102 protein-coding genes, 1 tRNA gene and 2 pseudogenes (1 of these 105 running past the window's edge) are annotated in these 112,055 nt (G+C 63.7%); 54 read left to right on the plus strand and 51 right to left on the minus strand.

Going from position 1 to position 112,055, the window contains the following annotated elements; all coding sequences use genetic code 11:
- From wecB to ACQ4MM_RS18455, 5 genes are all read left to right on the plus strand, one after another.
- Positions 1–1,119 (plus strand): non-hydrolyzing UDP-N-acetylglucosamine 2-epimerase (wecB, locus tag ACQ4MM_RS18435; protein ID WP_431478705.1); only part of this gene is annotated, 1,119 nt, incomplete at its 5' end.
- A complete protein-coding gene (locus ACQ4MM_RS18440; protein ID WP_431478706.1) occupies positions 1,109–1,897 on the plus strand; it encodes a YaiO family outer membrane beta-barrel protein in 789 nt (262 codons plus the stop codon). The genes wecB and ACQ4MM_RS18440, both read left to right, overlap by 11 nt.
- A gap of 2 nt (positions 1,898–1,899) precedes the next feature.
- Positions 1,900–2,706, plus strand: a complete 807-nt coding sequence (locus ACQ4MM_RS18445) for a hypothetical protein (protein WP_431478707.1) — start codon at positions 1,900–1,902, stop codon at positions 2,704–2,706.
- Entirely contained in the window at positions 2,693–3,346 is a 654-nt protein-coding gene (locus tag ACQ4MM_RS18450) for a hypothetical protein (protein ID WP_431478708.1), read from the plus strand. Before ACQ4MM_RS18445 ends, ACQ4MM_RS18450 begins: the two co-directional genes overlap by 14 nt.
- A gap of 159 nt (positions 3,347–3,505) precedes the next feature.
- A complete protein-coding gene (locus ACQ4MM_RS18455; RefSeq protein WP_431478709.1) occupies positions 3,506–4,018 on the plus strand; it encodes a hypothetical protein in 513 nt (170 codons plus the stop codon).
- Here ACQ4MM_RS18455 and ACQ4MM_RS18460 read toward each other — a convergent pair.
- From ACQ4MM_RS18460 to ACQ4MM_RS18470, 3 genes are all read right to left on the minus strand, one after another.
- Positions 4,012–4,389: a C13 family peptidase gene (locus ACQ4MM_RS18460; RefSeq protein ID WP_431479048.1), complete on the minus strand. Its 378-nt coding sequence runs from the start codon at positions 4,387–4,389 to the stop codon at positions 4,012–4,014. The two genes, ACQ4MM_RS18455 and ACQ4MM_RS18460, sit on opposite strands and share 7 nt — an antisense overlap.
- The gene (locus ACQ4MM_RS18465) at positions 4,346–5,155 is read right to left on the minus strand and encodes a hypothetical protein (protein ID WP_431478710.1); all 810 of its coding nucleotides are present in this window, start codon (positions 5,153–5,155) and stop codon (positions 4,346–4,348) included. The genes ACQ4MM_RS18460 and ACQ4MM_RS18465 overlap by 44 nt, the downstream gene beginning before the upstream one ends.
- 237 nt (positions 5,156–5,392) lie before the next feature.
- Positions 5,393–6,031: a DUF4136 domain-containing protein gene (locus tag ACQ4MM_RS18470; RefSeq protein ID WP_431478711.1), complete on the minus strand. Its 639-nt coding sequence runs from the start codon at positions 6,029–6,031 to the stop codon at positions 5,393–5,395.
- Between the two features lie 162 nt (positions 6,032–6,193).
- Here ACQ4MM_RS18470 and pepN point away from each other — a divergent pair, with 162 nt between their 5' ends.
- The 3 genes from pepN to ACQ4MM_RS18485 all read left to right on the plus strand — a co-directional run bounded on the left by pepN (position 6,194) and on the right by ACQ4MM_RS18485 (position 9,983).
- On the plus strand, positions 6,194–8,809 hold the full coding sequence (gene pepN / locus ACQ4MM_RS18475; RefSeq protein WP_431478712.1) for an aminopeptidase N: 2,616 nt from the start codon (positions 6,194–6,196) through the stop codon (positions 8,807–8,809).
- Positions 8,810–8,832: 23 nt separating this feature from the next.
- Positions 8,833–9,840, plus strand: a complete 1,008-nt coding sequence (locus tag ACQ4MM_RS18480; RefSeq protein WP_431478713.1) for a class 1 fructose-bisphosphatase — start codon at positions 8,833–8,835, stop codon at positions 9,838–9,840.
- 67 nt (positions 9,841–9,907) lie between these two features.
- Positions 9,908–9,983 (plus strand) — tRNA-Thr (locus tag ACQ4MM_RS18485).
- Positions 9,984–10,032: 49 nt separating this feature from the next.
- Here the strand turns inward: ACQ4MM_RS18485 and ACQ4MM_RS18490 are convergent.
- Positions 10,033–10,344 (minus strand): hypothetical protein, encoded by a 312-nt coding sequence (locus ACQ4MM_RS18490; protein WP_431478714.1) that lies wholly within the window; start codon positions 10,342–10,344, stop codon positions 10,033–10,035.
- Between the two features lie 82 nt (positions 10,345–10,426).
- Complete coding sequence (locus tag ACQ4MM_RS18495; protein WP_431478715.1) at positions 10,427–11,359, minus strand: alpha/beta fold hydrolase; 933 nt, start codon at positions 11,357–11,359, stop codon at positions 10,427–10,429.
- Between the two features lie 160 nt (positions 11,360–11,519).
- Here ACQ4MM_RS18495 and ACQ4MM_RS18500 point away from each other — a divergent pair, with 160 nt between their 5' ends.
- Positions 11,520–12,473, plus strand: coding sequence for an alpha/beta fold hydrolase (locus tag ACQ4MM_RS18500; RefSeq protein WP_431478716.1), 954 nt, complete (start codon positions 11,520–11,522; stop codon positions 12,471–12,473).
- Here ACQ4MM_RS18500 and ACQ4MM_RS18505 read toward each other — a convergent pair.
- Positions 12,424–13,323, minus strand: a complete 900-nt coding sequence (locus tag ACQ4MM_RS18505; RefSeq protein WP_431478717.1) for a LysR family transcriptional regulator — start codon at positions 13,321–13,323, stop codon at positions 12,424–12,426. The genes ACQ4MM_RS18500 and ACQ4MM_RS18505 overlap by 50 nt on opposite strands.
- A gap of 136 nt (positions 13,324–13,459) precedes the next feature.
- Here ACQ4MM_RS18505 and ACQ4MM_RS18510 point away from each other — a divergent pair, with 136 nt between their 5' ends.
- The 18 genes from ACQ4MM_RS18510 (at position 13,460) to entS (ending at position 36,219) form a co-directional block, all read left to right on the plus strand.
- Positions 13,460–15,409: a TonB-dependent receptor domain-containing protein gene (locus tag ACQ4MM_RS18510; RefSeq protein ID WP_431478718.1), complete on the plus strand. Its 1,950-nt coding sequence runs from the start codon at positions 13,460–13,462 to the stop codon at positions 15,407–15,409.
- A gap of 81 nt (positions 15,410–15,490) precedes the next feature.
- Positions 15,491–16,603, plus strand: coding sequence for an isochorismate synthase (locus ACQ4MM_RS18515; RefSeq protein ID WP_431478719.1), 1,113 nt, complete (start codon positions 15,491–15,493; stop codon positions 16,601–16,603).
- Complete coding sequence (locus tag ACQ4MM_RS18520; RefSeq protein ID WP_431478720.1) at positions 16,600–18,174, plus strand: (2,3-dihydroxybenzoyl)adenylate synthase; 1,575 nt, start codon at positions 16,600–16,602, stop codon at positions 18,172–18,174. Before ACQ4MM_RS18515 ends, ACQ4MM_RS18520 begins: the two co-directional genes overlap by 4 nt.
- A 15-nt stretch (positions 18,175–18,189) precedes the next feature.
- Positions 18,190–19,050 carry an isochorismatase family protein gene (locus tag ACQ4MM_RS18525; RefSeq protein WP_431478721.1) on the plus strand — a complete coding sequence of 287 codons (861 nt, stop codon included), beginning with the start codon at positions 18,190–18,192 and terminating at the stop codon, positions 19,048–19,050.
- A gap of 8 nt (positions 19,051–19,058) precedes the next feature.
- Positions 19,059–19,892 (plus strand): 2,3-dihydro-2,3-dihydroxybenzoate dehydrogenase, encoded by an 834-nt coding sequence (gene dhbA, locus ACQ4MM_RS18530; protein ID WP_431478722.1) that lies wholly within the window; start codon positions 19,059–19,061, stop codon positions 19,890–19,892.
- Positions 19,893–19,908: 16 nt separating this feature from the next.
- A complete protein-coding gene (locus tag ACQ4MM_RS18535) occupies positions 19,909–21,063 on the plus strand; it encodes an efflux RND transporter periplasmic adaptor subunit (protein ID WP_431478723.1) in 1,155 nt (384 codons plus the stop codon).
- Positions 21,064–21,069: 6 nt separating this feature from the next.
- On the plus strand, positions 21,070–24,180 hold the full coding sequence (locus ACQ4MM_RS18540; protein ID WP_431478724.1) for a multidrug efflux RND transporter permease subunit: 3,111 nt from the start codon (positions 21,070–21,072) through the stop codon (positions 24,178–24,180).
- Complete coding sequence (locus ACQ4MM_RS18545) at positions 24,158–24,406, plus strand: hypothetical protein (RefSeq protein WP_431478725.1); 249 nt, start codon at positions 24,158–24,160, stop codon at positions 24,404–24,406. Before ACQ4MM_RS18540 ends, ACQ4MM_RS18545 begins: the two co-directional genes overlap by 23 nt.
- Positions 24,403–24,699, plus strand: a complete 297-nt coding sequence (locus ACQ4MM_RS18550) for a hypothetical protein (protein WP_431478726.1) — start codon at positions 24,403–24,405, stop codon at positions 24,697–24,699. Before ACQ4MM_RS18545 ends, ACQ4MM_RS18550 begins: the two co-directional genes overlap by 4 nt.
- A gap of 3 nt (positions 24,700–24,702) precedes the next feature.
- Complete coding sequence (locus ACQ4MM_RS18555; RefSeq protein WP_431478727.1) at positions 24,703–26,349, plus strand: PepSY-associated TM helix domain-containing protein; 1,647 nt, start codon at positions 24,703–24,705, stop codon at positions 26,347–26,349.
- Positions 26,346–27,563: an enterochelin esterase gene (gene fes, locus ACQ4MM_RS18560; protein ID WP_431478728.1), complete on the plus strand. Its 1,218-nt coding sequence runs from the start codon at positions 26,346–26,348 to the stop codon at positions 27,561–27,563. Before ACQ4MM_RS18555 ends, fes begins: the two co-directional genes overlap by 4 nt.
- On the plus strand, positions 27,560–27,772 hold the full coding sequence (locus ACQ4MM_RS18565; protein WP_431478729.1) for an MbtH family protein: 213 nt from the start codon (positions 27,560–27,562) through the stop codon (positions 27,770–27,772). Before fes ends, ACQ4MM_RS18565 begins: the two co-directional genes overlap by 4 nt.
- Before the next feature lie 9 nt (positions 27,773–27,781).
- Positions 27,782–29,512 (plus strand): condensation domain-containing protein, encoded by a 1,731-nt coding sequence (locus ACQ4MM_RS18570; protein WP_431478730.1) that lies wholly within the window; start codon positions 27,782–27,784, stop codon positions 29,510–29,512.
- Positions 29,427–30,398 (plus strand): AMP-binding protein, encoded by a 972-nt coding sequence (locus ACQ4MM_RS18575; RefSeq protein WP_431479049.1) that lies wholly within the window; start codon positions 29,427–29,429, stop codon positions 30,396–30,398. Before ACQ4MM_RS18570 ends, ACQ4MM_RS18575 begins: the two co-directional genes overlap by 86 nt.
- A complete protein-coding gene (locus ACQ4MM_RS18580; RefSeq protein WP_431478731.1) occupies positions 30,328–30,741 on the plus strand; it encodes an AMP-binding enzyme in 414 nt (137 codons plus the stop codon). The genes ACQ4MM_RS18575 and ACQ4MM_RS18580 overlap by 71 nt, the downstream gene beginning before the upstream one ends.
- Before the next feature lie 34 nt (positions 30,742–30,775).
- Entirely contained in the window at positions 30,776–32,158 is a 1,383-nt protein-coding gene (locus tag ACQ4MM_RS18585) for a condensation domain-containing protein (RefSeq protein WP_431478732.1), read from the plus strand.
- A 4-nt stretch (positions 32,159–32,162) separates the two neighbouring features.
- A complete protein-coding gene (locus ACQ4MM_RS18590; RefSeq protein WP_431478733.1) occupies positions 32,163–34,976 on the plus strand; it encodes an amino acid adenylation domain-containing protein in 2,814 nt (937 codons plus the stop codon).
- Positions 34,977–34,995: 19 nt separating this feature from the next.
- Positions 34,996–36,219 (plus strand): enterobactin transporter EntS, encoded by a 1,224-nt coding sequence (gene entS / locus ACQ4MM_RS18595; protein ID WP_431478734.1) that lies wholly within the window; start codon positions 34,996–34,998, stop codon positions 36,217–36,219.
- Here the strand turns inward: entS and pcaD are convergent.
- Positions 36,216–37,007 (minus strand): 3-oxoadipate enol-lactonase, encoded by a 792-nt coding sequence (pcaD, locus tag ACQ4MM_RS18600; RefSeq protein ID WP_431478735.1) that lies wholly within the window; start codon positions 37,005–37,007, stop codon positions 36,216–36,218. The two genes, entS and pcaD, sit on opposite strands and share 4 nt — an antisense overlap.
- Before the next feature lie 103 nt (positions 37,008–37,110).
- Between pcaD and ACQ4MM_RS18605 the strand changes: the two genes are divergently transcribed.
- Positions 37,111–38,016 carry a LysR family transcriptional regulator gene (locus ACQ4MM_RS18605; RefSeq protein ID WP_431478736.1) on the plus strand — a complete coding sequence of 302 codons (906 nt, stop codon included), beginning with the start codon at positions 37,111–37,113 and terminating at the stop codon, positions 38,014–38,016.
- Here the strand turns inward: ACQ4MM_RS18605 and ACQ4MM_RS18610 are convergent.
- Positions 37,979–39,103: a branched-chain amino acid ABC transporter substrate-binding protein gene (locus ACQ4MM_RS18610; protein ID WP_431478737.1), complete on the minus strand. Its 1,125-nt coding sequence runs from the start codon at positions 39,101–39,103 to the stop codon at positions 37,979–37,981. The genes ACQ4MM_RS18605 and ACQ4MM_RS18610 overlap by 38 nt on opposite strands.
- 188 nt (positions 39,104–39,291) lie before the next feature.
- Positions 39,292–40,386, minus strand: coding sequence for a hypothetical protein (locus ACQ4MM_RS18615; protein ID WP_431478738.1), 1,095 nt, complete (start codon positions 40,384–40,386; stop codon positions 39,292–39,294).
- Between the two features lie 1,115 nt (positions 40,387–41,501).
- Here ACQ4MM_RS18615 and ACQ4MM_RS18620 point away from each other — a divergent pair.
- From ACQ4MM_RS18620 to ACQ4MM_RS18645, 6 genes and pseudogenes are all read left to right on the plus strand, one after another.
- Positions 41,502–41,762 (plus strand): hypothetical protein, encoded by a 261-nt coding sequence (locus ACQ4MM_RS18620; protein WP_431478739.1) that lies wholly within the window; start codon positions 41,502–41,504, stop codon positions 41,760–41,762.
- Positions 41,763–42,058: 296 nt separating this feature from the next.
- Positions 42,059–43,414, plus strand: a pseudogene (locus tag ACQ4MM_RS18625) (catalase); the annotation flags it as partial.
- Between the two features lie 223 nt (positions 43,415–43,637).
- Positions 43,638–44,060 (plus strand): DJ-1/PfpI family protein, encoded by a 423-nt coding sequence (locus ACQ4MM_RS18630; RefSeq protein ID WP_431479050.1) that lies wholly within the window; start codon positions 43,638–43,640, stop codon positions 44,058–44,060.
- Between the two features lie 38 nt (positions 44,061–44,098).
- Positions 44,099–45,724, plus strand: coding sequence for an MFS transporter (locus tag ACQ4MM_RS18635; RefSeq protein ID WP_431478740.1), 1,626 nt, complete (start codon positions 44,099–44,101; stop codon positions 45,722–45,724).
- Positions 45,721–46,854, plus strand: coding sequence for an HlyD family secretion protein (locus ACQ4MM_RS18640; protein WP_431478741.1), 1,134 nt, complete (start codon positions 45,721–45,723; stop codon positions 46,852–46,854). Before ACQ4MM_RS18635 ends, ACQ4MM_RS18640 begins: the two co-directional genes overlap by 4 nt.
- Entirely contained in the window at positions 46,851–48,242 is a 1,392-nt protein-coding gene (locus ACQ4MM_RS18645; RefSeq protein ID WP_431478742.1) for an efflux transporter outer membrane subunit, read from the plus strand. The genes ACQ4MM_RS18640 and ACQ4MM_RS18645 overlap by 4 nt, the downstream gene beginning before the upstream one ends.
- On the opposite strand, the gene ACQ4MM_RS18650 is transcribed toward ACQ4MM_RS18645, so the two are convergent.
- From ACQ4MM_RS18650 to ACQ4MM_RS18685, 8 genes are all read right to left on the minus strand, one after another.
- Positions 48,239–48,757, minus strand: a complete 519-nt coding sequence (locus tag ACQ4MM_RS18650; RefSeq protein ID WP_431478743.1) for a hypothetical protein — start codon at positions 48,755–48,757, stop codon at positions 48,239–48,241. The genes ACQ4MM_RS18645 and ACQ4MM_RS18650 overlap by 4 nt on opposite strands.
- Positions 48,754–49,539, minus strand: a complete 786-nt coding sequence (locus ACQ4MM_RS18655) for an archaeosortase/exosortase family protein (RefSeq protein WP_431478744.1) — start codon at positions 49,537–49,539, stop codon at positions 48,754–48,756. The genes ACQ4MM_RS18650 and ACQ4MM_RS18655 overlap by 4 nt, the downstream gene beginning before the upstream one ends.
- Entirely contained in the window at positions 49,536–51,884 is a 2,349-nt protein-coding gene (locus ACQ4MM_RS18660; protein ID WP_431478745.1) for a VIT domain-containing protein, read from the minus strand. The genes ACQ4MM_RS18655 and ACQ4MM_RS18660 overlap by 4 nt, the downstream gene beginning before the upstream one ends.
- Before the next feature lie 86 nt (positions 51,885–51,970).
- Entirely contained in the window at positions 51,971–52,474 is a 504-nt protein-coding gene (locus ACQ4MM_RS18665) for a DUF1003 domain-containing protein (RefSeq protein ID WP_431478746.1), read from the minus strand.
- Entirely contained in the window at positions 52,471–52,950 is a 480-nt protein-coding gene (locus ACQ4MM_RS18670) for an AraC family transcriptional regulator (RefSeq protein ID WP_431478747.1), read from the minus strand. Before ACQ4MM_RS18670 ends, ACQ4MM_RS18665 begins: the two co-directional genes overlap by 4 nt.
- Positions 52,951–52,960: 10 nt before the next feature.
- Complete coding sequence (locus tag ACQ4MM_RS18675; protein ID WP_431478748.1) at positions 52,961–56,059, minus strand: efflux RND transporter permease subunit; 3,099 nt, start codon at positions 56,057–56,059, stop codon at positions 52,961–52,963.
- Positions 56,060–56,068: 9 nt separating this feature from the next.
- Positions 56,069–57,214, minus strand: a complete 1,146-nt coding sequence (locus ACQ4MM_RS18680) for an efflux RND transporter periplasmic adaptor subunit (protein ID WP_431479051.1) — start codon at positions 57,212–57,214, stop codon at positions 56,069–56,071.
- Positions 57,215–57,227: 13 nt separating this feature from the next.
- Complete coding sequence (locus tag ACQ4MM_RS18685; protein ID WP_431478749.1) at positions 57,228–58,631, minus strand: efflux transporter outer membrane subunit; 1,404 nt, start codon at positions 58,629–58,631, stop codon at positions 57,228–57,230.
- 140 nt (positions 58,632–58,771) lie between these two features.
- On the opposite strand from ACQ4MM_RS18685, the gene ACQ4MM_RS18690 reads away from it, so the two are divergent.
- Both ACQ4MM_RS18690 and ACQ4MM_RS18695 read left to right on the plus strand, forming a co-directional pair.
- Positions 58,772–60,133 (plus strand): DUF1800 domain-containing protein, encoded by a 1,362-nt coding sequence (locus tag ACQ4MM_RS18690; RefSeq protein ID WP_431478750.1) that lies wholly within the window; start codon positions 58,772–58,774, stop codon positions 60,131–60,133.
- 11 nt (positions 60,134–60,144) lie between these two features.
- Entirely contained in the window at positions 60,145–61,392 is a 1,248-nt protein-coding gene (locus tag ACQ4MM_RS18695) for a DUF1501 domain-containing protein (protein ID WP_431478751.1), read from the plus strand.
- Here the strand turns inward: ACQ4MM_RS18695 and ACQ4MM_RS18700 are convergent.
- Positions 61,389–61,916 carry an ester cyclase gene (locus ACQ4MM_RS18700; protein WP_431479052.1) on the minus strand — a complete coding sequence of 176 codons (528 nt, stop codon included), beginning with the start codon at positions 61,914–61,916 and terminating at the stop codon, positions 61,389–61,391. The genes ACQ4MM_RS18695 and ACQ4MM_RS18700 overlap by 4 nt on opposite strands.
- Before the next feature lie 100 nt (positions 61,917–62,016).
- On the opposite strand from ACQ4MM_RS18700, the gene ACQ4MM_RS18705 reads away from it, so the two are divergent.
- Entirely contained in the window at positions 62,017–62,967 is a 951-nt protein-coding gene (locus ACQ4MM_RS18705; RefSeq protein ID WP_431478752.1) for a LysR family transcriptional regulator, read from the plus strand.
- A 72-nt stretch (positions 62,968–63,039) separates the two neighbouring features.
- Here ACQ4MM_RS18705 and ACQ4MM_RS18710 read toward each other — a convergent pair whose 3' ends face one another.
- From ACQ4MM_RS18710 to ACQ4MM_RS18745, 8 genes are all read right to left on the minus strand, one after another.
- The gene (locus ACQ4MM_RS18710) at positions 63,040–63,867 is read right to left on the minus strand and encodes a response regulator (protein ID WP_431478753.1); all 828 of its coding nucleotides are present in this window, start codon (positions 63,865–63,867) and stop codon (positions 63,040–63,042) included.
- Positions 63,849–65,210, minus strand: a complete 1,362-nt coding sequence (locus tag ACQ4MM_RS18715) for a hybrid sensor histidine kinase/response regulator (protein ID WP_431478754.1) — start codon at positions 65,208–65,210, stop codon at positions 63,849–63,851. Before ACQ4MM_RS18715 ends, ACQ4MM_RS18710 begins: the two co-directional genes overlap by 19 nt.
- Before the next feature lie 42 nt (positions 65,211–65,252).
- Positions 65,253–65,966: a 2OG-Fe dioxygenase family protein gene (locus ACQ4MM_RS18720; RefSeq protein WP_431478755.1), complete on the minus strand. Its 714-nt coding sequence runs from the start codon at positions 65,964–65,966 to the stop codon at positions 65,253–65,255.
- Positions 65,967–65,980: 14 nt separating this feature from the next.
- Positions 65,981–67,981 carry a TonB-dependent receptor gene (locus ACQ4MM_RS18725; protein WP_431478756.1) on the minus strand — a complete coding sequence of 667 codons (2,001 nt, stop codon included), beginning with the start codon at positions 67,979–67,981 and terminating at the stop codon, positions 65,981–65,983.
- The gene (locus tag ACQ4MM_RS18730) at positions 67,962–68,450 is read right to left on the minus strand and encodes a DUF6702 family protein (protein WP_431478757.1); all 489 of its coding nucleotides are present in this window, start codon (positions 68,448–68,450) and stop codon (positions 67,962–67,964) included. Before ACQ4MM_RS18730 ends, ACQ4MM_RS18725 begins: the two co-directional genes overlap by 20 nt.
- Entirely contained in the window at positions 68,450–70,822 is a 2,373-nt protein-coding gene (locus tag ACQ4MM_RS18735; RefSeq protein ID WP_431478758.1) for a M1 family aminopeptidase, read from the minus strand. Before ACQ4MM_RS18735 ends, ACQ4MM_RS18730 begins: the two co-directional genes overlap by 1 nt.
- Positions 70,823–70,958: 136 nt before the next feature.
- Positions 70,959–71,957: an alpha/beta hydrolase gene (locus tag ACQ4MM_RS18740; RefSeq protein ID WP_431478759.1), complete on the minus strand. Its 999-nt coding sequence runs from the start codon at positions 71,955–71,957 to the stop codon at positions 70,959–70,961.
- 93 nt (positions 71,958–72,050) lie between these two features.
- Complete coding sequence (locus ACQ4MM_RS18745) at positions 72,051–72,506, minus strand: MarR family winged helix-turn-helix transcriptional regulator (RefSeq protein ID WP_431478760.1); 456 nt, start codon at positions 72,504–72,506, stop codon at positions 72,051–72,053.
- A 123-nt stretch (positions 72,507–72,629) separates the two neighbouring features.
- Between ACQ4MM_RS18745 and ACQ4MM_RS18750 the strand changes: the two genes are divergently transcribed.
- From ACQ4MM_RS18750 to ACQ4MM_RS18760, 3 genes are all read left to right on the plus strand, one after another.
- Positions 72,630–72,941: a hypothetical protein gene (locus ACQ4MM_RS18750; RefSeq protein ID WP_431478761.1), complete on the plus strand. Its 312-nt coding sequence runs from the start codon at positions 72,630–72,632 to the stop codon at positions 72,939–72,941.
- Between the two features lie 40 nt (positions 72,942–72,981).
- Positions 72,982–74,049 (plus strand): HD domain-containing phosphohydrolase, encoded by a 1,068-nt coding sequence (locus ACQ4MM_RS18755; RefSeq protein WP_431478762.1) that lies wholly within the window; start codon positions 72,982–72,984, stop codon positions 74,047–74,049.
- 77 nt (positions 74,050–74,126) lie between these two features.
- Positions 74,127–76,442, plus strand: a complete 2,316-nt coding sequence (locus ACQ4MM_RS18760) for a CHASE domain-containing protein (RefSeq protein WP_431478763.1) — start codon at positions 74,127–74,129, stop codon at positions 76,440–76,442.
- 6 nt (positions 76,443–76,448) lie between these two features.
- Here the strand turns inward: ACQ4MM_RS18760 and ACQ4MM_RS18765 are convergent, their stop codons facing one another.
- Genes ACQ4MM_RS18765 through ACQ4MM_RS18775 form a run of 3 tightly spaced genes read right to left on the minus strand, consistent with a single transcriptional unit; the run spans position 76,449 to position 77,365 of the window.
- Entirely contained in the window at positions 76,449–76,685 is a 237-nt protein-coding gene (locus ACQ4MM_RS18765) for a hypothetical protein (RefSeq protein ID WP_431478764.1), read from the minus strand.
- A 48-nt stretch (positions 76,686–76,733) separates the two neighbouring features.
- The gene (locus ACQ4MM_RS18770; RefSeq protein ID WP_431478765.1) at positions 76,734–77,057 is read right to left on the minus strand and encodes a low molecular weight protein tyrosine phosphatase family protein; all 324 of its coding nucleotides are present in this window, start codon (positions 77,055–77,057) and stop codon (positions 76,734–76,736) included.
- Positions 77,054–77,365: a hypothetical protein gene (locus ACQ4MM_RS18775; protein ID WP_431478766.1), complete on the minus strand. Its 312-nt coding sequence runs from the start codon at positions 77,363–77,365 to the stop codon at positions 77,054–77,056. Before ACQ4MM_RS18775 ends, ACQ4MM_RS18770 begins: the two co-directional genes overlap by 4 nt.
- Positions 77,366–77,509: 144 nt before the next feature.
- Between ACQ4MM_RS18775 and ACQ4MM_RS18780 the strand changes: the two genes are divergently transcribed.
- From ACQ4MM_RS18780 to ACQ4MM_RS18790, 3 genes are read left to right on the plus strand one after another with little or no spacing between them, the layout of a single operon-like run.
- On the plus strand, positions 77,510–79,231 hold the full coding sequence (locus ACQ4MM_RS18780) for a ribonucleoside triphosphate reductase (RefSeq protein ID WP_431478767.1): 1,722 nt from the start codon (positions 77,510–77,512) through the stop codon (positions 79,229–79,231).
- Positions 79,232–79,241: 10 nt separating this feature from the next.
- On the plus strand, positions 79,242–79,415 hold the full coding sequence (gene nrdD / locus ACQ4MM_RS18785; RefSeq protein ID WP_431478768.1) for an anaerobic ribonucleoside-triphosphate reductase: 174 nt from the start codon (positions 79,242–79,244) through the stop codon (positions 79,413–79,415).
- A complete protein-coding gene (locus tag ACQ4MM_RS18790; RefSeq protein ID WP_431478769.1) occupies positions 79,408–80,118 on the plus strand; it encodes an anaerobic ribonucleoside-triphosphate reductase activating protein in 711 nt (236 codons plus the stop codon). The genes nrdD and ACQ4MM_RS18790 overlap by 8 nt, the downstream gene beginning before the upstream one ends.
- Here the strand turns inward: ACQ4MM_RS18790 and ACQ4MM_RS18795 are convergent.
- From ACQ4MM_RS18795 to ACQ4MM_RS18855, 13 genes are all read right to left on the minus strand, one after another.
- Positions 80,099–80,995 carry an alpha/beta hydrolase gene (locus tag ACQ4MM_RS18795; protein WP_431478770.1) on the minus strand — a complete coding sequence of 299 codons (897 nt, stop codon included), beginning with the start codon at positions 80,993–80,995 and terminating at the stop codon, positions 80,099–80,101. The two genes, ACQ4MM_RS18790 and ACQ4MM_RS18795, sit on opposite strands and share 20 nt — an antisense overlap.
- Before the next feature lie 24 nt (positions 80,996–81,019).
- A complete protein-coding gene (locus ACQ4MM_RS18800; protein ID WP_431478771.1) occupies positions 81,020–81,325 on the minus strand; it encodes an NIPSNAP family protein in 306 nt (101 codons plus the stop codon).
- A 53-nt stretch (positions 81,326–81,378) separates the two neighbouring features.
- On the minus strand, positions 81,379–81,855 hold the full coding sequence (locus tag ACQ4MM_RS18805; RefSeq protein ID WP_431478772.1) for a cupin domain-containing protein: 477 nt from the start codon (positions 81,853–81,855) through the stop codon (positions 81,379–81,381).
- Between the two features lie 127 nt (positions 81,856–81,982).
- Entirely contained in the window at positions 81,983–82,477 is a 495-nt protein-coding gene (locus tag ACQ4MM_RS18810) for a hypothetical protein (protein WP_431478773.1), read from the minus strand.
- Positions 82,478–82,558: 81 nt separating this feature from the next.
- The gene (locus tag ACQ4MM_RS18815; RefSeq protein ID WP_431478774.1) at positions 82,559–83,011 is read right to left on the minus strand and encodes a nuclear transport factor 2 family protein; all 453 of its coding nucleotides are present in this window, start codon (positions 83,009–83,011) and stop codon (positions 82,559–82,561) included.
- A 68-nt stretch (positions 83,012–83,079) separates the two neighbouring features.
- Entirely contained in the window at positions 83,080–83,442 is a 363-nt protein-coding gene (locus ACQ4MM_RS18820) for a hypothetical protein (RefSeq protein WP_431478775.1), read from the minus strand.
- A 130-nt stretch (positions 83,443–83,572) separates the two neighbouring features.
- Complete coding sequence (locus tag ACQ4MM_RS18825; protein ID WP_431478776.1) at positions 83,573–83,995, minus strand: hypothetical protein; 423 nt, start codon at positions 83,993–83,995, stop codon at positions 83,573–83,575.
- 132 nt (positions 83,996–84,127) lie between these two features.
- Entirely contained in the window at positions 84,128–84,427 is a 300-nt protein-coding gene (locus ACQ4MM_RS18830; RefSeq protein ID WP_431478777.1) for a hypothetical protein, read from the minus strand.
- Positions 84,428–84,493: 66 nt separating this feature from the next.
- Entirely contained in the window at positions 84,494–85,030 is a 537-nt protein-coding gene (locus tag ACQ4MM_RS18835; RefSeq protein WP_431478778.1) for a hypothetical protein, read from the minus strand.
- Between the two features lie 8 nt (positions 85,031–85,038).
- Complete coding sequence (locus ACQ4MM_RS18840; protein ID WP_431478779.1) at positions 85,039–85,608, minus strand: hypothetical protein; 570 nt, start codon at positions 85,606–85,608, stop codon at positions 85,039–85,041.
- A 57-nt stretch (positions 85,609–85,665) separates the two neighbouring features.
- Complete coding sequence (locus ACQ4MM_RS18845) at positions 85,666–86,172, minus strand: DUF4240 domain-containing protein (protein WP_431478780.1); 507 nt, start codon at positions 86,170–86,172, stop codon at positions 85,666–85,668.
- A 120-nt stretch (positions 86,173–86,292) separates the two neighbouring features.
- Positions 86,293–87,111: a sugar phosphate isomerase/epimerase family protein gene (locus ACQ4MM_RS18850; protein WP_431478781.1), complete on the minus strand. Its 819-nt coding sequence runs from the start codon at positions 87,109–87,111 to the stop codon at positions 86,293–86,295.
- Positions 87,108–87,947, minus strand: coding sequence for a phytanoyl-CoA dioxygenase family protein (locus tag ACQ4MM_RS18855; RefSeq protein ID WP_431478782.1), 840 nt, complete (start codon positions 87,945–87,947; stop codon positions 87,108–87,110). The genes ACQ4MM_RS18850 and ACQ4MM_RS18855 overlap by 4 nt, the downstream gene beginning before the upstream one ends.
- Before the next feature lie 86 nt (positions 87,948–88,033).
- On the opposite strand from ACQ4MM_RS18855, the gene ACQ4MM_RS18860 reads away from it, so the two are divergent.
- Both ACQ4MM_RS18860 and ACQ4MM_RS18865 read left to right on the plus strand, forming a co-directional pair.
- Complete coding sequence (locus tag ACQ4MM_RS18860) at positions 88,034–88,987, plus strand: LysR substrate-binding domain-containing protein (protein ID WP_431478783.1); 954 nt, start codon at positions 88,034–88,036, stop codon at positions 88,985–88,987.
- A gap of 7 nt (positions 88,988–88,994) precedes the next feature.
- On the plus strand, positions 88,995–90,170 hold the full coding sequence (locus tag ACQ4MM_RS18865) for a DUF418 domain-containing protein (protein WP_431478784.1): 1,176 nt from the start codon (positions 88,995–88,997) through the stop codon (positions 90,168–90,170).
- Here ACQ4MM_RS18865 and ACQ4MM_RS18870 read toward each other — a convergent pair.
- Positions 90,137–91,165, minus strand: a complete 1,029-nt coding sequence (locus ACQ4MM_RS18870) for a hypothetical protein (protein ID WP_431478785.1) — start codon at positions 91,163–91,165, stop codon at positions 90,137–90,139. The two genes, ACQ4MM_RS18865 and ACQ4MM_RS18870, sit on opposite strands and share 34 nt — an antisense overlap.
- Positions 91,166–91,274: 109 nt before the next feature.
- Between ACQ4MM_RS18870 and ACQ4MM_RS18875 the strand changes: the two genes are divergently transcribed.
- A complete protein-coding gene (locus ACQ4MM_RS18875) occupies positions 91,275–91,730 on the plus strand; it encodes a hypothetical protein (protein WP_431478786.1) in 456 nt (151 codons plus the stop codon).
- Between the two features lie 92 nt (positions 91,731–91,822).
- Positions 91,823–92,068, plus strand: a complete 246-nt coding sequence (locus ACQ4MM_RS18880; RefSeq protein ID WP_431478787.1) for a hypothetical protein — start codon at positions 91,823–91,825, stop codon at positions 92,066–92,068.
- On the opposite strand, the gene ACQ4MM_RS18885 is transcribed toward ACQ4MM_RS18880, so the two are convergent.
- Entirely contained in the window at positions 92,052–92,690 is a 639-nt protein-coding gene (locus tag ACQ4MM_RS18885) for a hypothetical protein (RefSeq protein WP_431478788.1), read from the minus strand. The genes ACQ4MM_RS18880 and ACQ4MM_RS18885 overlap by 17 nt on opposite strands.
- Positions 92,691–92,741: 51 nt before the next feature.
- Between ACQ4MM_RS18885 and ACQ4MM_RS18890 the strand changes: the two genes are divergently transcribed.
- On the plus strand, positions 92,742–93,065 hold the full coding sequence (locus tag ACQ4MM_RS18890) for a hypothetical protein (protein ID WP_431478789.1): 324 nt from the start codon (positions 92,742–92,744) through the stop codon (positions 93,063–93,065).
- Here the strand turns inward: ACQ4MM_RS18890 and ACQ4MM_RS18895 are convergent.
- Positions 93,062–95,134 carry a GGDEF domain-containing protein gene (locus tag ACQ4MM_RS18895; RefSeq protein WP_431478790.1) on the minus strand — a complete coding sequence of 691 codons (2,073 nt, stop codon included), beginning with the start codon at positions 95,132–95,134 and terminating at the stop codon, positions 93,062–93,064. The two genes, ACQ4MM_RS18890 and ACQ4MM_RS18895, sit on opposite strands and share 4 nt — an antisense overlap.
- A gap of 278 nt (positions 95,135–95,412) precedes the next feature.
- Here ACQ4MM_RS18895 and ACQ4MM_RS18900 point away from each other — a divergent pair, with 278 nt between their 5' ends.
- A complete protein-coding gene (locus tag ACQ4MM_RS18900; RefSeq protein ID WP_431478791.1) occupies positions 95,413–96,288 on the plus strand; it encodes an ABC transporter ATP-binding protein in 876 nt (291 codons plus the stop codon).
- Positions 96,285–97,838, plus strand: coding sequence for a hypothetical protein (locus ACQ4MM_RS18905; protein ID WP_431478792.1), 1,554 nt, complete (start codon positions 96,285–96,287; stop codon positions 97,836–97,838). Before ACQ4MM_RS18900 ends, ACQ4MM_RS18905 begins: the two co-directional genes overlap by 4 nt.
- Here the strand turns inward: ACQ4MM_RS18905 and ACQ4MM_RS18910 are convergent.
- The 4 genes from ACQ4MM_RS18910 to ACQ4MM_RS18925 form a co-directional block, all read right to left on the minus strand.
- A complete protein-coding gene (locus tag ACQ4MM_RS18910; protein ID WP_431478793.1) occupies positions 97,835–99,721 on the minus strand; it encodes a methyl-accepting chemotaxis protein in 1,887 nt (628 codons plus the stop codon). The two genes, ACQ4MM_RS18905 and ACQ4MM_RS18910, sit on opposite strands and share 4 nt — an antisense overlap.
- A 78-nt stretch (positions 99,722–99,799) precedes the next feature.
- Complete coding sequence (locus tag ACQ4MM_RS18915) at positions 99,800–101,458, minus strand: ABC transporter ATP-binding protein (RefSeq protein WP_431479053.1); 1,659 nt, start codon at positions 101,456–101,458, stop codon at positions 99,800–99,802.
- Between the two features lie 115 nt (positions 101,459–101,573).
- Positions 101,574–103,325, minus strand: a complete 1,752-nt coding sequence (locus tag ACQ4MM_RS18920) for an ABC transporter ATP-binding protein (protein ID WP_431478794.1) — start codon at positions 103,323–103,325, stop codon at positions 101,574–101,576.
- 160 nt (positions 103,326–103,485) lie between these two features.
- On the minus strand, positions 103,486–104,109 hold the full coding sequence (locus ACQ4MM_RS18925) for a phasin family protein (protein ID WP_431478795.1): 624 nt from the start codon (positions 104,107–104,109) through the stop codon (positions 103,486–103,488).
- A 174-nt stretch (positions 104,110–104,283) separates the two neighbouring features.
- On the opposite strand from ACQ4MM_RS18925, the gene ACQ4MM_RS18930 reads away from it, so the two are divergent.
- The 4 genes and pseudogenes from ACQ4MM_RS18930 (at position 104,284) to ACQ4MM_RS18945 (ending at position 108,387) form a co-directional block, all read left to right on the plus strand.
- Positions 104,284–105,585, plus strand: coding sequence for an amidohydrolase family protein (locus ACQ4MM_RS18930; RefSeq protein WP_431478796.1), 1,302 nt, complete (start codon positions 104,284–104,286; stop codon positions 105,583–105,585).
- A 34-nt stretch (positions 105,586–105,619) separates the two neighbouring features.
- Complete coding sequence (locus ACQ4MM_RS18935; RefSeq protein ID WP_431478797.1) at positions 105,620–106,141, plus strand: N-acetyltransferase family protein; 522 nt, start codon at positions 105,620–105,622, stop codon at positions 106,139–106,141.
- The gene (locus ACQ4MM_RS18940; protein WP_431478798.1) at positions 106,138–106,644 is read left to right on the plus strand and encodes a GNAT family N-acetyltransferase; all 507 of its coding nucleotides are present in this window, start codon (positions 106,138–106,140) and stop codon (positions 106,642–106,644) included. Before ACQ4MM_RS18935 ends, ACQ4MM_RS18940 begins: the two co-directional genes overlap by 4 nt.
- A 163-nt stretch (positions 106,645–106,807) precedes the next feature.
- A pseudogene (locus ACQ4MM_RS18945) lies at positions 106,808–108,387 on the plus strand (methyl-accepting chemotaxis protein).
- Here the strand turns inward: ACQ4MM_RS18945 and ACQ4MM_RS18950 are convergent.
- Together ACQ4MM_RS18950 and ACQ4MM_RS18955 are read right to left on the minus strand one after the other, a co-directional pair.
- Positions 108,384–111,518, minus strand: coding sequence for an alpha/beta hydrolase-fold protein (locus ACQ4MM_RS18950; protein ID WP_431478799.1), 3,135 nt, complete (start codon positions 111,516–111,518; stop codon positions 108,384–108,386). The pseudogene ACQ4MM_RS18945 and the gene ACQ4MM_RS18950 overlap by 4 nt on opposite strands.
- A protein-coding gene (locus ACQ4MM_RS18955; RefSeq protein WP_431478800.1) for a glycoside hydrolase family 13 protein crosses the window boundary here: on the minus strand, positions 111,518–112,055 show its end. It continues 1,289 nt past the right edge of the window; only the last 538 of its 1,827 coding nucleotides appear in the window; the start codon falls outside the window, past its right edge; it ends in the stop codon at positions 111,518–111,520. The genes ACQ4MM_RS18950 and ACQ4MM_RS18955 overlap by 1 nt, the downstream gene beginning before the upstream one ends.

The following is a 112,055-nucleotide window of genomic DNA, read 5'->3' on the forward strand; positions in this document are numbered from 1 at the left end:
GAAATCATCAAGATGGCGCCGGTCTACTACGCGCTGAAGCAGGACGGCCTGGAACCGCTGCTGCTGCATACCGGCCAGCACGAAGACATGGCCGACCCGATGTACCGCTTCTTCAAGATCCTGCCCGATTTCAGCCTGCCGCTGCAGCGCACTTCCGACGCGCTGTACCACCTGTCGGCCATGCTGCTGGAGAAGCTGGGTGCAGCCTTCGAAGCGGTCCAGCCGGCAGCGGTGCTGGTGCATGGCGATACCGCCAGCGCGGCCATGGCGGCGCTGGCGGCGTTCTACCAGCATATCCCGGTCGGCCACGTGGAGGCGGGCTTACGCTCGCACAACCGCTTCAACCCGTTCCCGGAGGAGAAGAACCGTGAGTTGATCGGCCGGCTGGCGGACTGGCATTTTGCGCCGACTGAAAACGCGCGCCTGAACCTGTTGCGCGAAAATGTCGGAGGCGATCGGATCCATATGGTCGGCAATACCATTGTCGATGCGGTGCGCCTGGCAACCACCGACCCGGAACTGGTGGGCAATCCGGATGAAATGTCCAGCCCACAGCTGCGCGGACTGCAACATGTCATGGCCGGGCGGCGGCTGGTATTCATCACGGCGCACCGTCGTGAAAACCAGGGACATCCCCTGATGTCGATTTCGACCACGGTGCGCAAGCTGTTGCTGGCCGACGAAGACCTGGTGATCGTGTGGCCGGTGCACAGCAATCCTAAGATCCGGGCAACGGTGGATGAAGTATTTACCGATTTGCCGGAAGAGGTGTCGGAGCGCATCTTCCTGACCCGGCCACTGAACTATTCGACCACGCTGCAGCTGCTGCGCCAGTCCTGGCTGGTGTTGACCGATTCCGGCGGCATCCAGGAGGAAGCCGCCTGCCTGCATGTGCCTGTGTTGATCCTGCGCGAAACCACCGAGCGGCCGGAGCTGGTGGCCAGCGGCGGGGGACGCCTGATCGGCACCGAAAGCAGCGCCATTATCGGGGCCGTCGATGCGCTGCGCGCCGACGCCCAGGCTCACGCGGCGATGCGCGCCGCCCCCAATCCATTCGGCGACGGCTTTGCCGCCGCGCGCATCAAGGAAATCCTGATACGGAGTATGCATGATTCGTAAGTTACACCAGCATTTCGTTTGCCTGGCAGTCCTGCTGGCAGCCGGCTGCGCCGCGGCGCAGGCTGCCACAACCGGCACGGTCGAAGCGGGCTTGCTGCATCACAGCCTGAGCGACGGCTTTGGCACCTGGAACCAGCAATTCGTCCGAGGCTCGCTGCGCACCTCCGACGCAACGGTGTGGAATGCGGACCTGGTGAACGCACGCCAGTTCGGCGCGCATGGCACGCTGCTGGTGGGCGGCGTCAGCCACGTTTTCAATGAAGATTGGTACGGCAGCCTGGCCGCCAGCCATGGCAGCAGTTTCTTCTACCCGCAGTCGCGCGCCGACGCGGTGATCAACCGCAAGCTGGGCACCGACCGCAATCTGGTTGCCACCGTCGGCGTAACGGCAGTCAATGCCCGCGACGGCCATCGGGATCGCAGCCTGTTGCTCGGCATCTCGTGGTACCTGCCGAATGCGTGGGTAGTGCAGGGCGGCACGCGCATCAACCGCAGCAATCCGGGCGGCGTGATGGCCAACGTTAAGTATGTTGCCGCGACCTGGGGCCACGACAAACAGCAATACATCGCGCTGCGCTACGACATGGGCGAGGAGGCTTACCAGTACATCGGCGCCGGCTCGGCAGACCTGCTGGTGAATTTCCGCAGCAACGTTATCAGCGGCACCTGGCGCAAGTGGCTGGCCCCGACCTATGGCTTCCAGCTGCGCGCCGAGGCTTACCATAACCCGTTCTACGACCGGCGCGGCGTGGAAGCCGCCTTGTTCAAGGAATTCTGAGCGTGAAGCAATTGCATGCATTGCAGCGCAAGATCGACGACTTGCGGTTCCGCGGCTTCGGCGGCAGCGCGATCCAGCTGCACCGCTCGATGTACCAGATCAGGTTAAGCCGCATCAACCTGCTGGGCTCCCTGGCGCTGCCGGCGGTGTTTACCATTGTGCTGCTTTGCCTGCTGTCGCCTATCCTCGCGCTGTGGCGTGGCCTGTTCGAATTCTGGCTGCCGCGCATCGCGCCGCAGGGCAGTGTGGCGGTTCGCCAGGTCGATCTTGGAGCTTACTACCTGGACCTGCCGTTTCCGCTGCTCCCTGCCGGGGAGCCTGGAAACCAGCTGTGGTGGATCACGCTGGCCGGCTGCGTGCTTGCCCTGCTGGCGACCTTCCTGGTATCGCGCGACCGCTTCCTGCCATTGCAATACATCGTGCGTGCCTGCCTGCTGGTGCAGGCTACCGCGCTGATTTTCTTCCACTACCTGCCGGGCGAATTCCCTTACGACTCGGCGCGCTACCTGGGCGATGCGCTGACGATGGCGCTGATCTTCCTGTTCATCATGCCGTGGGGGCTGGGCGCGACGTATTACATGTTCGCATTTTCGCTGTGGCGCAAAGTGGGCTTGACCGTTTGCACGCTGGCATATTTCACTGTAGCGTTCCCGATGCAATACCTGCTGCACGCCTATGTGCTGCACCATCTGACGTTGCTGTTCCTGCCATTGCTATATCTTGTATTCGGTATCTTCATGGATGTGATGATGTTTGTCGCCCTGTACTCCTGGGGTATGAGTTGGGGCCGCGCAGATGCGCGCGCGTAAGCCGGTCGCGCGCATGGTCACCTCGCTGCTAATGATCGTGCTGGCTGTCTACGTTGCGGTGTGCGCGGTGGTGTTTTTTCGCCAGCGCAGCATGATCTACTTCCCGCAAGCGTTCGAAGGAGGAACGGTGCTGGCGCTGGACGGCAGCGCGCGCGTTGGCGTTACGCTGCAAGAACAGCCGGGACCTTCGGCTGTGATTTACTTCGGCGGCAATGCGGAAGCGGTGGGTGACAGCCTGCCGGAGCTGCAGGCAGTCTTTCCTGGCCAGGCGCTGTACCTGATGCATTATCGCGGTTACGGTGCCACGGCAGGTGAGCCAAGCGAGGCGGGCCTGTTTGCCGATGCGCAGGCATTGTACGAATATGTGCGCGCCCGGCACCCGCAAGTGACGCTGGTGGGGACGCAGCCTTGGCAGCGGCATCGCTACCCGGCTGGCCAGCTTGAAGCCGGTCGACCGACTGGTGCTGGTCACGCCTTACGACAGCATGGCCGGCGCGGCCTCGCACCACTTCCCGTGGCTGCCGGTGCGCTTGCTGCTGCGCGACCGTTACGACTCGGCGAGCCACGCCGCCAAAGTCAACGCACCTACCACCATCCTCGCCGCCGAGCGCGACGAAGTTATTCCCCGCGCCAGCAGTGAAACCCTATACCGCAGCTTCCGCCCCGGCCTCGCGACGTTCCACGTCGTGCCAGGAGTAGGGCATAACGACATCTCGCTACGCGCACTGAAAATCGATTGAACTTTCTTACGCCGCCCCTGTCGAAGGACTGTTAACATCCGACAGGGGGGGGGACCGTCATGAGCAATTCTGCGAAAGAAATGACTGAGTGCGTCAGCGCTTTAACCATGTTAGTTGCGGCCCTGCACAATTTGATGGACCGCTACCCCGACCTGAGGTCCGGTTTATTGCAGGCCACCACGCGGTTGAGTGAAGCATTGCCGTGCGCGTCATCGTTTCTGAGCATTGATATTGGCGAAATCAACGAGCGGCTAACGGAGGTGGAGCGCAGTTTGAGCCTGCTGGAGATCGATGTAGCCCAACTTAAGATCGATGTAGCCCAGCTTAGGATCGATATCGCCCAACTTAAGATCGATATCGCTCAGCTTAAGGTCGATGTTGGAGAGATCAAGGAAGACGTGGCATTGCTTGGCAAAGATGTGACCGAAGTCAAGGTCGCAATTGCGGGGATCAATGGACGCCTGGATATCTTTGCGTCCAAAGAAGACTTGCATAAGCAGACATGGAGAATTTACGGCGCCATGGCGACCCTCATGGCTGTCTTCTATTTCCTCGTCCGCTTTGTTCACTGAAATGTGGCGAGCTTGGCGCGGATGGCGCTGCCGACGGAGATTTGCGGGTTCGAATAGCCGTCGTCCTTGCCTGCTTCGACTTCGCGCTTGCGGATGACTTCGCGTGCGGCAGCGTGGGCTTGTTCGAAGGAGCGCGTGTGAGTACGCAGCTGTTCGTCGAACATGGCGCGGCCGAAGAAAGTCAGTTCCGATTTGTAGCCGCAGCCGTAGGACGTGTGATCGGCATCGGCTGCAGTCAGCACCATGGTGGCATCGTCTTTCAGCGACGGAATCCAGCTGCCCGAGAAGCAGGCCGACACCGCAATCACGCGATGCTTGATACCCGCTTCATCCAGCCACTTGCGCAGCGTGGAAGGCGTCAGCTCGGTCAGTTCGAACGGGCCAGAAGTCCGCCGCCAACTGGCCTTCGCGCGCGCCGTGCGAAGTCAGGTAGATGAACAGCACGTCTTCGTCCTTGTCCATGGTGCGCGACACGCTGCGGATCGCTTTCCGCAGGTTCACAGTCGTGGCCCACGGCAGCTTTTCCGCAGTCTGGAAATGGTTCACCAGCTGCATCGTGCGGCCGGCAGTGTCGAAGCGCTGCGACATCACGTCGGCCACCATCTGGCTTTCGCGGCGGAACACTTCATCACCATAAGGCGCAAAGGTCAACGCGTACATATCGACCTTGCCGGGGCGCTGCGGCGCCAGCGCAGCCAGTTGACGCGACAGCAGCACCGGCTGCGACTCCATCAGTTCCGCGGTCAGTTTCAGGTAGCGCGACGATTCTTCGTTATTGGCCTGCTGCTTTTTCGGATACCAGAAATCCGGCTGCTGGGTGGCTACGCCAAGCACAATCACGCCCGTCATCAAGCTTGCGGAGAGCATCAGCGGCCAGCGCCTGCCGCGCCCGGCGCGCGCCAGCAGCACGAGTTGCGACAGGGTCATCACGGTGACCGGGATGCCCCACAAGATCCATGCGCCCCATGGCCCCAGGTAGCGCACCGACCACGCCTCTGATCCGCTGTGCAGCATGACGGCAAAGCACAGGTCAACGAACAGCTCCATCCAGACCGACTGCGCCAGCAACAGGGTTGTCAGCAGCGCCAGGTCCGGCGCTGCGCCGGGACGCCCGCTCGGCCCCGTGCCGCGCGCCATCAAGGCGTAGAAGGGGCAGGAGTGCGAAAGGCAGCCAGCCGTAGGCGATGGCCTTCCAGTAAAAGATTGCGGGCCCGTTGATGTACAGGCGCTGGAACAATAGCGATAGCCCCAGCACCAGCAGCACCAGGAACGCAACGACACCGGGGACCGGTCGACAGGCCTTCCCAGCGTGGAGAACGGAAAAAGGCGGTGGATGCGCCTTCGCGCAGCCACCGCCCGATCGATTTGATAGTGTTATTGGAGCTCAAGATCTACGCGCTTGGCCTTTCCGCTTTCGCCAGGGAAGCCGGTGAAGGCGCTTTGCACCAGTGCCGGCATGACCAGTGGGGTCGATTGCTTGCGGCTGGTGTTCTGCACTGTCACGTCATACAGCTTTTTGCCCTGCAGGTTATTAATGGTGACGCGCAGGTTGCGGTCGTAGTTATGCTGGATGGTTTCGCGGTATTCCATCGGCCCCCACATCCACGGATCGTAGTATGGGCGGTAGAAACCGTAGTAGCGATAACGGTAAGGATAGTAGCCCCAGCGTGGGTAATAGCCCCACGGCCCTGGCCCATACATCCACGGGTCGGTCGCAGTCAGGACCTTGAACGGACGGTCGATGGTGCTGAACTGCATGCCGACGCGCAGCTTGGCATCCTTGGTAGTAGCGGCTTGCGTGAAGCCCAGCTTGGCCAGTTCACCGCTCACCAGGTTCTGGTAGCTGCGGAATTCCAGCGTATCCTCGCCCGGGGAAGGGGTTTCGAAGGTATATGATTTGTCCGGCAGGTCGCTCGGCCACTCATGGAAGACCGTAACGTTGCTGCGCAGGGTAGTGGCACAGCCGCTCAGCAACAAACTGGTGGCTGCCACCAAAATGGCTAGCGCTTTCATGGCGAGACTCCTTTTTATCCTTATAGCCAGTTTAATCTGGCAACATGCGTTTCACCTAATTATTACAGAATGTTACCCCCACAGGGACACCGGAAAAGAATCGGGCGTACCGCTTGCCCGGTATTGGTAAAATAGCCTTCTTTGTCCTCGCTCGCCAAAACCATGCGTACCGACAGCCCTCAAGCGATTTATCGTAAAGACTACACCCCGCCCAACTACCTGGTGGAGACCGTGGAACTGGGCTTCGACCTCGATCCCGTCTGCACCATCGTCGCCAACCGCGTGCAACTGCGCCATAACCCGGACAGCAAGAGCCGCGACCTGGTGCTGCAGGGCGAAGCCATTGAGCTGGTCGCGCTGCGCATGAACGGAGTGGAGCTGGATCCGGGTCAATATATTATTGGCAACAATACCCTGACCATCCGCAATGCCCCGGTCAACGTATTGCTGGAAATCGAAACCACCTGCGCTCCTGTCGAAAACACCACGCTTTCGGGCCTGTACACCTCGGGCAGCGGTTTCTACACCCAATGCGAGGCCGAAGGCTTCCGCCGCATTACCTACTTCCCGGACCGTCCGGACGTGATGGCGCGCTATACCGTGATGCTGCGCGCCGACAAGGAGCAGTACCCGGTCCTGCTCTCCAACGGCAACCTGCTGGAAGAGGGCGACCTGGGTGATGGCCGCCACTATGCCAAGTGGGAAGATCCGTTCAAGAAGCCGTCCTACCTGTTTGCCCTGGTGGCCGCGCGCCTGGTGTGCCAGGAAGAGAAATTCAAGCTGAAGTCCGGCCGTGAAGTCCTGCTGCAGGTGTGGGTGGAAGAGGGCAACCTCGATAAGACCGACTACGCCATGCTGTCGCTGAAAAATTCCATTACCTGGGACGAGGAACGCTGGGGCCTGGAACTGGACCTGGACCGCTTCATGATCGTCGCCGTGAGCGACTTCAATATGGGCGCGATGGAGAACAAGGGCCTGAACATTTTCAATACGAAGTTCGTCCTGGCCAACCCGCGCACCGCAACCGATATCGACTACTCCGGCATCGAAGCCGTGGTGGGCCACGAGTACTTCCACAACTGGACCGGCAACCGCGTAACGTGCCGCGATTGGTTCCAGTTGTCGCTAAAGGAAGGCCTGACCGTATTCCGCGACCAGGAATTCAGTTCCGACATGATCGGCACCGAAAGTGGCCGCGCCGTGACCCGCATCGACCAGGTGCGCACGCTGCGCCAGGCCCAGTTCCCGGAAGACGCGGGGCCGATGGCGCACCCGGTGCGCCCCGACTCCTTCGTCGAGATCAACAACTTCTACACCGTGACCGTGTATGAGAAGGGCGCCGAAGTGGTGCGCATGTACCAGACTTTGCTGGGCCGCGAGGGCTTCCGCAAGGGCATGGACCTGTACTTCGAGCGCCATGACGGGCAGGCAGTGCAATGCGACGACTTCCGCGCCGCGATGGCCGATGCCAACAAGCGCGACCTGAAGCAGTTCGAGCGCTGGTACAGCCAGGCCGGCACGCCGGTGGTCAGTGCCAGCGGCCGCCACGATGGCGCAAAGCAGGTGTACGAACTGACGCTGCGCCAGTCCTGTCCGGCCACGCCGGGCCAGGCCGAGAAGCAGCCCTTCCATATTCCGGTGGCGGTGGGCCTGCTGGACCGCGACGGCAAGGACCTGATCCCGACCAAGGTACTGGAACTAACCAAGGGCGAGCAGACCTTCCGCTTCGAAGGCATTGCCGAAGCGCCGGTGCCGTCGATCCTGCGCGATTTCTCGGCGCCGGTGGTGCTTGAATACCCTTATACCGACGACGAACTGCTGCACCTGTTCCGCTATGACAGCGACCCGGTGAACCGCTGGGAAGCAGGCCAGCGCCTGGCCATGGAACGCCTGTTGTCGCTGGCCCAGTCGGTGCTGGAGGGCAAACCGCTCAAGCTTGACGATACCTACATTGCCGCCCTGCGCGCCATCCTGGCCGACCGGGATCTGGATCCCGCTTTCCGCGAGCAATGCCTGATCCTGCCATCGGAAACCATCATCGCCGAGCAGATGGAAGTGGTGCACCCGCAAGCAATCCACAGCGCGCGCCAGTTCATGCGCCACGCCATCGGCACTGCGCTGCATGCCGAATTGCTGCAAGTGTACGCCGGCAATGAAACGCCAGGTCCTTACAGCCCTGACGCCATTTCGGCCGGCAAGCGCGGCCTGAAAAACGTGGCGCTGGCTTACCTGCTGGTGCAACCGAACGCCGAAGCGGTCAAGCTGGCTGGCGAGCAGTTCGCCGCCGCCACCAATATGACCGACCGCGCTGCCGCCTTGTCCGCGCTGATTCATAGCGGCGCGGACGCCGGCAAGCAGCTCGACGCCTTCTACAAGGATTTCAAAGGCGAAGCGCTGGTGGTGGACAAATGGTTCGCCATGCAAGGCTCTGCACCGCATACCAATGTGGCCAAGGTGCGTGAGCTGATGAAACACCCAGCCTTCACGCTGAAAAACCCGAACCGCGCCCGCAGCCTTCTGTTCAGCTTCTGCAACCAGAATCCGTCGCAATTCCACGCTGCCGACGGCAGCGCCTATGAGTTCTGGGCCGAGCACGTGATCAAGCTCGACGCCCTGAACCCGCAAGTGGCCGCCCGCCTGGCCCGCAGCATGGACCGCTGGCGCCGTTATGCACCGGCGCTGCAAGTCCATATGCGCCACGCGCTGGAAAAAGTCGCCGCCGCCACCAAACTGTCCAACGACGTGATGGAAGTGGTCAGCAAAGCACTCGCAAACTAATCAAGCACTAACCTAGGGAAATAATGAAACGTATCAGCCTGACCCAATACCTCGTTGAGGAACAACGCCAGCACCACAGCATTCCAGCCGAACTGCGCCTCCTGATCGAGGTGGTAGGCCGCGCCTGCAAAACCATTTCGCACAGCGTCGGCAAGGGCGCACTGGGCGAGGTGCTGGGCGCGCTGGAATCCGAGAACGTGCAGGGCGAAGTCCAGAAGAAGCTGGACGTGATCTCCAACGAGATCCTGCTGGAAGCGAACGAATGGGGCGGCCACCTGGCGGCGATGGCTTCGGAAGAAATGGAAGACATCCACCCGATTCCTAACCGTTATCCGAAAGGCGAGTACCTGCTGGTGTTCGACCCGCTGGATGGCTCCTCCAACATCGACGTCAACGTATCGATCGGCACCATCTTCTCGGTGCTGAAAGCGCCGGAAGGCATGACCGAACCGAGCGAGCAGGATTTCCTGCAGCCGGGCGCCAAGCAAGTCGCCGCCGGCTACGCCGTGTATGGCCCGCAAACGCTGCTGGTGCTCACCACCGGCAATGGCGTGAATTGCTTCACCCTGGACCGCGAGATGGGCTCGTGGGTCCTGACCCAGCGCAATATGCAGATTCCTGCCAAGACCAAGGAATTCGCGATCAACTCGTCCAACCAGCGCCACTGGCACGCGCCGGTTCAGCGCTACATCGGCGAGCTGCTGGCCGGCTCCACCGGCCCGCGCGGCACCGACTTCAATATGCGCTGGATCGCTTCGATGGTGGCCGACGTGCACCGCATCCTGAACCGTGGCGGCATCTTCATGTACCCGGCCGACCTGCGTGATCCGTCCAAGCCGGGCCGCCTGCGCCTGATGTACGAAGCGAACCCGATGGCCTTCATCGTTGAACAGGCGGGCGGCATGGCGACCGACGGCAAGCGCCGCATCCTCGACATCCAGCCTGAAAAGCTGCACCAGCGCGTGCCGGTCTTCCTTGGCTCCCGCGACGAAGTGGCACTGGTTACCAGCTACCACCAGGAAGTCGTGTAATTTTTACAATGATGGGGTCCTGATACTAGCAAACGCGCAAGTTTGTTTGTTATAATCCGGGCTCTTTGCCGGTGTAGCTCAGTTGGTAGAGCAGCTCATTCGTAATGAGAAGGTCGTAGGTTCGATTCCTATCTCCGGCACCAGGACGTACAAAAGCCCTGCTAGTTCGTTGAATTAGCGGGGCTTTTTCATTTATCGCTGAGCGAACAGCGCTATCAGCGCAAGGAAAATTGCGACTAGAAGTGCGATCGTTTGATGATGCTGGGCGTCCATCCGGGCATGCAGCTTTTCTACGGCCTCGTGGAGTTTTGCTGCGAATTCCGCTCTTAACTCAATGCGGAGAGAGTTCAATCCGGTCTCGATTTTCGTTTCAATTTCCTTGAACCTGCAATCCATGTGCGCACGTAGCGCCTTCAGTTCGCATGAAAGATTGACCATAGCGTTCTCCAGCTTGGTTATGCGTTCCTCGTGGTCAGCGAGCTCAGGTGGCGGCGTGATGTCCATGGCAGCTCCTTGAATGATCCTACCATTTTCGCCACGCCTCCGAGCGCCCGCTTGATACAGCTCAAACGTGCACTGCGCTACGTTACCTGACGTTATGCGCGAGGAAAGTGCGCATCAGTTTGCCAATTTTTTCACCGTCTTCCTCGAGCGCGAAGTGGCCGGTGTCGAGCAGGTGGAGCTCGGCTTTCGGCAGGTCGCGCAGGTAGGGCGCGGCGCCAGCGGCGGGGAAGATCTTGTCGTTCTTGCCCCAGGTGATCAGCATCGGCGGCTGGTGTTTGCGGAAGTAGGCTTGCCATTCCGGATAGCGTGCTGGATTGCTGCCGTAGCTGTAGAACAGTTCGAGCTGGATGTCCTTGTTGCCGGGGCGGTCCATATAGGCCTGGTCCACGGTCCATGCGTCGGGACTGATCTTGCCGGCATCGCGCGCGCCGTGGGTGTACTGCCATTTGGTCGCCCCGATCTCGAAGAAGGGTTTCAGCTTGGCGGCATTGGCTTCGGTCTTGTCGGCCCAGTAGACCTTGAACGGCGCCCAGAATTCGTTGTCGATGCCTTCGTTGTAGGCATTGCCGTTCTGGACCACGATGGCGGACACGCGCTCCGGGTGTGCGGCTGCAAGGCGGAATCCGATCGGGGCGCCGTAATCCTGCACGTACAAGGCGTATTTCGATGCACCGACGGCGGTGGTGAATTTGTCGACCACGTTTGCCAGGTTGTCGAAGCTGTAGGCGAATTTGTCGACGGCCGGTGCATCGCTTTGGCCGAAGCCTGGATAGTCGGGGGCGATCACGTGATAGCGCTCGGCCAACTGCGGAATCAGGTTGCGGAACATCTGGGATGAGGTGGGGAAGCCGTGCAGCAGCAACACGGTCGGTGCGTCTTTCGGGCCGGCTTCGCGGTAGAAAATGTTCACGCCATCGACCTTGACGGTGCGGTAGCTCACGTCCGTTGCGGCGGCGGATGCGGTGGCGGCTGCAAAGGCCAGGACCAGGGATGCGGCGATGCGGGAGGTGTTCATGTTCGCTTCCTTCAAAAGTGGTTTGGATGGGATGGATTGTAGGAAGCGGCCCAGGGTGCCGGAACTACGCGCAGCGAAACAATCCATTTCGCTGCGCGACGTTCCGCCGGGCCTGGAGCGCCGATAGAGTGGGCCCATCGACAATCCACTGGAGAACAAGATGAAAACACTCGTTGCCGCAGCCGCCATCGCACTTGCCGGAGCCGCCCAGGCCGCCCCTGTCGCCTATCGAACGGTTGCGGTGGACGGTATCAATATCGCCTATCGCGAAGCCGGCGACGCGGGCAAGCCGACCATCCTGCTGCTGCACGGCGTGCCAAGCTCCTCGCGCATGTACGATGGCCTGCTGCGCAAGCTGGGCGACCGCTATCACCTGGTGGCCCCGGACTATCCAGGCTTCGGCAACAGCGATGCGCCGGATCCGGCCAGGTTCGCCTACACCTTCGACAACCTGGCGACGGTAATGCACAAGTTCACCGACGCCGTCGGCGCGCAACGCTATGTGCTGTTGATGCAGGATTACGGTGCGCCGGTTGGCATGCGCATGGCGCTGGGAAGGCCGCAAGCGGTGCAGGCAATGGTGTTCCAGAACGGGAACGTGTACGAAGATGGACTGGGCGCGATGTGGGCCAAGCGCAAGCCGTTCTGGGCGGACCGTGCGGCGCACGAGAAGGATGTCATTGCCGTGCACCAGTCAGTGGCGGCCACGCGTGCCCGGCATATCGGCAGCGACCCGGCGATCGCAGCCTACGATCCGGATCTGTGGATGGATGAATATGCCTATCTCAATCGCCCAGGCCAGGCGCGCATCCAGGCCGACCTGATTTACGACTACCAGCACAACCTGGCCGCTTATCCCGAGTGGCAAGCCTGGCTGAAGCAGCGCCAGTTGCCGACCCTGGTGGTGTGGGGCAAGCACGACCTGGCGTTCACCGTGCCGGGCGCCCAGGCCTTCAAGCGCGACAACCCGTCGGCCGAAGTGCATATCCTGGATGGCGGGCACTTTGTGATGGATACCAAGCTGGACGAAGTGGCCGCCATCACCGGCGCCTTCCTTGGCAAGCTCAGTTCAGGTGCGGGTGCGTCCGCAGGTGCTGCGCCAGCAGGTCGATAAATTTACGGACCTTCGATGAGCCGTATTTGCTTTCCCGGTGCAGGATGTGCACCGGCCAAGGCTCCTCTTCGAACTCCGGCAGGATGATCTTCAACTGGCCGGCCGCCAGTTCGTCCGCCATCTGGTAGGACAGCAGGCGGCAGATCCCCAAGCCTTCCACGGCGGCGCGGACCGCCGAGTCGTTGCTGGAGACTGTGAAGCGCGGCTTCATGCGCACGGTGATGGCCTCTGTCCCAAGGCCAAACTTCCACTCAACGCGCGGCGTGATATTGCTGGCGGCGATGATCGTATGACCCAGCAGGTCGTCGGGATGCTGCGGCACGCCATGCCTGGCGAGATACTCCGGCGACGCGCACAGGACGCGCCGCATTTCCCCCACGCGCAGCGCCTTCATGCTCGAATCAGGCAGGGGGCCAAGGCGCACCGCGACGTCCATGCCTTCTTCGACCAGGTTGACCACGCGGTCGAGGAAGAAGGCGGTGACGTCGACATCCGGGTACTGCTTCAGGAACTGCACGATGCAGGGGGTGACGAAGGTCCGCCCGAACAGCACGGAAGCGGTGACGGTCACGTTGCCCTTGGGCGGGGCATTGACACCGGAAGCCGCATCGTTGGCCTCCTCGATACTGGCCAGGATATTGCGGCAGTCGTCCAGGTAGCGCTGGCCGGCTTCGGTCAGGCGTACATTGCGCGTGGTCCGCTGCAGCAGCTGGGCGCCCAGCCCTTCCTCCAGCGCCGCGACTGCGCGCGTGATGGCGGCCGGCGACAGGTTCAGGCTGCGCGAGGCGGCGGCAAAACTTTCCTGTTCGCCCACCGCCACGAAGACCGTCATCAGGTGCATGTGATCCATGAATTTCCTCCTGACGCGATGGTAGCTGCACTCGAGGGTTAAAACTTAAGCCATATTAACTTTTTTGCCTTATACTTCTTGCATGTTTGAATGCGAATGATTATTATTTGCGTTCAATTTTATCCCTGAACAAGTTATGTCCCTTTCGAAAACCCTCATCGCGGCAAGCCTGGCCGCCATCGGCCTCCCAGCGCTTGCCGACGATGCAGGCGGCGTCGGCGACGGCAACGTCGTTGTAGTTACCGCTTCCATGCGCGCCCACACGGTGGCCGGCGCACCCGCCTTCACCACCGTCATCACAGCGGAAGACATTGCCAAATCGCCGGCCAACGGCCTGGCCGACCTGCTGCGCGACAGCGTCGGCGTGAACAACCGGACCGACGAAAACGGCCGCGATGAAATCCGTATCCGCGGCCTGGGCGGCAAGTACACGCTGATGCTGGTAAACGGCAAACGCGTTTCGTCCGGCGGCGCCCTGTGGCGCGGCGGCGATTTCGATTTCAGCTCGGTCCCGCTGTCCAGCATCAAGCGCGTTGAGATCGTGCGCGGACCGATGGCGGCGCTGTATGGTTCCGATGCGATGGGTGGCGTGATCAACATCATCACCTGGCCGGCCAGCAAGGAGTGGAAGGGGAGCGTGACCGGCGAGTACCGTACCGTCGACAGCGGCTACGACGGCGACCAGTATCGCGTGGGCGCCAACCTGTCCGGCGCGCTGAACGATACCGTCAGCCTGTCCCTGGCTGGCGAACGCTATGACCGCGATGCATGGTGGGGCGCGCCCGCCAGCGACAATACGCGTACCCCGCGCCTGGAAGAGAAGAAGGCCAGCAACCTTACCGGCACGCTGACCTGGCAGCTGTCGGAAAACCAGGCGCTGGACTTCGACCTGGGCTACAACAAGGACGAACGCCCGCGCGTGATGTACTACTACGCCTTCTACCCGCAATGGAACTTCGAATCGCGGGACATCCGCGACCAGGAGATCGAGCGCAAGACGTATGGCCTGACCCACCGCGCCAGCTGGGGCTGGGGCAATACCACCGCTTACATCACCCGTGAGAATGCGGAAATCCAGGACTTCAATACCCGCTATAACGCGCCGCAGCAGCGCACCCTGAAGGAAGAGAATACCTACGCCAAGTTCTATGGCAACACCAGCTTCGGCATCAATGCACTGACCGCGGGTATCGACCTGCGCCGCCAGGTGATCCGCGATGCGGCCAGCTACCTGGACACCGGCAAGGTCAATACCGACAGCAAGGCGGTCTTCGTCGAGGACGAGCTGGCACTGGCGAAGGACTGGCACCTGACCCTGGCCGGCCGACTGGATGATCACAGCGTGTTCGGCAGCCATTTCTCGCCCAAGGGCTACCTGGTCTGGCAGGGCAGCGATGTGCTGACCGTCAAGGGCGGCATCAGCAAGGCGTTCAAGGCGCCGGACTCCTACCAGTTGAGCAAGGAATACCGCATCGTCAGCTGCGGCGGCAGCTGCTTTCTGGCCGGTAACCCGGAACTGTCGCCGGAGACCAGCACCAACTATGAGCTGGGCTTCGAAGTCCACCAGAAGGGCTGGGACCTGACCGCCGTCGCATTCAAGAATGACGTGGACGACATGATCGTGGCAACCTACGATGCTGCGGCCAATGCGCGGCGCTGGGTCAACGTCGCACAGGCCAAGACCAAAGGCCTGGAACTGGAAGCGAGCGTGCAACTGCATCCTTCCCTGACCCTGTCCGGCAACTTCACCCACCTGAAGGCCGACTACGTCAACGAGAACGGCAAGACCACGGTGCTGGACAACCGTCCGGAGAACGTGGGCCGCGTCGGCCTGGCCTGGACCGCAGTGCCGGGTGTGCAGGCGTCGCTGTCGGCAAACTATACCGGCAAGCAGTTCTACTCCGAGAAGGAGCTGCCGGGCTACACCCGCGTCGACCTCGGCCTGTCCGCCAAGGCGGGCAAGCATTGGACGCTGCGCACCGGCGTCAAGAACCTGACGGACGTCGACTTGTCCAAGAAGAGCAAGGACTTCAGCTTCTTCGAGCTGGGCCGCAACTACTACGTCAGCGCCACTTACGGCTACTGATGTCCGCAGGGGCTTGCAGCCCCTGATCCCTTTAGCCAGCGTAAAGCCAGCGAACCCTTCAAACAGTTTGCGAGGTAGAACATGGCTACAAGCTTATTCCTGTCGCCGCACCGTTCGCTGCGTGGCAGCGGCGTTGCGGAACGCATCGAAACGCCGGCACATAATGCCGGCCGCCTGCAGGCCGATGTGGCGGCAGCCTTGCGTCGTGCGCGCATGCGCGGCAATCCGCACCCGGTGGCGCTGGGCGCCATTCCATTCGATACGCGCCAGCCATCCGCACTGGTGGTACCTCAGGTATCGGAGTTTGTCGACCGCAACGAAGTGCTGCACGGCGGCGCGGTGGAGCTGCCGCCCATACTGCACGCGCAAAGCATCCCCGGCGAAGAGCGCTTCAAGCAGGGCGTGCGCCAGGCCGTCGCCAACTTCGGCCTGAGCGAGATCCGCAAGGCGGTGCTGTCACGGCTGCTGGACGTCGAGCTGGCCGGCCAGGCCGATGCCGGCGACATCTTCCGCCGCCTGGTGGCGCGCAATCCTTCAGGCTTCCAGTTTCGCCTTCCGCTGGCCGACGGTTCTGAACTGGTCGGCGTGAGCCCGGAGCTGCTGGTGCGCAAGGAGGGCGCGCGCATGGAATCCAATCCGCTGGCCGGATCGGCGCGCCGCGATGCCGATCCTGCGCGCGACCGCCAGGTCAGTGATGCGCTGCTGCGCTCGTCCAAGGACGCCTATGAACACCGGCTGGTGACGGATGAAATCCGCCGCGTGCTGGCGCCGGTCTGCCAGCAGCTGTCGATTCCCGAACATCCTTCGCTGCTGTCCACCACCGCGATGTGGCACCTGTCGACACCGATCGAGGGCGTGCTGCACGATCCTTCGATGGGAGCGCTGGAGCTGGCCTGCCGCCTGCACCCGACGCCGGCGGTTTGCGGCTTCCCAACGCGCCTGGCACGCAAGCTGATCGACCTGGTCGAGCCGTTCGACCGCGGCCTGTTTGCCGGCATGGTGGGCTGGTGCGACGACGAGGGCAACGGCGAATGGGCGGTCACCATCCGCTGCGGCCGCGTGTCCGGCAACCGCGTGCAGCTGTTTGCCGGCGCCGGCATCGTGGCCGACTCCTGCCCCGATGCCGAATGGGCGGAAACCCAGGCCAAGCTGCAAACCATGCTGGGCGCGCTGACCGCAAGGGAGACGGCATGATCGCCTTCACACCGTGGCCGCAGGAAGCGGCGCAAAGCTATCGCGCGCAGGGCCTGTGGACCGGGCTGCCGCTGAACGAAATCCTGGAACGCCAGGCACGCGAGCATCCGCATGGCATTGCCATCATCTGCGGCGAGCGCATGCTCAGCTACCGCGAACTTGACGAACAGGCGGAGCAGCTGGCGCAAGTGCTGGCGCGTCGCGGCCTGGGCATCGGTGACACGGCCCTGGTGCAGCTGCCCAACGTGGCCGAATTCTACGTCGCCTTCTTTGGCCTGCTGAGGGCCGGAGTAGCGCCGGTCAACGCGCTGTTCAGCCACCAGCGCCTGGAGCTCACGGCTTATGCGCAGCAGTTGCAACCCAAGCTGCTGGTTGCTTCGGCCAGCCATCCTTTGTTTGCCAATGACGCCTTTGTGCGCGAGCTGGCGGTGCCGCACACCATGGTGCTGGGCGCGGATGGCTTCCGGGAGCAGGCGCAGGGTATCGGTCCGCGTCCGCAGCACTCGCCTGCGCATGAAGTGGCGTTCTTCCAGCTGTCCGGCGGCAGCACCGGTACGCCCAAGCTGATTCCGCGCACCCATGACGATTATCACTACAGCGTGCGGCGCAGCGCGGAGATCTGCCGCCTGGACCGCGGCACGCGTTTCCTGTGCGCGCTGCCGGCAGGGCACAATTTCCTGCTCAGTTCACCGGGGGCGCTGGGCGTATTCCATGCGGGCGGCACGGTGGTGCTGGCAACCGCACCGGAGCCATTGGCCTGCTTCGGCCTGATCGAACGGCATGGCGTGAACATGGCGGCGCTGGTGCCTTCCGCCGTCGCCTTGTGGCTGCAGGCCGCGCAGGAACCGGAACGCCGCGCGCAACTGGCTTCGCTGCGCCTGCTGCAGGTGGGCGGCGCCAGCTTCGCCGAAGCGCTGGCGCGCCGCGTGCCGCAGGAGCTGGGTTGCGCGCTGCAGCAGGTGTTCGGCATGGCCGAAGGCCTGGTCAACTACACGCGCCTGGATGACCCAGACGACGTGGTCTACACCACGCAGGGTCGACCCATGAGCGATGCCGACGAAGTGCGGGTGCTCGATGCCGACGGCCGGCCGCTGGCCGACGGGGAGACGGGCATGCTGGCCACGCGCGGCCCGTATACCTTCCGCGGCTACTACAGCGCTCCCGAACACAATGCGCGTGTATTCGACGCTGATGGCTTTTACCACACGGGCGACCTGGTGCAGCGCAGCGCCGACGGCAACCTGCGCGTGGTCGGCCGGGTGAAGGACCAGATCAACCGCGGCGGCGAAAAGATCGCGGCGGAAGAAGTGGAGAACCTGCTGCTGCGCCATCCCGGCGTGCTGCAGGCGGCCCTGATATCGGTGCCGCATGCATTGCTGGGCGAGATGAGCTGCGCCTGCATCGTGCCGCGCGCCGCCGGTCTGCGCCCGGTCGAACTGCGCAAGTACCTGCGCGGACTTGGCGTGGCCGACTACAAGCTGCCCGACCGCTTCGAAATGCTGGACCGCCTGCCGCTGACGGCGGTCGGCAAGACCGACAAGCTGGCGCTGCGCGCCAGCATCCCCAATTGAGATGGAGCCAGGACCATGAGCATTCCCGTAATTTCTTCCTACCCGATGCCGCAGCCGGAGGGGCTGCCGGCCAACAAGGTGGCGTGGCAGCTGGAGGCGCGCCGCGCCGTCCTGCTGGTGCACGATATGCAGGACTACTTCCTGCGTTTCTACGGTGAGGACAGCGAATTGCGCACCAAGCTGGTAGCCAATATTGCCGCCCTGTGCGCCTGGGCGCGCGCCTGCGGCGTGCCGGTGGTGTACACCGCGCAGCCGGTCAAGCAAAGCGCCGAAGAGCGCGCGCTGCTGAACGATATGTGGGGACCCGGCTTGACGACCGCCGACCCGACGCTGCAGCAGGTGACTACTGCCGTGGCGCCGGCGCCGGACGACACGGTGCTGGTCAAATGGCGCTACAGCGCCTTCCAGCGCTCCGACCTGCAGCAACTGATGCGCGACTGGGGCCGCGACCAGCTTCTGATTGTCGGCGTCTACGCCCATATCGGCTGCATGACAACGGCGCTGGACGCTTTCATGCGCGACGTGCAGCCTTTCATGGTGGCCGACGCGCTGGCCGACTTCAGCGAAGAGGAGCACCGCATGGCGCTGCGCTACGTGGCCGGCCGTTGCGGCAGCGTGACGCATACGGCGCAGGTGCTGGAACAGCGTCCGCAGCTGTCGATCGACTGGCTGCGCGCCAGCCTGCTGCCGCGCTTGGAGGAGGGCGGCTTCGGCCCGGACGACAACCTGGTCGACTATGGCCTCGACTCGCTGGAAGTGATGGCGGTGGTGGCCGAATGGCAGCGGCTCGGCTTGCGCGTCAGCTTCGAGGAGCTGGCCGGCACGCTGACGCTCAACGCGTGGTGGCAAGTCCTGCAGCGCAAGCTGGCGGCATGAGGTGAGCCATGTTCCTGGCTGACCAGAACAACCTGACATCGGCGCGCCCACAGGCGCCGCCGCGTCCTCCAGGCCTGCATTTCGAGGGGCGCCAGGTGTGGGTGACGGGCGCCGGGCGCGGCATTGGCTACCAGGTGGCGATGGCATTCCGCCAGCTGGGCGCGCGCGTGATCGGCATCGACCGCAAGTTCGACACCGAACTGGGTACGCTGCACGGCAAGAAGTATCCGTTCAAGACCGTGCAGCTGGACATCACCGACCGCGCCGCGATCGCGACAGCCTTCGAGCAGCTGTTGCTGGAGACGCCGCGCGTGGACGTGCTGGTCAATGCGGCCGGAGTGTTGCGCCTGGGGCGGCTGGAAAACACCAGCGTCGAGGACTGGCAGGCCTGCTTCGACATCAATGTGAGCGGGGTATTCCACATCCTCAGCCAGCTGCTGCCGCAGTTCAAGGCACAGCGCTTCGGCAGCATCGTCAATGTCGCCTCGAATGCGGCGCACGTGCCGCGCCTGAACATGGTGGCTTATTGCGCGTCCAAGTCGGCCTTGGTGAGCCTGAGCCACTGCGCCGGGCTGGAACTGGCGCAGTACGGGGTGCGCTGCAACCTGGTGTCGCCCGGCTCCACCGACACGCCGATGCTGCGCTCCATGCTGCCGGACGAGGCAGGCATGCAGCGCACGATCGAGGGATTGCCGGAACAGTTCAAGCTGGGCATCCCGCTGCGCAAAATCGCGTCGGCGCGCGAAATCGCCAACACCATCGTATTCCTGGCGTCGGACCTGGCCAGCCACATCACCATGCAGGACCTGGTCGTCGACGGCGGCGCCACGCTGGCCGCATGAAAATTCTGGAGCAATTATGCAATTGATGAAGTACCTGCCGGCCGTGCCGTTGCTGCTGACGGCTTGCGGTGCGAAACAGGAAGCACCGCCGGCGCCGGCGGTGCCGGAAGTGGCGGTAGTCACGCTGGTGCTGGAAAGACTGCCGCTAAACAGCGACCTGGCGGGACGCGTGGCAGCCGTGCGCGTGTCGGAGGTTCGTCCGCAGGTCGATGGCGTGATCATGCAGCGCTACTTCGAGGAGGGTGCGGACGTGCGCGCGGGCCAGCTGCTGTACCGCATTGACAGTGCGAGCTATGCGGCGCGCCAGGAGCAGGCCAGCGCCGAGCTGGCGCTGGAGAAGGCCAGCCTGGTCAACCTGCGCGTGATTGCGGAGCGCTATGCGCGCCTGCTGGATTCGCGCACGGTGACGCAGCAGGATCACGACCTGGCGCAGGCCAACTACCAGCAGGGGCTGGCCAGGGTACGCGCGCGCGCCGCATCGCTGCGCGCGGCGGAAATTGATTTGCAGCGCACCGAAGTGCGGGCCGCTATCTCAGGCCGTATTGGCCGCGCGGAAGCGACCGAAGGGGCGCTGGTGTCGCGCGCGCAGCAGGAGCCGCTGGCGCGCGTGCAGCAGCTCGACCCGGTATACGTCGACGTGGTGCAGTCCAGCCAGCAGATGCTGGCCTTGCAGCGTGCACTGCGCAGCGGCAGCATCAACCCTGGGCAACGTGCGGTGACGCTGGCGCTGGAGGACGGCAGCCAGTACGCGCATGCCGGCGAGCTGCAGTTCGCCGAGATGCAGGTGGACCAGCAGACCGGCATGGTGACGCTGCGGGCCCGCTTCCCCAATCCCGAGCGCTTGCTGGTGCCGGGCATGTATGTGCGAGCCCGCGTCGAGCACGGCGTGCAGCCGGAGGCGGTCATGCTGCCGCAGCAGGCGGTACGCCTGGGCGAAGGGGAGCAGGCGTCAGCGCTGGTGGTCAATGCCAAGGGCGAGGTTGAACCGCGCCAGCTGGTGCTGGCCGGCAGCCACCAGGGCCGTTGGGCGGCGCTGTCCGGCGTTCGCGCCGGCGAGCGGGTGATCGTCGAAGGCGGCATGAAGGCCGCGCCGGGCGGCCGGGTCAACGCCGTCGAATGGCGCGATCCGGCGCGTGCCGCCGGACCGGCGCAGCCTGGGCGTGAGGGCTGAGCGGTGATGGCGCGTTTTTTCATAGAGCGTCCGGTCCTGGCATGGGTGCTGGCGGCGGTGGTCATGCTGGGCGGGCTGCTGGCGCTGGTGCTGCTGCCGGTAGCGCAGTACCCGAACATCGCACCGCCGACGGTGCGGGTTGCGGCCAGCTATCCGGGTGCTGCGGCGCAGGTAGTCGAGCACAGCGTGGTGCAGGTGCTGGAGCAGGAACTCAAGAACCTGAAGCACCTGACCTATTTCGACGCCAGCAGCAGCTCCTCCGGCGAGGCGGAAATCATGCTCACCTTCGAACAGGGCGCCGATCCTGCGCTGGCCCAGCTCGAGGTGCAGAACAAGGTCAACCAGTTGGCCTACCGCTTGCCGCGCGCCGTCCAGCAGAACGGCCTGAGCGTGACGGCTATGCAGAACAGCTTCCTGATGGTGGTGGTGTTCAGCGACCGCCGCGGCACGCTGGGCGAGGCCGCGCTGGCCGACTGGATGAGCAGCCAGGTGATCGATGCCGTCAGCCGCGTGCCGGGCGTCGGCGAAGTGCGCAACTTCGGCGCGCCGTATGCCATGCGGGTGTGGCTGCATCCGCACAAGCTGCACAGCTTCGGGCTGATGCCGGCCGACGTCATCCGCGCCATCGAGAGCCAGAATACCGAAGTGCCGGTCGGTGAGCTCGGCGCCCGTCCGGCGCCGGCGGGGCAGGCGCTGAACGTGTCCGTGACCGCACTGTCGCGCCTGAAAACGCCACAGCAGTTCCGCCAGCTGGTCCTGAAAACCCGGCAGGACGGTGCCGTGGTGCGCCTTTCCGACGTGGCGCGCGTGGAAATCGGTAGCGAATCCTACGGCGCGGCTTCGCGCCTGGACGGCCAGCCGGCCTCCGGCTTTGCCGTGATGCTGGCACCCGGCGCCAATGGCCTGGCCACGGCCGCCGGGGTGCGCGAGCGGATCGCGGCGCTCCAGCCATCGTTCCCGCCCGGTGTGGAAGTGGCCTACCCGGAAGATGCCACCCGCTTCGTCAAGCTGTCGATCCGCCAGGTGGCCGTGACGCTGGCCGAAGCAGTGCTGCTGGTGGTGCTGGTGATGTTCATCTTCCTGCAGGGCTGGCGCGCCACGCTGGTGCCCGTGATCACTGTGCCGGTAGTCCTGCTGGGCACCTGCGGCGTGCTGGCGCTGGCCGGTTTCTCGATCAATACCCTGACCCTGTTCGCCATGGTGCTGGCGATCGGTTTGCTGGTGGACGATTCCATCGTAGTGGTGGAAAACGTCGAACGCATCATGTCGGAGCAACGCATCGGCGCGCGCGAGGCCACGCTGCAATCGATGCGCGGCATCACCGGCGCCCTGGCGGGCATCGCCATCGTGCTGGGCGCGGTATTCCTGCCGATGGCCTTCTTCCCCGGGTCGGTCGGGGTGATCTATCGCCAGTTCTCGATCACGCTGGTAACCGCCATGGTCTTGTCCGTGCTGGTGGCGCTCAGCCTGACGCCGGTGCTGTGCGCTGCCTTGCTGCGTCCCGCCGCGGCGCACGCCGCTGATGGACGGTTCGCGTGCGGCATGGCAGCGCTGCAGCGGCGCTATGACAGCCTGCTGCAAAAGCTGCCTGGCAGGCCCTGGCGGCTGGCGCTGCTGTATGCGGTGCTGCTGGGCGCTACCGCCTGGGGCTACCAGCGCCTGCCTGCCTCGTTCATACCGGTCGACGACCAGGGCACGGTGATGGTGCGCTTTGCGCTGCCGGCCGGTGCCACCTATCCGCGCACAGCAGAATTGGCGCGCGAAGTGGAGCGCCATTTCCGGGATAGCGAGAAAGCCAATGTGGCCATGGTGTATACCATCGCCGGCATGGGCATGGGCGGCGCCGGCCAGAACGCCGGCATGGCCTTCGTCAACCTGAAGGACTGGTCGCAGCGCAAAGGCGCCGAGAACTCGGCGCAAGCGATTGCCGCGCGCGCCACCGCAGCGCTGGGCAAGCTGCGCGATGCGCGCGTATTCGCCATGGTGCCGCCGCCGATCGACGGACTGGGAGAGGCCAGCGGTTTCGAGTTCTGGCTGCAGGACACTTCGGGCGCCACGGCGGAAGTGCTGGCCGGGCGCGCCGCCGCGCTGGCCTCCAGCGCCGGTGAGCTGCCAGGCGTGATGTACGCGGAAGCCGACGGCGGCGAAAGCAAGGCCCAGCTGCGCATCGACATCGACCAGGCCAAGGCGCTCACGCTGGGCCTTGACCTGGACGACGTCAACAGCACGCTCAGCTCCGCCTGGGGCGGCGTCTACATCAACGACTACCTGCATGAAGGCCGCGTGCGCAGGGTGCTGGTGCAGGCCGACGCGCAATGGCGCGCCGCGCCGGACGACCTGCAGCACTGGTCGGTGCGCGGCAGCGGCAATGCCATGACGCCGTTGTCCGCCTTCGCCACCACGCGCTGGGACAGCGGCCCGACGCAACTGCGCCGCTTCAACGGACTGCCTGCCGTGCATATCAGCGGCGCCGGCGCGCCCGGCGCCAGTTCGGGCGACCTGATGGCGCGCCTGGAAGCGCTGGTGGCCGCGCAGCCATCCAGCCGCCTGGCCTGGAGCGGCCTGTCCTACCAGGACCAGCTATCGCGCGGCCAGGCGCCGCTGCTGTATGCGGTGTCGGTGCTGTTCGTCTTCCTGTGCCTGGCGGGCCTTTACGGCAGCTGGTCGATCCCGTTCTGCGTGCTGCTGGCCATTCCTCCCGGTGTGCTGGGCGCGGTTGCGGGCGCCGGCCTGCTTGGCCTCGAGCGCGACATCTTCTTCCAGGTCGGCGTGCTGGCCACGGTCGGCCTGTCGGCCAAGAACGCCATCCTGATCGTGGAATTCGCCGAAGCTGCGGTGCGTGCCGGGCAGGCGCCGTGGAGCGCCGTCACGGCAGCGGCCAGCCAGCGCCTGCGTCCGATCCTGATGACTTCACTGGCCTTTGGCGCCGGCATCGTGCCGCTGGTGCTGGCCAGCGGTCCGGGCGCCGCCGCGCAGCAGGCCATCGGTGCCAGCGTGCTGGGCGGCGTCATGCTGTCGACGGCGCTGGGCGTATTCCTGGTGCCGCTGTTTTATCTCTCCATCCTGAAACTCGGCCAACGCCGGGCAATAGCAAATGATCCTGTTCCTACTGCTTGATATCGCGGGCTGCTGCCTGCTGTACCTGAGCCACCGCCACCAGGGGTGGCTGGCGCAACCCATTGGCCCGCTCGGCGCTGCCGCCGGTGCACTGGCACTGCTGCTGGCACTGGCCGCCGCCTGTCTCACGCTGTCGCCGCTGGCCGCGGTGTTTGCGTGGACCGTTGTCAGCATGCTGGCCTTCAGCCTGCTGCCGTTCGCCTCCCTGTTGAAAGGAAAATCATGAGCGCCAAACCTGACGCCATCCGCCCTGACTGGTGGAGCAAGACCTTTGCCGGCGCCGTACTGGGCGGCGCCCTGGCGCTGGCCCTGGCAGGCCTGTTCGCCTGGATCGGACCCGGCGGCATCGGCGCCCGCGAGAAGGCCCAAGTCGTCATGTGGAGCATGGCGCCGCTGTGGATGATCGTGTTCGCCACTGTCTACCTGTTCCGCACCGGCCTGCGCGCCGTGCTGTGGCTGGGCGGCGCGAATGTCCTGGCCTACAGCCTGTTGTTCTATGTCCGTTCCAGCCTGGGGTAAGCCATGAAAGTTCGCAGCGATATTCTTCGCATCTATCAATCCCTGCACACCTGGACCGGCATCTGCGCCGGCATACTGCTGTTCATCGGTTTCTTCGGCGGCGCGCTGACCATGTTCAAGCATCCGCTTGAGCGCTGGGTCAGCGCACCGTCGGCCGCTGTCGCCGCATTGACGCCGCAGCAAGTCGATACCGTGGTGCGTGAGGTGCTGGCGGCCCATCCTGCCGCCCGCGAGGAGTTCACCCTGCACCTGGTGCGGCATGAGAACAACCCGGCGCCGGTGACTTGGAGCGCCGCCCATGCGGGACGCGACATCGACCTGAATGCCATGCGTTGGCAGGGGACGCTGGATGCGCAAGGCAAGCTGGCGGCGCAGGAAGTGCGGCCGTCCCTGTTTGGTGAGCTGGTGGACATGCTGCACCGCACCGGCGGCATTCCCGGCACGCTGGGCGACGAGTACCTGGGCGTCTACCTGATGGGCGTGGCGGGCGTGCTGTATTTCCTGGCGCTGGTTTCGGGTGTGGTGCTGCTGTTGCCGACGCTGGTGAAGGACTTCTTCGCGCTGCGCAAGGGCAAGAACCGCAAGCGCTTCTGGCTTGATGCGCACAATGTGATCGGCATCGCCAGCCTGCCGTTCCATATCGTGATCAGCCTGACGGTGATCGTATTCGCCTTCCACGACCAGTTCTACGACAGCCTGCAGCACGTGGTGTACGGCGAGCAGAAGATGTGGTCGCGGCCGGCCGGTGCGCCGGGACCGGGCGACGCGTCCAAGCTGGCGCCGGCCAGCGAGCTGGTACGCCGCGCGCAACAGGCGGCGCCGGGATTCGAAGTGACGGAGATGCTGTTCATGGACCTTGAGAGTCCGCGCCCGCTGGTGCGTGTCGGTGTGGCGAATGAGGACTACGTGGTGCGCGGCGCGGTGTCGGGCTACCTGCTGATGGACCCCTACAGCGCGCAGGTTCTGAACACCAGCATGCTGCCACCAAAAAGCGACACCTGGAGCAGCATCGCCGCATCGTTCTTCGCGCTGCACTTCGGCAGTTATGGTGGCAGCTGGATGCGCTGGGTGTACTTTGCATTCGGCCTGTCGGGCGCCTTCCTGTTCTATTCCGGCAACCTATTGTGGGTCGAGAAGCGCCGCAAGAACCAGCTGCGCGACCAGGCGCCGCCGGTGCAGCCGCGCCGCACCGCGTTGCTGGCGGCAGCGACCGTGGGCATCTGCCTGGGCAGCGTAGCCAGCGTGGCGGGAGCCCTGCTGGTCGCCAAATGGCTGCACGCGTCGGCCGGCAACCTGAATGCGGCGCTGATGACTTCCTATTACGCGATATTCCTGTCCTGCGTAGCCTGGGCCTTTTGGCGCGGCGCGGCGCGCGCGGGGGCCGAGCTGCTGGCGCTGTGCGCAGTGGCCGGTTTCGCCATCCCGGCCACTTCGCTGCTGGCGCGCCTGCTGCCGTCGCTCGGCATGTGGGCGCACGGCAGCATGGGTGCGGTAGCGGTGGACCTGACGGCGTTCGTGCTGGCCCTGCTGCTGGCATGGGCGGCCCGCCTGGCTGCACGGCGTGCCCGCAGCGGCCCGGCGGATAGCGTATGGGCGGTGCCTGCCGCCGCGGCGCCGGCGTTGGCTGTGGCGCAGGAGCGCCAGGCATGATGAGCCGCGCCGACCTTGGCAGCGCCGCATGGTGGAGCGAAGCGGCGGCACGCGGCACGCCGCTGCTGTGCGCCGCGGACGATGCCGATGGCACGCACGAGGTGACTTTCCTGTGGCGCGCGGCGCCCTCAGCGCAGGCAAGCGCCGTGTATATCGACGTGTACTCGCACACGCCCCATCCCAGCACGGGCCCGGCAGAACTGCGCCAGCATGCAGGCACCGATGTCTGGAGCTGGAGCACGCGGCTGCCTTCCGACTGGCGCGGCAGCTACTTCCTGATGCCGGTGGGGCCCGACCGGCCGGCACCGGAGCAGGGCGGCGGCGCTGCGTTGAGGCGCTGGTGGATCAGCCTCCTGGAAACCAATGCCCAGGCCGACTCGCTGAACCGGCAGCCATCCCATGGCGGCAGTTGGGGCCAGCCGCTGTCCGCGCTGCTGCTGCCGGATGCCCCCGTGCACCCGGCATGGACGGAGGCCGGTCAACCGCAAGGCCGGCTGCAACGCTATCGCTGGCAAAGCGCCGCCCTTGGCATCGCCCGTGACACGTGGATCTACCGCACGGCGCCACAGGCGCAGGCCAGCGATCCTCTGTTGGCCGTGCTGCTCGATGGCCACTACTGGGCGCGCCAGGTGAACCTGTTCGGGGCGCTCGATGCCTTGACCGCGCAGGGCAAGCTGCCGCCGGCAGTCTACCTGCTGGTTGACGCCGTGTCGCCGGAAAGACGCGCCCAGGAGTTGCCGTGCAACGCGCCGTTCTGGAACGCCCTGCAGCGGGAGCTTCTGCCCCCGGCGCATGCGCTGGAGCCGTTCACTGCCCAAGCCGGCCGCACAGTGGTCGCGGGCCAGAGCTTCGGCGGCCTGGCCGCGGCCTATGCGGCGCTGCATTGGCCCGGGCGCTTCGGCAATGTGCTGAGCCAGTCCGGCTCGTTCTGGTGGCCCGACGCAAGCGATACGGCGAGCGGCGGTTGGCTCGCGGGCGAAGTGGAGCGTGGCCTCGCCGCCGGCATGCCGCTGCGCTTCCTGCTGGAGATTGGCTGTTACGAAGACAGCATGCTTGGCCCTAACCATTCCTTCTACCGTGCGCTGTGCGCTGCAGGGCATCGTGCCGAACTGCGTGAAGTGCGCGGCGGCCACGACTGGCTGTGCTGGCGCGACGGCCTGCTGGAAGGCCTGTGTGAACTGATGAAAGACTTTGACTGGATCCAACAACCATGAGCAACGAAAACAACACTAATCCTTTTGACGATGAAAGCTACCAGTTCACCGTGCTGCGCAACGGCTCGGGCCAGTACAGCCTGTGGCCGGAGTTCGCGCCGCAGCCGGCCGGCTGGCAGTGGCAGCATGGCCCTGCGCCGCGCAGCGAATGCGTGGACTACATCGAGCGCCATTGGCTCGCCATCAACCCGTTTGCGGCTCACGCCTGAGGAGGCGCCATGGATGCACAAGACCTGCCGCTGAACGGCAGCCAGCTCGGTATCTGGCTGGCCGACCAGGTGGCCGAGAACAAGCAAGCTTACGTCATTGCCCATTGCATCGAGGTGCGCGGCGCCTTGCAGCCGGAGTTGCTGTCGCGCGCAATCCAGCGCGGCCTGGCCGAAGCCGATACCGTGACTGCGCGGTATGTGCAGGCTGAAACCGGCGCGCGGCAGCAGCTGCACGCACAAGGCGCCATGGACGCCGTTGCAGCGCCGCTGGAATTCGATTTGCGCCGCCACGCGGACGCCAGGCAGCAAGCCGAGGCCTGGATGCGCGCCGACATGGCCGAGCCTTTCGACCTGTCCAGCGCGCAGCACTGCTACCGCCAGGCGCTGTTCCAGATTGGCTCCGATCACTGGCTCTGGTACCAGCGCTTCCACCACATCATGCTGGATGGCTTCAGCTTCCTGGCATTGACGCGCCGCATCGCTGCCCATTACACAGCGCTGGCGACCAACGCCGATGCGGGGCCGTCGCCTTTTTCCCCGGTATCGGTAGCGGTCGAGGAATATGAGGCATACCAGCGCAGCGATACGCTGGAACGCGATCGCGCCTTCTGGGCGGGCTTTTGCGAAACGCTGCCGCCGGCCGCCAGCCTGTCCCTGCGCAACGCACCGCCGTCCGGCCAGGTGCGCAGCCTGGCATGGGAGCTGTCCGACGCGGCAGCGCTGGTGTTGCAGCGGCATGCGCTCGATGCCGGCCTGGCGGTCCCGGACCTGCTGCACGGCCTGTTGGCCGCTTACCTGTACCGTATGACGGGCCAGAAGCGCCAGGCTATCGGCATGCCCTTCATGCGCCGCATGGGATCGCGCGCCATCAATGCGCTGGCCCCGATGGTCAACGTGCTGCCGCTGGCAGTCGAGATGGAAGGCGGAATGGACTGGTTCGCGGTGTCGCGCACCTTCCGTGCCTCGGCCAAGGCGATACGCCCGCACCAGCGCTATGAAGCGGAGCAGATCCAGCGTGACGCGGGCCTGGTGGGCACCGGCCGCAAGCTGTATGGCGCGCTGGTCAACTTCAAGATGTTCGATTACCGGCTGGAGCTGGCTGGCCTGCAGGGCACCACGCATCACCTGGCGACAGGTCCGGTGGATGACCTTGAGTTCAACCTGCAGGTGGGCGAGGGAATCTCAATCGAGCTGCGTGCCGACGCTGCGCGCTATGAGGACGTGGAGCTGAAACGCCATGCGGCGCGCCTCGAAGGAATGCTTGAACAATGGCTGGCGGCGCCGCAACGCGAGCTGCAGGCCTTGTTGCCGGCAACGGACGAAGAGCGGAACGACATTGCGCAATGGTCGCAAGGGCCGGCAGTGGCCGCGCCCGAAGTGGATCGCCTGTCCGCCATGCTGGCGCGGCAGGCGGCAGCAAGGCCGGACGCTGTCGCGCTGGTCTGCGGCGGTGCGACGCTGCGCTTCGGCGAACTGGCCGGGCGGGTAGCGCAACTGGCACGCCTGCTGTGCGAGCATGGGGCCGGGCCTGGCCGCGTGGTAGCCGTCGCTATCCCGCGTTCGGTGGAGTCGGTGGTGGCGATGCTGGCGGTATTGGGAGTGCGGTGCAGTGTTCCTGCCGCTGGACCTGGATTACCCGGCAGACCGCGTTGCCATGATGTGCGAGGATGCTGCGCCTGTGCTGTTGTTGTCCACCGGTGCGGCAGAAATTGCCCCGCCGGCCGGCATCGCGCGCCTTGACCTGGACAGCAATCCGGCCCTCACGGCACTGGCGCGGTTGCCGGCCTCGCCGCTGACCGACGAAGAACGCGGCGGCGCGCTGCCTGCTGATGCAGTGGCCTATATCATCTTCACATCGGGCAGCACAGGCCGCCCGAAAGGTGTGATGAACACGCACGGCGCGCTACTCAACCTGTTCCTGGCGCATGAGGGCACGATCTACGGCCCGGCGCTGGCTGCGGTGGCGGAGCGTTATCCCGGCGCCGCGCGCTGCGCGCCGCCCACACCCATTCTTTCTCCTTCGACTCGTCCTGGCTGCAACTGTTCTGGATGCTGCGCGGCCAGGAACTGTACGTATTCGACGAAGAGATGCGGCGCGATGCATACGGCCTGGTGCAGGAGGTTGAGGCGCATCGGCATCGATGCGATGGACTTGCCGCCGTCCTTCCTGGCCCAGATGCTGGGCAACGGCCTGATGGCACCGGGCCGCCACCAGCCGACGTTGATCCTGATCGGCGGCGAAGCGGCGCCGGCGGCGCTGTGGCAACAGCTGCGGTGCTTCCCCGCGCTGCAGGCGCACAATTTGTACGGTCCCACTGAGTACACGGTTGATACACTGCGCGCCGCGCTGGCTGACAACGCGCAGCCAGTGGTCGGCCGCCCGATCGGCAATACGGTGGCCCACGTGCTCGATGCGCGGCTGCAGCCGGTGCCGGTTGGCGTGGCGGGGAGAACTGTACGTCAGCGGCGCCGGGCTGGCCCAAGGCTACCTGGCGCGGGGCGGCCTGAGCGCATCGCGCTTCGTCGCCTGCCCATTCGGAGCGCCAGGCAGCCGCATGTATCGTACCGGCGACCTGGTACGCTGGAATACGGCGGGTCAACTGGAATTCCTTGGCCGCGGCGATGACCAGGTCAAGGTACGCGGCTACCGCGTCGAATTGGGCGAGGTGGAAAATGCCTTGTCGCTGCTGCCGGGCGTGGAAAGCGTCGTGGTGCTGGCGCAGGCGGTCAACAACACGCATCGCCTGGTCGGCTATTGCGTGGTGCCTGGACTGGATGATGGGCAGCGCGCGGTGCGCGGCGGGGAATTGCTGGCCGCGCTGCGCCAGGTGCTGCCGGACTATATGGTGCCGGCTGCCCTGGTGGTGATGGAGCGCTTCCCGCGCAACGTCAGCGGCAAGGTGGACCGCAAGCAGCTGCCCTGCCCCTCACGCCAGCCCAGGGTGCGCAGCGGCCGCCGGCGATGGTGATGCCGGGCCCCTGCCTCTTCTCGTGGCACGCGCAATGGCCGACGTGCTGCAGTTGGCCGAAGCTTCGGTCGACGACGACTTCTTCGCCCTTGGCGGCGACAGCATCGCCGCCATCATGCTGTGCACCGCCATGCGGCATCGCGCTTACATGCTGCGTCCCGCTGCGGTCTTCTCGCAGCGTACACCGCGCGCCATGGCGGCCCAGCTGGCGCCGTTCGCTGCGCAGGAGGATGCGCCGGCTGGTGCGGCGCCGGCGCCATTGGCGCTGAGCGCACAGCAGCGCGAACTGCTGCTGCGCCGGCATGGGGCATACGGCGAGATACTCCCAGCCCTGCCGCTGCAGGAAGGCATGCTGTTCCATGCGCAGACGGCGCAAGGGCAGGGCAGCTACAACGCCTTCACCCTGCTGCACCTCGATGGCGACGTCGACGCGGCACGCCTGCACGGCGCCCTCTGTACGGTGCTGCGCCGATATCCTCAGCTGGCCGGCATGTTCGACCTCGACGCTGCGGAACAGCCGCTGTTCCTGATGCCCGCGCAGGACGCCATCCCTTCCTGGCCCTGGCAGCAGCATGACTTCGGCCACCTGCCGCTGGCGGAGGCGCAAGCCCGGTTGGCGGGACTGCAGGAGGAATTGCTGGCGCAGGACGGTTCCACGGCGCGCTTCGGCGGCATGTTGCAGGCTGCCCTTGTCAAACTGGCTGAGCGCCGTCATGCGCTGCTGCTGGTGGTGCATCACCTTGTGATCGATGGCTGGTCCACGCCGCTGCTGCTGCGCGACCTGTTGTCGGCATACGGCGAACCCGGCGTGGCATTGGCCCCGCTTCGAACCAGCTACGCCCATCTCGTGCAGCGGCTGGCGCAGCGCGACCCGGTGCCGGCCCAGGCTGCGTGGCGGGAAGATTTGGCAGGCGCCGAACCGATGCTGCTGTTCGATGCCGCGCGGGCCAGCGCGCCCATGCAGGAGTACACGCTGCAATTGCCGGCGTCGCTGACCGCGCGCTTGCAGGAAAACCTGCGCGCGCGGGGCATCACGCTGAATGTGCTGATGCAGGCCGTCTGGGGCCAGGTGGTGGGCGTTCTGGCAGGCCGCGACGATGTGCTGTTCGGCAGCCCGGTATCGGGCCGCCACAGCGAGATCGATGGCATCGAACAGCAGGTCGGCCTGTTCCTGAACACGATCCCGGTCCGCACCCGCCTCGATGCGGCGCAAGGGCTGTGGGAGCAGCTTCCCGCACTACAGCAGCGCCATGTAGCGCTGATGGAGCACGACGGACTTGGGCTGGCGGCCATCCAGCGTGAAGCCGGGGCGGCTGCGCTGTTCGACACGCTGCTGGTGGTGGAAAACTATCCTGACAACGCCTACCTGGCGCAGGAGCTGCCGGGCCCTCGACGGCCGGCCGCTGCGCATTGGTGAAGTGGTGAACCGCGGCTACAGCCACTATCCGCTGGCCCTGCTGGTATTGCCGGGCGAGCGCTTGACGCTGCTGGTGGAAAACCGCGGCGCGGTGGCCGATGCGGCCGCGCTGGCCCAGCGCGTGGCGATGGTGCTGCGTACGGCGCTGGAGCAGCCACAGCTGCCGTTGTCGCGCTACCCGGTGCTGACGCCCGGCGAAGGCCAGTCGCTGGCGGCGGCCAACGATACCGGCGTGGCGCTGTCGGCGCAGACCCTGCGTGGCGCGCTTGCCGCCCAGGCGCGGCGCACGCCAAACCACCCCGCGCTGGCGGACGCACGGGTGCAGCTGGACTACGCGGAAACGCGGCGCCAGGTGTGCCTGTTGGCAGCGCGCCTGGTTGAACAAGGCGTGCAGCCCGGCGATATCGTCGCAGTCGCCGTTCCGCGTTCGGTGCGCCTGAGCATCGCGATCATGGCAGTGATCGAAGCCGGCGCCGCTTACCTGCCGCTGGAACTGGGATATCCGGCCGAGCGCCTGGCGTATATGCTGGCCGACGCCGCGCCGCGCCTGCTGGTGACGGACAGCGCGCACCTGGCCCGGTTTGCGGACGCAGGTACACCACGGCTGTGCTTCGACGAGCTGGCGGGCCTGGAGGTGTTCGCGCCGCAGCTCGATGTCGCCTGCAGCCCGGCACACCCGGCCTACGTCATCTACACATCGGGCACCACAGGCCGCCCCAAGGGTGCCATGGTGCCGCACCAGGCGATCTTCAACCGCATCGCCTGGATGCAGTACCAGTACCAGCTACGCGAAGACGACGTGGTGCTGCAGAAGACCCCCTGTGGGTTCGACGTCTCGGTATGGGAATTCTTCTGGCCCCTGATGCAGGGCGCCTGCCTGGTGATGGCCGACCCGGATGCACACCGCGACCCGGCGGCCCTGCTGCAGGTGATCGAGCAGCGTGGCGTGACCTGCCTGCATTTCGTACCTTCGATGCTGTCGGTGTTCTCGGGATACCTGGCCGAGCAGGGCGAGCTGCGTTGCGCCAGCCTGCGGCTGGTGTTCTGCAGCGGGGAAGCGCTGGGCAAGTCGCTGGCGGGCGAGTTTGCACAATTGAGCTCGGCGGCCCTGCACAACCTGTACGGACCGACTGAGGCGGCGGTGGATGTCAGCTACATGCCGGCCTTCGGCGACATGGGGCAGGGCGGAGCCGGAGTGCCGATCGGCCGTCCGGTCTGGAACACCCAGCTGCGCGTGCTTGACCGCTGGCTGCGCCAGGTGCCACCGGGGGCTGTCGGCGAGTTGTACCTGGGTGGCGTCCAGCTGGCGGACGGCTATGTCGGCAAGCCGGGCCTGACCGCCGCGCGTTTTGTGGCCGATCCGTTCGTGGCGGGTGCACGCCTGTACCGTACCGGCGACATTGTGCGCTGGCTGGAAGGCGGCATCGTGGAATACCTGGGCCGCGCCGACGACCAGCTCAAGATCCGCGGTCAGCGCATCGAGCTGGGCGAGATTGAGGCGGTCTTGCGCGAGCAGCCGGGTGTGGCCGAAGCGGTGGTGCATGCGGCAGTGCTGGGCGGCGACAGCGGAGGCGCTGATGCGCGCCAGCTGCTGGCCTATGTGGTGGCCGCGCCCGATGCGCGGCCGGACAACGCGCAGCTGCGCAGCGCGCTGGCGGTGCGGCTGCCGGCCCATATGGTGCCGGTGGCGGTGCTGGAGCTGGAGCGGTTGCCGCTCAGCGCCAACGGCAAGCTGGATCGCAAGGCGTTGCCGCTGCCGGCCCGTGGCAGCAAGGAGGCAGTCCGGGCGCCCGCACGCGGCCTGGAGCAGCGCCTGGCCGATGTGTTCGGGCGGGTGCTGGGGCTGGAGGCGGTCGGCGCCGACGACGATTTCTTCGCCATCGGCGGTCACTCGCTGCTGGCCATGAAGCTGGCGGCCGAAGTGCGGCGCACGCTGCAGCGCCGGATCACGGTCGGCCAGGTGATGACCGCGCCGACCGTGGCGCGGCTGGCCGCCCTGTTGAACAGCCAGGGCATGGTCAACGATTTCGGCAACGACGGTTTCGACCAGGTGATCCAGCTGCGCCAGGGCGAAGGCCCGCCGCTGATCTGCTTCTACCCCGGCTCGGGCTTTGCCTGGCAGTACAGCGTGCTGTCGCGCTACCTTGGCGGGGGCAGGGCCATCGTCGGCCTGCAGTCGCCGCGTCCGCACGGCCTGGTGGCGTCCAGTGCGGACATGGAGGCGCTGCTGGAGCGCCAGGTGGAGATCGTGCGCGGGGTGCAGGCACAGGGACCGTACTACCTGCTCGGCTACTCGCTGGGCGGCACGGTCGCTTACGGCGTGGCCGAGCGTTTGCGCGCGCAGGGCGAGGAGGTCAGCTTCCTCGGCCTGCTGGATACCTATCCGGCCGAGGTGCACGACTGGACCGACCCGCAAGGCGCGGAAGCTGCGCTGGGGGCGGAACGCGAGCAGGAGCGGCTGCTGGGCGATGCCTACGAAGGCGAGACCGACGAGGTGCTGCGCCAGGAGAAGGAGGCGATGCTGGAGCAGGTGTTCGCCAACTACCGCGACGCGGTACGCCTGCTGGCGCAAACGCGCACGCCGGACTACGACGGTCCGGTCACGCTGTTCATCGCCGGCCAGTCGCTGCCCGGCTACATCCGCCCGCTCGAAGCCTGGCGCAGGCATGTGCCGGACCTGGAAGTGCACCACCTGGCGCACTGCTCGCACGAGAACATCCTGTCGCCGCAATCGCTGGAAGTGCTTGGCCCGCTGCTGGACCGCGCCATCGGCGGCGCCGAACAACGCCTGCAGCTGCGCCAACGTCGCAGCGCCTGAAACTGAATGAGGAATGAGTATGAAACTGTTTGTCGATCTCGGCCTGCTGCGCCGCAACCGTGATTTCCGCAGCGTGTTCATCGCACGCACCATTTCGCTACTGGGACTTGGCATGCTGTCGGTGGCGGTGCCGATGCAGGTCTATGCCCTGACCGGCGACAGCCTGCAGGTCGGGCTGGCGCTGGCCCTGGAAGGCGGCGGCATGTTCGCCGGCCTGTTGCTGGGCGGCGTGCTGGCCGATCGCTATGACCGCCGCAAGCTGATCCTGCTGGCGCGCGCCATCTGCGGCCTGGGTTTCGTCGGCCTGGCTGCCAACGCCTGGCTGCCGGCGCCTTCCTTGTGGGCAGTCTGCGTACTGTCGGCATGGGACGGCTTTTTCGGCGCGCTGGGCGTGACGGCACTCCTGGCTTGCATGCCGGCCATTGTGGGACGCGAGAACCTGATGCAGGCGCGCGCAGTGAGCATGGTCTCGATGCGCCTGGCAACGGTGATTTCGCCTGCCATCGGCGGCATGCTGATCGCTGCCACCGACGTTGGCTGGGCCTACGCCATTGCCGCCCTCGGCACCGGCCTGACCCTGTTGCCTTTGCTGCGCCTGCCGGCCATGCTGCCGCAGCATGCAAGCGACGAGCATCCCTTGCGTGCTTTGGCGGACGGCGTGCGTTTCCTGTCCACCAGCCCGGTGCTGGCCGCCACGGTGCTGGTCGGCACGCTGGTGACGCTGACCACGGCGGTGCGCGTGCTGTTCCCGGCCATGGCGCCGGGCGCGCTGGAGCTGGGCCTGATGTATTCCGCGGTCTCGCTGGGCGCCACGCTGGGCGCGATCATCAGCGGCTGGACCGAGCGGCTGCAGCGTCCCGGCCAGGCCATGATTGGCGCCAGCCTGGCCGCATTCGCCTGCCTGATGCTGCTCGGCGCCAAGCCGGCATTCCCTGTGGTGCTGGCGTTGCTGGCCTGCTTCGGCTACTGCGTGTCGATTGCATCGTTGCTGCAGTACGGCCTGGTGCAAGGCCATACGCCGGACCATTACCTGGGACGCGTGAACGGCCTGTGGGCGGCGCAGGATGCGGCGGGGGATTCCCTGGCCACCATCGGCATCGGCCTGCTGGGCAAGCTGCTGTCGGCCACGGCGGGCATCTTCGTGCTGGGCGCCACAGCGGGCGTGCTGGGCCTGGCGATGCTGGGCCTGTGCAAACGGCTGCGCAGCGTGCCGCTGAACGATCCATCGCTGCCCGCTGCTTAAGGAGCGGAAGATCCGCGCAGGAAGTCCAGCACGGCTGCATTGAACTCCTCCGGCATCTCAATATTCGACAGGTGTACGGTCGGCAGGGTCAGCAGGCGCGCGCCGGGGATGGCTGCCGCAATATCGGCGCCGTGCCGGGCCGATGTCACGGTGTCGTCGCGTCCTGCGATCACCAGGGTCGGCGTTTCGATCAGCCTGATGGTGCGGCGCAAATCCGCGTCGCGCACCGCAGCCAGGCTGGCGGCCAGGCCCTGGCGTTCCGTTGCCAGCAGCATGTCGCGGAATTTGCCGACCGGCGCGCTCTGGGCGGCAAGCATGTGCGATGGGAACCAGCGCAAAAGGAAGCCTTCGGCGGTTTCGCGCATGTCGACTGCGGCGCGCACGGCTGCGATCTGCTCGTCAAAGCCTTCCGGTCCCAGGTTGGCGGCGGTATTGGACAAGACCAGGCGCTGCAGGCGCTCGGGCGCATGGATGGCCAGCCATTGCCCTATGAAGCCCCCCAGCGAGAGACCCAGGAAGTGCGCGCGCCGGATGCCGAGAGCATCCATCATTTCCAATACGTCGCGGCCCATGCGGTCAAGGGAATAGTCGCCGGCCGGCACGTCCGATGCGCCGTGGCCGCGCGTGTCGAAGCGCAGCACGCGGAAATGCTGCGACAGCGCCTCCACCTCGCCGTCCCACATGTGGTAGCTGGTGCCGATGGAGTTTGACAGGATCAGGACGGGCAGGTGCTCCGGGCCGTCGAAGCGGTAGGCGATGCGGCCATTGTCGCCGGTTGTGATGTACATGATGCTGGTCCCTTCAATGAGTGGTTGATGGACCAGATCTTAGGTGCGCCTGGCGCGAAAATATATTATAAAGATCGGCATGACTTTGTAAGAAAAGTGGACAATGAGCTCATTCACCCTGCACGACCTGCAATGCTTCGACGCGGTAGCCCGCAGCGGCGGCTTCCAGCCGGCCGCCGAGCTGCTGCATCGCTCCCACCCCGCCGTGCATGCTGCGGTGACCCGCCTCGAGCAGCAAACCGGACTGCAACTGCTGGACCGCAGCGGCTACCGCGTCGCGCTGACCGCAGCCGGAAAATCCTTCCACCGCAAGGCACAAGCCACGCTGACGGAAATGGCCGGGCTGCAAGTGCATGTGCAGCAACTGGCGATGGGCGAGGAAGATGAACTGCGCGTGGTTATCGGCGACATGTGCCCGCAGCGCGAAGTGCTGGCGACGCTGGCCGAATTCTTCCGCAGCCGTCCCTCAACGCGCCTGCATGTGCAGGTGGAGGCGGTCACCGGGCCGATCGAGCGGCTGTTTGACGGCGATGCGGACCTGATCGTGCATGGTGTGGATCAAAGCGACCCGCGTATCGAATGGATGCCATTGTCAAAGGTTCCCTTCGTGCCGGTGGTGGCGCCTGGTTTCCTGCGTTTCTCCGTCAGCCGGGCGATCAAGCCTGGGCAATTGCGGGAATACACCCAATGCGTCATCCGCGATACTGCGCGCCACACCCAGGGCAAGGACTATTTCATGGTCGAGGGCGCGCAGCAATGCTCCGTGCCGGACCATCAGATGAAGAAAGAAATTATCCTGCAAGGCCTGGCCTGGGGCCATCTGCCGCGCTTCATGGTGGAGCAGGAACTGGAGGAGGGACGTTTGCTGTCGATTGCCGGCAAATACCTGCCGGGCAGCGTGGAGGAACTGGTGGCTGCGCGCCGCAGCGACCGGCCGCATGGGCCGGTCGCACAGGAATTATGGCAATTCCTTAGAGGCTCGAGATCGGAGCCGGCTGGCCGTTCTTGAAGTTGAAGATGGTCACCGGCGAAGATTTCATGTCGCCTTTCGGGTCGAACGCGTAGGTGCCGGACACGCCTTTGTAGCTGCCGGCGGAAATGTCGGCGCCAACCTTGGCCGGGTCGATCGAATTCACCTTCTGCATCGAAGCCGCGTACATCAGCACCGCATCGTAGTAGGCCGATGCATACACGTCAGGTTCCGCATTGAAGCGCTTCTTGAACTTGGCCTTGAAGGCCGGGCCGGAAGCCGCTTTTTCCAGCAAGGCGCCGCCCTGCGCGCACAGCACGTTTTCGCCGACGGCATCGCCGCCCAGCTTGCCCATCTCCGCGGTGCAGATGGTGTCGCCGCCCAGCAGCTTGGCCTGGATGCCCAGTTGCTTCATCTGGCGCGCCATCGGTGCGCCTTGCGGAGCGTAGCCGCCGAAGAAAATGGCTTGCACGTTCTTCGATTTGAGCTTGGTCAGGATGGAGGTGAAGTCGACCGCCTTGTCGGTGGTGTATTCGTGGCCGGCCACCTGCAGGCCCGAAGCGCGCGCCTGCTTCTTGAATTCTTCCGCCAGGCCCTGGCCGAACGCGGTGCGGTCGTCGATCACGGCGACATTCTTCACCTTCAGCTCATTGGCGGCATACAGCGCCATCTTGGAACCGAGCTGGGTGTCGCTGGCGTTAATACGAAAGATGTTCTTGTAACCTTGTTGCGTTAACTTCGGGTTGGTCGCCACCGGGGCGATCAGGGTGCCTGCTTCGTTGTAGATGCGCGAGGCTGGAATGGCGACGCCCGAGTTGTATGGGCCAACCACGTATTTGACGCCGGCATCGGCCAGCTTCTGCGCGGCGGAGACGCCGGCTTTCGGATCGCCCTGGTCGTCCTCCGACATCAATTCGAACTTGAGTTTCTTGCCGCCGACGGTGATCGGCTTGGCGTTCAGTTCTTCGACGGCCAGGCGGGCGCCGTTTTCATTATCCTTGCCGGAAAACGCTTGTGCGCCGGACAGTGGGCCGCTATGGCCGATTTTTACCACCATGTCCTGCGCGCAGGCGCCAGCGGCCATTGCCAGCAGCGCCACAGCGCTTACCGAGTGCTTCAGCTTCATCGAAGGGTCTCCCTTTGTTTGTCGATGGCGTGATTATCCACAATCCGGGCGGCGCGGCAAGCCGCACTGCATCATGCCGGAATGACGCAAAGCAGCTCGCGGCCGGCGGGCTGGCCGGGATTCTGCCGCGTTCTGCCTGTCGGGCGATTAAAACGGCACAGCGGCCGAGCGGAGGGGCTGTGGGGGCGTCATGCTTTGTTGTCGATGCGGCTGCCGGGGACGGGCGTTGCTGCGGGACCTGCTGCCGGGGGCGCGGCTGGAGGCGCGGCTGGAGGCGCATTGCCGCGCGTGCCGCCGCCAGTAGTGCCTCCCGCAGCTCCACCGGCGGCTCCGCCGCCGGGTGGCGTGCCGGCGCCGGTATTTGCACCGGTTGCACTTTCGGCGGCGCGCGGTAGGGGACGCGACTGGACCGGTGCGACAGGCGCGGTGGCTGGCACGGCCATCGGCGCCGGAACGGTCTCGAGGGGAGTCGCGGCGGCGGGTGGGCGTCCGGCTGCTGCCGCGATATCGCCGGTGCGGTAGGCTGCCACGGCGGCCGCGATGGCCGGATCGGTGGCTTGCTGGCGCTGCGCTTGCAGCGACGCCGGGGCAGCGGCGCGGCGTGCCGCCTCGGCAGCTTGGGCGGAGCGTTCGGCTGCGGCGCTGGCTTCCTGGGCGGCAGCGGTACTTGATGCCGCTGCGGTGGCGAGGGCGGGCTGGCCGGTGCCGGCCGCCGCCCCAGGACCCGGTCCGGGCGCAATCCCGCTTGCGGTTGCAGCGCTGACCTGTGGGCCGGCGGCGCTGATGGCGGCCTCCGGCGGCCGGATTGCTGTGTTGCCTGGCGGGACGGTGCCGGGCGGTGCGGCCGCCAGGCCTGCTGTGGCAGGGGTGGGCGGTGCGCCCGGTGGCGCGACGGCTACGTTGGCGGCCAGCGCTGCTGCGGCTTGTGCTGCCGCCTGTGCTTCGCGAAGCGCCTGGCGGCGGGCTTCGAGCCGGGTTGCCGCCTGTTCGGTGGTGATGTCGCGGCTGACGTCACGCGCCTCGTCCAGGCGCTGGGCAGTCAGGCGGTCTTGCAGGGATAACGCTTCGGTAGTGGCGGCCGCGCGCGCTCGCTCAGCATCTTCGGCGCCGCGCCTTGCCCTCTGCTGCTGCCGTATTTTCCTGGGATTGTCGCGTACGTGCGGCAGTTGTCGCGGCTTCGGCTGCGCGCGCCTCCAGCGTGGCCGGTGTCGCGGGGCCTGCCACGCCGGCCGCTTGCGCGCTGGCGGCGGAGGTTTGCTGACGCGCCAGGGTAAGGCGCTCATCGGTGGTAGCGTTGGTTTCTGTCTGGGCATTGGCGGCAGCCGCCTGCTGCCGGGCCACCGCTGCCGCCTCTGCCTCAAGACTGGTATTTGCGGCCTGTTGGCGTGCCAGGGAAAGGCGTGCTGCAAGCAGTTCTTCCGATTCGGCAGTTTCGGTCTGCTCAGCGACCAGGCGGCGCGCCGTGTCGAGGCGATCGGCGGCAGCGCGTTCGGCGCGGGAGCGGCCAAGCTGGCTGGTTTCGCTTTCCTGCAGGGCTGCGCGGCGTGCGGTATCGAGGCGCTCGGCCAAGGCCTGGGCGGCCAGGTCCTCTTCGCGCGTGCTCTGCAACTGCCGTGCCGCAGCAAGCTGTGCCTCGGCGAGACGCTGCTGTTGCGTATCCTCGAGTTGATTGGCTGCAAGAGCCTCGCTGGCAAGCTGCCGCGTTTCCGCAGATTGCCCGGCAGCGATGCGTTGCTGCGTGGTCAACTCGGCCAGGTTGGGGGATGGCGTCGCAAGCGCTTCCTGGCCGGCTTCCGAGGCCGACGCAGCAGCGTTGGGCTGCAAGGCCGCCGCAGCATTTCCGAGCGCGCCGACCACCTCGCCTAGCCCGGACAATGCCCTTTGCGGTCCTGCATTGAATGCTGCCGTCAATGAGTCCTCATCGGCGGAAAGCGTGCCGCCGCTGGCGACGTCAATGCCGGCTTGTCCGAGCGCCGCTTGCTGCGCGGTCAATACGCCAGCCAGCGAAGGAGGCGCATTGGTGTTCAGGCTATCGACTAGCTGCTGCGCGGCCGCCGCAAACGCAGCCGCATCGCCGCCCTCGGCCGCCAGTTCGCGAAAACGCCGCTGCGCCAGCACCAGATTGGACAGGAACAGCCCGAGCGACGACACCGAGGGCGCGGTAGTGGCGGGGGGCGGGGTGGCAGCGGCAGGCGCGACACGCTCGCCCAGCGTTGCCGGGGTGACGGTGGCCGTACTGGTGACAGGGTCGATAGGAATCACGCGGTACCTTTCAACGGGAACAATGTCAGGTTGCCAGAAATCGCCTGCGCACATCGTTAGTTGGCGCACGGTGGATGCAGCCGTGCGGCCTTATCTTGACCCTTCCAATACAACCCAAACGATGAGGACCCCGATCATGGACAACAACATTACCCGCGGCGACAACCCAGCCAAAGACTTGCGCGCAGGAGTACACAGCACCATCGATAAAGTCGCCGACAATATCACCAGCATCACCGATCAGGTGGGCGTCAAGGGAGACCAGTTGAATGCAGCCTACAAGCGTTTTGCTGAATCCGGCCGCAACTACGTGCGCCAGAGCCCCGGCAAATCGCTGCTGGTAGCGCTGGCCGCAGGCTACGCGGTCTCCAAGCTGCTCGGTACCCGCAAGCACTAAGCCGGGAGCACGCCGTGCCCACAAGCAAACCTGACCCGGCAAAACGCGGTGCTGGCCTGGCCGCGCAATTTCCCTACAACGTCAACAAGGCTGCGGAGCACGGCGCGGGCGTAGCGCCCGCAGGCGCCTCAACCAGTCCTGCGGATCCGCTCGACACAGCCGGCAGCGCGAGCGAAAGTACCGGCTCGCCCAAGACCGGCACCGGCGTGCCGCCGCAGGGCGAGAATCCCAACAACGGCGCGCTCGACCGGGTGCGTGCCGATGCCGGCGGCCGCCCGCTTACCACCAACCAGGGCGTGCCGGTTTCCGACAACCAGAATTCCCTGAAGGCCGGCTTGCGCGGTCCCGCGCTGCTGGAAGACTTCATCCTGCGCGAAAAGATCACGCACTTCGATCACGAGCGCATTCCCGAGCGGGTGGTGCATGCGCGCGGGTCCGCGGCTCACGGATTCTTCGAGTGCTATATCGCGAATTGTCCAGCCTGACGCGCGCCGCGCCGTTCGCATCGGCGGGCAAGCGTACGCCGGTCTTTGTGCGTTTCTCCCACTGTTGCAGGCGAACGCGGTTCCACCGACACCGCACGCGATGCGCGCGGCTTCGCGGTCAAGTTCTATACCGACGAAGGCAACTGGGACCTGGTGGGAAACAATATCCCCGTGTTCTTCATCCAGGACGCGATGAAATTCCCGGACCTGGTGCATGCGGTCAAGCCCGAGCCGCACAACGCCATGCCGCAGGCGGCCAGCGCGCACGACACTTTCTGGGACTTCGTGTCCCTGATGCCGGAATCGATGCACATGCTGATGTGGGTGATGTCGGACCGCGCGATCCCGCGCAGCTTCCGCACCATGCAGGGCTTTGGCGTGCATACCTTCCGCCTGGTGAACGCGGCAGGCCAGTCGCGTTTCGTCAAATTCCATTGGCTGCCCAAACAAGGTACCTATTCGCTGGTGTGGGACGAGGCAGTGCGCATCTCCGGCGCCGATCCCGATTTCCACCGCCGCGACCTGTGGGAATCGATCGAGATGGGCGAATACCCGGAGTGGGAGCTGGCGCTGCAGGTCTTCACGGAAGAAGAGGCAGCCGAGTTCCCCTTCGACGTGCTCGATCCAACCAAGATCGTGCCGGAAGAACTGGTGCCGCTGCAGGTGGTCGGGCGCATGGTGCTGGACCGGAATCCCGACAACTTCTTTGCCGAGACGGAACAGGTGGCGTTTTGCGCCGCCCACGTCGTCCCCGGCATCGACTTCAGCAACGATCCACTGCTGGCCGGCCGCATCCATTCCTACGTGGATACCCAGATCAGCCGCCTGGGCGGGCCGAACTTCCACGAAATTCCGATCAATGCCCCGCTCGCGCAAGTGCACAACAACCAGCGTGACGGCATGCACCGGCAGGCGATCCATCGTGGCCGCGTAGCTTACGAACCGAATTCGTTGGGCGGCGGCTGCCCGTTCCAGGCCGGCCGCATGGGCTTCATGTCGTTCCCCGAACCGGTGCAGGAAGATAAGGTGCGCGGCAAACCGGAACTGTTTGCCGACCACTATTCCCATGCGCGCCTGTTCTGGCAAAGCCAGACGCCGGCCGAGCAGATGCATATTGCACATGCCTTCAGCTTTGAATTGAGCAAGGTGCAGGTGCCGGCGATCCGCGAACGCAGCCTGTCCATGCTGGTCAACGTCGATGCCGCACTGGCGGATATGGTGGCGCTGCGCCTCGGTACCACGGTGCCGGATGCGCAACCGATGGCCACCACGCGCGAACTGCCCACCTACCAGCCGTCGCCGGGCCTGTCGCTGATGTCGCGGCCGGGGCAGACCGGCATCCGTGGACGCAAGGTGGCGATCCTGGTTGCAGCCGGGCTGCGACGAGGCGATGGTCAATGCATTGCAGGCCGACCTGGAAACCCAGGGTGCTGTCACGCGGCTGGTGGCGCCCCGTGTCGGCGCGGTTGGCGGCCTGGAGGCCGACATGTCGCTGGAAACCGGCCCTGCAGTGCTGTTCGATGCCGTGGTGGTAGCGGATGGCAAGGCGGCTGCCGAGACCCTGGCCGCCAACGCGCTGGCAGTGGAGTTCGTCACCCTGCAGTACCGTCACTGCAAGCCATTGATGGTGATAGGTGCCGGCGCGATGTTGCTGGCGGCGGCGGGCATACCGGCGACCTTGCCGGGCGGCGTGCCCGATCCCGGCCTGGTGGGCACAGCGCCGGCCGACCTGCAGCCGGCACTGGCGGCGTTCATCGCGGCCCTGGCGGGCCCGCGTGTGTTCGACCGGGAGACCGATCCGCCCGTCGTATGAATATAGGCAGCCAGCCGGGGCCGGTGTAGACTAGCCCAATGGATGAGTACGCCCCACAAAAATGGCTGCCTCACGAACGCCCGCTGCTGCCGGGCTCTCCCTCCACGCCGCTGCACACGGCGCCCAAGCGGCTGGCCTTCCTGCTGGTGGGGCTGATCGTGGCGCTGACCGGCGGCCTCGGTAACGCGCTGGTCACGGTCAACCTGGTCTACGCCCAGGGATCGCTGGGCGTGACAAGCGCTGAAATCCAGTGGCTGCCGGCGGCCTACGTCATGGGCAACGTCTCCATGAACCTGCTGCTGGTGAAATTCCGCCAGCAGTTCGGCCTGCGCCTGTTCACCGAATTGTTCCTGCTGCTGTATGCCGTGGTCACGGTGGCCCACCTGTTTGTGCACGGCCTGGCGTCGGCTATTGCGGTGAGGGCGGCGCACGGCATCAGCGGCGCCGCCCTCACGGTGCTCGGGCTGTACTACGTGTTGCAGGCTTTCCCGGCCCAGCATCGGCTGAAAGGCGTGGTGCTGGGTATTGGCTTTGCGCAGCTGTCGCTGCCGCTGGCGCGCATTTTTTCTTCCGAACTGCTGTCGATTGGCGAATGGCGCGGCCTGTATTCCTTCGAGCTGGGAATGGCCCTGGTGTCCTTCGGCTGCGTCCTGCTGCTCAAGCTTCCACCGGGCGACCGCGTGAAAGCATTCGAGAAAATGGACTTCGTGACCTTTGCGCTGTTTGCGCCCGGCGTGGCTTTCCTGTGCGCGGTGCTCGCGCTGGGGCGTACGGTGTGGTGGTTCGAGGCGCGCTGGATCGGCTGGGCGCTGATCGCCTTTATCGTGCTGTTCACGGCGGCTGTGGCGATTGAACACAACCGGCGCAGGCCCCTGCTCAATACGCGCTGGCTGACCACGGCCAGCATGACGCGCCTGGCGATATCGGTGCTGTTGATCCGCGTGGTGCAGTCGGAGGCTGGCGGTGCGGTCGGCTTCTTGCAGGCGATCGGCTTGAACAACGACCAGATGCAAACGCTGTGGCTGGTGGCTCTGGCCGGCTGCACGCTGGGCATCCTGAGCAGCGCCCTGATCATCACGCCGCAGCGCCTGCAGCCGATGCTGATGTTCGCGCTGGCGTTGATGGCGGTGGGGGCGTGGATCGATTCGCAGGCAACCAGCCTGACGCGCCCGGAGCAGATGTATTTCAGCCAGTTCCTGCTGGCGTTCAGCGGGACTTTTTTCCTGGGACCGATCTTCGTGTCGGGCTTTGGGGCCGTAATCGCGCAGCCGTGCAACCTGATCAGCTTCTCGCTGATGTTTTCGATGACGCAGAACCTGGGCAGCCTGCTTGGCTCGGCGCTGGTGGGCACGTTCCAGGTGGTGCGCGAAAAATTCCATTCGAGCCAACTGGTCGAGCACCTGACGCTGCAAGACCCGCAGGTGGCCGCGCGCGTGCAGGCGTTCGGCCTGCCGTCGCTAAGTGGAGCTGCCACGCGCGAAGCCAATATCCTGGCCTATAACGATGTCTTCCTGATGATCTTCTTTGTCGCCTGCGGCACGCTGGCGTGGATGGCGCTGCATTATGCATGGCAGGCCTGCACGGCCACGCGTCCCGCGGCGCCGCTGCAGAACGCGCAGACAGGCATGGCGCAGGTTTCACTTTCCAACTCGGGGCCCCAATGAGCACACCACCACCAGCAAGCCAGACTCCCGCGCCCGAAACAACAGCCGCCCCTCCTGCGCCCGACCGGCGCGCCCAATGGCTGTCGGGGGTCGGCTTTGCCCTGGTCGCCTTGATCGGCGTGCTGATCGTGCTGTATGCCTGGCGCCTGCCACCCTTTACCAGTCCGATCGTGTCGACTGAGAACGCCACCGTGCGCGGACAGGTGACGGTGATCGGCTCGCAGTTGCCGGCCTATGTCGCGGACGTCAAGGTTCAGGACTTCCAGCTTGTGCGCAAAGGCGATTTGCTGGTGGAACTGGATTCCCGCATTTACCGCCAGCGATTCGAGCAGGCGCAGGCCCAATTGGCCGCGCAAAAGGCAGCGCTGGCGAACTGGGAACAGTCGCGTGCCAGTGCCAAAGCCGGCATTGCCTTGCAAGAGGCGGTGCTGTCGAACGCTCAGGCGCAAGCGGCACGCGCTTCCGCCGACTACGGCCGCGCCGAGCAGCTGGTGGGCGATGGTTCGCTCTCCGTGCGCGAGCAGGATGCGCAGCGCGCAGCGCGGGCGCAGGCGCAGGCGGCGGTAGCGCAGGCCAAAGCGAATGTGGACATCGCCCGGCAGCAAGCGCAGTCCGTCACCGTCAACCGCGGCGCGCTGGAAGCAGCGGTGGCGAATGCGGAGGCGGCGCTGAAGGCTGCAACCGTGGACCTGGACAATACGCGCATCATCGCGCCGGCCGATGGGCAGCTGGGGCAGGTGAATGTGCGGCGCGGCGCCTATGTGGCATCAGGCGCCCAGCTTATGGGGCTGGTGCCGCGCGAGATGTGGCTAATCGCCAACCTCAAAGAGACGCAAATGAATGGGGTGCAGGTGGGGCAGGGTGCGACCTTCAAGGTCGATGCCCTGGATGGTGCGACGCTGACCGGGCATGTCGAGCGCATATCGCCTGCCACAGGTTCCGAGTTTGCCGTGCTGCCGGCAGACAATGCGACGGGTAATTTCGTCAAGATCTCGCAGCGGATTCCGGTACGGATCAAGATCGACCAGGGCCAAAAGCTGGCGCAGCGCCTGCGGCCAGGGATGTCGGTCATCGTCAGCATCGATACATCCGCCGTCCTGAATGAAAAAGCGGACGGGGCGCGGCCATGAAACGCAGCGCAGCCGCATGCGTGACCCTGGCGCTGGCCGCTTGCGCCGCACGCATCCCCGCACCGGTCGAATCGCGGCTATCGGTGCCCGAGGCTTGGCGCAGCCAAACACCGCCTGGGGCGCCCCAGGGTGCGGCACCGCCACTGCTGGAACGGGACTGGTGGCAAGCCTATGGAGATCCGGTGCTGTCCGACCTGGTGGCGCGGGTCCTGGAGCACAACACGGATGTGCGGCTGGCACAGCTGCGCGTGGCGGAATTCCGCGCGCGGCTGGCAGCTGCCGATGCAAACCGTGCCCCAACATTGGGAGCCACCCTGACGCCGGTGCGCACGCGCACGCTGGCCTACAACGGCGTTCCGTACACCACCAACCTGTTTGCCGGCGAACTGCAGGCGGCGTATGAGGTTGATTTGTGGGGACGCCTGGCGCACGCCAGCGAGGCGGCGGCGCAGTCCCTCGCCGCCGAGCGCGCAAATGCAGGTGCGGCGCAACTGTCGGTGTCGGCGTTGGCAGCCAACGGCTACCTGCAACTGCGCGGGCTTGACGCGCAGCTCGAGCTGGCCCGCGCGACGCTGGATTTGCGCGAGCAATCGCGCCGGCTGGCGCAGCGGCAGTTTGAAACCGGTTACACCTCGCGCCTGGAATGGCTGCAGGCGCAGGCGGAGTATCAAGCAGCCGCCGAGCAGATCCCGCAACTGCAGCGGCAAATCAGCGATCAGGAAAACGCACTGTCCCTGCTGGCCGGCGGCAGTCCAGGTCCGATTGCGCGTGGCAAGGCGCTGGACGAATTGTCCCCGCCGGCAATCCCGGTCGGCCTGCCTTCAACCCTGCTGCAGCGGCGCCCCGATATCGCCCGCGCCGCCCATAACGTGAATGCGGCCAGGGCCGGCGTGCAAGCGGCCAGCGAGCAATTGCTGCCCAGCTTCCGCTTGACCGCCAGCGGCGGCTTGCAATCAACCGATTTCAGCAAGTTCCTGCATGACCCCACCTACCTGTGGCGCGTTGGAGTTGGGCTGGCCGCACCGATCTGGGACGGCGGCCGCGTGCAGGCGCAGACCGATGCCGCCGCGGCACAGCGCGACCAGTCGCTGGTGGCTTACGAGCAGACCGTGCGCGGCGCGCTGGTGGAAGTGGAAAACAGCCTGACTGCATTGCAGCGCTTGCAGGAGCAGTCGCTGCAGAATGACGCACGCCGTGCGACAGCAGCCGAAACGCTGCGCATTGCGCGCAACCGCTATCGCAACGGCTATGCGTCCTACCTTGAAGAACTGGATGCACAGCGTACGCTGTTCAACGCCGACGTAACACGCCTGCAGTTGCGCAGCCGCCTTCTGGGTGCCAGTGTGGACCTGTACCGGGCACTGGGTGGCGGCTGGTCCGGCGACTAGCTGCCGACGTTCTGCGCAACGGTGATGGCCCACCACGGGCCATTGGTCTGGCCCAGTTGCGCCGCCCAATACCAGGCCGAGACGTCGCTCCACTGTCCGCCTCGGCCATCGGAAATACGTTCGCGCACCTCCAGCTTTTGCGTTCCGCGCATCGCGATGAAGCCCGACCAGCGCTCATTCCCGGTGATTTGCACAGGCTGCACGGTGAGTTGGTAGCCGTTCGCCTTGAAACAATCGCTGCTCGCATGGAGCTTGCGCGTTCCCTGGTCCACCCAGCGGATGACGATTTCGCGCTTGCCGTCGCTAAAGCGTCCCACGCGGCCGGGAAAGTTCTGCTGGAAGCGGGCCTCGATCGCGGTAAGCGGAAGCGGGGTAAGCTTGCGGCCTTCGAAGCTTGTGGGCCACCCTGGGAACCCAGCGATGACGTGGCCGCTTGCGCTGCTTTCGAAAGCCAGAGGAGCGAGAGCGGACAAAGCGCACAGGCCGGCAAATGCAATGGTCGCAACAGATCTCATGCTGCACGTTGCTCCATGCGATGGGTCATGAATAGGATGCCGGCGGTTGCGGCGGCAAAGCTGACGACCCCGATGGCGTCATGGGCCGAGGCGGGAAGGTGCACAATGCCTGCCTCCATATAGAACAGTGCGGTGGCGCGGATGGCGTTGGCCGCGACGATGGCGACGATGGCCAGCACCAGCGCTACGGCCGTGCGCAGCGAAGAGAGCCGGACAGCGCCCGCCAGCGCACTCGCCAGCAGCAGGCCGGACCACAACATTTTCACCCCGCTGCAGGGGGCGTCGATCGACACCAGTTGCCCTTGCCAAGCCAGCATGGCGCCCTCGCGCGCGACAGCGATCCCGTTCATGCGTAGCAGGAAAGCCGACAGGTCACCGGCAAGGACGCGCAGGGGATATCCCAGGTAGAACTGCAAGGTTGCGGCGAACGGCAAGGCCAGGATGCACAGTGCGAACAAGGACATGTCGAAGCGCTTGCCCAGCCGCAGGCTGCTGGCCAGGGCGGTGATGGCCAGTGCCAGGATCAGCGAACGCGCCGGCACCGGCACCTGGCAGGCGGTTGCGGCGAGATACACGGCCATGCAAACGCAGGGCAGCATCAGCGGGCGGGCTATGGCTTCCCGCCCCGGCGCCAGCACGATGATGGCCGCAGCGGCGGCGGCCGCCAGCAGGCCGGCACTGTCGTTCGAACCGTCCAGCGTTCCCGCCACAAACCAGCGCAGGACCGGCCAGCACGCCAGGCATAAGGCGGCCAGCAGCAGGGCAAATGGCGGCCGCTTCATTGGGTGCGGAAGCGGCGATACCAGGCCAGCATGAGCATCGCCACCAGTATCATTGCCCAGGTTTCCGGTTCCGGAATGGTCGGCACACTGCCAGGCGGCACCGGCTCAAGACCCGCATCCTTATACTGCTGGCGCGTTTCCAGGACGACGGCTCCCGATACGGGAGTGACCAGTTGATAGCGCGTGGCCAGTGCGATGGCAGCCGCGTTCCGGCCCGGGTTGCTGCCCATTGCGGCGACTTCGTCTGCTGCCCACAGCCGCGCCAGGTGCTGGGAGGTGCGGCTGGTTTGAAGCATGCCGGCGCCGCTGCGGCGTTCGCGTAACAGGACCGTTTGCATGGCGCCCGGCTGCCATTGTGCGAACAGCTTGCCCAGGTCTTCACGCAAGTTGCCGAAGCTTGGCACGGCATTGACGCCCTTGAGCTGTTGCGTAACCTGGTTTGGCCCACGCTCCACGGCCAGGTCATACAAGGCGACCTGGCTTGCCCGGCGTTCAAAGCGCTGCTGCAAAGCCCCTGCCGATTCGGATGCCAAGGGCTGCGCGCCATGAATCCATACGATCGCCCCGCGTGACGACATGCCGGCCCAGTCCCACGCCGCACCCAGTGCATCACTGTTATCGCGCCCTCCGGTGAAGTCCAGTTGCGCCAGGTACTCTCGGGTGAGGAGAGAATTGGCGCCGTCATGCAGGAATAGCGACGGCTTTTCATCGCCGGCAAACAGCACGGCCATCTCTACATTTTTGGGGAAGGAAGCCAGCGCTTCAAGCAGCTGGCGCTTGCGCTGCTGCATTGAGGCTGAGCCATCGATGACCAGCGCCACCCGCTGTGGCGGAACGGCGGCGGCTTCGCGCGATACCTGGACGACGACCTTGCCGTCATCGCTTTTGTCATCGGCGCTCCAGGCCAGCGGCGCGGGCCGGGCGCCGGGCGCCCACACCGTATGCATGGGCTGCGCCGGCATCGGTTCCTCCAGTTGGCCGCGGACGGCATACAGGCCGTGGGGACCCGCTTGTGCGACCAGCCCGGGACTGCCTTTCAAAGGAGCGGCCGATTCGAACCACACGGCGTGGCGCAAGTCCGGTGCCAGGTCGAAGTTTCGCTCGCTGAAGGCGGGCAACTGCAGATGCATGGCGCCCTGGCCGGGAGGAGCCATGGGGATGGTGATGCCCAGGCGGATCTTCATGTCGCCAGATGGAGGGATCGGGAACATCTGCACCAGTATCCGGTCGCTCCCCGCCGTGGTGACCAGCAGCGGATCGCGCTTCTGGCTGACCACTTTGGCGTATGCTTCGCGCACCTGGGCGCGGCCGCCGAACGCGGCTTCGCGTTCTTCGCCATTAATCCACAGCGTAGCGCGCGATACCACGGCGCCAGGCGGAAGGAGGACTTCGGCCCGGCCTTCTTGCTGGCTTGGCGACTTATTGTGGAATTCCATCGTCCATTCCATGTAGCCCAGCGCGGCACTGGCATCGATCGATCCGTCCATGCGTGAGGCGACAAGCGCAACGTCGTTGACGCGCTGGCCGACATCGGCGCCGCCCTGCTCGTCGTCGAATGTTCGCTCCCACTCACGCATTGAGCGGTGCGGCGGGGCGGGATGGGAATTGAAGACCGTTCCTGTCACCCGGTAAAAGGCCGTACGGGCTTGATCCGGGTCGCTTTCCATCCCGTTCGCGTACAGGGTTCCAAGCAAGTCCGTCGCCTGGCCCCCCTGCTGGTAGCAAAGGCGCAGCATCAAGTCCTCATCGCCCACTTTGCGCAGGAGTTGAATGCCGCGCAGCCGCGTCTCAGCGGAGTCCGATGCAGCCATCCGCATGCCGATGCGCGTCATGGTGGCAGGGGCGTCAACGGCCAGCAATACCAGGAATGCAAGCGCGATGCCTCGCCATAGCTTGCCAGGCGCCGGCCTTTGTCCGGTTCTCAATGCCCTTCGGGCGAGTATCACGCAAACCACCGCCAGCATTGGCGATAGGCCAAACAAGCCAATGCCGAAGGCGATGACCGCGATTGCAGCAATCGGTGATATCGGCAGGAACACCAGGCTGTAGAAAACGGCGACGCCGGCAGAGAAAACATGCAGCCAGGCCCAGCGCCGCGGCAAGATTTCACGGCGCATCAATGCCAGCAATAGCCGCACGTTTGCCAGCGGTATCGTGGCGTATAAGGCGACGTGAAATGGCGTAGGCAGGGGATCGAAGAAGATCTGGCGGCACATGCCGGTGATCGATTCGAACAGCAGCGCGGCAATTGGCAGCAAGATCCCAAACAGCGCGACAAAGGCGATGGTGCCATTGGGTTTGCTCTGCCGGGATGGCGGTTCTTGCAGGACGGAGTTTGCGGGCATTGCGCTTCCAGTGGTGGATGGTGGAGGCGCAATTGTGGATTACGATTGTGCGTTGAGTATGTGTTTGGTGTGAAGCTGCAAAGGGGCTATCGGGCGTCCTGGCTGCCGGGCAGCAGATGGCCGTGGACTTCCGCCGTCAGCCTGTCGATGCGTTCCACCAGTTGCCTGGTGGTCTCGGTCAATTCCGTATTCTGGCGCAGGAGTTCCATCATCTGCGTGGTGTGGCGGGCGGCCTGTTGCGCCAGCGCTTCGCGATGACGGGCGTCGGCATCGTTATGGGCTTTGTCGCGTTCGGCCTGGCGGGTCTGTGCCAGCAGGATCAGCGGCGCCGCGTAGGCGGCCTGCAAGCTGAACGCAAGGTTCAGCAGGATGAAAGGGTAGCGGTCGAAATGCGTGAATCCCCATACGTTGGCACCGATCCACAGCGCGACGATCAGAGTCTGCGCACCCAGGAACAGCGGGGTGCCGAAGAAGCGGGCGAATGCTTCCGCCTTGACCCCGAAGCTGCCGGCGCCAAAGGTCTTGCTGAGGTGTTCGTGTTCGCGATGAAAGCGCAGGTGGTCGCTATCGTGTCCGGGCTGGGCGCTCATGGCAAGCTGTCCTGATCGATCGGGATGAAAAGCTCGCAGGCAAATTCGCCTGATTGCGGATCGGCGCGGAAGTCGGCCGCATAGCGCTCGAAGCAGGGACCAGGGCGGGATGCCATTCCCGCCGCAGGCAGTCCCTCGCTATAGAAGGCATGCCACGCTTCGCCAATCCCGGACGGGGCGCCGTAATAATCGAGCACGGCGTAGCGGCCGGCTGGAATGGTTGCCAGCGCCGCGGGCGGCGGCGCCGGATCATCGTGGCCGATTTCGACGCAGGCGTCGTAGCGGCACTTCTCAGGCGGCGTGCTGCCGGGATCGTCCATCGCCACACCGTAGGTGACGCGGCCCGTCAGGCCATGGGCCTGCAGCCAGGGAGCCACGACATCGCGCCAGAATTCTCCCAGCGCCGGGCCGAAGGGGCCGGTGTGGCGCAGGCAGGCGACGCGGGCAGGCTCAATTTCTACGGCGCGGACTTTCATGGCAGGCTCCTTATTCGGCGACGGGCGCCGGCGCGTGCTTATGCGGCTTGCGTAGCTTGTGCACGATGCGCTTGAACAGGTGCTCGGCATCGTCGACATAAGTGAACACGGCCGGAACTACCAGCAGCGACAGCAGGGTGGAGGTAATCAGGCCGCCGATCACCGCAATCGCCATCGGCGAGCGGAAGCTCGGGTCGGCGCCCCAGCCCATCGCCAGCGGCATCATGCCGGCGCCCATGGCGATGGTGGTCATCAGGATCGGGCGGCTGCGCTTGTGGCAGGCGTCGACCAGCGCATCGAAGCGGCTCATGCCTTCGGCACGGGCCAGGATCGCATAGTCGACCAGCAGGATCGAGTTCTTCGTCACGATCCCCATCAGCATGATCAGGCCGATCATGGACGGCATCGACAGCGCTTTCTGTGTCACCAGCAGGGCCACGAAGGCGCCGCCGATCGACAGCGGCAGCGCGGCCAGGATGGTCAGCGGCTGCAGGAAGTCGTGGAACAGCAGCACCAGCACGCCGTAGATGCACAGCACGCCGATCAGCATGGCGATGCCGAAGCTGGCGAACAGGTTCTGCATCTCCTGCGTGTCGCCCAGTTCCGCGCGGGTCACGGTCGGCGGCAGGTTTTTCATCGACGGCAATTGGCGCGCTTCCTCGTCCAGTTCACCCAGCGAGCGGCTGCCCAGCTCCACGTCCAGCGTCACGTTGCGGCTGCGGTTCAGGCGGTCGATCTGGGCCGGGCCGGATTCCATCGTGATGCTGGCGACATTGGCCAGCATCACCGGGCCGTTTCGGCCAGGCACCGTCAGGCGGCCAATGGCATCCAGGTCGGCGCGTACGCTGTCCGGCAGCTTGACGCGGATCGGCACCTGGCGTTCGGCCAGGTTCATCTTGGTCAGCTCGAAGTCGTAGTCGCCGGCAGTGGCCACGCGCACCGTTTCGCCAATGGCATTGGCGGTCACGCCCAGGTCGGCTGCCTTGGCAAAGTCCGGGCGCACGATGATTTCGGGACGCACCAGGGAAGCGCTGGAGCTTACGTTGCCGATGCCTTGCAGGGTGCGCAGGTCGCGTTCGACCTTGCGCGCCGATTCGATCAGCGCTACCGGGTCTTCCGAGCGCAGCACCAGCTGCATCTTCACGCCGGTATCGGGTGGTCCGACAGTGAAGCGGGCGCCGGGCAGGGAGGCCAGCTTTTCGCGGATCATGTCGTCGATCTCGGGCATCGATTCCTTGCGGTCGTTGCGGTGCTTGGTGGTGATGGTCAGCACGGCCCGGCGCGCCTCGGCTGCGGCGCCCGGTGCGAAGGCGTCGCCCGAGGAGCCGCCGCCGATGGAACTGAACACATTGGTCACCGGCTTCACTTCCATGATGGCCAGGCGCGCGCGTTCCGCAATGGCGCGGGTCTCGGCCAGCGTGGAGCCGGGCGGCAACTCCAGGTTGACCATGGTCTGGCCGCGGTCGGCCGGCGGCACGAAGCCGGTCGGCAGCAGGCCCACCAGCATGATCGAGCCGATGAAGAAGGCGCCCGCCGCCAACGCAGTCTTGCCGCGATTTCGCAGGCACCAGCGCATGGTCTTCATGTAGCGCTGCATGATCCAGCCGTCTTCGTGCTGCGGCTTATCGGTCGCTTTCAGCAGGTGGGCCGCCATCATCGGCGTCAGCAGGCGCGCCACGACCAGGGAAGCCAATACCGCCAGCACGGCGGCCCAGCCGAACTGCTTGAAGAACTTGCCGGGGATGCCGCCCATGAAGGCGGTCGGCAGGAACACGGCGACCAGGGCAAAGGTGGTGGCGATCACCGCCATGCCGATCTCGTCGGCCGCTTCCATGGCGGCCTGCATCGGCGTTTTGCCCATGTGCAGGTGGCGTTCGATGTTCTCGATCTCGACGATGGCGTCGTCCACCAGCACGCCGACCACCAGGGCCAGCGACAGCAGGGTCACGGTGTTCAGCGTGAAGCCCATCCAGTACATGCCGAGGAAGGCCGGCAGCACCGACAGCGGCAGCGCCGACGCGGCCACCAGCGTGGCGCGCCAGTCGCGCAGGAACCACCACACCACCAGCACCGCCAGGATGGCGCCTTCGTACAGCAGCTCCATCGAGCCGGCGAAGTTTTCGTCCACCGGTTCGGCGTTGTCGATCGATTGCGTGATGTCGATGGTCGGATGGGCCTTGCGCAGCTCTTCCACCGCGGCACGGGCGTCGGCCGCAACCTGGGTTTCGCTGGCGCCCTTGGTGCGGAAGATCTCGAAGGCCACGACTTTCTTGCCGTCCTGGCTTGCTTCGGAGCGCGGCTCGGCAATGGTGTCGGTCACGTTGGCCACCTGCTCAAGGCGAATGTGGCGGCCATCGCCCAGTGGGATATCCATCTGCGACAGTTCCTGCGCGCTTTTCACGGTAGCGATGGTGCGCACCGATTGCTCGGCGCCGCTGATGTCGCCCCGGCCGCCCGGCGCTTCCTTCTGCACCTGCCGCAGCATGCGCGACACGTCCAGCGCGGATACGCGCAGCGCGGCCATGCGTTCGTCATCGAGCTCGACGCGGATTTCGCGGCTCACGCCGCCGACCCGCTTGACCGCCCCGACGCCTGGCACCGACAGCAGCTTCTTGGAAACGGCATTGTCCACGTACCAGCTCAGGTCCGCGTCGTCGATCCTGGTGCCTTCTTTCGGCGCGACGTTGAAGGCCAGGATCACGCGGCCGGCCGTGGAAACCTTGCTGACCACGGGATCGCGCATCTCGCCGGGCATGTCGGCGCGCACCTGGGTCACGGCGTCGCGCACCTCATTGACGGCGTCGGACAGGTTCTTCTCGAGGATGAACTCGACGGTGATGGTGGCGGTGCCGTCCAGCACCTTGGCGTAGATATTCTTCACACCTTGCAAGGTGGCGACCGAATCCTCGATCTTGCGTGCCACCTCGGTTTCCAGCTGGGCCGGCGCGGCGCCAGGCAGGGAGGCGGAAACGGTGACGATCGGCAGTTCGATGTCGGGGAAGTCTTGCACCGGGTTGGCGCGGTAGGCCATCCAGCCTGCCAGGGACAGCAGGATGAACAGCATGATCGCCGGGACCGGGTGCTTGATGGAGAGGGCTGAGAAATTCATGGCGCCTCCTTAGCGTGCCGGCTTGACCGGTGTGGCGGCTTGCGCCGGCGCGCCAACGTTGCGCACCAGGTCGCCGTCGTTCAGGAAGCCCGCGCCGGCAGCCACGACCTGTGCATCGGGCGCCAGGCCGGACAGTACTTCGATGCGGTCGGCGATACGGCGGCCCGGCTGCACCTTGACCTGGCTCACGTGCTGGTCCTGGTTCAGGCGGAACACGTAGCTGAATCCATCGCGCACCGTGATCGCCTGCTGCGGCACGGTCAGCGCATCGGAGGCGCCCAGCTCGAACTGGCCGGTGGCGAACATACCCGCCTTGAACGGCGCCTGCTTGCCGTTATTCGGCGGCAGGTCGACATAGACCAGGGCCGAGCGGGTCTGCGGGTCGATGGTCGGCGCCACCATGCGCACCTTGCCGGTCAATTCGCTGCCATTGGCGGCCTTGATGACGGCATTGCCGCCGGCTTTGACGTTGCGCAGGTCGGCTGCCGTGACTTCGGCGCGCCATTCCAGGCGGCCCTGGCGGATCATGCGGAACAATTCGGTGCCGGGGCCGGCGACGGCGCCGACGGTGGCGCTGCGGGCCGAGATCACGCCGGCGTCGGGCGCGACAACCTTGGTGTAGCGCAGGCGCAGTTCGGCCGACGCCAGCATGGCCTTGGCGGACGCGGCGCGCGCCTTGGCAGTGGCTTCGGCCGTGGTGTACTGGCTGATCTGCTGGGCACTCAAGGCGCCGGTGTCTTCAATCGACCGTGCGCGGTCGGCATTGGCCTTGGCTTCGGCGGCGGCGGCTTCCGCTTCCATTAACGCTGCCCTGGCCTGCGCTACTTCCGCCAGCGGGGTTTCCGGCGCAAACACGGCCAAAACCTGGCCCTTGCTGACCACGTCGCCGACGTTCACTTTGACGTCGGACAGGCGCAGGCCGTTCGATTCGCTGCTGATGACCGCTTCCTGCCAGGCGGCGACGTTGCCATTGGCGGTCAAACGGATCGGCAGGCTGGTTTTTTGCGGACGCACCGTGGTGACGGTCAGCGAAGGCTTGGCGGCGGCCGGTTTCTTTTCGTCGGCCATGGCGGACGGCGCCTGCGCCAGGGCGGCAAGGGCAGTGGCAACGGCGATGGCGGCGACGGCGGAGGGTGTGCGGTGCAGTGGTTTCATCATTTATCCAGTCTCATTGCGCTGCGGGCGCGGTCCAGCCGCCGCCTGCTGCACGGTACAGGGCGATCCAGGCGGCGCTGCGTTCGCGCTGCAGGTTCACTACTGTGTTTTCTGCGGCCAGCCGGGTGCGGCGGGCGTCTTCCAGTTCGATCAGGCTGGCCAGCCCGTTCTTGTAGCGTTCTTCGGTTGCGGTGAAGAAGGTGCGGTAGCCTTCCAGCGCGGTTTGCGCGTCTTCGGCACGCTCCTGCGTGCTTTGCAGCGCCACCAGCGCCTGCTCCACCTCCGACACCGCCTGGCGCACGCTGGCCTTGTAGCTCGACACGGCGGCCTCGTAACGGGCGCGCGAAGCCTCCACGTTGGCGCGGCGCACGCCCCAGTCGATGAGCGGCAAGGTCATTTGTAGCGGTCCGATGGTCCAGACGTTGGCGGTGATGTCCTGGCCGTCGGCATGCAGGCGGCCCCGCCCGATGGAACCGGAAAGGCCCAGGCGCGGCCAGCGCTCGGCGCGCGCGCTGGCCACGTCGTAGCTGGCGGCCGCCACTTCGCGCTCGGCGTTGAAGACATCCGGGCGCTGGGCCAGCACCTGGGCCGGCAGCGAGTCGACGGCAACGCCCGCCTCCGGCGACAGCACGGCATTGGCTGCGCTGTCGGCCAGGCGCGCGCGCAGCTGCGGTTCCGGGATGGCGGTCAGCGCCACCAGTACTTTCAATTCGCTGTCGCAGGCGGCGCGCTGGGCTACCGCGCGGCTATTGCCATCGGCGGCGCTGGCACGCGCCAGCGCATTGGCCGCTGTCGACTGGAAGCCGGCTTTGGTGGTGATGTCGGTCAGGCGCGCGGTATGGGTACGCGAGGCGGAGTCCATGCGCGCCACCGTCAACAGCTTTTCGCAGGCGCGCAGGCTGTAATACTGGTTGGCCGTTTCGGCAGCCACGCTGACGCGGGCTTCGTGCCAGCCCGCCTGTGCGCCTTGGTGGCGCGCAATGGCGGCATTGCGGCGCGCGCGGCCGCCGCCGAACAGGTCGATTTCCCACTGGGCCTGGGCCAGCAGCTGGGTCGTGGTATTGCTTGGCGCGCTGGCGGACTGCTGGCTCATGCGGGTGGAAGTCAGCACGCCGCTCAGCGAGGGCGCCAGTGCGGCGCCGGCGGCGGTGCGCTCGGCGCTGGCTGCGGCAAAGCGCGCCTGGGCGCTGGCAATGGTGGGACTGGCCGCCTGGGCGGCTTCAATCAATTGCACCAGCAGCGGGTCGGACTGGTGCTGCCACCAATTGGCCAGTTCACCGGTGCTGCCGTTATGCGGCAGGGCAGCCTGCCATTGTTGCGGCGCGTCTGCCGCGACCTTGTTCGCCGGTCCGGTAATGCCGCAGGCGCCAAGCGCCAGCATGGCCACCACCGATAGCGGGACCTGATATCTCTTCATGCCGTCCTTTCATTTTGCGCAACGTGAATTAGAGCATACAAATCAAACAATTAACATCCTGATACAAAGGAGTCTTTGCCCTCAATTCGGCGCCTAGCGTATAAAGAAAGTCCTGCAAATCATTGTATTGGGACGACATCATGCGAGGTTGGATACTCGGCGCCGTGCTCGCGGCGCTACCCCAGGCCGCCTTGTGGGCGGCGCCGCTGGCTGGCGAGCAGGCGGCGATCCATGTGCTGAACCGGCTGGCATACGGGCCGCGTCCCGGCGATATCGAGCGGGTGCGCCAGGCCGGGCTGCAAGCCTACGTCGACCAGCAACTGAACCCGCCGGCCCTGCCACTAGCGTTAGCCCAGCGGCTGGACCAGCTGGAAACGCTGAAAATGAGCGCCGGCGAGGCACTGGAACGATTCCAGGAGGCACGAAGCGGCGACCAGGGCGAGCGCCGCGCGGTAGTGCAGCAGATGGCGTCCGAGGCGGCCGAAGCGCGCTTGCTGCGCGCCATCGAGAGCCCGCGCCAGCTGGAAGAGGTCATGGTCGACTTCTGGTACAACCATTTCAATGTATTTTCAGGAAAGGGCCAGGACCGCGCCCTGGTCGCCAGCTATGAGCGCGATGCGATCCGGCCCTACGTGTTCGGTTCTTTCCGCCAGATGCTGGGCGCCACGGCGCATCACCCGGCCATGCTGTTCTACCTCGATAACTGGGTTTCGAAGGCCGGCGGCCTGAATGAAAACTATGCACGCGAGCTGATGGAGCTGCATACCCTGGGCGTGGACGGCGGCTATGCGCAGAAGGACGTGACCGAACTGGCGCGCATGCTGACCGGCTGGACCTACCGCCTCAAGCGCGACGCCCGGTTTGCGTTCGACCCGCGCCGTCACGATAACGGCGCCAAGACCTGGCTGGGCAAACCGGTCACCGCGCGCGGCGAGGCGGAAGGCGAGTATGCGCTCGACGTGCTGGCGGCCCATCCGGCCACCGCACGCAACATCAGCCGCAAGCTGGCGCAGTATTTCGTGGCGGACCAGCCGCCGCCGGCCCTGGTAGAGCGCATGGCGCAGGCCTGGATCGCCAGCCAGGGCGATATCCGCACCGTGCTGCGCACCCTGTTCGCCAGCCCGGAATTCATGGACCAGCAGTACGCCGGCGCCAAGTTCAAGACGCCGTACCAGTACGTGGTGTCGGCCTCGCGTGCGGCAGCCATGCCGATGCCTGAAGTGAAGCCGCTGGTCGGCATCCTGAACCGCCTTGGCATGCCGCTGTACGGCTGCCAGACGCCGGACGGCTACAAAAATACGGAAGGCGCCTGGCTCAACCCGGATGGCCTGGGCCGCCGCATCAGCTATGCGCTGGCGCTTGCTTCCGGTGCCGACGCCGATACGGTGCAGCTGGCGCTGGGCACGTCGGTGTCGAAGCAGACCGCCGCCATCGTTGCCGACAGCAATGAGCGCCTGCGCGCTGCCATGCTGCTCGGCAGTCCTGATTTCATGCAACGCTAACGGAGCGCGCCATGCAACGACGCCAATTCCTGAATGCTTTTGCCGCCAGCGCCGGCCTGATGCTGCCGCTTGGGCCCCATGCCTGGGCGGCTACCATGGCCCCCGGTGGCACGTCGCCGACTGCGAAGAAGCTGATCGTGGTCATGCTGCGCGGCGCGGTCGACGGCTTGAACGTGGTGGCTCCGGTAGCCGATCCCGAATACGCGCGCCTGCGCCCGAATATCGCCCTGGCCATGCCGGGCGCCGCTGACGGCGCGCTCAAGCTGGATGGCTACTTCGGCCTGCATCCGGCACTGGCGCCGCTGATGCCGCTGTGGGAGCAGCACAAGCTGGCTTTCGTGCACGCCAGTGGCTCGCCCGATGCCAGCCGTTCGCATTTCGATGCGCAAGACTATATGGAGTCGGCCACGCCGGGCGTGAAGAGCACGCAGGATGGCTGGATGAACCGCCTGCTTGGCGGCCTGCCAGGCGACACCACGCCGACGCGGGCGCTCAGCATCGGCCCCGTGATGCCGCGCGTGCTGACCGGAGCACAGCCGGCCACCAACCTGGCCAACGGCGCGGCCGGCACCCGTTCCACGCCGCTCGACCGGCCGCAGATTGCGAAAGCCTTCGACGCGCTGTATGCCGGCAATGAACGTTACGGCAAGGTGTACCAGGCCGGGCGCAAGGCGCACGAGGAAGTGATGGCCGCCGCCAACAGCGGCATGATGTCCGAGATGCAGGCGGCCGATAACGGCGCGCCGCTGCCGAACGGCTTCCCCGATGATGCCGGGCGCCTGGCCACGCTGATGCGCAACAACCCGAACATCCAGCTTGCCTTCATCGCGCTGGGCGGCTGGGACACCCACGCCAACCAGGGCGCCGGCAGCGGCCAGCTGGCCAACCGCCTGGCGCCGCTGGGGCAGGGGCTGGCGACGCTGGCGCAGCGCCTCGGCCCATTGTTCGACGACACGGTGATTGTGGTGATGTCCGAATTCGGCCGCACCGCGCGCGAAAACGGCAACCGTGGCACCGACCATGGCCACGGCAACGCCATGTGGCTGCTGGGAGGGAAGTTGCAGGGCGGCAAAGTGGCGGGCGAATGGAAAGGCCTGGCCGACACCCAATTGAACGAAGGGCGCGACTTGCCGGTGACCACCGATTTCCGCCATGTGCTGGCCCATGTGGCCGAGCGCCACCTGCGCTTGCCCGATGCGGCGCTGGCGCGGGCCTTCCCCGGCCTGCCAGGCGGCACGCGCTTGCAGTTGCTGGCTTAGTCCCTGATCACGCCGAGCTGGCGCAGGAAGGTGAGGTTGTCTTCAATGTGCCAGTTGTCGGTGATGCGGCCATCGGCAACCCGGTAGATATCGGTGGCAATGAAGTCGATCGCCTGTCCCTTGCCCTGTACTCCCTTGAAGCTGCCGGTGAAATGTCCCTGGAAGCGCAGGTGCACGATGGCGCGGTCGCCGCTGACAATCAATTGTTCAATCGCGGCGCGCATATCGGGTACCGCGGCGCGCACGAAAGCCGAAGCGGCCAGCGGTCCCGGCAAGCCCTGGGCGCGCCCGGGCGGCAGGGTGCGGTCGGTGAAGTCGGGTGCCAGTGCCGCGCGCGCCAGCGCCTGGTCGCCGCTGTTCCAGAACGATGCGTAGCGGCGGGCGGCAAGCACGCTGGCTTCGGCCTGGGCCGACGGGAGCGCGGGATCGACCAATAGCGTGCGCGGATGGACCAGTTGGGCGTCCGGCGCTGCATGGACGCTGGCCATCGAGCAGGCGGCCAGCAGGACAGTCAGGTGTTTCATCATTTCTCCTTCAGAAAGGATGTCATGCTATTCGCCCGCGAATCGCTAAAATAGGCGGCAACGACGAATACATATTTTCCAATTTGGGGAGAATTGGCTCATGCTTGATGATTTGCCGGCGCTCAGGGCATTTGCGCGAATTGTTGCCGCAGGCAGCATGTCGGCCGCTGCGCGTGAACTCGAGCTGCCGTTATCGGTGGTCAGCAAGCGCCTGGCGCAATTGGAGAAAAGCGTCGGCCTGCGCCTGTTGCAGCGCACGACCCGGCGCCAGACCCTGACCGCCGACGGTGCAATGTTCCATGCCCGCGTCCTGCGCATCCTGGAGGAAGTCGAGCAGGCGGAATCCCTGCTTGCGCACAGCCGGCGCGAGGTGGAAGGCCTGCTGCGCCTCAGCGCTCCAGCCGAGCTGGGACGCCAGTACATCGTGCCCATCGTCGCCGACTTCCAGTGCCGGCATCCTGGTCTGCAGGTGCAAATCGAGTTGACCGATTCCGTGGTGGACCTGCTGGAGACGGGGCAGGATATGGCGATCCGCTTCGGCAGTGTGACAGACCCCAACCAGGTAGTGCGTCGGCTGGCGCCCAATTTCCGCGTGCTGTGTGGCGCGCCGTCTTATTTGCAGCAGCACGGAACACCTGCCCATCCTGCTGAGCTAACCGGGCATCGCTGCATCGTGATTGGTGACGCCAGGCGCGCCGAATGGCGATTCGAGGGCGAGGAAGCCGCCAGCGTGCGCGTGGCGGCAACCTTCTTCACCAATGACGGCCAGGCCGCGCACGCGCTGGCGCTGCAAGGTGCGGGCTTGGTAGTAAAATCAATCTGGGACGTAGGCGATGACCTGCTGGCCGGCCGATTGCAGCGCCTGTTGCCGCACTACAGCATGCCGGCCGCACCGCTGCAGGCGATCCTGCCACACGGCCGGAACTTGCCGCTGCGGGTGCGCCTCTTCCTGGATTATCTGCAGGGACGCCTGACTGCAGCATGGCGTTGGGACGAGGTTGGGGACAAGAATAATGTTGAAGTTTCTCTGGAAGTTGACCAGCGCCGATGAACGCTCGGAAAACGCGCTTGGCGTGATTGCCGCGGTGTTCAGCCTTGTCGCACTGGGTTGGCTGGTGCTGGCCTAGCGCGCTTGGCCCAGCAAGCTGTCGATGGCCGCGACCAGTTGTTGCGGGTCGAGCGGATGGGACAGCACGCCGCATTTGCGTCCGGCGCCCAGCGCACCGAGGTTGTCCTCGTCATCGGGGCGGATGACCAGCACCGGCAGCCCCGGCGCCATTTCCAGCGCGTCCCCCAGGAAAGACAGGCGGCTGGCTTCCATCAATCCCAGCTCGCACAGCACCAGGTCGTAGGCATGGCCGTCCATCAGGGCGCCGGCATCCATCGGATTGGATGCCGTGCTGACGGTGTAGCCGCTGTGCGCCAGGATGGCGGCGACCAGGCCTGCATTCTCGGGGGCGGCATCGAGCAGCAGCACGCGGGCACGCGCGGCGGTGGCTACGGGCGGCGTGGCGGCAGCTGACTGCGAGCTCGACGCTGCGGGCGTGGGCGCGGGCGTGAGTGGTGGGCTGCCGGAACGCAGGTGCGCAGGCAGGAACGATTCCAGTGCCGGGATCAGCACATCCGGCTCCAGCGATTTGGGCAGGCAGCCGGAAAAGCCGGCACGGCGCAAGGCTGCGCAGCCGTCGGTGACGGGCAGGGCGCTGGCGGCCAGGATCGGGATCGCCCGCGTGGCCGGGTCGGCGCGCAAGCGCGCCACTACGCCCAAGCCGTCCAGCTTGGGCAGGTGCAGGTCGCTCAGGATCAGGTCGGGCTGTTCGCTGATGGCCATCGCCACGCCCATCTCACCGTCGCTGGCACACAGGGGGCGGTGGCCGAAGGCCTGCAGCAGATACGTCATCAGGTCCATATTGGCCTGGTTGTCTTCGATGATCAGGATGCGTGCCGACATTTGAGCGCGAGCGTGAAGGTGCTGCCTTTGCCGAAGTCGCTGCTGAAGAACAGCGAGCCGCCAAGCAGGTTGGCCAGGTTCTGGCTCAAGTAAAGCCCAAGCCCGGCGCCTTCCGCATGCCGGGTCGACGTACTATCCAGCTGCGAGAAGGCCTGGAACAGCTTGGCCTGGTCTTCTTCCTTGATACCGCTGCCGCTGTCGGTCACGCTGAATTCCGTGATCAAGGCCTGCTCGTCGTCGGTACGCTGGCTCAGTGCCAGCTTGACCATGCCTTTTTCGGTGAACTTGATGGCGTTGTTGGCCAGGTTGATGATGATCTGGGCCAGGGCGCGGCGGTCGGTCTGCAGGATGATCGGCTGCTGCGGCATTTCGATGAAAACTTCCAGTCCCTTCTGTGCGGCCAGGGGACGCAGGGTGTCGCCCACTTCGCCCATCAACTGCTGGCAGTGCACCGACTCCAATGTCAGGGTGACCTTGCCGGCTTCGATCTTGGCGACGTCGAGGATGTCGTTGATCAAGGACAGCAGGTGGCGCGCGCTGGAGCGGATGGTGTTGAGCTGGCGGTCCTGTTCGTCGGTCAGCGGGCCGGGTAGTTTCATCAGCAGCGCGCCGGTAAAGCCGATGATGGCGTTCAGCGGCGTGCGCAGCTCGTGCGACATATTGGCGATGAAAGCGGATTTCATGCGGCTCGCCTCGGCCAGTTCCAGGTTCTTCAGCGCGATTTCGCGGTTGATGGTTTCCAGCTCGCCGGCGTGGTGGGCCAGCCGCATATTGAGCTCGATCACCTGGCGTTCGCGTGCCTGCAACTCGCTGTTGACCTGCACCGCCTGTTCGTAAGTCGAGATCAGCAGGTCGAGGATCTGCTGGCGTTCGGCGTTGATGAAATGCTTCTGGTCGCCCAGGTAGAGGGCGATCCCGACCTCCATGCTGGAGTTCTTGCGCAGCTTCTGGTTGACCAGCATCTGGCCGATGCGGTTCAGCAGGTAGTCTTCGGCGTAGGGCTTGCGGATGAAGTTGTCGGCGCCGCATTCGATGCCGCGGATGATGTCCTTCGGATCGGTCAGCGAGGTGACCAGGATCACCGGGATGTCGCGCAGGGCAGGGTCGGCCTTGATGGCGCGGCACAGCTCATAGCCGTTCATCTCCGGCATGACGATGTCGGACAGGACCAGGTGCGGCTTGTAATCGTGGATCTCGCCCAGGGCCAGTTTACCGTTGGCAGCCACCCGGGCCTTGTAGCCCGAGGACTTGATCAGCCGTCGCAGGCGCTCAGCCTGGGTCGGGCTGTCCTCCACGATGAGTATTTCCAGCTCATCGGGCGCGATATCGTAGCTGGAGTCCAAGTCACCTCCGAAATGGTTGGGTGATCAGACTATACCGTTTTTTTAGCCGCCTTGGAAACCGCTGTCACGATAGGTAAGGACCAGCGTGTCGCGGTGGCCATGATCGGCCACCGGCTGGATCGGGGTCGATTCATGAATGACAGCCGCGTCGTCCAGCAACAGCATGGTCCAGGGCTCGGTCATGGTGAAGCGCTTGCCGTTCGGGCCATCGGCCTCGAACACGCGGGTCTCGCCGCCCTTGATGCCATGGCGGCCGACCAGCAGCACGGCCACGAAGTCGACGCCGTCACGGTGTGCGCCTTCCGGGGTCGGGCGGCCGATGCCGTCGGTGGTATCGATGCGGAACTGGTGGGCTTCAACATACCAGGGGTGCTGGCCGCGTACCTGGGCGCAGGCCTGGCCGATGGCCGCTACCAGCTTGCTCCAGGCCGGGCTGGCGACGGTCTGCGCCGCGATTGGTTCGAACAGGCGGCGCATGCCACCGTGCAGGGCGTTGTATTCGACCGGCTGCCAATGGGCGCGATGCGCAGTCTGTTCCAGGGCCAGGCCGTCCTGCACGAAGCAGGAGTGGCGGCGGCGGCGATAGCGGCCGCCATCTTTCAGGTAGTTGTCCGGGGCCAGGTCGTTCCAGCTCGGGACCAGGGAGTTCAGTTCGTCCAGGGTGCAACCGGCCAGGCTGGCCACGTCGGCCGGCTTGAGCAGCGCGTAGCCTGCGCTACGCAGGGTGTGGATCAATTGGGGCAAGGGCGTCATCATGCCCCTTATTGTACTTAGAATATGTAATTCAGGCTGAGGCGGAAAGATCTGGCCTCGATCGGGTGGAAATGGATGCCCGGCCTGGCCTCTGCTTCGCCCTTCAGGCGCGACTCGTAGAAGTAGTCGATGGCCGATACCTGGCGGTTGGCCAGGTTGAAGCCTTCCAGCTCCAGCGTGGTGTTCGCCGCCAGCTTGTAGGCTAGGCGGCCGTTGACGGTGGCGCTGGCCTTGGAGCGCACGGAATTGTCTTCCACCAGCGGGCGCGGTCCGAACCAGCGCAGGCGCAGGGCGCCGGACCAGGGGGCGGCCGGCGTGAATGTGGCGGCAAGTTGCGCCACGCCTTCGACTGCGCCGGGAATGCGGTCGCCTTCCGGCGCCGCGTGGCGCAAGCGGCCGCGCGCGAAAGCCAGGTCGGCGTCCAACGACAGCCATTTGAACGGCTTGTAGTAGTTGGAAAACTCGACCCCATAGCGGCGGCTCGGGCGCCCGGCTTCGGTGCTGCCGGCGTCGCCGAGGTAGACCAGCTCCGAATCGAAATCCAGGCGGTACAAGGCCAGCACGGTCTGCAGGCCTTTGACCGTTTCGCTGCGCAGGCCGAATTCGAGGCCGCGCGAACGGGCCAATGGCGTGGCGGGATCCTGCGCCTGCGTCACGCCGCGCGCATCATTGCTGTGGAAGCCGCGGCCGGCGTTCAGGTAGAACTCGGTACTGGACCAGGGGCCGAAGGCCAGGCTGATACTCGGACTGGCCAGCGTTTCGCCGGCGCGCGCGTCACCCACGGCGAAGCGGTAGCGGTCCAGCCGCACGCCGGCTTCGCCGCGCAGCCATGGCGTGACGCGCAGGCGCTGCTGCAGGTAGGCGGCGGCGCTGGTTTCGACGATATGGTCGGCGCGCACGGTCGCCAGTACTTGCCGCGCTTCGGTGTGCTGCAGGGCGTTGAAGATATTGTCGTTCTGCGCCTGCACGCCCAGCGTGGTGCTCCACGCCATGTCGTCCATATGGTCGTGCCAGCTATGGCTGACGTCGAAACCGCTGGTGACGCGGCGGTCCGGCTGGGCGAACTGGTCGCCATGCACCGGATCGTCCAGGAAGTAGGTGAAGTTGGAGAACAGCTCGAGCCGGTTGTTGATGATGTAGGCGCTGGCGCGGGTACTCTGCTTTTCATCGCTGTGGGCCCAGGCGGCCGACAGGCTGAAACGGCGCGCCTGGCCGCCGTCGGTCAGGTCGATGCCGTCGAAACGGCCCAGCAGGCCACTGTCCACGGCGCGCTGCGGGATCTGGTCGGTCGCATTCCATGCGCCGCGATAGGCCATGGCGGTAATGGTGTAGCCGTTGTTGGCGAACCCGTCGCTGTAGCGCAGCACCGCGTTCAGCTTGCGGTAGTTGTCGCCGCGCGTGAACGGGCCGTCGTTATGCACGGCCTCCAAGGCGTACAGCCATGACCCGTTGTCGCCGGACTCGCGCGAGCCGGCCAGCAGCGCGCGGCCGTAGCCGTTCTGGCCCGCGGTGGCACTGGCCTGGTCCTGCGGCAAACGGCTGGAGTAGTTGATGGCCGTAGCGCCGGCGGAAGAGAAGTCGCCGGTACTGGCGTTATACGGCCCCTTGTTGTAGTCAAGTCGCGCCACCAGTTCGGGCACGATGAAATTCAGGTCGGTCCAGCCCTGGCCGTGCGCGTGGCTGCGCTGGTTGACCGGCATGCCATCGACCGTGGTGCGCAGGTCGGTGCCGTGATCGAGGTTGAAGCCGCGCAGGTAGAACTGGTTGGCCTTGCCTTCGCCGCTATGCTGGCTGGCCACCAGCCCAGGCGTCGCTTCCAGTATTTCGCCGGGACGGTAAATGGTGCGCGCCTCGAGCTGGCGCTGCGACACGCTGCCCATGCCGGCCGAATCGGCCACGCCGACCTGGCTGGCGCGCGCGCCTTCGATCAGCACGCGCTGCATGAAAAGGTCGTCGGCACAGGCGGCTGCCGGCGCCAGCAGCCAGGCCAATGCGAGCCTACGGGAGCGGTTGCTCACGGCGATCGCGATTGAATACGATGGAGATTGTCTGGCGGCCAGGGCCGCTGACGTTGACGTTGTTGACTTGCTGCGGCAGGAAATCGGTCAGCACGCCATCGAGCAAAACGGCGCCCGGCGGCAGTTCGGTCTTCTCGATTTCCTGGTAAACGTTGATGCTGTCGACATTGGCCTGCAAGCCAACCCATTTCAGCGCCACAGGCTTGCCGTTGACGCTGACGCGGAACTGCTTTTCGAGGTAGCGACGGAACACGGCCTGATCCTCCTCCAACCCAAGGTCGAACTGGCGCTGGTACAGGTTCATCAGCAGCGCCTCCACATCATGCGCCGTGTAAGTATGCACCACCTCCGTGCTGCCCGTGCGGGGATTGAAGCTGATCTCCGTCAAGCCAACGTGAAAATTATGGGCCTGCGCGGCGGCGCTGCACCAGAGCAGCACCGCCGCGAGAGCGGCTCTAAGACGCATCATTACTTCTTGGCGCCTTCCTTGTCGCCATCCGCGTCCTGCTTCTTCAGCGGTGTGTTGAAGTCCTTCATCATGTTCTCCGGCTGGCGCGACTTGAACAGTTCCAGGCGCGAAGGAGTCACCTTGCGCGGCCAGGCGTTGTTGGACTGGTCGATGTCGGCGGTTTCCCAGTACGGGTCATGCACCAGCGATACCAGCGGCTCGTCGGTCACGATGACTTTGGTGATCTTCTTCGGCGAGTAGCGCCAAACTTCGGCAGGAACGCGCTCGATGTACTTCTTGCCCGATTTCAGTTCGACCTGCAGGACCAGCGGGGTGACCAGGCCGCCCAGGTTCGAGAAGTCCACCAGGTACAGGTGCTTGCCTTGTGCCAGCAGGTCCTTCTCCCACTGTTCCAGGTCACCGGTCGATTCAGCGAACTTGTTGCGGTCGGCATTGGTGACGGTAAACTCGTCGTGCTCGTTGTAGAAATCCTTCAGGGCAGGCTGCTCGTCCACCTTGCGGGCCATGCCTTTGTTGCGCTGGTCGATGATGGAGATCGGCTCCGCATCGCGCTGCGCCTTCTTCCAGGCCTTTTCCGTTTCAGGATTTTTGGTGCTCACGCCGTACTCGCTGATGCCGTCGATCGACACATCCACCGGATCGGTGGTGTAGAACCAGCCGCGCCAGAACCAGTCAAGGTCGGTGCCCGAGGCGTCTTCCATGGTGCGGAAGAAGTCAGCCGGAGTAGGGCGCTTGAACTTCCAGCGGCGTCCGTACTCGCGGAAGGCGTAGTCGAACAGCTCGCGGCCCAGCACCGTCTCGCGCAGGACGTTCAGCGCGGCGGCAGGCTTGGCGTAGGCGTTGTTCCCGAACTGCAGCAGCGATTCCGAGTTGGTCATGATCGGCACCTGGTTCTTGGAACGCATGTAGTCGACGATGAAGCGCGGATCGCCGCGTCCGGCCGGATAGTTGTCCTCCCACGCTTCCTGGGCCAGCGACTGCACGAAGGTGTTCAGGCCTTCATCCATCCAGGTCCACTGGCGCTCGTCGCTGTTGACGATCATCGGGAAGTAGTTGTGGCCAACCTCGTGGATCACCACGCCGATCAGGCCATACTTGGCGCGCTTGGTGTAGGTGATTTCGCCGGTCTTCTTGTCCTTCACCGGGCGCGGGCCGTTAAAGGAGATCATCGGGTACTCCATGCCGCCCACCGGGCCGTTGACGGAAATCGCAGTCGGGTATGGGTAGTCGAAGCTGTATTTGTTGTACTGCTCGATGGTGTGGATGATGGCGGCGGTCGAATACTTCTCCCACAACGGATTGCCTTCCTTCGGATAGTAGGACATGGCCATCAGGTTGCTGCCATCCTTCTTGTAGCCCTGCGCATCCCAGATGAACTTGCGCGACGAGGCCCAGGCGAAATCCCGCACGTTCTTGGCCTTGAAGTGCCAGGTCTTGCTGCCCTTGGCCTGGTTCTTCTCGGCCTGCTCGGCTTCAGCCTGGGTCACGATGATGACGGGCGTCTTGCTGGTGCGGGCCTTGGCCAAGCGCTCGCGCTGGGTTGCGGTCAGCACCTCGTTCGGGTTTTGCAGCTCGCCGGTGGAGGCCACGATATGGTCGGACGGCACGGTGACCTGCACGTCATAGTCGCCGAATTCCAGCGTGAATTCGCCGGCGCCCAGGAACTGCTTGTGCTGCCAGCCGTATACGTCGTAGTAGGCCGCCATGCGCGGGAACCACTGGGCGATTTCGAACAGCGCGTTCTTGTCTTCGGTGAAGTACTCGTAGCCGGAACGCCCGCCCAGTACTTTCTGCTCATTGATCTTGTAAGTCCAGTCGATGGAGAAGCTGAACTTCTCGCCCGGCTTCAGCGGCTGCTGCAGCTCGATGCGCATCATGGTGCGGTTGATGGTGGTCTTCAGCGGCGCGCCGCCGGAACCCTTGACGGAACCGATCTTGAAACCACCGTCGAAATCGCGGCCGGCCAGGATATTGCGCAGGCCTTCGTACTTCATGCCTTCTTCGTCGCTCTTGGCATGGCCCCAGGCTTCGCGCGACGGCGCGGTCATGCTCATGCGGGCGTCGGAATCCGATTTGTAGATGTTCTGGTCAAGCTGCAGCCACAGGTAATGCAGGGTATCCGGCGAGTTGTTGTGGTAGGTGACCTGGCCGCTGCCCGAGATGGCGCGGTTGGCTTCATCGAGCGTAGCGCGGATCGTGTAGTCCGCGCGCTGCTGCCAATAGGCGTGGCCGGGCGCGCCGGAAGCGGTGCGGTACTGGTTGGCGGAAGGCAGCAGCTCTTCGAGCTGGCGGAACTTGTCATCGAATGGCTCGGCAGCGAAGGCCGTCGCCGTCAGGCAAAGGGCGGCAAGGCCGAATTGAAAGCGTTTCATCGAATCCCCAGGCTTGTTGTAATAAATGCTGGGCTATTCTAAGAGAGCTTTTCCATACGACACTTCGTTTATTTGTAAAAAACCTGAAACAAGCGTTGTGAAAGCCGGAGCCGACCCCGGCTTTCATCTTCATCTTTCACTTGAGTCGGTATTTCAGTTCTTCACCGGCCTGGCGCATGGCAGTCCTGGTGCCGGGTACGTTGCTCAGCACGTTCAGCAAGCCGAAGTCGTGGATCATGCCGTTGTAGCGGATGGTGGTGGTTTCGACACCGGCGGCATCCAGTTTTTTGCCATAGGCCTCACCTTCGTCACGCAGCACGTCGAATTCGGCGGTCTGGATCAGGGTTGGCGGCAGGCCTTTCAGCTGTTCGGTCGACGCTTGCAAAGGCGAGGCGTAGATTTCCTTGCGTTTGGCCAGGTCGCTCGTGTAGTTGTCCCAGAACCATTTCATCGCATTGCGGGTCAGGAAGTGACCATCGGCGAACTGCTGGTACGAAGCATTATCGAAGTTGGCATCGGTGACCGGCCACAACAGGACCTGGGCACGCAGCTTCGGCTGGCCCTGGTCTTTCGCCATCAGTGCGACGACCGCTGCCATATTGCCGCCAACGCTATTGCCGGCCACCGCGAGGCGGGAGCCGTCGACGTTGATTTCCTTACCATTCTTCGCGACCCATTTGGTTGCGCCATAGGCTTGCTTGATTGCTACGCCATAACCGGCTTCCGGCGACGGGGTGTAATCGACGAAGACTGCCGCGGCGCCGGAGTTCACCACCAGGTCGCGCACCAGGCGTTCATGGGTAGGGAAATCGCCCAGCACCCAGCCGCCGCCGTGGAAGAACATGAAGACCGGTAGCGTGCCCTTGGCGCCGGCCGGGCGCACCACATGCAACTTGATTTTTTCGCCATCGACCTCGATCACTTTGTCGCTCACGTCGGCGGCCGGCAGCTTGGCGCCTTTCTGTGCGCCGACCAATACCTGGCGGGCATCGGCAGGGCTCAAGGACTCGAGTGGAGCGCCGCCTTCGATAGCTTTCAGGAATTGTGCAGTGTGTGGTTCGACTCCAGGCAGGCTGGCAGCGAAGGCGGAACCGGCGAGGAAGGTAAGGGCGGAAGCGGCAATAACGGTTTTCATGGCAAATTTCCTTTGTTGGCTATTAAATAGTGCACTACTTATTTGTTTTTAAAAAATGTCCACCTTGGGGTCAGGAACCGGGGTGGACATTTTTTACGCGTTGTTCATCAGGCTGCTGCGCAACACGGACAACTCGCGTTGCAGGCGGATCACTTGCTCCAGGTCGCAGCCGCTGGCGCCAAGGACGCAGGCCGGCAGCTTGGCACCTTCATTCCGCAATTCGCTGCCATGCGGCGTGAGGGCAATGATCACCTGGCGCTCGTCTTTCGGACAGCGGGTGCGGGTGATCAGTTCGGCCAGCTCCATCCGCTTCAGCAGCGGCGTCAGCGTGGCCGAGTCGAGGAACAGGCGGTCGCCCAGGGCCGACACGGTTTGCTCGTCCTGTTCCCACAACACCATCATCACCAGGTATTGCGAGTAGGTCAGGCCCAGCTTGCGCAGCAGCTTGCGGTACAGCTTGTTCATCGCCAACGAGGTCGAGTACAAGGCGAAGCACAGTTGCTGGTCGAGCTTGGGAACCTGTTCCAGGTCAAATGATTTCGTATCCATGCAGCGCAGTATAGATAGTGCACGATCTAATTGCAAGCTAATTTTTTTGTTGACCTTGCCTGATGAGGAATCTTTGACTATCGTTAAAGTGCCGGTAACCTGCGCTGCGCAAAGGGGATGACAATGAATCAAATGAATCACTATCATTCAAGCGCCTACCCAGTGCCCGACCAGCGGGGCGCGGAACCCGTGCTTTTCCTGGTTGAGCTAGACCCGCAGCGCGTCGTGGATGGTGTGCGTTACGACGAAAACTACCTGGCGGACGATGTGCTGGCCTGCGGCACCATGCGTGAAACCTGCCCGATTTGCGAGGAAGGCCACCTGCAGCTGGTGCTGCGCCAGAAGAACGTGCGGGTGGCGCACCTGTTCTGTATCGAATGCACCCGTTGTTTTGGCGCTTTCCTGCCCGACGGTTCGCCGGCACTCGCTGATTGAACATTCCCTGTACGAAGTTCCCGTGCGGTATCATGCCGCAATGAAGAGTCCAAAGACCAAGCCGCTGCTGCTGATCGTTGACGGATCGGCCGACCACCTGCAACAGCTCAGCCACCTGTTGGAAGACAAGTACGCCGTGCGCGCAGTCGACGATTGCGATAGCGCGCTTGCCGCGGCGCAGCAGCTGCCGCGTCCGGACCTGATCCTGGTGGACGTGGTGCGCGACGGTTTCGCGGTTTGCCAGCGCCTGCGCGGCAACCCGGACACCGCCAGCATTCCGCTGATCGCCATGATCGAACGCGGCCAGCCGGAACTCGAGCAAAGCGCCCTGGCCGAAGGCGCCTCCGACGTGATGGCGCGCCCGCTGGTGCCGGAACTTCTGCGCGCCCGTATCAATACCCATCTGCAGTTGCGCGAGGCACGCGCCCGGATTCAACGCCAGCGTACCCAGCTCAGTGAACTGGGCCAGATCGCCGACGCCGCGGCATGGGCCATCGCCAGCCTGGCCGAATGGCGCGATGAAGAAAATCCATCGCACTTGCGCCGCATCCAGCACATCGTGCTGGCGCTGGCCCGCCAGCTGCAGGGCAATCCACGCTTTGCCGATGAATTGATCGAGCCGCATATCCCGCTGCTATTCAAAGCCGCCCCGCTGCACGATATCGGCAAGGTGCGCATCCCTGATGCGATCCTGCTCAAGCCGGGCCGCCTGACGCCGGAAGAATTCGAGATCATGAAGCAGCACACGGTGTACGGGCGCGATGCCATTGCCGGTGTGGAGCGTGAGCTGGGATTCTCCAACGCCTTCCTGCGCTTCGCGCGCGAGATCACCTTCAGTCACCAGGAACGCTACGACGGCTCGGGCTATCCGCAAGGCCTGGCGGCGGATGCCATTCCGGTATCGGCGCGGCTGGTTGCGGTGGCCGATGTCTACGATGCGCTGGTGTCCGAGCGCGTGTACCGTCCAGCCTTCACGCATGAGACCGCGATCGAGCTGATCCGCCAAGGCAGCGGCGAACAATTCGACCCGGATGTGGTCGACGCATTGCTGGCCGCCGAGGAACGGGTGATGGAGATTTCAGTGCAATACCAGGATGCGACTGACTAACAACGGCCAGCCGTTTCCCCAGCGTATTATGGGTTTCCCTATGCTATAGTCGTCTCCACAGTCCCGTCGGAGCAAGCATGCGCATACACGGATACCTGGCCTTTATTGTCGGTATTTGCGTTACCGTGTGGGTCTGCATGTTCGTGGTGAATGTGCAGGACCGCCAGACCAATGAAGCCTTCCAGCGCGATACGCAAAAGATTGCGCGCGATACCCAGCTTCGCCTGCAAACCTACTTTGACATGCTGCTTAGCATTAAGGGCGTCTTCGCGGTGAAGGACGATGTCTCGCGCGTGGAGTTCAGCCGTTACGTGCGCGAGCTGGACCTCAGGCGCCGCTATCCCGGCTTCCAGGCCATCCAGTTCGTGCGGCGCGTGCCATCCAGTCAACTGGATGCTTATGCGTCACGTATCCGCGCCGATGACAGCCTGCAAAGCGGCGGCTACCCCGACTACAAGGTGCACCCGGCATCGGTGCGGCCGGAACACTTCCTGATTGAATATAACGAGCCGATGCGGGGCAACGAGAATGCCTTCGGCCTCGACCTCGCCGCATTGGGGCCGCATTTCAAGGCGCTGCAACTGGGAAAAGCCACCGGCCGCATAGTAGCGACCGAACGTATTACGCTGGTGCAGGATGCCAGCGGACAGCCGGGCTTCGTGGCACGGGCTCCCATCTACCGGCGTGGCGCATCGCTGCTGACGGAACAGGAACGCGATGCGGCGCTGGTGGGATTCGTGGCCATCGTGTTCCGCGTCAACGACCTGATGTCGGAAACAATCGATAGCCCGATGCTGCAGCATCTCTACGTCAGTATCAACGACGCGGGATACCTCAATGATGGCGGAAAAATGCCGCCATCGGTCGATAACCTGATGTTCAACAGCTTCGGCAAGCTTGGATCCGGAGAGCGCATGCCGGCGCTGCCTGGTTTGGTCAGCAAGATCCCGCTTGATGTCGGCGAACGGCGCTGGGTCATGAATTTCGAAGGCCATGCTAGCGACCGCTATAGCCGCGACATCAGGCTGATTTCGGTGATCGGCCTGGCCGGTTTTATTATCAGCGCGCTGATTGGTGCGCAGATCATGACCCTGCAGCGGCGCCGCGCCCTGGCCCAAAAGCTGCGCATAACGGCCGACGAATTGCGCGCATTGCAGGACAGTGCCATTGTCGGCATTGGCCTGTTCGCCAACGGCGTCATCGTGCGCTGCAACCGCGGGCTGGAGGAGATGATGGGCTACCAGCCGGGCCAGTTGGCGGGGCGTGCCTGCAATATGCTGACGGGCGGACTGAGCGATCCTTTTGCCTGTGTGGCCGATGGCACCTCGATGCATTTCGAGCTGGAGCTAGCCAGCGCCAATGGCCGGCGCTTGTGGTGCATGGTGAATGGGCGCATGCTGGACCAGAACGAGCCGCGCAAGGGCTGCGTGTGGGTGATTATCGATATCACGGAGCGCAAACATACCGAGGCTGCGCTGGTCGACACCAAGCATGGCCTGGAGCGCAGCCTGAGTGAGCTGGCCCTGCAAAAGGCCAACGTGGAAATGGCGCACAAGGATTTGTCGGCCGTGCTGTTGACGTTGAAGCAGGCGCAGGCCAACCTGATCACGTCCGAGAAGATGGCATCGCTTGGCGCGTTGGTGGCCGGCATTGCGCATGAACTGAATACCCCGATCGGCAACAGCCTGCTGACCGCCACGGCCCTGAGCGATATGTGCAAGGAGTTCGAACGGCAGCTTGCCGAAGGCGGCATCAAGCGTTCTGGGCTCGACACGCACCTGAAGGACGCTCGCATGGCGTGCTCGATTATCACCAATTCGCTGACGCGCGCGGCGGACCTGATCCACTCCTTCAAGCAGGTGGCCGTCGACCAGACGTCCGACAAGCGGCGATCCTTCAACCTGCATGGGGTGGTGCACGACACGCTCGCCACCTATTCAGCGCAGCTACGCCGCGCTAACTGCGAAGTGAAGGTGTGGATGCCGGAGACGCTGAACTTCATCTCCTATCCCGGCAGCGTGGGGCAGGTGTTGAGCAACCTGATTCAGAACGCCATCATGCATGCCTTTGAGGGGCGCGAGTCCGGACACATCACCATCAGTGGCGTTGAAATGGACGAGGAAAATGTCGAACTTCGCTTCGCCGACGATGGCAACGGCATGAGCGCGCGCACGCTGCGGCAGGTGTACGATCCCTTCTTCACCACCAAGATGGGGCAGGGCGGTTCGGGGCTAGGGATGAATATCGTCTATAACCTCGTTACCGGTGTTTTGCGCGGCACCATCCATGTTGAATCCGAGGTTGGCAAGGGCACTACCGTGATCATCACCTTGCCACGCAAAGCTCCCGCCAAGGACGAGCTTGCGGAAAACGACCTGCTGCACGCGCAGTAGCTCCAGTCAGGGGCGCAAGTCTTCCACTATTTTCAAGGCGGCGCGTTCCGCCTCGGCCTCGGCGGCATGCTGATCCAATAAAGTGAGGTCCGCCGACACGCGCCGCTTTGGGTAGATGTGGGTCATATGCATCGGGTTGGCGGAAGGGGCGAAGATGGAAACGTAGGCGCCCCATTGCTTGGTACCTTCCAACAGTTCGCCGGTGAACTCGATCTCGTAACCATCAACGCTTCTGGTGGGCATCGTCAGTCTCCGCGTGGCGAGTTAGGCATTTGCAAAATGCGATCAGGATCAGCGCAGGAACTTGCCGGCTTTGATTTCCAGAAGCTGGACCAGTTCGGCCTGCATGTATTCGTAATCGTCAGGTATATCGAGGCAGATCACGCGCTTCCCGTTCAGGTGCGTCCTGAAATTCCTGGAAAGGCGGTTGCGATGGGTCTTCTCCATCACGAAGATGATGTTCGCCCACGCTATCTGCTCGGTCGACAGCGGTACGTCGGCATCATTGCCCAGGCCCGCTGAATCGGTCTCCACCTCCGGCCAACTGGCAAATACGTGTTCCGCGGTCGGGCTGCGCAGGCGGTTTTGTGTGCAAATGAAAAGTGCTCGTTTCATGGGTTCCGGTTGGTGATGAGATGGTTATACATTTCTTGCGTGTCCTGGAATGCTCCGTCTACCTCGTCAAGCTGCCATTCAGATGGCTTCACTTCATAGACTTCGTATGCATACTGAAGCGCTTCCTGAAGACTCGTAAAGAAATTGTCACCTTCTACCTTTTTGCGATAGAAATTGAAGTGTCGGACAAGCAAACACCCATCCTCGACCCCGCCCGTCGTGGTACACGGAACAATCTCTAATCGGTCCAGCTCTATTTGCGCAAGACCAGCAATGGGCCTTGGCTGGACAGTTGAAATCAATCGCATTGGAATATCTTGAATCGCTTATGGCGCGAATCTTATCAAATTTAAACTAGGTCAAGGAAATCAAAAAACGCTGCTGCTCGGTCGTTGTTCACTATATTTAGTGTGTAATATTCAAATCAACACAACATGTAGTTTGGTGAGACAATGAATCCGACCCGCAAGACCACCGTGGACGTAGAGTCCTCGATAAACGAGTACCTCCAACAACTCGACTGGCGCGTGAACGCCAACGCCAACCAGGGCTACTCGCTGGGCGGCATGATCCTCAACATCTCAGGCAAGATGGTCGCCAACTACTGGCTCGATCACGTCTACCCGCGCGAGGTCGGCGAGGCGCACCGCAATGCCGATATCCACATCCACGACCTCGACATGCTGGCAGGTTACTGCGCTGGCTGGTCGTTGCGAACTTTGTTGAACGAAGGCTTGAACGGGGTGCCGGGAAAAGTTGAATCGGGCCCGCCGAAACACCTGTCCAGCGCCGCCGGCCAGATTGTGAACTTCCTCGGTACTTTGCAGAACGAGTGGGCCGGCGCGCAGGCATTCAGTTCCTTCGATACCTATATGGCGCCTTACGTCCGCAAGGATAAGCTGGAATTCGAGCAGGTACTGCAAACCATGCAGGAGCTGGTCTACAACCTGAACGTCCCTTCGCGCTGGGGCACGCAAACACCATTCACCAATCTGACCTTCGACTGGACCTGCCCGGAAGACCTGCAGCAGCAAGTGCCGGTGATCGCCGGCGAAGAAATGCCCTTCACCTACGGCGATCTGCAAGCCGAGATGGATATGATCAACCGCGCCTATATCGAGGTAATGATGCGCGGCGACGCCAAGGGCCGCGCCTTCACCTTTCCGATCCCGACGTACAACATCACGCCGGATTTCGACTGGCATAGTCCGAATGCAGAATTGTTGTTCGAGATGACGGCCCGCTACGGCCTGCCGTATTTCCAGAACTTCCTGAATTCGGAACTGAAGCCGAACATGATCCGCTCCATGTGCTGCCGCCTGCAGCTTGACCTGCGCGAGCTGCTCAAGCGCGGCAATGGCCTGTTCGGTTCGGCCGAGCAAACCGGATCGCTCGGCGTGGTCACGCTGAATTGCGCCCGTCTCGGCTACCTGTTTGCCGGCGACGAGGCAGCGCTGCTGTCCCGTGTGGACGAATTGCTTGAACTGGGCAAGACCAGCCTTGAGATCAAGCGCCAGGTCATCCAACGCCTGATGGATGGCGGCCTGTTCCCCTATACCAAACGTTATCTCGGTACGCTGCGCAACCACTTCTCGACGCTCGGCGTGAACGGTATCAACGAAATGATCCGCAACTTCAGTGGCGACAAGGAGGACATCACGACCGAGGCCGGCGCCGCGCTTGCGTTGCGACTGCTTGATCACGTCCGTGCACGGATGCTGGAATTCCAGGAAGAGACAGGGCATATGTACAACCTGGAGGCGACTCCGGCCGAAGGCACCACCTACCGTTTCGCCAAAGAGGACCGTGCCCGCATGCCGTTGATCCTCCAGGCGGGAACGAAGGAGATGCCGTACTACACCAATTCCTCGCAGCTTCCGGTCGGCTTTACGGACGACCCGTTCGAAGCGCTGGAACACCAGGACGAACTGCAAAGGAAGTACACCGGCGGCACCGTACTGCATCTGTACATGACCGAACAGGTATCGAGTGCCGATGCGTGCCGTCGCCTTGTGCAACGTGCCCTGACACGTTTCCGCCTGCCATACATCACCGTCACGCCGACGTTTTCGATATGCCCGAAACACGGCTACCTGAGTGGCAAGCACGAATTCTGTCCGAAATGCGATGAGGACATCATTGCGCGCAAGGCGCGCGAACTTTCACTTAACTGAGGAGATATGCATGACAGCTAAACAACCAGCCCAGGAAATCACGCTCACCAACGCCGAGCGCCAGCCTTGCGAAATCTGGACGCGCGTAATGGGCTACCATCGACCGTACTCGTCTTTCAATGTCGGAAAAAAAGGCGAATTCAATGAACGTACCTATTTCGTCGAGCACCAGAAGAATGGCTGAAAGGGAGCTCAAGGTCGGCGGCTACGCAAAGTTCACGTCGACCGATTATCCTGGCGAGCTGGCAGCCGTGGTATTCGTCCAGGGCTGTCCATGGCGCTGCGGCTACTGCCACAACCCGCATTTGCAGCCTCGGGACGGTGAGCCAGCGATTGCATGGCGTGATTTGCTTTCGTTCCTCGCCGGCAGGGCAGGTCTACTTGATGCCGTTGTATTCTCCGGTGGCGAACCAACCATCGACCCGGCGTTGGAAAATTCCATGCGCAGCGTAAAAGCGCTGGGCTTCAAAGTGGGTCTGCACACGGCAGGCATTTACCCTGAGCGCTTGAAGCAGGTATTGCCGCTGGTCGACTGGGTCGGTCTGGATATCAAGACCTCATTTGACGCCTACGACGAAATTACGGGCGCCAGCGGAAGCGCGCAAGCGTCACGCGCCGCCGCCCGCCTGGTCATTGAAAGCGGCGTGCCATACGAATTCAGGACCACAGTCCATCCCGCACTGACCACGCGCCGGCACATTTCGGCGTTGACGCGGCAGATTGCCGATATGGGCTGCGACACGTATGCACTGCAGGACTTCCGTTCAGTGGGTTGCCGCGCGCAAGACCTGATCGATTCTTCCAGCGAGGGCGCGCTGGACAGCGAGCTGGTTGGACAGGTGAAGTCGAGATTTCGCCGCTTCGCGCTCAGGCGGGCGGACGGCTAATACACTTCTTTGCCACTGCCTCACGCAATATGATCCCTGCCATGTCCACGGCGTGCCTGCCTTCTGCAAGCTCCTGGAGGTAGTTCGGCCAGAAGTGGAACATCTTCGGCCATATCTCCAGCCGCACCGGGATATCCGCAAGCGTCGCGGTGCGGGCGAGTGCGATGGAGTCATCCAGCAAGGCCTCGGTCGCACCGACGAAGATTGTGAGCGGGGCGATCTCGCGCAGGTCGGCGAATACGGGTGAGGCGAGGGGAATGTTCCTCGGACTGTTGCCCATGTACTGTGCTGCCAGGAACGTCATGAGTTCCCGGTTCAGCACTGGATCGCGTTCAGCATTGCGGGTGTAGCTGTCCGCAGAGATGCTCATATCGGTCCAGGGCGAGAAGAGGACAACGCCTGCTGGCTGCGGCAAGCCAAGCTCCCGCAAGCGCACCAGCATGGCGACCGCCAGGCCGCCTCCAGCGCTATCGCCTGCAACGACAACCTGCCGGCTGCAGTCCAGCAGATATTCATACCCGTTGATTGCATCTTCCAAGGCATGAGGGAAGGGATATTCGGGGGCGCGCCGGTAATCAAGGGCAAGTGTCTTCATTTCCGCAGCGCGGCCCAACTCGCTGACAAGGTGACGATGACTTGCGAGGGAGCCCCAAACGAAACCTCCTCCGTGCAGGTAGAGAATGGCGCCGTCGTCGCGCGCGGCAGGCGTGGAGGTCCATTCGGCCGGGATCCCATTCGCAATGACCGGCGTGACCTGAACATCGGCCGCAGTTGGGTAACGCTCAGCCAGCGCATCGCACGCTGAACGACGCTGGTCAATGGTGAGGATTGATGGCCGCGCACGTAACATCGCTTCCAGTTGATCAAGCTCGCTCATTTGCCGCCACCTCGTGCTGACGATTTATGCGAAAACGGGGCGGAAAAAGCTTCTTTCGTAGCTAAGGAAGCAGCGCGTTTCCTCTGCATACTTGAATGCTGCCTGGCACTCAGGGTCGTCAAAAGACTTGATGCGGTATTCCTCATACTTCGCCAGGCTTGGGAACGAAAACATCGCTAAGGCGATATCGCTCGCGCCCTCGGATGGCAAGAAGTAACCGTGGTGCGTGCCGCCAAATTTCTCAACCAGCGGAATCCAGATTTTCCCGTAATGTTCAAATTCCTTGAGCTTGTACGGGTCGATAATGTAGCGCAGATAGCAGGTGACCATGGTCTTCTTTCGGAGTGGTGACGGCGCCTGGCATAAGTCCTGGCCAGGAATTTTTACGGGGCCCATTCTTTGTCGGGGCTCTCAGTCGTTTGGCCTGACGAATCGGTCCAAATATCGTCAGGTTGCGACCGGTCCCGGTGCAGTACCCGGTCGTGATCCGGGTAAGTGATGCGATCGGTTTGCGCTCGAGTTCCAACAATCATGCACTGGACTGGCGACTGGCTCCTGTTCCAAAGATAATGGCCAACAGGATCGCCGTGTGGGAATGTCGCCGCGTCGCCCTGGCCCAGGACGGATTCAGTCTCACCTTCGACGACAGTCACTTCGCCATCGAGGACGTACACCAGCTCATCCTCCGATTGGTGCCAGTGTTTGATTGACGACCGTGTGCCTGGCATGAGGACATGGATAAATGCACCAAACTGAGACAGTCTTCCGGGTTCGCTGATCCACTCCTCGCGATTCAGCACTTCGGGCGACGAAGTCTCACTAGTCTCGACCAGCCTCTGTGAGGCGCGAATTATCGGCATGTATGCTTCTCCAATTTAGTTGGTGCGCAGCGTCCCTTTGCGCGAAAGCTCGATAATAACCTTGCTCCAGTGATGAAGGCGTCAGACTAACGGTTTAGACGCCGGCTAGTACCGAGTCAAGGTCAAATTAGCAGCTTGCGCGCCGCAGTTTCCGCAAAAGCATGAGCGCTATGCCGAATGCTCCAGCGAGAACGCACGACCAGTGCAAGATATCGAGAGGGATGGTCCTCAAAAGCAGGTTCGAATCGCTGAACGGGGCAAAGGGCCTGATATCCGAATGCATGATGCTGTCGAATACGATGTGCGTGAAGCTTCCAAATGCAGCTCCGATAGTCACGCTGACCGTGCTCAGTTCTCGCCAACCAAACAGATTCGGTAGCCGGACTCGATTGGCAACGGCGCGCGCTGCGATAAACAGAGCGACGGTCAGGAAAACAATCAGCGTCGCCCCGATGTAGGTATGGAAGAAGCGATGCAGCGGAAATTGCTCGGTGCGCATGTAATAGAGCGGCTCTACGTCCATCAGGACGTTTGCGGCGCAAAAGGCGATGAAGCTGACCCGCTTCGGTGCGATTGCGTGAATTGCGGCCCCCGGGCCAAAGTGGAATGGAGTGATCGGCATTGAAGAGGGATCAGTGCGTTATCCGGCCCAGCGAAGAGTGGCTACTGCATCGTGTGTCCAGTAAATGCATCGGATTTTGGCTCACGAGATGATGGGATTTGCCATCGCTTCCACTGTGCCTTTGGCCGCAATGCGGTGCAGGGTTCGTTCCAATGCGGCGGTATCGGGATAGATGCGGACGCTGGTAACGCGGCCCCAGCGAATCTCGATCAGGTTTACGCCTTCTGCGGTGGTTTTGACTCCGTCAGTGCCATTGTTTGTCTCGGTCCAGATCGCCTCGACTTGCGTATGCCATGGCCAGCCTGAAACCCTTACCTCGTGAAGAGTGAAGTTAATCCCTTGCAGCAGGCGCAGCAGCCGTTCGTACCAGGCGCGGATCGCTTCCGGTGTGCGGCGGGTTCCTGACAGGGCATGCGTTCCGACGAAGTAGTGCGTGGCGTTTGGCGCCAGTTCGTCGGTCACGGCCTCGATTCGGCCCGCGCTGAGGCCCACGAAAACCTGCGTGATCTTGCGGCGTACGATAGCGTGATACATCTGGCTCCTCCTTAAATAGACTCGTCAAGCGCGGCGTTTTAGATTGGGCGTCGGCGCCCACGAGCTAATCATGGCGATCCTACCCATAAAAGGACGCCGACGGCAAAGAAAACGATCCAGGACAGATGCCGGCCGCGGGTGAAGTAAAGTGGGAATAGGCCGGAGATCAGGGCGACTATGCTAAAGACTCGAAGGATCAATGCAGCATCTGGAGTTTGTCCTGATACCAGGAAGACGATGGCTGCAATGCCCCACCAAACCAAAGTGAGAAGGTGCCAGACAAATCTCAAGGTGCCCGTGGTGAAGTCAGTTCCGCCGAATAGTTTGGGCAGGTTATCGCGCTTGAAGAGGCGAATGAGGATGTAGCGCTCGCCAAGATATGAGTGAGCGACACCAGTGAGGAAAAGCAGCAATGCGGCGATGGTCAGCATTTATGGATGTACCGTGATTGTCAGCCTGTTGATGTCTGCTAAGGTTGGGACGTCCATCCGGGCCAGGCTGGGTGGACCGATGCGCCAGCCAAGATTATCTGCAACCTCGCGTTCAATCCTGTGAACAGTTTCATGGTTGGGATGCAGCTGCGATGGCTGTTTCAAAGATCCGCTTCCGTCGAGCGATGAAGAATACAACAGCGCTTCCGAACAAAAATGCCCAGAGCTTCTTTTCAAATAGCACCAGGACAAGCGCTATAGGCCCATCAATGAACGCTGCTGTGAGAAGAACGAATACTGCGCTCGCAAGCAGGTGAAGGTAAGGTGCTGCAGACAAGCGCCGTCCTGCCCACACTGTCAGCAGCGCACCGGCAACTCCGAAGAGAAATGAAAACAGCAGGATTAACAGGCCCAAGTCCAATACCGGGCCGTCATCGGTATATAGCGCGGCGTCAAGATAAAGGGCCGGCAGCACAGATCCAAACAGCCACACCGCGCCGGACAAGGCGCCGATGACAAATATGAGCCCCATCTTCAGCTTCATATTTTTCATGTTCAGCCTAGTGAAGGTATCGGCCCCACAACATACCAAAGGATGTATGGCGCTGCTGCCACTAGTGCCGCTATTGCTGCTGCGATGAAAAGAAGTCGTCGAAATATCATGGTGAGTCGGGGTTAATTTGTCTTAATTGCTGGTCCACATTGGTTGGCCATGCCTGGGGATTCCAGCTACGAGTAGATGCTGGTGCCTGCGGCAGAACAGCTCCTGGTACCAGCCGTAGTGGGGATCATTGCAAATGGAAGCTTCAATGATTTCCGGCAGTGCGTTTTGTGGTGTGGTGAGGTCTTTTGCCAAATGGGCGAAGACCGAGCCTCGATTCGGCCAATCAGTCACTGTCGGCGGTTCGGTCAATGAGTTGCCATTGGCAAGCTCCTTCTTGAGGATCGCTGCCAGGTCTTCACAGAATAGTGTCGTGTATTTCAATTTCTTCCCTTAGCACTGAATGCCAACGTTTGTCGCCCTTCGGTAAGCCAGCCATTTTTTCTGTCTTCATATGACCACCACTTTGCGGTCTGGCAGTATCGCTAAGGGCCAATTGCCTTGGCAGTAGATTTGTACTAGCTTGCACCAGAATCCTTCTTTCCCCAACAGGGCCTCAGCGGCCGCCATACGGCATGCGTATCGCCCACCGGAAAGAGCTGCCAAGGTGAGGTCGTTGCCACCGCTTTTCAGGGCCGGAACATCGCCGCAGGAACGTTGGGATTGAACCGCAATCTTGAACGCCGCGATTTTCGCCGCCACGAGTTTAGATGCTAGTCCCCTCTCATTTGCTTCTGTTGTTAAGGCTGTACCGTAAATCGGGTCGGGCTCATCGTTCGATGTCGGAAGCCAGGACATCTTTGAGTAAGGGAAGCCGGGATCTCCAGGGTGTCCGACGCCGAACTCTCTTTCCCTGGCAGACGAAATAAATCCCCTCCAGTCGGCCAAGTCCTTGATTGGTACAACGAAATCACTCCCCTCAGCTTCACCTAGGCGCGTGAACCATTGAGCCGATGCGATGGCGTCCAGGAGTTTGCCAGAATCCATCGGGCCACCTAGTATTCTGGCCGGCGAACCACCTCACCGGGCCTGGCTGCGGGCACGCCGAGTCCGGACGAAACCGAACGGAGCAGCGCTTCGAATGAACGATTCATGGACTGGTCGTAGCCGGCCGGATTAGCGGGGAGATGTGGCCATGCGAGGCGCAGCCCAACGACGACATCTGCGAAGGGTTTCTTCGCATCGATGATGGTATATGCCACCCCTTGCTGGTTAGCCTCCTGGGTGTAGACGGTCCAGCCTTCGAGCGTGCTTACGGACGGTGGCAGCTTGCCGTATTGCTTACCTACGAGAGAAGCTGCCGCTTGTCCGCGCTCTGTCTCAATATGGAACAGGCTGAGCGCGACATTGCTGGAATGCGGCGTCCCTTCGTCAGCGGGATTCGCGACCTGAAAAGCAGCAACCGAAACAGGCGGCTTGGTCTGCATGGCCATCACCGCCCACTGGTCGGGAACGGCGAACCGCACATATCCCTTCGCGGTAGCAATGGTGAATTCGGCGGCGGACGCTAGCGAAGTTATCGATAGAAATGCGAAAGCGGCGAGAGGCTTAAGCAAGAGATTCAAGGGTCCCATCCTCAGAACCCGATGCCTCGATGCCTGCGCCAAGGCTGCCTGGCCCCATCAGCCGAACCTTTCCGTCAGCTCAGGGAATCTGGCATCCAACTCTTCCTCTTCCCATGGCTTACCTGCGACTTCTTGCTCATTTGGCAGGTCGTGCGCAGGGAAGTCATCGTGTGATTTACCGGTCATTTCTTCCCAGACCTGAGATGCGATGTACTGGTAACCTTCAACCTGGCACTCGCCGTCGTGGTCCTCCACGAACCCCGCAAGCGAATCGGCGTTGGACAATGCTGCTTCGTATACTTTCTCGCCGCGGGAAATCAGCCAGCCCCTGAAATCCATGAAGCCGTCGTCAGAGCATCCGCCACCAATGATGTAGGCGGCACCCCACAGGTCCCAGTGGTAAGCGCGGGCATGGTAGGCGCTCAGGTGGTAATCGAAGGAGACGACTTCGTCTGGTGAGATTTCGCTCAGGAGCTCACCCAGCGTCTCAAGCTGCTCGTATGGATCGCCGCCGGCAGCTTCGCGCGATTTGTCGATGATGCTCCAAAATCCTGCTTGATCCATTCCTGTTCTCCGTGTGTCAAGGAAATATTGCGAAAATGCAATTGGCAGTATGACACTGAACGGAAAAAAGAAAAAGGGCATGGATCATCATGCCCTTTGGCTGCGAAGCAGGGATCAGCGTTACATGCAGTAGCGCTGGCGCAACAGGCCAAGCATCGCCACATTCTGGTCCCATGCATTGCTGACCGGCTGGCCGGTGTAAGGCAGGGTGAAGGTGTACGGGGCAGGTCCGAATTCAGGAGTGAGCGTCATGCGTTCGGCGCCGTCGTTGCGGCGCAGTTCGATGATGCGGTCCCACCACGCAAGGTGCGCTTTCAGTGCATCGGCATTTTCCGGCGCGCGGAAGTCTGCCACTTGCGGGCCTTGCTGGTGACCGATACGGGCGTGGATATGGCGCACGCGCGGCAGTACTTTGGCCAGCATCAGTTCCTGGTCTTCCAACAGCGATTCGCAGGCTACGCACCAGTGCGAGAGGTCTGCGTTCAGGTGCAGTTGCGGCAGGCGATCGAGGTAGGGTAGCAGCAGCATTGGGTGTCCGCTGAAGCGGCTGCGGTGGATCTCGTGCACTACCGCCACGCCGTGTTCTTTCGAGATGTCGGCGGCGAGTGCGATCAGTTCTTCGTTTTGCTTCGGGGTGTACCAGTCCTTGCCGGTGTGCGAATTGACCAGCACCGGTTGCACTTCGCAGGCGTTGCGCAGCAGTTCACCGAGCGCCTGTTTGTGCGCTTCGAAGTCGCTATGGAACACTGTCTCCCATTGGGCGACAATCAAATCCAGCCCGGCGTTGGCGATCTTGTAGACCCAGTTGTCGCGCTGTGCGCGGTCCAGCGGCAGCGACATTTCGATGCCGTCGAAGCCGGCTTCCTTCACCTTGGCGATGAAGACGTCAGGCGGCAGGTCGTTGCTGCCCCAGTGTGGCGCGAAGATGCTGATTTTCACAGGAAGCCTCGCACCGGGAAGGATGCGCCGCGCTGGATCCAGTTGCGCTTGGAATATTCGGTGCGGCCGTCCGTCACGTGCAAGGTGTAAGCGTGGCGCGAAACGGGGGAGCGGTTCGGTGCGCTGTAGTGCGGCAGCAAGCCGTGGAAGCAAACCAGGGAGCCAGCCTTGCATTCGAGCGGCACGGCGGTGGCGTCGGTTGGCCACGGCGTGTTGTCCAATTTTTCCACGCGCACCTGGTCGCCTTCGCGGATGAAGCGTTCGCGCAGCGGTGAGCGATGGCCGCCCGGTTCCGCCCACATGCAGCCGTTTTCCAGCGTGGCGTCTTCCAGTGCGAACCAGAAGGTGGTGACGCTGATCGGGGTGGTGTCGAAGTAGGTCGCATCCTGGTGCCAGCGTACTTCGCCGCCGATGCCGGGCTGCTTGAAGATGTACATCGATTGCCAGACCTGCGGTTCGGCCAGGCCGATATCGCGGGCGATCTGCTCCAGGCGCGCATCGGCTGTGAAGGCGCGGAATGCCGGGTCCAGGTCGTGCATGGCGTGGCCGATCTTGTTGATCGACAGTTCCTTGGCCTGTTTCAGCTGGCCGTCCGGGCCGAAGGCTTCTTCTTCAAAGAAGCAGCGCATGGTGTTGTCCGAGCCGAGGAAGTAGTCGTCGGCTTTCTTCTCCTGTTCCTTGGTGGTGAAGATGCCTTGCGCGACCGCCGGGTCGAAGTCGTTCACGACTTGCGCGGCGCGGGCGCGCAGTGCGGCGATCTCTTCTGCGCTCTTGAAACCGGGGATGACAATGAAGCCATCCTTGGCATATTGGGCTTTCTGGGCGTCGTTCAGCATGTGGAGCTCCTTTTCTTAACTTAAGTCATTGTAGGGAAGCCATTGGATGCGAACAATGCGCAAACGGTTGACACATTGTCTCCAAAATGGAGACAATCGCTGGCATGGACCAGCTCAAGGCAATGGAAATATTCGTGGAAGTGGCGCGCCAGCGCAGCTTCAGCGGCGCAGCGCGCCGGCTGGGCATGACGCGCGCGATGGTGAGCAAGCACGTGATCGCGCTGGAGGAGCGGCTCAATGCGCGCCTGCTGCATCGCTCCACGCGGGATGTGAGCCTGACCGATGCGGGGCAGGCCTATCTTGAGCCTTGCGCCTTGGCGGTGTTGCAGGCGCAGGAAGCGGCGCGGTTGGTCACGCATGCCGGCATCGAGCTGGCAGGGCCGCTGCGCATACAGGCGCCGTCCAGTTTCGGCAGCGAATGGCTGGCCGATGCGGTGGCGCGATTCAGCCTGCCGCATCCTCAGCTGTCGCCGCTGCTGCACGTGGATGATGCGCTGCTCGACCCGATCGAGCATGGCTTCGACCTGACCATCCGTGTCGGCGGTATTCCGGACAGCCGTGCATTGGCGATTCGGCCCCTGGCCCCTTGCCGTGGCGTGCTGTGCGCCTCGCCGGCTTACCTGGCGCGGGCAGGACGGCCGGAAGTGCCGGAGGATTTGCATCGCCACCAGTGCCTGCATTTCAGCCACCTGACCGGCGGCATCGCTTGGCACTTTGCACGCGGCGAGGAGCTGGCCACAGTGCGGGTGACGCCGGCTTTCACCGCCAATAACGGCATGGTATTGCAGCACGCGGCCCTGCGTGGACTGGGCATCGTTTACACGACAACCTTCCTGGCCTGGCGCGACATGATCGAAGGGCGGCTGGTGCCGGTGCTGACGGATTGGGAGCTGCCCCTGAACCATTTGAGCGCCCTGTACCCGGCTACGCGCCAGCTTTCGCCGAAGGTGAGGGCGCTGATCGATTTCCTGGTGGCGGAATACCAGCCCGCGCCTCCTTGGGACAAGGCCTTGGCCGATGCGGGATTGCTAAATATATAATCGAGGGATGAACCAGTCGCGCTTACTCAATGTAGATGCCCTGCGCGGCTTTGCGCTGCTCGGTATCCTGGCCGTCAATATCTGGCTGTTTGCCGATCCTTATTTTGCGTCCGGCATAAACAACCCGCGCTATGCGGGTGCGCTCGATATCGCGGTGCGTTTCGTGGTCGCGCTGCTGTTCGAGACCAAGTTCTACCTGCTGTTCTCTTTCCTGTTTGGCTACAGCTTTACCTTGCAGATGGCGGCAGCCGAACGCGCAGGCGCTGCGTTCCGTCCGCGCATGCTGCGCCGCTCGGCGGGGCTGGTGGCGCTGGGCGTGCTGCATGGCTGCCTGCTGTTCTACGGCGACATCCTGCACTTGTATGGTTTGCTGTGCTTCCTGCTCCTGGCTTTGTACAACAGGCAGCGGCGCGCGATAGAAGTTGCAGCGGTGCTTCTGCTGCTGGCTGCCTTGGTGCTGGCGGCGCTCGGCGCTGTCGTCCTGCTGGCAGGCGAGGGCGCGCCCGACCTGAAGCCTGTATTCGCCAAGCTGGCAGCCTTCCATGGCGATGCGCGCAGCACGCGGGCTTATGTCATCGGCGAGTTCCCGTCCACGGTGGCGCTGCTGCTGTTTGGCCAGGGGCCGAGCGCGTTTGCCATGTTCCTGCTTGGGATGGCGGCCGGACGCGAGCAATTGTTCGCCAAGGTCGATGCGCTGCGTGCCTGGCTGCCGCGCATCCTGCGGCTCGGCATCTTGGGCGTCTTTGGCGCAGTGCTGTATGCGCTGGCCTCCGAGATCGCTCCCGGCGGAGCGGTGATCATCTTCGCCACGGCGCTGAGCGTGCTGACCGCACCTTTCCTGACCGCGGCCTATGTTGCAGGGCTGCTGATGTTGTTCGACAGCCGCCATGGCGCGCGCGTGATCGCTGCCCTGGCGCCCATGGGCAAGTTCGCCTTGAGTAATTACCTGATGCAATCGCTGGTCATGGCCTGCCTGTTCACCGGCTACGGCATGCGCCTGTGCGACGAACTTCCTCCCATCGCCGTACTAGCGCTGGCAGCAGCTATCTATCTCACGCAAATGGCGCTCAGCGCATGGTGGCTCAAGCACCACAGCTACGGCCCGGCCGAATGGCTGCTGCGCGCCATCACCAACTGGCAGTGGCTGCCTCAGGAAGCGGGAACCCAGCCACCGTCGCGGTAGACCTGGTCATCGTCGAGGTAGACCGCGTCGGTCTGGACGAACACGTCGACGTGGAAGCGGGCGTCTTTGCGCTTGAACTGCGGCTTCTGGTACTGGCCGTGCTTGGCGCCCAGCGAGAGGTGGATGCCGCACATGCGCTCGTAGGTGCCGATATCGTCGACCGTGCGTTCGCGCGAGAAGGCGCGGTTCATGCCGAAGCCGAGTTCGCGCACCCATACTTCGCCTTCATGCGCGCGGATGATCGCCAGCATATTGTCGAATTCCGGCGTGCTGTTTTCGGCGCCGACCACGCGGCCCTTTTCCACGATCATGGTGATCGGGGTGGCCGGGCGGTTGACGTGGAAGGTGGTGTCGCCGAACACAAAGACCTTGGCGCGGCCGTTTACCGCTTCCAGGTCCTGCGCTTCGGTGAACACTTCGCCGATCGGGAACAAGCCGCCGACATTCTTCATGGCGCCATAGTCGCCGATATTCAGCTTGGCTTCTTCAAACGGGGAAGCGAACACCAGGCGCTCGCCGCCGCTTTCCACCACGCCCGACTGCGCCCGTTTGATGCGCGCCTTCAAGGCATGGCCTACGCCGCGGTAGTACGCCGGGTCATAGGCCAGCGCGTCGATATAGACAAGACCTTGCTGATCCGGCATGCGTGACAAATGCATATGCTCCATCACTTTCAGGCCGCGCTTGAACAGCTCCATGCGGATGCGGTATTCGTTCAGGCGGAAGCTGGTGGTCTGCACCAGCACCACCAGGTCGCCCGCCTGTAGTTGCTCGAAAGCCGCAAGCACCTCATCGGGCTGCACCGTGTCGAAGTCGATGAAACGGCCCTCGGGCAGGGCGGCGCGATAGGCTTCGGCCAGCACCTGGGACAGCGGGCTGCGGTGGTCGAAGACCACTAAAGCCTGCTGTGGCGCGGCATATTCGATGGCGTGGGCAAGCAGGTCGCGGACATTGCCGGCTGCCAAATCGCGGGCGGCAGGTGGAAAAGCTGTCATTATCAGGCTATAAAGAGGATGAGGCATGCGCATTATACGGCGCGCCGCCGCTTGAACCGGGAAAGGGCGCGAGGTAGAATCGGATGAATATAGCCGGGGGGAAACATCAATGGGTGTACAGTTTGGCCAGGACTTGCCGCTACAGCGGCCCGATGAAGCGGATAGCCGTGCGGCCATCTTCGTCCCTACTACCACCATCAAGGAAGACATCCTGACCGCCATCCGCAAGGGCGCGGCAGTCGTCGGTTTCGGCAATCACGACCACACTTTGACCATCTATTACGAAAGCAACCGCTTCAACGAGCCCACCCTGGCCAAGTGGGAGCAGAAGGCGCGCAAGGCTTACGACCGCCTGCGCGACAATCTTCCCACCACGTCCAAGATGGTGTGCAAGCTGGATAACTTCGAGCAGATTGGTTACATCAGCAACAAGGGCATCACCATCCGCCGTCGTGCCAGCCTGGATCGCTGGCTGGAGTTCTCGGACGCCCAGGATTCTGCACCGGAAGGCGATGACGTCGCCTTTGCGCCGCCCGCGCCGCCCAAAAAGATCGTCGCCGATTAAGACTCAGTGCTACCATCAGCCCAAAGCCGATAATCGGACCACGATGCGGAGGGCAGATGCAGGTAAGCTGGTTAGCTGCAGGCGGCGCATTCATGTTGGTGTTGCTGGCATTCAACGTCATTCGGCGCGCCTTTATGCGCCATGTGCAAGAGCGGGGAACTGAAATTTCGGCTGCCGACACCGCCGGCTGGCTGTTGTTCTTCGGGCTGGCCTTCCTGGCCGCCGCCGTGCTCGGGGTGCTGAACCTTTCCAAATTCCTCAACCTGGCTTTTTGCAGCACCTTGCTGGTATTCGGCGTCGCCGCACTGGTCGGCGCCTTCGTCATTGGTCGCCGTTAGCATCGTCCTGCCATGCGACGGGAATGCTGCGGATCTCGTTGCCGTTCCACGCCGTGACCAGCCCTTCCACACGCTTGCCATCGACCTTCAATGCTGCCACATGGTAGCGGTAGTCCGGCCCGAACTGGCGTTCGGCCGCGCGCCGCGCCCGTTCCGCGGCTTCGCCATGCAGCATCAGGGCCAGCGTGCTGCACACCATCAGCGACAGTGCGGCGCCGCTGGCAGCAGCCAATCCGATATGGCGCGGCTTGTGTCCGGCGGCGCGGCGCGCCGCCAGGACAGCTGGCGCGCTGAGCGTGCGGTACAGCCAGTGCAGCAGCACCAGCCAGGTCGCGCTGGTGACCAGGGAGGGCAGGACGCGCGGTTGCAGCTTGAGCTGGGTCAGGGTCAGGTCGACCGGCTGCATCAGGGGCCAGGCCAGCATCATCACGCCAAGGGCGCACAAGCCGAACACCGCGATCCAGCGCACCAGCGACGCCACGTGCAGGCTGCCGTATAGCAAGCCGACCCCGGCTGCTGCGCCGAGCAGGAACAGGCCGGACCGGATGGCCAGCAGGTCGCAGGTGCCCAGCACCACCAGCACCGTGCCCGCCCGCTTAAGGATGGGAATGTGCGCGTCCATTGGAGTATTCTAGCGTAACATTTTCGATACGCTCGATGGAAAGGAGACACCATGAAAGGCATGATTGCCGTGCTGTTTGCAACACTTGCGCTGGCCCTGGGCGCTTGCCAGAAACCTGAAGACAAGCGCCTCGGCCCGGCGGAGCAGGCCGGCCGCGAAATCGACAAAGCCGCCAGCGTAGCGGGCGAAAAGCTGGACCAGGCAGCTAGCAAGGCTGAAGAAAAGCTGGGCCAGGCCGGCGAGAAACTGGACCAGGCCGCGCAGCAAGCTGGCGAAAAGCTGAACAAGGCGACCGAAAAGCTCGGCGAAAAAGTCGAGCAGGCCGGCAAGGAAATACAGGATTCGGCCCGCGAGGCGCGCAAGGAAAAGAACTAGTTTCCGGACTTGCTCTTGAGCGGCACCACATTGGAAGGCGGCGGCTCGTCGGGCATGCCGCCCAATACCAGCGTCAGGTCGACAAAGCCGGCGCGCCAGGCCTGCTCCAGGTTCTGCTCGATAGCTTCCATCGAGGTCTGCTCGAAGTTGCTGAAGCCGCGCACGCCGTAGGCGCGGTTGCGGCCATGCGCCTTGGCCAGGTAGAGCGCCATATCGACCAGGTTGACCGCGCGTTCCCAAGGCAGCGGCAAGCCGCCCGGCGCCAGCGGGAACGGGGCAAAGCCGACCGATACGTTCACGTGGATCATGTGGTCCTGGAACGGCACCGGCTGCGACGAGATGCAGTTCAGGATGCGGCGCGCGATTTCGTCCACGCCGTTCCGGGGGATGGCTGGCAGGAAGGCCAGGAATTCTTCGCCGCCCCAGCGCACGATCATGTCGGTTTCGCGCAGTGCGATGCGCAGGCTTTCCGCAATCATTTTCAGCACCGCATCGCCGGCGGCATGGCCGTAGGTGTCGTTGACGTGCTTGAAGTGGTCGACGTCGAGCAGGAACAGGGCGCCCACAATGTCTTCGCCGTTGACGCCGCGCCGTTCCACCTGGTTATGCGTGCGCATGTAGTCCTGGAAGTGGCGGCGGTTGTACAGCGAGGTGAGCGGATCGCGCGAACTTTGCGCCTTCAACTCCAGGTTCTTTACCTCAAGCTGGGCATTGGCCTGGCGCACCTTGCGATACAGCAGGCCGACGATCACCGAAGCCAGGGCGAATACGACCGCCAGCAGCCACCAGATGCGCTGCTGCAGGCGGCGCGCAGTCAGTTCCGCGCCCTTGGCCTGGTTTTCATGCGACAGCTGTTCGATCTGGCGCTTCTTCTTTTCGGTGTCGTACTTTTCCTGCAGTTCCCACATGGTTTTCTTGCGCTGCGCTTCGAACAGTTCGTTCGAAATCTGGCGCTCGCGGTGGTAGGCTGCCACTGCCCCCTGGTAGTCGCCCACGCGCTCCAGCGCTTCGCCGTACTCGGTCAACAGGGCTTGCAGCTCGGGCTTGTCGCCGGTTTTCTCGTAATAGGCCATGCCCAGCGCAAAGGACTTCTTGCCCTCGGCGACCTTGTTGATCCCCATATAGGCCTGGCCGGCATTGATGCGCGCCGTGGCTTCGTTGGCATCGTCGCTCGCAGCGCGTGCCGCGGCCGATGCTTCGTTGGCGAAGCGCAGCGCGCTCGGGAAGTCGTGCAGCTTGAGGTTGATGTCGGACAGGTTCACCAGCGTAGTGGCGATCATGCGCTTGGCGCCGAGCTTGCGGGTCAGCTCAAGGTTGGCCAACAGGGCGCGCATGCCGCGCTTGTATTGTTGGGTATCGACCGCCAGGCCGTATTCGGTATTGTTGGCAATTGCCATGCGGCCCGGTGAATCCAGGCTCTCCGATACTTCGAAGGTTTCGCCCAGCGTTTCCCACGCCTTCTCGTACTCGCGCACCTGGGTGTAGAACAGGGTGAGGGCATTGAGCGCACTGGCCAGCGGCACCTTGTCGTTCTCCACCTTTTGCGCCAGCTCCACGGCCGACTGCAGGCGAACCAGGGCCACCGGGTAGTTGCCCTGCTCGGCGTAGCTTTGGCCGGAGGTGATGGTGGACTGCACGCGCAGCACCAGGTCGTTGGTGGTGCTGGCCAGCTGTTCCGCCTCGAATGCCAGTTCGTGCGATACCTGCCGCTCGTTCATCGCCGAACGTACATAGGCCTTGGTCAGCAAGCCTTTGGCGATGATGATCTTGTTGTCCTGCGCGCGCCCGAAGTCATACAGTTCTTCGGCCAGCGCCAGCGCCACGTCCTGCTTGCCGAGGCTGCGGTGGGTCAGGCTGAGCTGGGCCAGGAATTCGGCACGGGTCAGGGGTGGGGCGGAACGTGCCACAGGCTCCATCTGCTGCAACTGGACCAGGGCTTTTTCGGGAACGAAGCGTACCACTTCACGGATCTGCGCGATGTCGTTGTCGAGGGGCGACTGGGCAAACGCAAGGCAGGGCGCAAGCAGGCAGGCGCCAGCCAGCGTACGGAGGCGCTTGGTAATCGTCAAAACCGGAAAGCCTGGCAACTTGGGTCCTTGGGGTCGCATGAGCAGCGTGTGCGGTCGATTATATGCCTGTTGCAAGCGGGAAATCCGCAAGATCACTCACTATTTTCATGATAGACGCCTTAACTGTGGGGAAAATACAAGTGGAAATTCCACTTGTGAAATTAGTTGCAGAAAATTCCACTCGGCCATCCATTTCAACCGTTCGTCGCAATGCCCGTGCAGCGCCAGTGGGGGCCGGATAAAGTCCGCTTCATTCACTTACTTGAGGCGAAAACAACATGCTCGAACTACGCAATGTCAGCAAGGCTTTCCGCGACCTGAAAGCGGTGGACGACGTTTCCCTGAAACTTGGTAGCGGCGTAGTCGGTCTAGTTGGTCACAACGGGGCCGGCAAGACTACCTTGATGCAGCTGGTCGCCACCTTGTCGCGTCCGACTGCCGGCAGCATCCTGTTCGACGGCAAGGACATTGTGCGCAATCCCGATGCGATGCGGCGCCGCCTTGGCTTCCTGCCGCAGGAGTTTGGCGTTTATCCGAACCTGACGGCGCTTGAGTGCATGCAGTATTTCGCGGCGCTGAAAGGGGTGCGCGATCCGGCCCGCATACGCCACCTGCTGGAACTGGTGAACCTGTCCGAGCATGCGCGGCGGCCGGCTGCCTCATTCTCGGGCGGCATGCGGCGCCGTTTAGGGATTGCGCAGGCGCTGCTGAATGATCCCGACATCCTGATCGTGGATGAACCGACAGCAGGGCTGGACCCGGAAGAGCGCTTGCGCTTCCGCCGGCTGTTGTCCGAACTGGGCTTTGGCAAGCTGGTGATCGTGTCGACCCATATCGTGCCGGACGTGGAGAGCATCGCCAGCCAGCTGGCCATCATGCGCAAGGGCCGCCTGCTGGCGCTGGAAACGCCGGACGCCATCCTGCAGCGGGCGCGCGGCCAGGTGTGGCAGGCCAGTGTCGATGCGGACGAATACGATGCGCTGCGCAGCCGCTTCCACGTATTGCAGGCGCAGCGCCAGGGTTCGCAAGTGCAGTTGCGCGTGGCGCATCCCGGGCAACCGATGGCAGGCGCGCTGGCGGTCGAGCCTAGCCTGGAAGAGGCGCTGATGGAGCAGCGTTACGCCTTGTCGGAACCGGTAGCGGAGGCTGCATGAACGCGCTGGCCGTGCGCGTGATCGCGCTCAACGAAGTGCGCCTGCGGTTGCGCCGGCTGTCCACGCTGGTGGCGCTGCTGGCGCTGATGGCCCTGTGCTGGCTTGCGATTGCCGATCCTGCCGATGGCATCACGATGATGGTGATCGATCACAAGCGAGTGCTTTACACCAGCCAGGCGCTGGCCTTCGGCAGCGCGCATATCGCCGGCATGCTGCTTGGATTGGGCGGCTTCTACCTGGTGCGTGGGCGCGTGGCGGACGACCTGCAAAGCGGCATGGGTGCCGTGATCGGCGCGACAGGCGCCAGCAATGCCTTGCTGGTATTCGGACGTTGGCTGGGCGGCGTGGCCTACCTCATGCTGTTCGTGCTGGCTTACCTGGGTTCCACGCTGGCGCTGCACGCTATGCGCGGCGAGGGGCCGATCGAGATCCTGGTCTATTTGCAGACCTATGTGCTGATGCTGCTGCCGATCATCAGCTACGCGGCCGCTTGCGCGGTCCTGTTCGACAATATCGGGCCTCTGGTCGGCAAGCGCGGCGACGTGCTGTTCTTCTTCCTGTGGTGCATGCAGTTCGGCGCACTGGTTGGCGTGGCCGAGAGCCCGGGCGTGCTGTGGCCGATGTTCCTCGACTTTTCCGGACTGTCGGTGGCCGTGACGACCCTGCGTGAACACTTCGAAACGACTTACTTCGCCTTGGGACGGCATGCTTTCGATCCGTCCGGACCCACTGTAATCATCCCGGCATCCTTATGGAACCCGAAAGCGTGGGCGATCAGGGCGGTCACCCTGGCGTTGTCGTTCCTGCTGTTGGCGCCGGCTGCGCTTTTCTTCCACCGCTATTCGCCGGACCGGGTAAGGCCACGCTCAGCGCGCGGCAACCGGCTGCTGGCACTGACTGACCGCGCTTTGCGCCCGGTAGCGGTGGCGGTGCGGCCTTTGCCGGGCCTGGCGATGCGCGTGCCGGGCTTTGCGGGGGAAGTGCTGGCGGAGGTGGCACTGGTACTGTCGATGTCGCCTTCCACGGCGCTGCTGCTGGCTGCGGGCACGGTGGCGTCGGCCGTGGTGGCGCCCGAGGTGCTGCCGGGCGTGATGACGGTCGGCGTCGCCGGATGGGGAGTGATGGTGTGCGGCATCGCGCCGCGCGACTGGCAGAACGGGGCCGATGCCATGACCGGCGCGCTGCCGGGCGGCGTGGTGCGGCGCTACCTGCGGCAATGGAGCGCCAGCGTGCTGCTCGCCCTGCCGCTGGTCATGGTGGCCTTGCGCTGGTCGCTGGATGCGCCGGTGCGCGCTGCTGCGGCACTTGGCGGCATACTGGCACTGGCGTCAGCGGCCAGCCTGCTGGGCGGCCTGACGCGTGGGGCACGGCTGTTCCTGGTGCTGTTCCTGTTCACATGGTATATCGCGCTCAATGCACCGAAGGAGGCGGCGCTGGACCTGGTTGGCTTCAATGGCTCCGCCAACGTGGCTTCGGCGGCTGCATGGGTGTTGGCAGGCTGCCTGGCGTGGGCAGCAGGCTTCGTCCATAGCCGCTGGCGCCGGGCTTAAAACTCTTCCCAGTCGTCGCCGGCAGGGGCGGCATTGCGTGCCGAGGCTGTGGGGCGCGCTGCCGCCGCTGCCGCTTCTGTCGCGTGCGAGGCCTGGCGCTGGGGTGATGCGGTGCGGGGCGCTCGGGAGGCCGGCAGACGCGGCGGCGTGCCACTCGCTGCGGCGACCTTGGCACGTGCGGCCGCGGGCCGCATGACAGGGGAAGTGGCAGCGCCGCCACCCTTGAGGCGGAAGATGCTGACCGCCTGGGCCAGGGCCTGCGCCTGTTCCTGCAGGCTTTCCGCCGCAGCCGCCGCCTGCTCGACCAGGGCGGCATTCTGCTGCGTCATGGTATCCATCTGCCCGATCGCCTGGTTCACTTCACCGATGCCGCTGCCCTGTTGCTGGCTGGCGCTGGTAATTTCGCCCATGATGCCGGCCACTTTGTGCACCGAGGCGACGATGCGCTGCATGGTGTCGCCCGCCGCATCGACCAGGCGTCCGCCTTCCTCGACCCGCGACACTGAAGCGCCGATCAGTTCCTTGATTTCCTTTGCCGCCGCCGCGCTGCGCTGCGCCAGGTTGCGTACCTCCGACGCCACCACGGCAAAGCCGCGTCCTTGCTCGCCGGCGCGCGCCGCCTCGACCGCCGCGTTCAGCGCAAGGATATTGGTCTGGAACGCAATGCCGTCGATCACGCCGATGATGTCGCTGATGCGCGACGAACTGTCCTTGATCGCGCCCATGGTCGCCACCACCTGCGATACCACCTCGCCGCCTTGCTCCGCAACGTGCGCGGCGTCAGCCGCCAGCTGGTTGGCCTGTTGCGCGTTGCTGGCGTTCTGCTGCACGGTATCGGTCAGGTTTTCCATCGCGCTGGCGGTTTCCTCCAGTGAAGAAGCCTGCGTTTCGGTGCGCGCCGACAGGTCGGCATTCCCGGTGGCGATCTCGCTGGTGGCCACCGTCATCTGGTCGGTGCTGCTGCGGATGTTGCCGATCATGTCCGCCAGGCCCTTGTTGATGTGTTCCATCGCATGCAGCAGCTGGCCGATCTCGTCGCTGCGGCTGGTATCGATAGCGCGGCTCAGGTCACCGCCCGCGATACACTCCGCGGTATCGATCGCCTGCTGCAGGCCGGAGCGGATATAGCGGTAGGCGAACAGCAGGCAAGCCACGGCCGCAATGACCGACATGGCTTGCAAGGCCTGCGCCAGCAACTGCGCCCTGTCGAACGCTGCGCTGGCGCTTGCCACCTCGGCGCTGGTACGTTCGTCCAGCAGGGCCAGGAACTCGTTCACGGGCTGCATGATCTTTGCCTTGTTCTGGTGGTATGCCTTGTCGTGCATGATGCGGCGCGCCATATCGGGGTCGGGCGGTCCTTCCTTTGTAAAGCCACCCTTGCCGTCGTCGAACTTGCCCTTGACCGCATTCATCGCGATCACTTCGGTGCGAACCAGTTCGTTGGAATTGGCTTCCGCTTCTTTCAGCTTGGCGAATTCCTGGCCGGTAAAGCCGGCGCGCTTCATCAGCTCCGACAGGGCGATAGTCTGGCCGGATGAGGGCGGCACTGGCGCACCTGCGGCGACGAAGTCCCAGTAGATGCGTTCATAGTTTTTGGGGCGCGGCTTCTGGCCGTTGCGGATGGCCAGGATGTCCATGTATTGCTGCTCGTAAGCCCCTTCGCCCGACACCACATAGGTGCGCGCCAGGCGTGTCAGGTCGTCCGAACTTTGCCGCAGTTCATCGGCCAGCAGGTAGGACTGGTAACGCGAGTCCGCCGCCTGCTTCGCTTCCGTCTCCTTGCTGGAGACGCGCAGCAGGGCCAGCATGGTCAGAGTTGCCAACACCACCGTAACGGCGAAGAACGCAAGGAAGATGCGTTTGATGGATAGACTTTTTTTCATGGCATGGTCCCCCCTGTGGAGAACAGCATACCTCGACTACCAATCGACTAGTAATACTTTTCGTGCGGAAACAAGAAGTCAGGCGGCAAGCTGTTGCAGGAGATAGAGGCGCTGGTACAAGCCATTGTCAATTTGCATAAGTTCTTCGTGCGGCCCCTGTTCCACGATACGTCCATGATTCAGCACGACGATGCGGTCTGCTGCGCGGATAGTGGACAGGCGGTGCGCGATGGCGATGATGGTGACCTGGCCGCGCAACTCGTTCAGCGCCACCTGCACGATCTGCTCGGTGTGCGAATCGATGCGCGAGGTGGCCTCATCGAGCAGCAGGATGCGCGGCTTGCCCGCCAGCGCACGCGCAATGGCAACCAGCTGCTTCTGGCCGGAAGACAGGCGCGAGCCGCCTTCGCCCAGCATGGTGTCGTAGCCGTCTTCCATCGCCATGATGAAAGCGTGGCAGTGCGCGGCGCGCGCCGCGGTTTCAATCTCCTGCTGCGACAGGCCGCGGCCCATGTCGATATTCTCGCGCGCGGAAGCGGCAAGCAGGAAGGGATCTTGCGGCACCAGGCCTACATCGGCGCGGAATTGCTCGTTATCGATTTCGTCCAGCAGCATGCCGTTCATGCGGATGCTGCCGTGCGGGGCAGGGTAGTAGCGCAGCAGGAGCGACAGCAGGGTCGACTTGCCGCTGCCGGTGTGGCCGACGATGCCGAAGAAGGCGCCTTGCGGGATCTCCAGCGACAGCTGGTGCAGCACGCGCTGGCCTTCGATGTACTCAAAGTCGAGGGCGCGGATATCGATGGCCGCGGCGCCCTCGTCGTTGGCGGCATGCCGCGTATGCGTGCCGGCGCCCGCACGATGCTCCGGCGCGCTTTGTTCGCCGAGCAGGATCGCCACGCGCGATGTCGCCACCACCGATTGCTGCAACTGGCTGAATTGCATGGTGATCTGGATCAGCGGCTCGATCACGCGTGCGACGTAGTTGATGAAGGCGTACAGCACGCCCACTTCCACTGCGCTCATGTCGCGCTGGCCGAACATGTAGATGACGGACGCCAGCAGCAGGACGTTCAGCATGTCCAGCGCTGGGCGCAGCAGCCAGGCGTTGGCGCGGATTTCGGCCAGACGCTGGGTGTAGTGTTCCGCATTGGTGCCGGCGAAGCGTTCGCCGAAGCGCTGTTCCGCATTATTCGCCTGCAGCACCGTCATGCCGCCGATCGATTCGGCGATCTGCGCGTTGATGTCGCTGCGCAGTTGGCGCGCCCGCGTAACAGCCGGGGCGCTCAGGCGCTGGTAGGCCCACACGATCACCAGCACGAACGGCAGCAGCGCGACCACGATGGTCATCAGGCGCCAGTCCAGCCAGGCCATGGCGGCCACGGTGCCGACCAGCACGATGGTGCTGTCCAGGATGACGAACAGCACCTGGATGTACAGGCCCTTCACCGCTTCGGTGTCGTTGGTCACGCGCGACACCAGTTGGCCGGTGATGGCGCGGTCGAAGAAAGCCATCGGCAGCCGCAGCACGTGGCTGTAGACCCGCTCGCGCAGCCGCTGGACCGAGCGCATGGCCACACCGGACAGGCGCACCAGTTGCCGATAACGCACCCAGGTGGCGATCCAGCCGGTCAGCAGCACGCCGCCTAGCAACAAGGCCATGCGGATCCATTCAAGGTGCCGTGGCAGCAGGTGTTCGTCGATCAAGCGCTTGCCCAGCAATGGGCCCAGCACCTCCATGCCGGCCGCAAAGACCAGCCACAGTACGGCCCAGCCCAGGTGGTGCCGGTCCGGACTGGAGGCTTGCTTCAAGAGGCCGACGGCCTGGCGCGTCTGTTCGCGAGCGCTTTGTTTATCAGGCTGCGTCAAGGCTGGCCTCCAGTTGTTGGTAGCGCCACTGGCTGGCGTACCAGCCGTTCAGCGCAAGCAGTTCTTCATGCGTGCCCGACTCGGTGATGCGGCCATGCTGCAGCACCACGATCTGGTCCGCATCCACCACCGCGCTCAGGCGATGGCTGGCAATGATGGCGCTGCGAGTGGTGTGGGCGCGGCGCAGTTCTTCCAGGTGTTCGAGGATGGCGGTTTCAGTGCCGGTGTCGACTGCCGACAGCGCGTCGTCCAGCAGCAGCAGGTCGTTGTCAGACAGCAGGGCACGTGCAATGGCAACGCGCTGGCGCTGGCCGCCGGACAGGGTGATGCCCTTTTCGCCGACTTCCGTTTCATACTTGTGCGGGAACAGCAGGATGTCGTCGTGAATCGCCGCCAGGTCGGCCGCGCGCTCGACCTCCGCACGTGTGGCGACTGGCTTGGCCAGGGCGATATTGTCCGCAATCGACGCCGAGAACAGGAACGATTCCTGCGGCACCCAACTGATTGCCGCTCGCAGCGCCTGCAGGGTGTATTGGTCAAGCGAATGGCCGCTCCATTTCGCACTGCCCTGCGTTGGCGTAACCTGGCGCAGCAGTACGCGCAGCAGGGTCGATTTGCCCGAGCCGGTCGGACCGACCAGGCCGAGGGTCTGGCCCGGCTTCAGCGTCAGCGTAACATCGGTGAGCGCCGGTTCGTGCACCCCGGGATAGGTGAAACCCACGCCGCTCAGCTCCAGCTTGCCGGGCGCGACATGCGGCAGGCTGCCATGATCTTCGATGGTCAACGGCGCATCCAGCATCGGCTGCAAGCGAGCATACGCGGCGCGGCCACGTTCGATCAGCGACAGCACCCAGCCCGCCGCGAACATCGGCCAGATCAATTGGCCGAGGTACATGCTGAAGGAAGTCAGTTCGCCAATGGTCAATTCGCCGCGCCAAACGAGGAAGCCGCCCAGGCCCAGCGACAAGCCGGTCGCCGCGGTCAGGGTCAGGCCGACCGCCGGCTCGTATGCAGCCTCCCAGCGCTGCGCAGTCAGGCTGGCATCGGCAGCGGCGCCGGCCAGTTCTTCAAAGCGGTTGCTGCTGCGCTGTTCCAGTCCAAGCGCGCGCAAGGTGCGCACGCCCGACAGCGTTTCCTGCACATGGTCGTTCAAGGCGCTGAAGCGCTTCAGCGAATCGGCGGAAGCGGTATGGATGTGCGACGAGATGCGCCAGAAGGCCCAAGCCATCAGCGGGAAAGGGATCAGGGCGAACAGCGCCAAACGCCAGTCGACCCCGACCAGCATCATGCCCAGCACCAGCAACAAGGTCAGCGAACCATCGAAACCAGCCAGCATCGCTTCGCCGGCCGCCATTTCGATGGCATCGATATCGTTGGTGGCCAAAGCCATCAAGTCGCCGGTACGCTGCTTCTGGAAAAATTGGGGACCTTGCAGCGATAAGCGACGATAGAAGCGCGTGCGCAGTTCGACGCCCAATTGATAAGCGGCGGAAAACAGCTTCATGCGCCACGCGACGCGCAAGCCGTAGTTCGCCACGCCCAGCAGGAGCAGCAGGCCGATAGCCTGCCACAAGGCCTCGCGGCCAAGCTTGCCCGCCGCCAGGCCATCGACCATAAAGCCGATCTGACGGGGAATACAGATACCGATGATTGCGACACCGGTCAGCATGGCGCCGGCGGCTGCGTAAGGACGCCAATGGCTGCGGACGAAGCCACCGATCAGGCGCGATAAACTCATATGCTTAGAAGAAAAATGCTGCCGAGAGCCTGCAAGCATACCTCAGGGCAGAATTTTTCGCCGAGCACGCCCTCAGCGATGAAAGTCGGGGTCAGCTCCGGCAATCGGACATTTTGCGCAGCAAAATGTCCGATTGCCGGAGCTGACCCCGACTTTCAAATTACTTGTGAGCTTTGGCGCCGTTGGCGTGGGGGGCTTTGGGGTCGGGGAAGCTGGCGCTTGGTTTGGCTGGCTTGGCGTCGGCTTTTGCTTCGGCCTTCGCTTCGACTTTGACTTCCGGCTTGCTTTCTACTACTTCTGGCTTGGCTTCGACTTTTGCTTCGACTTTTGGTGCTGGCTTGGCTTCGGCTTTGGCGGCTTTCGGCGCTGCCGGGGCTGGAACTGGTGCGGGGACTGGCACTGGCGTTGCAATCGGTGCGGATAGCTTCGGTACTTGCACCGCTTGCTTGCCGGCTTCCTTCAATTGCTCTTGTGCTGCCTGGAACAGTTCTGCCTGGGTCTTGCTGGCGATACTGAACAGCTCGCGGTTGTAGGCGAACAGGCCATCCAGGTTCGGCGCGCGCGCGGTGCTCCTGGCGAAGAATTCTTGCGGGTCTTTCGCCTCCAGCAGTTCGCGCGCGGCGGCGGAACCTTTTTCGACGGAGGCTTTGGTGGTGCTCAGGTTGAGGGCGATCACCTTCTGCGCGCCTTCGAAGGCAGTAGTGGCGAAGTTGTTGAGGATTTTCAGCTGCGCTTCCAGCTGCGACTTGGTGGCTGCGGAAAATTGCTCGGGAATCGAAAACATATTTTCTCCTGGATCGATGGGAAATGGTGCGCTGCAATAAACCCATTCTAGCGAGGAAATATGGTAATGGAAAGACATTTTTGCCGACTATTAAAGCAAAAGTTATGCGGTGCAGCATTGCGTGCCCTGCGCAGCCTGCCTACAATCGGCCATCCTTACCTGTGGAGCCATGCGATGGATCTTGTCATCCGAAATGCCAGCTTGCCCGATGGCCGCCAAGGCATCGATATCGCCATCGACCAAGGCCGCATCGCCGATGTCGCTCCAGCTTTGCAAGCGAAGGGCGCGCGCGAGATCGATGCGCAAGGCGATCTGGTCACGCCGCCTTTCGTCGACGCGCACTTCCATATGGATGCCACGCTCAGTTACGGCCTGCCGCGCATCAACCAGTCGGGCACGCTGCTGGAGGGGATTGCCTTATGGGGCGAACTGAAGCCGCAGCTGACGCAGGATGCGCTGGTGGAACGCGCTCTGCAGTATTGCGACTGGGCGGTGGCGCGTGGCCTGCTTGCCATCCGCAGCCACGTCGATGTGTGCGACGATCGCCTGCTGGCGGTGGAAGCGCTGCTGGATGTGAAGCGCCGCGTGGCGCCTTATCTTGATTTGCAGCTGGTGGCGTTCCCGCAGGATGGCGTGCTGCGCAGCCCGACCGCGCTGGCCAACCTGAAACGCGCGATCGGGATGGGTGTCGATGTGGTCGGCGGCATTCCGCATTTCGAGCGCACGATGAGCGATGGCGCCGAGTCGGTGCGTGTGCTGTGCGAGTTCGCGGCGGAGAAGGGCTTGCGCGTCGATATGCACTGCGATGAATCGGACGACCCGCTGTCGCGCCATATCGAGACACTGGCTTATCACACGCAGCGCCTTGGCCTGCAAGGCCGCGTGGCCGGATCGCACCTCACTTCCATGCATTCGATGGACAACTACTACGTCAGCAAGTTGATGCCGTTGATCCGGGAGGCCGGTGTCGCCGCCATCGCTAACCCGCTGATCAACATCACGCTGCAAGGCCGGCACGATACTTATCCCAAGCGCCGCGGCATGACGCGTGTGCCGGAAATGCTGGCCCATGGCATCGACGTCGCCTTCGGCCACGATTGCGTGATGGACCCGTGGTATAGCCTGGGCTCAGGCGACATGCTGGAAGTGGCGCATATGGGCCTGCATGTGGCGCAGATGACCGGGCAGGACGCCATGCGCTCCTGCTTCGATGCGGTGACGGAAACGCCGGCGAAGATCCTTGGCCTTGAAGGCTATGGCCTGCAGCCCGGCTGCCACGCCGACCTGGTGCTGCTCGATGCGGGCGACCCGGTGGAAGCCATCCGCCTGCGCGCTGCACGGCGACTGGTGCTGCGGCGTGGGCAGGTAGTGGCGGAAGCGCCGCGCGCCACCGCGCGCCTCGCCTTGCCGGGCAGGCCGTCGCAGGTCGATTTCCGCCTGTCCGGCCATGCTGGACTTGCACGGAAAAATGCATGAAAATTCAGCATCATTCCTGCAGTTGGGAGCAGCTTTGAAAGACATCGTCATCCGCCTGGCCAGCGAGGCCGACTTCGACCCCATGTGGACGATTTTCCAGGAGCTGATCGCCAGCGGTGATACCTATTACTTCGCGGCGGAGACCAGCCGCGACGACTGCCACGCCTTCTGGTTCGGGCGCGGCGTCAAGACCTGGGTGGCGGTGCTGAACACTGGCCGCCTGCTTGGCATGTACCGCTTGCTGCCCAACCAGCTTGACCGGGGTTCCCATGTTGCCAATGCTTCCTTCATGGTCAGCCCCGCCGCGCAAGGCGTGGGCATCGGCAAGATGCTGGGCCGCCATTGCCTGGAACAGGCGCGGCGCGACGGTTTTCTCGCCATGCAGTTCAATTACGTTGTAAGCACCAATGTTTCCGCCGTGCTGCTGTGGAAGCGGCTCGGCTTTTCAGTGATAGGCACGCTGCCGCGCGCCTATCGGCACAAGCAGCTCGGTTTTGTTGACGTGTATGTGATGTACAAGTTCCTGGCCGACCCTAACGATTGGCCGGAGCAATGATCGAAACCAGACGACTGACCCTGCGTCCCGCAACTGTTGATGATGCCTCGTTTTACCTGCGCCTGGTGAACGAACCTTCCTTCCTTGAGAATATTGGTGACAAGGGCGTGCGCGACCTCGACGGTGCGCGTGACGCCTTGCTCGCTGGTCCTATCGCCATGCAAGCCCAGTTGGGCCATTCCTTGTGGATGGTTGTCCGCAAGGAGGATGGTGTGACCATCGGCATGTGCGGCTTGATCAAGCGCGACACCTTGCCGGATACCGATATAGGCTATGCCTACCTGCCTGCCTATTGGGGGCAGGGATATGCGTGGGAAGCAGCGTCGGCCGCGATGGAGTACGGCCGCGATGTTGTCGGCCTGCCGCGCCTGCTCGGCATCGTCTCGCCCGACAATACCGCTTCTTCAGCACTGCTGAAGAAACTCGGCATGCACTTTGTCGAGCGGCTCTCGACGGGAAAAACCGACCTTTATCGCATGGAGTTTCCCCCGCGCCACAACTAGGTTGTCGCGAAAACAGGTTTCTTGGCTTTTAATACTTTAGGGCGCATGATGAAGATTGCAGTCCTGAAGGCGTTATGTCGCCTTTTTACCTAGGGGAAAATAATCATGAACTTCGGCAATTTAAAGATCGGAGTGCGGCTGGCCTTGCTGGGTGTTTTTCTTCATGCTGGCGCTATTTACGGTTGGCTACCAGGGCTGGAGCGCCATCGGCTCGATCAAATCCAGCAACGCCCAGAGCATGCAACGCTCGGTTGACTTGACCCAGGCCGTCGATACTGCGCGCGGTGCGCAAGTCGAATTCAAGATCCAGGTGCAGGAGTGGAAGAACATCCTCGTGCGCGGCCATGATCCCGCGCAGCTTGAAAAATACTCCGCAGCCTTCGTCAAGAGCGGCCAGGCCACCAATGCCGAATTGCAGAAACTGTCGGGCATGCTGAACAAGCTCAACCTGCAGACCACGCTGGACGACGAAGCGATCAAGATGCACGAGGAGCTCGGCAAGAAGTATATGGCTGCACTTAAGCAATTTGATCCTGCGAATCCGGAAAGCTACAAGATTCTCGACAAGGCCGTTGCCGGCATGGACCGTGCCCCGACCAAGAAGATCGATGAGATTGTGGAGTTCATCGATTCGCAGTCCAAGAAGAATGCGGCGGAAGCGGTAGCGACAGCGGAAGCGGTCAACCGTTCGGCCACCATCACGCTGCTGGTGGTGCTGGTTGTAACGACAGCGGTCGGCGCGGCGATCGTGTGGTGGATTGTGAAGGGCATCACGCGTCCGCTGGACCAGGCGATCGATATCGCCAAGAATGTGGCGGCGGGCGACTTGAGTGTCGAGGTGGATGTGAAGACCAAGGACGAGGTGGGTGAACTGCTGGCAGCGTTGAAGCAAATGAGCGGCAACCTGTCAGATATCGTCAGCCGCGTCCGCATCGGCACCCAGACCATTGCCAGCGCTTCGAGCGAAGTGGCAACCGGGCAGCATGGACCTGTCGACCCGCACCGAGCAGCAAGCCAGTTCGCTGGAGGAAACCGCGTCTTCGATGACGGAGCTGACCAGCACCGTTCGGCAGAACAATGAGAATGCAACCCAGGCACGCAAGCTGGGCCGACGAGGCTTCCAATGTTGCGGTGCGCGGAGGCGCTACTGTATCGGAGGTGGTTCAAACCATGGGGGCGATCAACGAGTCCTCCCGCAAGATTGTGGACATCATCGGCGTGATCGATGGCATCGCGTTCCAGACCAATATCCTGGCGCTGAATGCGGCGGTGGAAGCAGCGCGCGCCGGTGAGCAGGGTCGCGGCTTTGCCGTGGTGGCGGGCGAGGTGCGCAACCTGGCGCATCGCTCCGCTGCTGCAGCCAAGGAGATCAAGGAGCTGATCGGCAACTCGGTCGAGCGCGTGGAAGAGGGCAGCCGCCTGGTTGGCGAAGCCGGCGTGACCATGGAGGAAGTGGTCAACAGCGTGCGCCGTGTGACCTCGATCATCGGCGAAATTGCAATAGCAACCGGCGAGCAGCGCGATGGCATCGAGCAGATCAGCGATGCCATTACGCAGATGGATACTGTGACGCAGCAGAATGCAGCACTGGTGGAGGAGGCTGCCGCGGCGGCTGAGGCTTTGCAGCAGCAGGCTGCAAGCCTCGAGGAAGCGGTGTCGGTGTTCAAGGTGCGCGAGCCGGGCGGCGGCAGCTCGCGCATGCAACTGTCGGCAAGCCGCAGCTTGCGGGTGTTGCCGGCTTAAGGCACTTTCCGGTGTGCGGCGCTGCCTGGTTTGCCGAAGAACCAGGCCAGCGCAACGTGCACACGGCCGGCCCACGATTGTTCGTTGTGGCGTCCACCTTCGTCGACGAGGAATAGCAGGTCGCGGCCTTCGCGGTAGCCGTTCTTCATCAAAGCCTGGTGGAAAGCTTCGCTGTCCTCCTGGCCGTCATAGACTGTTCCCACATCGATGTAGAACCTGACCGGCATTTTCTTTGGCGGATGCTTCACTTTTTCCTGGTTGTTCCACCAGAAGGAACTGGAAACGCCGCCGGCCATCGAGAATATTCTTGGGTAGCGCTGGGCAATGCCGATCGAAGCCAGTCCGCCCAGCGATGACCCCATCACCGCTGTGTGCTGGCGGCCAGGCTTGGTGCGGTATTGCTTGTCCACCCAGGGTTTGACCGTTTTTGCGACGAAGTCGGCGTAGGCGTTCAGCTTTCCCCCTCCGTGTTTGGGGTCGCAGCAGGGTGTGTATTCGGCGATGCGGTCGGTCGTATTGTCGATTCCAACCACGATCACTTCTTCCATATCGCCCTGGTGTGCCAGCCGGTCCGCTACTTCGTCGATATTCCATTCGGTGCCGTAGCTGGCGGTTTTGGCCTCGAACAGGTTCTGGCCGTCGTGCATATAGAGCACGGGATAGCGGCGTTTGGTGTCGCCACCATAGCTTGGCGGCAGGTAGATGCGCAGCGTGCGTTCGTTGGCTAGTTGGGGCGATTTGAATTTCTCGACCAGTTGCAGGGTGCCGTGCATCGGCGGCTTGCCTGCCGCGGGTGCAGGCAGCAGGCGTGCCGCCTGCACCTCTGCGTGGTTGCGGGCGCCGCTGCTGCCGCCGGCATCCGCGTAGCTCGCGTTGGCCTGCAGGTTGCTCATATTGTAGAAGGGCTGCAGTTCGAGCCGGTAGCTGCCTTGCTTTAGCGTGGCGGGCAGGGGAGTCGACCACGCTGGGCCGTTGGCTGGCGAGTTGTGCGGCATCTGGATAATGCCTTCCGCCGCGACCGCGCCATTCTTGTCGCGCAGCCGCAGGATCTGCACGGCGTTGGTGATGCCCAGGTTGATCTGGTGGGCGTGATTGTTGTAGCGGAGCTGGACGTTGTAGCGGCCATCTCTTGCGGCGGTCACGCTGTCTGCCGCGTCGCCTGCCGCTGCGGGGCAGAGCGGTTGCGAGTGATGGCTTCGCAAATCGGTGGCCGGGTACACTGCCTCCACGGCGTAGCACGATGGCATTGTGGCTGGCCAGTTGCCGGCGACGACGTTGGCAGCGACGAGTTGTCCGTCGCGGTACACATTGAAACGGGTGTCTTCCTGCGTTCCTGCGCCTGGTGCGATGCGAAGCACGGCTGCGCTGGCGGAGGGCGTTTGCTGAACGACCGGTTCGGGTGGTGCAGTGGAAGCGGTTTCGGGACCTGCGAAGGTAATCTGCTTTCGTCCCGGCACCAGCGTCCCCATGTCGACTTCAATCAGGTTGTCGTCCGCCAGCTCGCTCCATGCAACCGGGCTGCGAGCATCCTTGCCATTCAACTTGCCGCCGACCGGCATGTAATAGCCTTCGAGCGCGACCGCCGGTGGCAGCTTGATCTTGATATGCAGGCGTTTGCCGTGCAAGACCAGTCCGGATAACTCGATCACATCACTGCCCGCAAACCATTCGCGCCGCAGCCGCGAGGTGATGAAAGGATTGACGTGCAGCTGTTCGGCATCGACGCCGATGCCAAACACCTGCTGTATTACCATCCCCAGGAAGCCCCCCACCGACCAAAGCTGCCGGCGCGAATTGATGGCCGGTGCGGAAGGATCGCCGCCTTGCCACTCCATGTTCTCCATATTCGACAGATTGAGCGCCGCGCCTTGCAGCAAGCTGGCATAGGCAGCATCCGCCACCGCCACGTTGCCGTACTGCGCGGCCGCACGCAAGCCATAAGCGGTAACGAAAGGCCAAATGGCCCGGTTGTGATACACCGGAACGCCCGGTTGCTGCGGCCAGACCACCGGTGCGCCCAATGGCCCGTGCGGGTAGCGTGCCAGAATCGATTGCGCCTGCTCGGCGTCGGCCACGCCGGTGATGATGGCGAGCGACTGGCCAAGCCAGTCGAACTTGTGCATGGCGGCGCCGTCGAAGTGGCCGGCGGTCAGGCTGCTGTACATGCCCGCGTCCTTGAGCCAGAGCCGATCGTTGATGGCGATCTTCAGGGCGGACGCCCAACGTGCGTAACGCTGGGCGCCGTCATTGTCGCCGGCCTGTTGCGACAGCTCGGCTGCCAGCGTCAGCGCCTTGTAATGGGCGACGTTGGTGGACAGCGACTTGGACGTGGCCATGCTGGACAGGTCGTTCGGAATCCACGCCGCATACGACTGCTCGCGCCAGTCGAGGAAGGATTGCTCTCCGTTATACAGGCCGCTGGCGGCGTCAAAGGCCGCGATGCGGTCGTTCTCGATGGTGTTGCGCAGCGCTTGCAGGGCAGTGGCGGCAAACTGGGCGCGCTCTTCGGCCGGCAGTGACTTGAGCGCCTGTTCCGCGCCGAAGGCCCAGCTTACGCGGTCGGTGCTGACCGGCCAGCTGCCGCCGCTGCCGGTGTCTTGCACGATCTGCAGGCCGTCTTCGCTGCCCGCCGCCAGCCCTGGCTTGCCAAGGCGGTAGCCGGAGAGCTTGAACAGCAGGGAATTGCGTGTACGTTGCGGGTCGAGCATCGCCAGCCCGAGGTTGGCGGCATAGGACAAGTCGCGCGTCCATACGTAATGCCATTTCTCGCCGGTTTCAAAGCATTCGCACGCTATCGGCTGGCCGCCGTTGTAGCTGCCGTCACGAATGGCTTGCACCGAATCCTGCTTCATCTCCGTGACAGCCAGCGCGAACAGGGCGTCGAAGGCCAGGCTGCCGCTACGTACTTTGGGCAGGCCGGCTTGCTCGCTGAAGGCGATCGATTGCGGCGCGTTGTCGCGCAGAGCCATCGTTGTGGACTGCGTGTAGTTGCGCAGCGTCGCCTGCGCGTCCGGCGTCGCAAAGCGTGCCTTGTAGGCCCCGAACGGCAGTTCGACGCTGGTATTTGCCTGCACGCCTGCGCTAACGAAGGCGGTGGCGACGGCAGCAACCAGCAACGCGCGGCGCGTCATTACTGGACCTCCATCACAAGCACCGAGCGGGCGGGAAGCGTGAACTTGCCTGTGAGCGCGAAACTGCGGCCGGTGATGACGTCCGTGCCACTGCGCACGCCGGCCAGCATCTCGCGGAAGCGCTCCGCGTCGAGCGTGATGTCCTTGGCATTCTTGTTGAGCGCGACCATGACCTTCTGCTTGTCGTCATAACGGAAGTACACATAGGTATCCTGCTCCGGGCCATATTGCATCATCTTCCCGTGCTGGACCGCGCTGGAAGTCTTGCGCCAGTTGGCCAGCTTCTTCACGAAGGCCTGCATCTCGCGCTGATCGGCGCTCAGGTCCGCGCCGGTGAAGGCGTTCACCTTATCGCCTGCCCAGCCGCCGGGCATGTCGTGGCGGTAGGATGGGTCATCGCGTCCCTTCACTGTGCTCGGCATCAGGATTTCAGTCCCGTAGTAGAACTGCGGAATGCGCGGCACGGTGAGCGTGAAAGCCAATGCCATGCGCAGCAAGGCCGGGTCGCTGTTCACCATGCTGAAACTGCGCGCCAGG

The sequence above is a fragment of the Massilia eburnea genome, from assembly GCF_050709955.1.
GTDB lineage: Bacteria > Pseudomonadota > Gammaproteobacteria > Burkholderiales > Burkholderiaceae_D > Rugamonas > Rugamonas eburnea_A.

What these genes read in the sequence shown, in the direction of transcription:
- ACQ4MM_RS18440 (WP_431478706.1), top strand. Translation starts at nt 1,109, where the DNA reads ATGATTCGTAAGTTACACCAGCATTTCGTTTGCCTGGCAGTCCTGCTG.
- ACQ4MM_RS18450 (WP_431478708.1), top strand. Translation starts at nt 2,693, where the DNA reads ATGCGCGCGCGTAAGCCGGTCGCGCGCATGGTCACCTCGCTGCTAATG.
- ACQ4MM_RS18455 (WP_431478709.1), top strand. Translation starts at nt 3,506, where the DNA reads ATGAGCAATTCTGCGAAAGAAATGACTGAGTGCGTCAGCGCTTTAACC.
- ACQ4MM_RS18465 (WP_431478710.1), bottom strand. Translation starts at nt 5,155, where the DNA reads ATGGCGCGCGGCACGGGGCCGAGCGGGCGTCCCGGCGCAGCGCCGGAC.
- ACQ4MM_RS18470 (WP_431478711.1), bottom strand. Translation starts at nt 6,031, where the DNA reads ATGAAAGCGCTAGCCATTTTGGTGGCAGCCACCAGTTTGTTGCTGAGC.
- pepN (WP_431478712.1), top strand. Translation starts at nt 6,194, where the DNA reads ATGCGTACCGACAGCCCTCAAGCGATTTATCGTAAAGACTACACCCCG.
- ACQ4MM_RS18480 (WP_431478713.1), top strand. Translation starts at nt 8,833, where the DNA reads ATGAAACGTATCAGCCTGACCCAATACCTCGTTGAGGAACAACGCCAG.
- ACQ4MM_RS18490 (WP_431478714.1), bottom strand. Translation starts at nt 10,344, where the DNA reads ATGGACATCACGCCGCCACCTGAGCTCGCTGACCACGAGGAACGCATA.
- ACQ4MM_RS18495 (WP_431478715.1), bottom strand. Translation starts at nt 11,359, where the DNA reads ATGAACACCTCCCGCATCGCCGCATCCCTGGTCCTGGCCTTTGCAGCC.
- ACQ4MM_RS18500 (WP_431478716.1), top strand. Translation starts at nt 11,520, where the DNA reads ATGAAAACACTCGTTGCCGCAGCCGCCATCGCACTTGCCGGAGCCGCC.
- ACQ4MM_RS18505 (WP_431478717.1), bottom strand. Translation starts at nt 13,323, where the DNA reads ATGGATCACATGCACCTGATGACGGTCTTCGTGGCGGTGGGCGAACAG.
- ACQ4MM_RS18510 (WP_431478718.1), top strand. Translation starts at nt 13,460, where the DNA reads ATGTCCCTTTCGAAAACCCTCATCGCGGCAAGCCTGGCCGCCATCGGC.
- ACQ4MM_RS18515 (WP_431478719.1), top strand. Translation starts at nt 15,491, where the DNA reads ATGGCTACAAGCTTATTCCTGTCGCCGCACCGTTCGCTGCGTGGCAGC.
- ACQ4MM_RS18520 (WP_431478720.1), top strand. Translation starts at nt 16,600, where the DNA reads ATGATCGCCTTCACACCGTGGCCGCAGGAAGCGGCGCAAAGCTATCGC.
- ACQ4MM_RS18525 (WP_431478721.1), top strand. Translation starts at nt 18,190, where the DNA reads ATGAGCATTCCCGTAATTTCTTCCTACCCGATGCCGCAGCCGGAGGGG.
- dhbA (WP_431478722.1), top strand. Translation starts at nt 19,059, where the DNA reads ATGTTCCTGGCTGACCAGAACAACCTGACATCGGCGCGCCCACAGGCG.
- ACQ4MM_RS18535 (WP_431478723.1), top strand. Translation starts at nt 19,909, where the DNA reads ATGCAATTGATGAAGTACCTGCCGGCCGTGCCGTTGCTGCTGACGGCT.
- ACQ4MM_RS18540 (WP_431478724.1), top strand. Translation starts at nt 21,070, where the DNA reads ATGGCGCGTTTTTTCATAGAGCGTCCGGTCCTGGCATGGGTGCTGGCG.
- ACQ4MM_RS18545 (WP_431478725.1), top strand. Translation starts at nt 24,158, where the DNA reads ATGATCCTGTTCCTACTGCTTGATATCGCGGGCTGCTGCCTGCTGTAC.
- ACQ4MM_RS18550 (WP_431478726.1), top strand. Translation starts at nt 24,403, where the DNA reads ATGAGCGCCAAACCTGACGCCATCCGCCCTGACTGGTGGAGCAAGACC.
- ACQ4MM_RS18555 (WP_431478727.1), top strand. Translation starts at nt 24,703, where the DNA reads ATGAAAGTTCGCAGCGATATTCTTCGCATCTATCAATCCCTGCACACC.
- fes (WP_431478728.1), top strand. Translation starts at nt 26,346, where the DNA reads ATGATGAGCCGCGCCGACCTTGGCAGCGCCGCATGGTGGAGCGAAGCG.
- ACQ4MM_RS18565 (WP_431478729.1), top strand. Translation starts at nt 27,560, where the DNA reads ATGAGCAACGAAAACAACACTAATCCTTTTGACGATGAAAGCTACCAG.
- ACQ4MM_RS18570 (WP_431478730.1), top strand. Translation starts at nt 27,782, where the DNA reads ATGGATGCACAAGACCTGCCGCTGAACGGCAGCCAGCTCGGTATCTGG.
- ACQ4MM_RS18575 (WP_431479049.1), top strand. Translation starts at nt 29,427, where the DNA reads ATGATGTGCGAGGATGCTGCGCCTGTGCTGTTGTTGTCCACCGGTGCG.
- ACQ4MM_RS18580 (WP_431478731.1), top strand. Translation starts at nt 30,328, where the DNA reads ATGTATCGTACCGGCGACCTGGTACGCTGGAATACGGCGGGTCAACTG.
- ACQ4MM_RS18585 (WP_431478732.1), top strand. Translation starts at nt 30,776, where the DNA reads ATGGCCGACGTGCTGCAGTTGGCCGAAGCTTCGGTCGACGACGACTTC.
- entS (WP_431478734.1), top strand. Translation starts at nt 34,996, where the DNA reads ATGAAACTGTTTGTCGATCTCGGCCTGCTGCGCCGCAACCGTGATTTC.
- pcaD (WP_431478735.1), bottom strand. Translation starts at nt 37,007, where the DNA reads ATGTACATCACAACCGGCGACAATGGCCGCATCGCCTACCGCTTCGAC.
- ACQ4MM_RS18605 (WP_431478736.1), top strand. Translation starts at nt 37,111, where the DNA reads ATGAGCTCATTCACCCTGCACGACCTGCAATGCTTCGACGCGGTAGCC.
- ACQ4MM_RS18610 (WP_431478737.1), bottom strand. Translation starts at nt 39,103, where the DNA reads ATGAAGCTGAAGCACTCGGTAAGCGCTGTGGCGCTGCTGGCAATGGCC.
- ACQ4MM_RS18615 (WP_431478738.1), bottom strand. Translation starts at nt 40,386, where the DNA reads ATGAGCGCCTTACCCTGGCGCGTCAGCAAACCTCCGCCGCCAGCGCGC.
- ACQ4MM_RS18620 (WP_431478739.1), top strand. Translation starts at nt 41,502, where the DNA reads ATGGACAACAACATTACCCGCGGCGACAACCCAGCCAAAGACTTGCGC.
- ACQ4MM_RS18630 (WP_431479050.1), top strand. Translation starts at nt 43,638, where the DNA reads ATGGTCAATGCATTGCAGGCCGACCTGGAAACCCAGGGTGCTGTCACG.
- ACQ4MM_RS18635 (WP_431478740.1), top strand. Translation starts at nt 44,099, where the DNA reads ATGGATGAGTACGCCCCACAAAAATGGCTGCCTCACGAACGCCCGCTG.
- ACQ4MM_RS18640 (WP_431478741.1), top strand. Translation starts at nt 45,721, where the DNA reads ATGAGCACACCACCACCAGCAAGCCAGACTCCCGCGCCCGAAACAACA.
- ACQ4MM_RS18645 (WP_431478742.1), top strand. Translation starts at nt 46,851, where the DNA reads ATGAAACGCAGCGCAGCCGCATGCGTGACCCTGGCGCTGGCCGCTTGC.
- ACQ4MM_RS18650 (WP_431478743.1), bottom strand. Translation starts at nt 48,757, where the DNA reads ATGAGATCTGTTGCGACCATTGCATTTGCCGGCCTGTGCGCTTTGTCC.
- ACQ4MM_RS18655 (WP_431478744.1), bottom strand. Translation starts at nt 49,539, where the DNA reads ATGAAGCGGCCGCCATTTGCCCTGCTGCTGGCCGCCTTATGCCTGGCG.
- ACQ4MM_RS18660 (WP_431478745.1), bottom strand. Translation starts at nt 51,884, where the DNA reads ATGCCCGCAAACTCCGTCCTGCAAGAACCGCCATCCCGGCAGAGCAAA.
- ACQ4MM_RS18665 (WP_431478746.1), bottom strand. Translation starts at nt 52,474, where the DNA reads ATGAGCGCCCAGCCCGGACACGATAGCGACCACCTGCGCTTTCATCGC.
- ACQ4MM_RS18670 (WP_431478747.1), bottom strand. Translation starts at nt 52,950, where the DNA reads ATGAAAGTCCGCGCCGTAGAAATTGAGCCTGCCCGCGTCGCCTGCCTG.
- ACQ4MM_RS18675 (WP_431478748.1), bottom strand. Translation starts at nt 56,059, where the DNA reads ATGAATTTCTCAGCCCTCTCCATCAAGCACCCGGTCCCGGCGATCATG.
- ACQ4MM_RS18680 (WP_431479051.1), bottom strand. Translation starts at nt 57,214, where the DNA reads ATGAAACCACTGCACCGCACACCCTCCGCCGTCGCCGCCATCGCCGTT.
- ACQ4MM_RS18685 (WP_431478749.1), bottom strand. Translation starts at nt 58,631, where the DNA reads ATGAAGAGATATCAGGTCCCGCTATCGGTGGTGGCCATGCTGGCGCTT.
- ACQ4MM_RS18690 (WP_431478750.1), top strand. Translation starts at nt 58,772, where the DNA reads ATGCGAGGTTGGATACTCGGCGCCGTGCTCGCGGCGCTACCCCAGGCC.
- ACQ4MM_RS18695 (WP_431478751.1), top strand. Translation starts at nt 60,145, where the DNA reads ATGCAACGACGCCAATTCCTGAATGCTTTTGCCGCCAGCGCCGGCCTG.
- ACQ4MM_RS18700 (WP_431479052.1), bottom strand. Translation starts at nt 61,916, where the DNA reads ATGAAACACCTGACTGTCCTGCTGGCCGCCTGCTCGATGGCCAGCGTC.
- ACQ4MM_RS18705 (WP_431478752.1), top strand. Translation starts at nt 62,017, where the DNA reads ATGCTTGATGATTTGCCGGCGCTCAGGGCATTTGCGCGAATTGTTGCC.
- ACQ4MM_RS18710 (WP_431478753.1), bottom strand. Translation starts at nt 63,867, where the DNA reads ATGTCGGCACGCATCCTGATCATCGAAGACAACCAGGCCAATATGGAC.
- ACQ4MM_RS18720 (WP_431478755.1), bottom strand. Translation starts at nt 65,966, where the DNA reads ATGATGACGCCCTTGCCCCAATTGATCCACACCCTGCGTAGCGCAGGC.
- ACQ4MM_RS18730 (WP_431478757.1), bottom strand. Translation starts at nt 68,450, where the DNA reads ATGATGCGTCTTAGAGCCGCTCTCGCGGCGGTGCTGCTCTGGTGCAGC.
- ACQ4MM_RS18735 (WP_431478758.1), bottom strand. Translation starts at nt 70,822, where the DNA reads ATGAAACGCTTTCAATTCGGCCTTGCCGCCCTTTGCCTGACGGCGACG.
- ACQ4MM_RS18740 (WP_431478759.1), bottom strand. Translation starts at nt 71,957, where the DNA reads ATGAAAACCGTTATTGCCGCTTCCGCCCTTACCTTCCTCGCCGGTTCC.
- ACQ4MM_RS18745 (WP_431478760.1), bottom strand. Translation starts at nt 72,506, where the DNA reads ATGGATACGAAATCATTTGACCTGGAACAGGTTCCCAAGCTCGACCAG.
- ACQ4MM_RS18750 (WP_431478761.1), top strand. Translation starts at nt 72,630, where the DNA reads ATGAATCAAATGAATCACTATCATTCAAGCGCCTACCCAGTGCCCGAC.
- ACQ4MM_RS18755 (WP_431478762.1), top strand. Translation starts at nt 72,982, where the DNA reads ATGAAGAGTCCAAAGACCAAGCCGCTGCTGCTGATCGTTGACGGATCG.
- ACQ4MM_RS18760 (WP_431478763.1), top strand. Translation starts at nt 74,127, where the DNA reads ATGCGCATACACGGATACCTGGCCTTTATTGTCGGTATTTGCGTTACC.
- ACQ4MM_RS18765 (WP_431478764.1), bottom strand. Translation starts at nt 76,685, where the DNA reads ATGCCCACCAGAAGCGTTGATGGTTACGAGATCGAGTTCACCGGCGAA.
- ACQ4MM_RS18770 (WP_431478765.1), bottom strand. Translation starts at nt 77,057, where the DNA reads ATGAAACGAGCACTTTTCATTTGCACACAAAACCGCCTGCGCAGCCCG.
- ACQ4MM_RS18775 (WP_431478766.1), bottom strand. Translation starts at nt 77,365, where the DNA reads ATGCGATTGATTTCAACTGTCCAGCCAAGGCCCATTGCTGGTCTTGCG.
- ACQ4MM_RS18780 (WP_431478767.1), top strand. Translation starts at nt 77,510, where the DNA reads ATGAATCCGACCCGCAAGACCACCGTGGACGTAGAGTCCTCGATAAAC.
- nrdD (WP_431478768.1), top strand. Translation starts at nt 79,242, where the DNA reads ATGACAGCTAAACAACCAGCCCAGGAAATCACGCTCACCAACGCCGAG.
- ACQ4MM_RS18790 (WP_431478769.1), top strand. Translation starts at nt 79,408, where the DNA reads ATGGCTGAAAGGGAGCTCAAGGTCGGCGGCTACGCAAAGTTCACGTCG.
- ACQ4MM_RS18795 (WP_431478770.1), bottom strand. Translation starts at nt 80,995, where the DNA reads ATGAGCGAGCTTGATCAACTGGAAGCGATGTTACGTGCGCGGCCATCA.
- ACQ4MM_RS18800 (WP_431478771.1), bottom strand. Translation starts at nt 81,325, where the DNA reads ATGGTCACCTGCTATCTGCGCTACATTATCGACCCGTACAAGCTCAAG.
- ACQ4MM_RS18805 (WP_431478772.1), bottom strand. Translation starts at nt 81,855, where the DNA reads ATGCCGATAATTCGCGCCTCACAGAGGCTGGTCGAGACTAGTGAGACT.
- ACQ4MM_RS18810 (WP_431478773.1), bottom strand. Translation starts at nt 82,477, where the DNA reads ATGCCGATCACTCCATTCCACTTTGGCCCGGGGGCCGCAATTCACGCA.
- ACQ4MM_RS18815 (WP_431478774.1), bottom strand. Translation starts at nt 83,011, where the DNA reads ATGTATCACGCTATCGTACGCCGCAAGATCACGCAGGTTTTCGTGGGC.
- ACQ4MM_RS18820 (WP_431478775.1), bottom strand. Translation starts at nt 83,442, where the DNA reads ATGCTGACCATCGCCGCATTGCTGCTTTTCCTCACTGGTGTCGCTCAC.
- ACQ4MM_RS18825 (WP_431478776.1), bottom strand. Translation starts at nt 83,995, where the DNA reads ATGAAAAATATGAAGCTGAAGATGGGGCTCATATTTGTCATCGGCGCC.
- ACQ4MM_RS18835 (WP_431478778.1), bottom strand. Translation starts at nt 85,030, where the DNA reads ATGGATTCTGGCAAACTCCTGGACGCCATCGCATCGGCTCAATGGTTC.
- ACQ4MM_RS18845 (WP_431478780.1), bottom strand. Translation starts at nt 86,172, where the DNA reads ATGGATCAAGCAGGATTTTGGAGCATCATCGACAAATCGCGCGAAGCT.
- ACQ4MM_RS18855 (WP_431478782.1), bottom strand. Translation starts at nt 87,947, where the DNA reads ATGCTGAACGACGCCCAGAAAGCCCAATATGCCAAGGATGGCTTCATT.
- ACQ4MM_RS18860 (WP_431478783.1), top strand. Translation starts at nt 88,034, where the DNA reads ATGGAGACAATCGCTGGCATGGACCAGCTCAAGGCAATGGAAATATTC.
- ACQ4MM_RS18865 (WP_431478784.1), top strand. Translation starts at nt 88,995, where the DNA reads ATGAACCAGTCGCGCTTACTCAATGTAGATGCCCTGCGCGGCTTTGCG.
- ACQ4MM_RS18870 (WP_431478785.1), bottom strand. Translation starts at nt 91,165, where the DNA reads ATGACAGCTTTTCCACCTGCCGCCCGCGATTTGGCAGCCGGCAATGTC.
- ACQ4MM_RS18875 (WP_431478786.1), top strand. Translation starts at nt 91,275, where the DNA reads ATGGGTGTACAGTTTGGCCAGGACTTGCCGCTACAGCGGCCCGATGAA.
- ACQ4MM_RS18880 (WP_431478787.1), top strand. Translation starts at nt 91,823, where the DNA reads ATGTTGGTGTTGCTGGCATTCAACGTCATTCGGCGCGCCTTTATGCGC.
- ACQ4MM_RS18885 (WP_431478788.1), bottom strand. Translation starts at nt 92,690, where the DNA reads ATGGACGCGCACATTCCCATCCTTAAGCGGGCGGGCACGGTGCTGGTG.
- ACQ4MM_RS18890 (WP_431478789.1), top strand. Translation starts at nt 92,742, where the DNA reads ATGAAAGGCATGATTGCCGTGCTGTTTGCAACACTTGCGCTGGCCCTG.
- ACQ4MM_RS18900 (WP_431478791.1), top strand. Translation starts at nt 95,413, where the DNA reads ATGCTCGAACTACGCAATGTCAGCAAGGCTTTCCGCGACCTGAAAGCG.
- ACQ4MM_RS18905 (WP_431478792.1), top strand. Translation starts at nt 96,285, where the DNA reads ATGAACGCGCTGGCCGTGCGCGTGATCGCGCTCAACGAAGTGCGCCTG.
- ACQ4MM_RS18910 (WP_431478793.1), bottom strand. Translation starts at nt 99,721, where the DNA reads ATGAAAAAAAGTCTATCCATCAAACGCATCTTCCTTGCGTTCTTCGCC.
- ACQ4MM_RS18915 (WP_431479053.1), bottom strand. Translation starts at nt 101,458, where the DNA reads ATGGAGGTGCTGGGCCCATTGCTGGGCAAGCGCTTGATCGACGAACAC.
- ACQ4MM_RS18920 (WP_431478794.1), bottom strand. Translation starts at nt 103,325, where the DNA reads ATGAGTTTATCGCGCCTGATCGGTGGCTTCGTCCGCAGCCATTGGCGT.
- ACQ4MM_RS18925 (WP_431478795.1), bottom strand. Translation starts at nt 104,109, where the DNA reads ATGTTTTCGATTCCCGAGCAATTTTCCGCAGCCACCAAGTCGCAGCTG.
- ACQ4MM_RS18930 (WP_431478796.1), top strand. Translation starts at nt 104,284, where the DNA reads ATGGATCTTGTCATCCGAAATGCCAGCTTGCCCGATGGCCGCCAAGGC.
- ACQ4MM_RS18940 (WP_431478798.1), top strand. Translation starts at nt 106,138, where the DNA reads ATGATCGAAACCAGACGACTGACCCTGCGTCCCGCAACTGTTGATGAT.
- ACQ4MM_RS18950 (WP_431478799.1), bottom strand. Translation starts at nt 111,518, where the DNA reads ATGACGCGCCGCGCGTTGCTGGTTGCTGCCGTCGCCACCGCCTTCGTT.